We start from the raw sequence: 108,484 nt of genomic DNA, 5'->3' as shown, positions 1-108,484 counted from the left end.
GCCGTGGAGTTTGAGCGATGAAACAGGATCTTCCCGTTTTTCCGGCCCTTCACGGCTCGACCAGCAGCGGCAAACAGTGGTGCGTTTTGGCTACATAGTCGAAACCGCTCGGCATCTTAAACCCGAATGCAGGAGGATTGATCATGCCCAACGAAAAGCCGGAAGGCGGCTGCGATTGCGGTGAGGTTCGGTATCGGCTTTTGGCTTCACCCTTGATCGTGCATGGGTGCCATTGCCGAAGGTGCCAGCGGCAAACGGGCAGCACGCATGCGGTCAACGCATTGATCGAAGGCAGCAATGTCCTGCTGCTGTCTGGCAATATCATCGAGGATATGGCTGAAACACCGTCCGGTAGCGGACAGAAGATAACCCGCTGTACAAACTGCCATGTCGCGGTCTGGAGCGAGTACCTGCGGTTCGCCAAACGCGTGCCGTCCCTCATCCTGTTCATCCGCGCAGGGACTTTGGACCAACCACACCACCTTCCGCCCGATGTCTATATTCATACCGACAGCAAACAGCCCCATGCGATCCTTAATAACGGAGTGCCGTCTTTCGGAGCTTTCTACGATCTCAGACAGGTCTGGTCAGAAGAGAGTATGAAACGCTTGGCGCAGGCTCGTCACACTCTAGAACCGGCACGGCGCGTGTCCTGAGTGATCTCACAAAACTCACGCAACGGCACAGGACTTATCCCCGAGTGAAGCCATGGCATCTCGGCCTGCGGCCGGGCTGAGATCAAAACCTGTATGTTGCTCCGAAGACAGGTCCTGACTGGTCGAACTCAAAGTCGTTCCCGTTGATCTCGTGCTCGAATGCGATATAGCGATAACCGCCGCGCAGCACCCATTTTTCATTGATGGCATAGTCGGCCGTTGCCAATATCTGCCATGTTTCGCTTCCGCTTCTGAACCCGCCGTAATCCACAAATCCTGTCGCGGCCCATTTGTCCGACAGCGTGTAGCGCAGGCGCGCAGCGATGAGGGGATCAATCCAGTTGTCATCGGCGCTGAAAGAGACACTGGGCGCGGTCCCTGCGGTCAGTGTCAGGTCCGTCTCTGTCCGGAACCATCGGAAGCCCCCGGCTGCGTCAATTTTGACCTTGTCGCTCTCATATACCTGATATGCGAGATAGCCGCTGAAGAACTGTGTTCTGTCTGAAGTCTCAAGACCCGAAAAAGCGGGCCCCGGTGTGCTGTTGCTGAAAGACAGATCCGTAAAGTTATAGTCTCCGAGAATGCTCCACTGGCCATTGGATACCGAAAACGCGCCAAAAAAAGCGACATCCAGATTGCTCAGGGCGTCTGAGAAGCTCAGACTCCCTTCCAGAGTTCCCTGAGGTGTTTGCAGAGAGATGTCGGTTTCCGGCGTGAACAGATAGATTGTAGCCTCAGCGGTCCAATCGTTCGCTTGTGCAACAGCGGATGTTGCTAAAAATGCGGTGGAACTCAGGCAAAGTGTTTTGATTGCCGATTTGATAGCCATGATGTCCCTCTTATAGTTTTATTTGGCCAAAGTCGCGGATAAGTCACGTGCGGCCAGTGCGTCTTTCGGATCGCGTTTCTGCCATGCTGCGGAGAAACCGGGTGGATGTAAAATCATTTTTTCGCATGAGGTCTGCATATGGCGCGAAATGACAAATGTGGCGGAATATCATAAAGCATCGCCACCTGCATGAGCGTTGTAATCTATTCAGGGACGGTTGCACAGACCGTGACGAATTCCCCCGGAATGGCGTAGCCACCTGTTTGGTCTCGGAAGCAAGCGACCGAGTTCAGGAATTCGCGCCTGACATCGGCCATCGTCACGTCGTCAAAGCGTTTGACGGCCATCGCGACAGGTCCACCCAACATCATCGCACGGCTGAGGTTCACAGCATTGACGAAGTCCAAAGTTTCCGTTTGGCGAATTTCGTGGATATCCGTCAGGCCAGCGGCTTTGAAATCCATCTGCAGTGCCCCAGGAGCCCCCGAAGCGAAAAACATGGGACACACTTCCGATGCAACCCGCGCGTCTACAATCGGGAAAATCTCGGCCCAGCGACAATTCTTGCGTTCTCCCCAGATCGTCGCAGCCACTTTCCCGCCGGGGCGAACAGCGCGTGCCATTTCGGTCAGGGCTTTTCGGGGGTCAGGCATATACATCAGCCCCAATGCGCAGATGGCCGTATCAAAGCTGTTATCCTCGACAGGCAGATCTTCTGCTCCCATTCTGGCAACCGACACGTTCGGGATATTCTCTGCCTCGCAGTGCTGTGTGACCTGACGCGTCATCTCTTCAGAAAGGTCCGTCGCAAAAACACGACCGGTCCGGCCCACCGCACGGGCAGCGCGGAGTGTGACCATTCCGGTCCCGCACGCGGTTTCCAGAACGGTCTGACCGGGTTGCAGATCGGCCATCCGAAGCAGCGTATCTTGCGCCGGTCGCAATTGATCCGACCAGTCATGGTGATAATATGCGGCTGCCGCGTCCCAGCCATAGCGCTGAATTCGAAGTTGTAGTTTGGCGTCCATCCCTTAACCCTCCTGCGCGATCTGCACATCAACCTGAACGGAATGCGGATCCTGCAATGCGATCAGCCACGGGTCATTTCCAAGCCCTTCAGCGACAATTTCGCCAAGTTCCGCTTTGGTCGCGGTGCTGGTCAGCATGATCCTGAGTTGTATGTTTTCCGGGCCAGCCGAAACGCCGTCCATTCCGAACATACCTCGATTGTCCCAATCCATAGTCAGGTCCACAGCTATGTCGGATACCGGGACGCCGTTCCGCTCTGCCGCGATGCGCAGGCCCATGACGATGCATGCGCTTAGACAGGCGCGGCCAAATACACCGGGTGTGGGCGCTTGACCCGTTCCACCCATAATGGCCGGCATGTCACATGCCAGCACTGAATCGCCTTCACAACAGGTTGTCAGAAAGCCGGTTTCCGAGGTCGCGCGTGTTTGTGTGCTTTGCCGCGCAGCTTTTGGCCTTTGGACAAAGGCACGCCGGTTGCGCTCAAGCGCGGTTGTGATGACGGATGAAGCTGCCATGTCAGGTTCCCCTATGGATGCAGTTCATCTTCCGGCGTCCTTGAATTTCCGGCCAGAGTACAAAATGGAGTGAACCCGGTACAGAAAATGGACTGGATCGGTGGAGTGCGCCTGAATAAACTGAGCGCTCGGGAGGCGCGCTATGCCAAAGCAAAACAACATGCTTTTCTGTCCGATCAACATGGCCTGCGAGGTTCTGCAGCCGCGATGGACCATCCACATCCTGACAGAACTGCGCTGGGGCTCGACGCGGTTCAATGATATCCGGCGGGGTATCCCCGGGATTTCTCCCACGCTGCTGGCCAAAAGGTTGAAAACCCTTCAATCGCAGGGTCTGGTTCGACGGGTGGAAAATCCTGCCAATGGGGCCATCGACTATATCCGTACAAATGCGGCGGTTGAGCTTGACCCCATCATTACAGAGTTGGGCAAATGGGCCTATCGCAATACCTCGGTTCAGGATCTCAGCTGCAAGACGCAGCCGTCAGCTTTCGTGTGGAACCTGCGATTGAGCATTGACAGCGGGGCAATGCCGAACCGGCGGGTGGTGATGAAACTGACATTCCCGGAACAGGCGGCTGATCAGCGCAACTTCTGGATCATGTGCCGCCCCGGCTTTGACGTTGATGTGTGTTTCCTTGATCCGGGCTTCGATGTGGACTTGTTCATCACAGCAGAGTTCGACGCGCTGGTTTCGGCGTATTTTGGGTATTCCAAGCTGATGCACCAAATCTCGGCAGAGCGCATAACCCTGCTTGGGGACGCGGCGCTGGCCAACACGATCAACCAGTGGCTCATCCTCAGCTCCTATGCGAGTGATCAGGAAGCCGGTCGTCTTGTTGGTGCATCCTGATGCATCATATCCCGGGCTATCGCGTCCCCAACCGTCTTCACAATTTCAGAAGATGCGGCAAAGCTGGCAATTGTGATTTGCTTTGAAACCCTTCCAAAATAATTCTGGGCAAGAGGCGCGCACAAGAATGCCCGCTTTCAAAACAATCACCAAGGGAGTTAAGAGTTTGCAACTTCGCAAAATGTTACGACTTAAGGCCGTGGCGGTTACAGCGCTTCTTGCGCTTTCCGCTGCTGCAACGGCCCAGGACGCTAAGCCCAATTTTCTGATTATCTGGGGCGATGATGTTGGATGGAACAACACGTCGGCCTACAACCGCGGCATGATGGGCTTTAGAACGCCCAATATCGACCGGATTGCCAACGAGGGCGCGATGTTCACGGATTGGTATGGTCAGCAAAGCTGTACCGCCGGGCGCGCCGCCTTCATTACAGGTCAAAGCCCGTTTCGCACTGGTCTGTTGAAAGTTGGTTTGCCTGGGGCACCAGAAGGGTTGTCCGAACTGGATCCGACGATTGCAGGCCTGTTGAAAGAGCAGGGGTACATGACGGCGCAGTACGGCAAGAACCATCTGGGTGATCTGGACCACCATCTTCCGACCAATCACGGATTCGATGAGTTCTTTGGCAATCTCTATCATCTGAACGCCGAGGAAGAACCCGAACATCCCGACTATCCCAAGGATGCTGCGTTCCGCGAACAGTTCGGTCCCCGTGGTGTTCTGCGCACGTCATCCGATGGTCAAATCGAAGATACAGGACCTTTGACGCGCAAGCGTATGGAAACGGTCGACGAAGAGTTTCTTGTTGGTGCGATCGATTTCATGGAGCGCGCAGTCGCGGCGGACAAGCCGTTCTTCCTGTGGTTCGCCGCGACCCGTATGCATGTGAACACGCATCTGAAACCTGAATCCCAGGGGGTAACAGGCCTTGGCGTCTACGCTGACGGCATGGTCGAACATGACGGCCACGTCGGTCAGTTGCTGGATAAAGTCGATGAGCTGGGTATCGCGGACAATACCGTTATCATGTACTCGTCCGATAACGGAGCTGAGGTCTTCAGTTGGCCGGATGGCGGAACAACTCCATTCCGTAACGAGAAGAACTCGAACTGGGAGGGTGGTTACCGTGTGCCGACGATGATCAAGTGGCCCGGCGTCATTGAACCCGGGACTGTCTTCAACGATGTCATGTCGCACGAGGATATGCTGCCAACCATTCTTGCCGGTGCAGGCGAGCCGCAGATCAAAGAGAAGCTGACCGAGGGCTATTCGGCTATTGGCCGCGACTACAAAGTCCATTTGGATGGCTACAACATGTTGCCCTACTTCTCGGGTGAAGTCGACGAAGGCCCCCGCAAAGAGTTCTTTTATTGGACCGATGACGGTGATCTGGCAAACCTGCGTTATGGTCGCTGGAAGATGGTCTTCCTCGAGCAGCGCGGCGAAGGCTTTGATGTCTGGCAGGAGCCGTTCTTTGAACTGCGTCTTCCCAAACTGTTCGACTTGCTTGGTGACCCGTTCGAACGTGCAGATCACGAATCCGCAAACTACGACATGTGGCGCTTTGACAGAGCGTTCCTGATCCTGCCTGCGGTTGCTTATGTCTCGCGCCATCTTGAGACGTATACCGAATTCCCGCCACGGCAGGAGCCAGGTAGCTTCAATCTGGGTGACGTGTTGCAGAAGCTGCGCGAAAACACGAGCTCGAATTGACGCGGTCCTGTTATCGTATCTAAGCTAAAAGAAAAATTCACCGGCATCTTCGGATGTCGGTGAAGAATGTAACAGCTTGATTTGGAAGAATACGGTGACGGATGCACGAACGGCGGTAGAAGACCTGATGTCCCTTATGGGTGAATCGATTATCGGGCAAAGGGATGTGATCGAAAGACTGGTGATTGGTCTGCTGGCGAACGGCAATCTGTTGATCGAAGGGATGCCGGGCCTGGCAAAGACGCGGGCCGTCAAGTCACTGGCCAAGAATCTGGAAAGTGATTTCAGCCGTATTCAGTTTACCCCTGACCTGCTGCCATCCGACGTCACCGGCACCGAGGTTTACTATCAGACCAGCGAAGGATCTGAATTCAGGTTTGAGCCCGGGCCGATTTTTGCCAATATTGTTTTGGCTGATGAAATAAACCGTGCACCGGCCAAGGTGCAGGCCGCGTTGCTGGAAGCAATGGAAGAACGGCAGGTTACCGTTGCTGGTACAACCCACAAGATGCCCCCGTTATTTATGGTGATGGCAACCCAGAACCCGGTCGAGCAAGAAGGAACATACCCTCTGCCCGAGGCGCAGATGGACCGATTTCTGATGCATGTTCTCGTGGACTATCCGCCGCCGGAAGACGAAGTTCAGGTGATCCGCCTTGTGCGCAACGAAGAGGCCGGGGTGACGCAGTCCAAGCCCGCGGCAAAGGCTGCCAAACAAACGATGACGCAGGACATGGTCTTTGCAGCGCGCAGCGAGATTTCCGATATCCACGTTTCAGACGCGATGGAACGCTACATGGTCGATCTGGTTGCCGCGACCCGCACACCGACTGACTATGGTGACAGTCTGTCGCGCTGGATCGAACTGGGGGCAAGCCCGCGCGCCTCTCTGGCGCTTGACAAATGTGGACGTACCCATGCCTGGCTGAAAGGCCGCGATTACGTGGACCCTCAGGATATCCGCGCCGTGGCGGCCAATGTATTTCGCCACCGATTGGGTCTGAGCTATGAAGCTCAGGGCGAGGGGGTAACGCCAGATCAGGTTATTGAGGAACTGCTGGCGCAGGTAGCCCTGACATGATGGCGCGTGATGATTGACCGGGCCGCACGCATCAGAGCTGGACTCGCTCCCAAACAGGTGACGCCCTCGGAAAAGGACACGCGGGTGTCGGTCGATCTGGCGCATCTGCGCGGGCTTCAGGGGCAGGCACGGTCCCTCAACTTCTTGCCGCGCCAGCCATCGAACAGTGTGCTGAATGGTCGCCATGCCTCTCTCATGCGGGGCCGCGGGCTCGCGTTTGAAGAGCTGCGTGGATACTTGCCGGCGGATGACGTTCGCTCGATCGACTGGAAGGTGACGGCGCGCATGGGGAAACCTTATGTGCGTGTGTTTACCGAAGAAAGGGATCGCCCGGCCTTGATCGTGGTTGATCAGCGGATGTCGATGTTCTTCGGCTCCTCCCTGAACATGAAATCCGTCACGGCCGCCGAATGTGCGGCATTGGCGGCCTTTCGCATACTCGACCAAGGGGATCGGGTCGGCGGGATCGTATTCGGAGACGAGATCATTGCGGAAATCCGGCCTCAGCGCAGCCAGTCTGCCCTGAACCGGTTCCTGCAGGCCATAGCATCGGCAAACGCCTTGCTGCGCGCGGATGCCCCGGATGTTACGCCTGTTGGCTTGAATCGCGTACTCGCTTCGGTCAATCGGATCGCCCCGCGTGACCACCTGATCATCGTTTTGTCGGACTTCGATATTGTCGATGACACGACCCGTAAACTGGTCCGGGGGCTGGCACGCCACAATGATCTTGTTCTGGGATTGGTAACGGATCCGATTGCCGACGAACTTCCCCGGGGCTTGAAGTTGACCATTTCAAACGGAGAGTTGCAGGCCGAAATCGATACGGGTGAAAAGACTGTGCATCGCAATCTTGCCGAGATGGCGCGCGGTAGAATTGCCCGTGTTCTGGATTCGAGCCGCACCTTGGGCGTGCCTGTTCTACCGTTGTCGTCCGCGCAAGACAGCCTACAACAAATGCGCCGATTGATGGGCATTTCAGTCAGATGAACGAAACTGCCGATATCGCACCTGTAACGCTGCTCGATTTGATCGAGCAACTCGTCCCGCCTCAAGAACCGCCTGCTGTGTCGATGGTGCCCCAGACATGGGGTTGGGGTGTTTTGACGGTCGTGGTTTTGGGGTTGGCGATCTATTTTTTCCTGCGGTGGCGCGCGCACTATCGGGCCAACGCCTACCGTCGCGACGCCCTGGCCGCGCTTGATGCTGCGCAATCCGACCCGGCGACCGTCGCCGAAATTCTCAGGCGGTGTGCGTTGGCGGCATTCCCGCGTAAAGACGTCGCCGGCCTCAGCGGGCAGGAATGGCTTGGGTTTCTCGACCATACCGGGGGAAACACCGCTTTCACCGAAGGGCGTGGAAAGGCTTTGTCATACGCGCCTTATACAAATGTGCCGCCCAGAGATGCCGATTTGCTGGAAGCCGCAAGAAACTGGGTTCGAAACCACAAGCGGGAGGGCTGAGGTGATCGGGTTGGGTTTCCCCTATGCATTGCTTATGTTGCCCCTACCGTGGTTCATTTGGCGGTACCTTCCAGCGCATAAGGAAAAAGTGTCGGCGCTTCGGTTTCCATTCTTTCGAATGATCGTCGCCGCAGCAGAAACCACACCTGCGGTCGGAGCCGTGGTTTTGCGCAGAACCCGGTTACAGATGACCTCGGCCATCGCCATCTGGATCCTGCTTGTGCTGGCATTGGCGCGGCCCGAACATCTGGACGCGCCGATCGAAATCACCCGGTCTGCCAGGGATGTTGTCCTGGCTCTGGATATCTCGGGCTCTATGGACACTGTGGATTTCGAAATGCCGGATGGAACCCGCGCGCAAAGACTGGCTGCCGTGAAACAGGTTGTTCAGGATTTCGTTGTCCAACGCGACGGCGACAGGATTGCGCTGATCGTTTTTGGAACCCGCGCATTTCTTCAGGCCCCTTTGACCGAAGACCTGGAAACGATCAGCGAGTTGGTCGGCCAGACCGAAGTTGGCATGGCCGGGCCGAACACCGTCATTGGTGATGCAATCGGGCTGGGGATCAGAACCTTCGAGATCAGCGAGGTGGAACAGCGCCTCATGATCCTGCTGTCTGACGGCGGTGACACAGGCAGTCGTATGAGCCCGCTCAACGCATCCGAAATTGCTCGCGAGCGAGGCGTTGAGATCCATACCATCGCCGTGGGGGACCCCAACGCGTCAGGCGAAAACCGCGTTGATGCGCAGGCTTTGTCGGATATCGCTGCACGAACGGGGGGCAGCGCGTTTTTTGCATCGGATACCGAAGCGCTGACGGCTGTTTACGACCGTATCGACGAATTGGCCCCCCGACTGGTCGATCAGATTTCCTACCGGCCCCGAACACAACTTGCGTCCTACCTGTTGGGATTGGCGTCCGTGCTGGGTGTGCTGACCCTGACGTGGCTGACAGTCCGACACGGCAAGCGGAGCATGGCGTGATGGGGCAGGTCGCGACAGAACTCGCCCTCTTTGTCGAAGCTTTTCACTTTATTCGACCGCTGTTGTTGATATTGCTCTTGCCGTTGGTCGTCCTTTGGTGGCTGAACCGTCGCGCTTTTACGCGAACGGACCCGGTTTCGGACGAAATAGCACCCCACCTTCGGCAGGCGTTGACGGTGGGGGCGACGGCGCGCAGAAAACACTTGCCGATCGATCACACCGCGCTGCTTTTGATGCTGATGATCACGGGCGCGGCAGGCCCGACCTGGACGCGACAGGTGGATCCGTTTCTGGCGCAAACGGGGCCGCTTGTCATTGCGCTGGAAGTCACGCCATCGATGACCACAACAGACCTGTCACCCGACCGCCTGGAGCGTGCGAAGTTCAAAATCCGGGACTTGTTGGACCTCCGGGCCGGTGGTCGGACGGCGCTGGTCGCGTATTCGGGCACGGCGCACCGCGTCTTGCCGTTCACCGAGGATCCGCAAGTCATGCTACCCTATCTCGAGGGGTTGGCACCGGAAGTCATGCCGAAAGATGGCACCGATACCAAAGCGGCATTGGAGTTGTCGCTTGATCTGCTGGCCTCGGAACAATCGGGGGGCGTCTTGTTTGTTACCGACGGCGTAAGTCCGGCAGAGGCAGATCAGCTCAATACCACCGAGCGCGCTGCGGTTGCCGTACTGGCAATGTTGCCCGCAGCGATCGGTGACCGAGGTCTGGATGCACTCAGCCTACCCGTCATTCGGACAACACCGGATGCATCGGATATCACCCGTTTGGACCGAATTTTGAATACGGATTACCGCAGGGCCACATTGCAAAATAGTGAGCAGCCTTGGGAAGATCGCGGTTGGTGGCTGGCTTTTCCTGCCGTTTTTCTGGCGCTCATCTGGTTCCGAAAGGGTTGGACGATGCGGTGGTCTGCGCGGGCACTGGTTTTTCTGGTCACCGTACATCTGCCCGCGCAGGTGCGCGCAGATGGTGTGGTGGACTGGTTTCTGACGCCCGATCAACAAGGGTACCGTGCCTTTCAGAACAACGCATTTCCAAAGGCGGCGGATGCGTTTTCTGACCCGCTTTGGAAAGGACATGCACAGTATCGTGCGGGCCGGTATGAAGATGCCGTCAATACTTTGCAGCAGCTCGACACGCCCGAGGCCTCTTTCACGCAAGGGTTGGCCCATATCAAGAACCGCCAATACCGGGACGGCGTGCGCGCATTTGAGACGACGCTTGAGCGGGATCCGAACTTTCCCGGTGCTGCGCAGAACCTGCAAACCGCGAAAGAGATCGTGGCCTATGTCGAAGACGCAAGAGAAGCCTCAGACACGGGTGAAGACACCGGAATCGGGGCGGATGATGTTGTCTTCGACAACGAGGAGGGGCGCGGGACAGACACGCAAACCGACCAGCAACCAAAAGGAGAAGCTGCAATCCTGAGCACCGAGCAATGGATGAATACCGTCGACACAAGCACTGGTGATTTCCTTCGCCTGCGGTTCCAGTTCGAGGTGAACACCAATTGATACGTGAACTGATCATATGCGTCTTTGTTCTGACAATTGGCCAGCAAGCTGCGGCGCAGACCACCATTGAACCTCAGGTGACTGTTGCGCTGGACTCTGAACAGGTCATACCGGGACAGGCCACCGACCTTCGGATCACGGTTCTGGTGCCGACATGGATGACCAAGCCGGTGCTGTTTCCCAGTTTCGAGGCCCCGAACCTAAGCGTTCGGCTTCCCGAGAGAGCCACCAACCCCATTAGTGCGTCAGTGGAGGGAGAAACATGGTCCGGCGTCAGCCGCCGATATCGGATCATTCCCATGGTGCCCGGTCGATTTGAGATACCCGCGCAGGATTTGATCGTAACTTGGGCCGATCCCGAAACAAACACCCCTCGTGAAGACCGTATTGGCATCGACCCGGTCGTGATATCGGGCGTGCTGCCGGAAGGTGCCGAAGGGCTGGACCCTTTTATCGGTGCCACCAGTTTGACGCTGACCCAAGACGTTTCGAGGGAACAAGAGCCGCTTGAGCCGGGCGACAGTGTTACGCGGACGGTTACAGTCACGGTCGAAGGGACGTCGCCTATGTTCTTGCCGTCACTGATTCCCACGCCGCCGATCGAAGGAATCGCCACCTATCCCTCCGAGCCCGTTCTGACGGAAACCGCAACGCGAGGATCTTTGAGCGGAACGCGCGTTGAACAGGTCACGTATCTCGCCCAGACCGGAGGGAACGGCCAAGCGGACCCCATCACCGTGGAATGGTTCAATCTGGACTCTGGAAAAGTAGAAACCGCGTCGGTGGACGCTATTCCGCTGGTCGTGGATGCGCCCGTCAAACGCGAGATCTCTGAGACGACAGCGCGGCTGTTCATTTTGACCGCTGCGGTGGTTTTGGCGTTTCTTTCCGCCCTCTTGATTTTCCGAAAACGGCTTTTGTCATTCTGGGCAAACAGCAGGGCCGAACGCCATGACCGTATACTGGCCTCTGAAGCTTATGCAAGAACGGCCGTGTCCAAAGCAATAAGCGTCAGGGATTATGATGCCGTTATCAAAGCCATGGATGCTTGGCGTGAACGGTTGCAGGGTGACGATCCGCTGCAAGATACCGCAATCCGCACCGCTTTGGACCGCATTGGGGCCGAGCTGTTCGGCCCGTCGAAAATTGACACCAACGCCGTGTCCTGGCCCCAGTTGGAGGCCGCGCTTCGACACTATCGTCGCAAGGCACCTCGTGCAGGTACTGTGCGCGCACTTCCACCCCTCAATCCCGCAAGCTATTCCGGCAGGAGAATTTGATGATCCGTTTCCCTTGGCTTCCAACATTTGTCGGGCTTTGTCTTGCGACATCCGGTATGGCCCAACAGCAGCCCGAACAGGAAGCTGAGCCATACTATGTCGGCTCGCAGCAATGCACGGAGTGCCATCAGGACGTTTCAGACGCCTGGAGCGGGTCGCATCACGCGTTGGCCTGGACTGAACCCTCGCCCGAAACGGTTCTTGCAGATTTCAACGGGACAGAGTTCGAACATGACGGTGTCCGATACTCCTTTTCCTATGATGGCGAATTTTATCGTGTTCGTCTGCTTGAGGCAGATGGAACGACGAAAGACTACACCGTTCATTCTGTTGCGGGGGTCGCACCCTTGCAGCAATACCTGATCGAAACCGAACCCGGACGCCTGCAAAGCTTTGATGTGGTCTGGGATGTATCCCGAGAGCAATGGTATCATCTTTATCCCGATCAGGTCTTGCCCCCGGATGACGGGCTGCATTGGACTGGGCCCTACAAGAACTGGAACGGTCGGTGCGCCGAATGCCACGCGACAGGGTTCGAAAAGCAGTTTGATGAACGCCTTCAACTCTACCAATCCACTCAGATCGAAATCGGGGTGGGATGCGAAGCGTGCCATGGGCCGGCGTCGCGCCACTTGGAATGGGCAGAAAGTTCTGCACGTTCTTTGACAACGCCCCCGGCAGGGTATGGCTTTGCGCTCGATTTTGCCGCGGCGGGCACCGAAGCAACAATCCAGCAATGCGCAACATGTCACGCGCGCCGGGAACCCTTGGGTGACGGGAACCCGGTTCCCGGAACAAATTTCCACGACGCCTACACGCTATCTCTCTTGCGACCGGGTCTTTACCATGCGGACGGTCAGATACTTGACGAGGTCTACGTCTACGGCTCGTTCCTGCAATCCAAGATGTACAGCAAAGGTGTGGGTTGCCTTGATTGCCACGATGCCCATAGCGCCGGTTTGAAAGGCGAGGGAAACACGGTTTGTACGCAGTGCCATTCGCCCGCGGGAAATCCGGATTTTCCAAGCTTACCGCTGAAAGTGTACGATGATCCGTCTCATCACTTTCATAGCGAAGGGTCTGAAGGTGCCCAATGCAAAAGCTGTCATATGATCGAGCGCAACTTCATGGTCATAGACGGGCGTCGGGATCACAGTTTCCGTATCCCCAGACCCGATCTGGCAGCAGAGACCGGTGCCCCCAACGCCTGCACCGATTGTCACGCTGACCAATCAGCGGAGTGGGCGGCAGCGGAAATCGCGAAACACCATCCAGACGCTGCATCGAGACCTCACTTCGGAGAGGTTCTTGCTGCAGGGCGTATCAACCCGTCGATTGCACTGGACGATTTGCAATCGCTGGCGATAGACGAAGACCAACCTGATCTTATCCGCGCAACGGCTTTATGGTTGTTGTCCCAGGGTGCCGATGAACAGGCGGCAGAAACCCTGGCCCCGCTATTGGAAGACGACAGCCCATTGGTGCGCTCTGCCGCGATAACGGTTCAAAGGGCCGCGCCGCCGCAAACGCAGGTACAGCGCCTGATTGGCCTGCTGGATGACCCGAGAAAGATGGTCCGGATCGAGGCCGCAAAGTCCATGTTAACAGCCCCGATCGCACGGCTTCCTCAGCAGATCGAGGCTCAGATGCAGCTTGCGATGTCTGAATGGCGGCAATCATTGCAGTCCAGGATTGATTTCCCTGAAACCCACATGGTTTTGGGTGGCATGGCCCTGAGCTTGCGAAACTTCCCAGCCGCCCAGAGCGCATTTAGCGAGGTTGTCCGCATGGACCCACAGCGAGAGGAAGCCTGGGTTATGTTGGCCCGCATCACCGCGGCGAGTGAGGGTCGCGACGCCACCTTGCAGGTGCTTGATGACGCACTTGAGAAGCTGCCAGAAAGCCCGGCATTGAACGAATTACGCGATGCCGTCCGGTCACAATGAGAAAACGCAGAAGGAAGACCATGAAACAAAATGTCCTATCCACCGTTTTGGCCTGCGCAACACTCGCCGTCTCGGCACTCGCGGTCGGGGCAGAAGAAAGGCCCAGGCTCATCCTTCAGATAACCGTGGACCAGTTGCGCGGAGATCTGATCCTGCGCCATCAGGATCAGTTCGGCGAAGGTGGCTTCCGCTATCTGATGGAACAAGGCACATTCTATAGAAACGCACATCATACCCATGCGAATACGGAAACCATTGTCGGCCACACAACGCTGGCAACGGGTGCAAACCCGGCCGCGCATGGCATGGTTGGCAACCTTTGGTACGACCGTGCCGCTGGACGCACGGTCTATAACATCGAGGACCCCGATTATTCCATTTTGACCAGCGGTGCGGATGTTGATGACGCGACCGAAATCGACCCCACACAACGCGCCGCAAACAGCGACGGCCGCTCACCGCGCGCGATCCTGACCTCGACCTTTGGTGATGAATTGATCATCAGCACGGCCGGGCAGAGCAAGGTGTTCGGCGTCTCGATCAAAGACCGGGCTGCTGTTGCCATGGCAGGGCACGGGGGCAAAGCCTTTTGGTTTTCCAAGGCCGTCGGCCAGTTTGTAACCAGCAGCTACTATTACGACGCCTATCCGAATTGGGTCGAGGATTGGAACGCAAAGCAATTGCCGCAGAGTTTTAGCGGTGACACTTGGCAATTGCTGCAGCCCGCCGAAACCTATTTATTTGGCGCGAAGGATGATCAGGAATGGGAACCTGATTTTGCAGGTTTTGGACGTATATTTCCGCATCCGCTGGGAACCGTGGACGACAAGTTCTTTACAACACTTCTGACGCTCAGCCCGTTCGGAGATCACATCACGGCCGACTTCGCCAAAACGGTTATTGACGCTGAAAATCTGGGGGATGACGCGGTTACCGACTATCTCAGCGTCAGCTTTTCCGTGGCCGACTATGTCGGGCATTTCTTCGGGCCGTCCAGTTTGGAATACGAGGACAACCTGCTGCATCTGGATCGCACTCTGGCCGACCTTTTTGCCTATGTCGCCGAAGAGGTAGGGCTTGAAAACACACTGATCGTGCTGTCATCCGATCACGGTGCACCCGAGGCCCCCGGTTATCTAGCATCGCTTGGAATACCCGGGGGGAACGTGTCGCCTGACGAATGGGACACCGCACCAGTCCTGGCGCGTATACGGGATCGCTTTGGAATAACGGGCGATTTGTTCGAAGGATACGACCATCCCTATCTGACCCTTTCAGAGGCAGTCCGTAACAACCCGGATATCGACCAGTCCGAGTTGGAAACCGCCATTTCGCGTGAACTGGTGGCATTTGAAGGGGTCGCCTACGCCGTGCCGACATCCCGCTTGCGTGACGCATCCCTGCCGCAGAATGCGCTGACACAAGCCATCCTCAATAACTACAACCCGGATCGTTCTGGCGATATCCACGTCGTTTTCCAACCCGAGTGGTTCATAAACGATATGGATGGGCTCTCTGTAACTGTGACCCATGGATCGCCATGGCGATATGACACTTATGTTCCCATAATATTTGCCGGGTTGAACATCGGGGCCAAGACCGTAACTCGACCTGTGCAGACAATAGATGTTGCGCTTACCCTGTCACAAATTGCCGAAACCCGCCCCCCTTCGGGTGCGACGGGGGACGTGTTGCATGAGGTCATTGACCATTAAGCCCTTAGCCAGACGGGGCAAACGGGCCATGTCCAGTGGCGTCTTTGCTGAGGCATGACCGGGTTTGGCCCGGCTCTGTTTCAATTGGCAGTCCGGGCCTCAAATCCGAGGTGTTTTTCCCTTAACTTGGCCAATTCAAACAAACTTTTGGCAGAGACTCAAAAGGGTGCAGTCCTTTCCACTCCAATATTGAGTAGCGGTACCAGTTGCCGGCGCAAGAGTGGAGGAGCAATCATGAGAACCGAAGCAGTCAGTGCAGTCGAAATCATCAGTATGCATTTGAACAGACACTACGAAGCCGATCAGCGCGCGGATGCGATGGTCGAGATGCTTTTGGACAACGCGATATCCAGTTCTGATTTCTGGCCGTTGTTGCATGGGTTATGGGGCGGGTTCCAAAAGATAGACCACACGATGTTTGTTCATGCCATGGATGTTAAAAACCGGATATCTTGCTGGACGCCCACAACTGAATGGCAACTTCTGCCCAGGGAAATTTCGGTGTATCGCGGACAAAGCCTCGGGAAAGAAGTCGGATTGTCGTGGACAACCAGTTTTCAAGCAGCCTGGGACTATGCATTGGGAAACAGCAGGCAGGCGATCAAAACACCGATCATCCTTGCCACCAAAGTCGACAAGAAAGCTGTCGCAATGGTTATCGAGGACGGCGAGCCTAGTGATTTGGTATTGTGGAAGGCCCCGAGGATTTCTGATTGCGTGATAAGGCAGATTTCACCCTTAGCACACTGATAACGACGCAGCCTGCGCGGCCCAGATTTTCGGGCCCCGCAGACATGCCAGTGCTTTTTTCAATCGAACCAAAGGGTCTTGGTCAAGGCGTGATCACAACGCAAAGGAACTTGAAACAGGTCATCCTGATACACGTCTCATGAAAGGCCTCGAGCTGCTTTCGGCATGTAGATCTACAAGTTCCTTTAGATGCGCGACTTCCGGCGCTCACCGGAGGGGCGCAGCGTAACCGCGCCAGTGGCCCTGTCGGATGTCTTCCCGACCCTTCTGGACCTCGCCGGGGTTGACCGGCCTGCCGCGCAAGACCGGTTCCCGTCCCTGCTGAGCGACCTTGACCCGAACGGCGGATTTTCGGCCTCAGCCCCCGCGGTGCGATGCTGGTGGGGCCAGGGTTCAAATTCTGCCGCCGGGTCAGCGGTGAGGCAGAGGCCTATGACCTGGCATCCGACCCCGGCGAACAGCATGATCTTTTGTCGGCGCCGCATTCCGATCCCCGAGTGGCGGAGTATGACGTGGAATTAACGCGGTTCATGACAGAGGCTCTGTCGCAGGGACACAACGACAAATCCGTGGTTGAGGCCATCTCCGCGGACGAGCACAGCTATGGTCAGCGGAACTGGACAAGGCCCTATCCGGCACGTGTTTCCCGAGAGGGAATCCGAAACGTCTGATGACCGTGCCTGACGGGCTGACCCCGTGTTCCTAGCGCTGAGATCCGGACAAACCGGATGCCGTTCCGGAAAAGGTCGCTATAGTGCCGGCACCTCAGGCAGACCACAGGCCCATCGTGCGCGATTCAGATATCCATCCGGCCCCGATTGACCCAGAGCTTCTGGCGCAACAGTTCATCCTGCCGGTCGAGGGCCCGCTGACCCGGTCGGACGTGCGGCAATTCGAATTGCTGTTCGACCTGATCCCCGACATCTATTTCTACATCAAAGGCACGACCGGCCGGTGGGTCACCTGCAACATTGCCAGTCTGCGCCTGTTGTCTCTGACCAAACGGCATGAAATCTTCGGCGCGCGGGAGGAAAGCTTTTTTCCGCCTTTGATCGCAGAGGCCATCAAACAGGATGATTTGAATGTCATTCGGAATAAGGTCCGGATCATCAACAAGTTCGAACTGATCGCCGATGAGCGTGGGCAACTCATCTGGGTGGTGACGAACAAGCTGCCCATTCTGAACATGTCCGGTGCGGCGCTGGGTCTGGCTGGCGTGACGCGTATCTTGCCGGAAAGCGGTGCGCTGCCCGGTCCGCTGGAGCGGTTTCGCGAGGTCGTCGCCCATATCGAGAACAATATCGCCCAACCCGTCCGGGTCCCGGATCTGGCCGCGATGGCGAGGATGTCGGAAAGCCACTTTCGTCGCCGGTTCAAATCGGCCTTTGGTATCTCGGCGCAAGAGTTCATATTGCGCACCCGCCTGCTGGCTGCGTCGCGCATGATTGCCAACAGCGCCGAACCGTTCTCGGTCATTTCGCTGCGGTGCGGGTTCTCGGATCAAAGCTATTTCACCCGCCAGTTTGCCCGGTTCTTTGGGCAATCCCCCAAGAAATACCGGCTGAGATGGCGCAGTACCTAAGTCAAAATGATCGAATAGTTCAAAAATACGACGAAGTTCGTGCAAGATATCGAGCGCTGAACGTGAAAGACTTTTCCCAGTTGATGGTCTGAACGGCCACAAAACATGGGAGGAGGCATTCAGGTTGTTGGCCTGAATGAATAAGAATATTGTCTTTAATCAACAAGATAGAATTCGAGTCCTATGGCTCGGATAGATCTCGGGTGACTGTGGTTCTGGTGCATGGGCTTGGGGCCTCGGCACAGCAGTTTGACGGGTTTGTTGATCTCGCCTCTTCAGGGGTAAGGCTGATTTGTGTTAACTTGCCGGGGCACGACGGCAATTTCTGCGATCCGCAATCCGACGACATTGGGTTTTCCGCGTTCCGCGATCTTCTGATCGGGTTCTGCGACGAACTTGGTATCCGGAATGCAGTGTTCTGCGGGATTTCCATGGGGTCTGCCCTTTCCTTGATGGTCGCCGCGCAGCGCCCAGACCTATGCCGCTATGTGATGGCTGTTCGGCCCGCATGGCTGACCGAGAGCTGCCCCGAGAATCTGGGACTGATCGGACAGATCGGCGAGCTGTTCCGCGATTTCGACAGTGCAGCGGTGCAGGCAAAGATCGAGGCCGACACCAATTATTGCGACATGATGCAGGATGTGCCGCAAGCCGCGCAGTCGGTGTTGTCGGCCATCACGCGCCCAAATGCGAAACGGCACGCGCCGGTTCTGGCTGCGATGGTTGCAGACGCCCCATTCCGCCGTCTGGCAGAGCTGCGCGAGATCCGCTGCCCGGTCTGTGTTGTCGGTACGAACGCCGATGCGCTGCACCCGGTTGAGCTAGCGCATCAGACGGCCAATGCGCTGCCGAATGCGCGCCTTGAAATTCTGCCCCCCCGGTATCTGGAGCCAGAGGCACATGCGCGTGCCCTGAAGCAACTGATCGCGGATGTGGTGACCCTGTCTGACGGAGAACAAGATGATTACAAAGCGAGTTGATCCCCAGGATTTTCTGACCCGGATGCGTCAGAAGGTGCAAAACCGCGATCCGATCATGATCGCCAGTGCCGGTAGCGGGCTGGTCGCCAAGCTGCTGGAAGAGCAGGGGGTCGATATCATCAACACCTTCTCGGGCGCGCGGCTGCGGGCCAACGGGATGGGTACGATGTCGATGATGTGGCCCATTCTGGACAGCAACGCGCAGACGTTGAACTACACCCGCGAAGACATCATGCCTGCGCTATCCGGCAAGGCGATGATCTGCGCCTGCCTCAACGCCAACGACCCCCTGCGCGACATGCGCATGGTACTTGAGGATTGCCAGCGCATGGGTGCCAACGCGGTTTCGAATATCGGGCCGTCGGTGTCGTATGTGGATGAAGGCAGCGAGATCAAGAAGGTCCTGACCAGTGCGGGTGTCACTCTGGACAATGAGATCGAGATGCTGCGGCTGGCCAAAGAGATGGGCATGGTCGCGGTCGGTCTGGCCTTCACGCCCGAAGACTCCGAGCGGATCGTGGCCGAGGCGCAGCCGCATATCTTTTGCTATCACGCGGGTACAACCAAGGGCGGGCGCACCGGGTATGACAATGGCTCGACCATCGCCGACACCGCGCGCGATACCGAGGCCGTGTACCAGCGTGCGCTTGAGATCGCACCCGACACCATTCTGGTCGGCCACGGGGCCGCGATGGAAACCCCCGAAGACGCACAGTTCATGCTGAACAACACGTCCGGCCACGGCTTCTGGACCGGGTCCTCGACCGAGCGGTTGCCGATTGAGCGTGCGGTGACGCAGGCGGCCTCGGATTTTCGCAAGCTTTCATTTCAGTAATCGACAGGTGTGACATGACCCCCAGCGTTGCCATTCTGGCCACAGCCGACACCAAAGGACACGAGATTGCCTTTCTGCGCGACCAGATCACCGCACAGGGCGTCACGGCCCTTGTGTTCGATTTCGGCGTGATGGGTGACCCGCAGATCGCGGTCGATATCAGCGCCAATCAGATCGCGCAGGCTGGTGGCTCGGATCTGGCCACCCTGCGGCAGGATGGCAAACGCGAAGAGGCCAGCGCCACCATGTCCGCAGGCATGACCAAGCTGTTGCTGGACCGTCTGGCACAGGGTCAGTTGCAGGGTGTGATCGGGCTGGGCGGCACGCAGGGGACCGCTGCCATTGCAACCGTGATGCAGTCGCTGCCCTATGGGGTGCCCAAGGTGATGTTCTCGACCATGGCGTCGGGCGATACGTCCGGTTACGTGGGCATTCGCGACGTGACCATGATGTTCTCGGTCAGCGATATTCTGGGGCTCAACCCGTTTTCCCGCGCCATGCTGACCAATGCCGCGGGCGCCATCGCCGGGATGGCCAAGGCGGGGGCCGATCTGAATTTTCAATCCGACCGTACGGTGATCGGCATGACCAATCTGGGTGTGCTGACGCAAGGCACCATGCGCGCCATCGAGCTGCTGAACGATCGGGGGTATGAGGTGATCGTGTTCCACGCGGTCGGCTCGGGCGGGGCGGCGATGGAAGCCATGATGCGCGAGGGCGTAATCTCGGCCGTATTCGACTATGGGCTGGGTGAGCTGGCAGATCAGATGTTCGGTGGCATCCGCGCCTGTGATGACACGCGCCTGACTGTTGCGGCGGAACTGGGCCTGCCGCAGGTGATCGTGCCGGGCGGGATCGACCATCTGGGTATCCTGCTGGATGAACCCAACACCGTGCCGGATCAATATGCCGACCGGCCCTATGCCTTCCACAACCCGGTGATCTTCGTGCCCCGCACCACCGCTGAGGAAGGCCAGCAAATGATGACCGAGCTTGGCCGCCGGGCAGCAAATGCAAAGCACACCAGCTTTCTGCTGCCGATGAAGGGGGGCAGTGCCTATTCGGTCGAGGGCGGGCCGCTGTGCGACAAAGAGGCCGACAAGGCCCTGTTTGCGGCGGCCCATGACGCCCTGTCCGGCATTGGACCGGTGATCGAGGTCGATGCCGCCGCCGAAGACGCCGTCTTTATCGAACGGGCTGTCGACACGCTGATCGCCAATATCGAGGCGGCGGGCAAATGACTCTGTCGCTGAGCAATATCCACAAACGCTATGGCGGGCTGCATGCGCTGAAAGGCGTGCATCTGAATGTGCCCGAGGGCGCATTCTATGCACTGCTGGGGCCGTCCTCGGCCGGCAAAACCACGGCGTTGCGGGTGATTTGCGGGTTGGAAACCCCCGATGAGGGGACCGTGACCCTGTTTGGCCAGCGCGCCAATGATGCGCCCATTCAGGGCCGCGGGCTGGCGATGATCTTTCAAAGCTTTGCGCTCTATCCGCATCTGAATGTGCGCGAGAATCTGGCCTATCCCCTGCGTCGCAGCGGGCTGCCATCACAAGAGATCGACAAAAAGATTGGGCGCGTGGCCGAGACGCTGAACATCCAGCACCGGCTGGGCAACCGCACCGATCAGCTTTCGGGCGGAGAACAACAGCGCGTCGCCATTGGTCGCGCCCTGATCCGCGAGCCGCAGGTTCTGCTGCTGGATGAACCGCTTACCAATCTGGATGCCAAGCTGCGCGACGCCATGCGGGTCGAATTCAAGCGCCTGCATCGCGAGTTGGGGATCACGATGCTGTATGCCACTCCCGATCAGCTAGAGGCCACGACGATGGCCGATCAGATCGCGGTGATCGACGAAGGGCGGATCATCGCAACCGGCACGCCGCAGGACCTGTATCACGCGCCGCCGGATGCGCGGGTGGCGCAGCTGGTCGGCTCACCGCCGGTCAATATTGTGCCCATCCGTGCACGCTCGAACGCGGGCACGTGGCTGGGCTTTGCGCAGCTTTCGATCGCGGCGCCTGACGGCACGGTCTGCGCCATTCGCCCGCATGATCTGACCGTTGCCCCGGACGAGGCCGATTTCCAAGGCGCGGTCGTGCTGACCGAAGCCCTGGGCGATGTCAGCGTCGTCACGGTTCAGGCCGGTGACGCGCAACTGCGCACTGTTCTTTACGGGGCAGACGCGGCGCGGGTTCGGATCGGCGATCAACTACCGCTCAAGATCAATCACGCCATGTACCTGCCCGCAGCGGAGGGCGTGCAGGTCTGACGACAAGAACGGAACAACCAACGGAGGAGAGAATGACCAGATTCAGCAAAACGGGGGCGCTTCTATCGGCGACGATACTGGCCGGATCGGCCGTCGCCGCAGAAGACATCACCATCCGCATGGCGGCACCCGATTGGGGGCCCACGCGCTTCATGCAGGATTATGCCAATGAAACCTACACCGCCCCGTCGGGCAACAACGTCAAGCTTGAGATCGACTTTATCCCGTGGCCGAATTTCTTTGACCGGGTGAATGCCTCGCTGAACTCGGGTGAGCAGAAATATCAGATGCTGGTGTCCGACAGCCAATGGCTGGGCACCTTTATCGAGGCCGGTCATTTCATGAAGCTGAATGACTATATCGCCGAAGACCCGGAACTTCAGGCCATCATCAAGGACCTGCATCCGGCGCTGGTCTCGGGCTATTCGACCTATCCCAACGTGCCCGCAGACAAGATCGCCGAGATGGGTAACTACTCGCCGGACGTCAACTATTACGGCTTTCCACAATTCCCCGACAACTACTTCACCTATTATCGCAACGACCTGTTCTGCGACGAGGGCGAGAACGCGGCGTTTCAGGAGAAATACGGATCAGAACTGCCTTGCGCCCCCGAAGCCTGGGACAGCGTGACCTGGGATGACTGGGGCAACTATGGTGCGTTCTTCACCCGCAAGGCCGGGGAAACGCTGGCAGGTAAAACGCTTGACAGCGATTTCTATGGCATCGCCTATCAGGCGGGCAAACCGCTTGATTTCTCGACCATGCAGATCAACGCGTTTTTCTGGCAGTGGGGCGGCGGAATCTGGGATGAGGCCAATGAGCCCAACGCGCCGGTTCTGGGCGTGGTGAATTCCGACGAAAACGTCGCCGGGTTCGAACGCTATCTGGAACTGCTGAACTATGCGCCGCCGATCGCCAAGACCGGTCAGATGGGCATTTTCGAGATCCAGGACCTGTATATGCAGGGCAAGATTGCCGCCATCATCGACTGGGCCGCACTGGCAGCACCAGTGGTTGATCCGGCCACCAGTCAGGTCGCCGATGTCACCAGCTTTGGCATGATGCCCGGAAACATGCTGAATGGCGCGCTGGACCGCAGCGCCAATCTGGGCGGCCAGCCTTTTGTTCTGACCACATGGAACGATGATCTGGTCGTCGCCGAGGCGCTGGATCTGGTCAAATGGTGGCTCTCTGAGGACACGCAGGTCGCCGCTGTCAAAGCGGGTGGGCAATCGGGCCTGACCTCGGTTCTGGAAAACCCCGATTATGACAGCTGGGCGCCTTGGAATGCGACCTATCGCAAGTCTCTGCCCTGGCAGAAGGACCTGTGGCACGTGCCCGAGATGTTCGAGATGCTGACCCAGCAGCAGGAGGAATTCGACCGTGCGATCACCGGTCAGGTCTCGGCCCGCGAGGCGCTGGATGCTGTGGCCGAATTCCAGGACGAGCTGCTGCGCGACGCGGATCGCCTGCAGTAAACCGATGGAGAAAGCTGTGAATCAGGCTGTACGACCTCCCAAACTGCCGCCCGCTTTTGATCAAAAGGCGGAAACGCGCGGCTTTCTCCAATGGATCAACGCGCCAGAGCGGCGCGGGGCACTACTGGTGACGCCCGCTCTGGCCACCCTGTTTCTGATCAACATCCTGCCGCTGTTGTGGTCCTTCGGGTTGAGCTTTTTCAACTACCGTGCCAACCGGCAAAAACCGCCCAAGTTTCAGGGGCTTGAGAATTACACCGACCTGCTGGGCGATGATCGTGTGTGGGAGAGATTCGTGACTACCGGTCTGATTGTCAGTTCTTCGGTCGCGCTGCAATTGCTGGTCGGGTTCGGGCTGGCGTTGCTGTTTGCCAAGAAGTTCCCGATGCGACGGCTGGCGCTGATGTTCGTGCTGACGCCGATGATGCTGTCGTTCGTGTCGGTCGCGATTTTCTTCAAACTGTTCTACGACCCTACACTGGGCATGTTGTCGTGGTTCATCAGCCTGTTTACGGGCGAAAGCTTTGCGCTGCTGGCCACCCCGGCCGGGGCCATTGCGGGTATCGTTATCGCCGATGCCTGGATGTGGTCGCCCTTTGTGATGCTGCTGGTGCTGGCCGGACTGGTCTCGGTTCCGGGATACCTGTACGAGGCCGCCGAGATTGACCGTGCCTCAAGCTGGAAACGGTTCCGCACGATCACCTTTCCCTATGTGAAAAGCCTGCTGCTGCTGGCGCTGCTGTTCCGCACGATCGAGACATTCAAGACCTTCGATCTGGTCTTCCTGATCACCGAAGGCGGGCCGGGGTCAACCACGGAAACCATCGCCATCTATGCCTATCGGCTGGGCTTCCAGTTCTTCCGAACCAGCGAGGCTTCGGCGCTGGCCTATATGATCCTGTTCGTCGTGATCGTGCTGACCTCGATCTATCTCTACGTGGTGAAACAACGCAACGAAACGGAGGGCGCGTGATATGGCATCGTCGTTTCGCACCCATGATCAGGCAGGCCCGGTCCGCACCGCATGCGCTTGGCTGGTGGGCATCGTCTACTTTGCCCCGGTCTTCTGGATCATCCTGACAGCTTTCAAAACCCGCGCTGACGCATTGGCGATCCCGCCCAAGCTGTTTTTTTCCCCGACGCTGGAAAATTTCCGCGCCGTCTTTTTCCAGACGTCAGCTACCGGAGAGGTGACGGGGTCGGGCGTCTGGCTCTATTTCGCGAACTCGGCCTTTATCGCGGGCTCATCGGTGCTGCTGGCGCTGATCATTGGGACGCTCGCCGCTTACGCCTTCTCGCGCTATCCGCTCAAGGGTAATGACACCTATCTGTTCGTGATCCTGTCGACCCGGATGTTGCCGCCGATTGTGGTAATCATCCCGATCTTTCTGGTGTTCCGTCTGACCGGGCTGTCGGGGTCCTATATCGGGATTATCCTGCTTTATACCGGGTTCAACCTGCCGTTTTCGATCTGGATGATGAAAAGTTTCTTTGATGATCTCAACTCTGAGGTCGAGGATAGCGCCCGCATGGATGGCTCGGGCGACTGGTCCGTCTTTGGTCGTATCGCGCTGCCGCAGGTCAAGGCGGGGCTGGCGGCGACGGCGGTGTTTGCGCTGATCCTGACATGGAATGAATTTATCTTTGCCCTGCTGCTGACCGGCCCTGAAACCCGCACCGTGCCGGTCGCCATTGCCAGCACTATCGGCGGCGAGATCGGTGTGGATTGGGGCAAGCTGTCGGCCATGGTGTCGCTGTTCCTGATCCCCGTCTTCATCGTGACCTTTGCGCTGCAAAACCAACTGCTGCGCGGTGTCACCTTTGGCACTGTCCGCAAGTAAAGGAGGCCGCAATGAACGTGTTGAAACTCACTGGCCTGACCAAATATTTCGGCGATTTCGCCGCCGTTCAGGATGTGGACCTGACCGTCCAACCGGACGAGGTTCTGTGCCTGCTGGGCCCGTCCGGCTGTGGCAAGACCACCACCTTGCGGATGATTGCGGGGTTAGAATCCGCGACCCAGGGCACAGTGCAGTTTGGTGCGCGGGACGTGACCCATTTGCCCGCGCGGGATCGGGATGTGGCGATGGCGTTCCAGTTCTATGCGCTCTATCCCGACCTGACCGTTGGCCAGAACCTTGTCTATCCGCTGCAGGCCGAGGGCGCGAGCGCTGCGGAAACCGACGACCGACTGGCCCGCATTGCCGATATCCTGCAATTAGCCGAGGTGCTGGATCGCTATCCGCATCAGCTGTCCGAGGGGGAAAAGCAGCGCGTCGCCGTAGGCCGCTGCGTGATCCGCGCGCCCAATGCGTTTTTGTTCGACGAACCGCTCAGCCGTCTGGACGCCAAGCTGCGCGATGAGATGCGCGGATCAATCCGCAAGGTTCTGGCGACGCTGGACCGCCCCACCGTGATCGTGACCCATGACCAGCTTGAGGCGATGACCATGGGCGACCGGATTGCAGTCATGCGCGATGGCAAGGTCGAACAGGTGGGCCGCCCGCTGGATGTGTTTGAGCGGCCCGCAAACACCTTTGTTGCGGGCTTCATCGGCACGCCACAGATGAACCTGCTCAAGGGGCGCTGCGTTGCAGCCAATGACACCGCGCTGGAGCTTGATCTGTCGGGTCATACGATCCGGCTGGCCTCGGACCCGTTCAGGACGCTGCCATCCGAGGGGTCGGACGTGACGCTGGGCTTTCGCCCCCGCGCTGCGGCCCGCGCCGGGGCAAATGGAATGTCCCTGCGGGCCGCGCGGGTGTTCCTGTCGGAAAACATGGGGGCCGAAACATTGGTCCATTCCGATTGGAACGGTCAGAACCTGCGGGTGTTGGCGCACGGACCGGGGCGCCCCGAGGGGCAGGAGCATGACGTGCAAATTGACCCTGCCGATCTGACCCTGTTCGGGGCCGACGGCATCCGCATCACCCGCAAATCGGACAAGGAGGCCGCGTGATGGCAACGCTTAGCAGAACCGGCGCGACGCGGGCCAGGGGCCTTATTCTTGCGCTGTCCATCGGATCGTTGATCGCGGTGTTTCAGCCTGTGTCGCACATCCTGTTCCAGATCGGATGTGTCACCGCCTTTCTGTCGGCGATCCTGTTCAACATGATGCCGTTTCTCAACGCGGGTCAGCCCGTGAAATCTCTTCGCTCGCCTGCACTGACGATCCTGATCGTGTTCTTGTGTCTGGTCGGTTTCGCAATCCTGTCTGCCTGGGGGTACGTCCTTTATCTGCAGGCGCAATAAGCTCGGAAAATCAGATGGAAAATCGTTGGAACGACACGGAGGCCGCAGCGCTGACCTCGGACCTTGAACTGCGCGCCTATAGCTCGCGCCTGATTGGGGTTGACCCAGAACTGGTGCTTCACGGGGGCGGCAATACCTCGGTCAAAACCACGCAGACGGATATTTTCGGACACAGCATTGAAGCGATCTACGTGAAAGCCTCGGGGTTCGATCTGGCGCAGATGTGGACCGAAGGCTTTACCGGGCTAGAGCGGAACAAGCTTCTGGCCCTGTCCGAACTGCCCGCCCTGTCCGACCCGGATATGGTGCGCGAGGTCAAGCGCGCTCAGTTTGATCCGCAAGCGGCGAACGCGTCGATCGAAGCGATTGTTCATGCGGTGATCCCGCATAAATTTGTCGATCATTCCCATGCGGATGCGATCCTGACGATCTCAAATTCAATGCTGCCGCCCGAGACCTGGCACAAGATTTTCGGCGACAGCGTGGCGGTGCTGCCCTATGTCAAACCCGGTTTCGATCTGGCCAAGCAGATCGCGGCTTTTGCGCGCGAGGGCGGGTTCGACCGCTGTGATGGGCTGGTGCTGGAAAACCACGGGCTGTTTACCTTCGATGACAACGCCAAGGCCAGCTATGGCCGCCATATCGAACTGATCGCCATCGCGCAGGAGTTTCTTGAGGAAAACTACGGCGCGTTGACGCCTACGCCCGCACTGACGGAAGATCCGCTGGCTTTGGCAGGGTTGCGTCGGGCGGTGGGCGATCTGGCGGGGTTCCCCGTTCTGTCGCGTCCCTCGTGCAGTGTACCGGAGGGCTTTGCCGGGCGGCTGGCCGAACTGACCAAGACCGGAACCGTCACGCCCGAGCATGTTATTCACAACAAACCGTTTCCCGCACTGATCGGGCCGGATGCCACCGCCGATCTGGCGCGGTTTGCCGCCGACTATCAGGCCTATTTCAACCGCGCTGGCGATCAAAATTTGCAGCGACTGCCCCTGAACCCACATTGGGCGGTGTCGCGCACGGGCAGTATCCGCAGCTTTGGCCCCAACCTGAAACGCGCCGATATCTCGGCCGATGTGGCGCGCACGACGGCGAAGGCGCTGCTTTATGCGCAGGAAACCGGCGGCTGGCAGGGGTTGAGCGAGGACGATCTGCGCGGGCTGGAATATTGGGAATTGGAACAGGCCAAGCTGAAGAAACAGCCCAAAGGCCCCGAATTGACCGGCAAGATCGCGGTGGTGACCGGGGCGGCCACCGGCATCGGACGGGCGATTGCGCAAAAGCTGCACGCGCAGGGGGCCGTGGTGGTCGGGTTCGATATCAACCCTGCGGTCGTCGAAAACTTGTCCGGTTTCGGGCTTTCGGGAGCGGTGGTTGACGCCACTGACCGAGCTGCGGTCGAGGCTGAATTGGACGCTGTCGTGCAAGCCTATGGTGGGCTGGATATTCTGGTGTCGAACGCGGGTATTTTCACCGCGGGTGCGCAGGTCGAGGATATGGACGACGAAAGCTGGGCCAAATCCATGCGCGTCAATCTGGACGCCCACATGATCCTGTCGCGCGCCGCCGTGCCCTATCTGCGGCAGGGCTTTGACCCGTCGATCCTGTTTATGGCGTCGCGCAATGTGCCGGCTCCGGGGGCGGGGGCCTCGGCTTATTCGGTGGCCAAGGCCGGGTTGACCCAACTGATGCGCGTTCTGGCACTGGAGTTGGCCGAAGCCGGGGTGACTGTCAACGCCCTGCATCCTGATGCTGCTTTCGACACAGACCTTTGGACAGACGAGGCGCTGGAGCGATCCGCTAGGCGCTACGGCCTGACAGTTGAAGAATACAAAACACGCAACTTGATGAAATCCGAGATCACGTCAGAGCATGTCGCCAAAGCAGCGCTCGCACTTGTCGGCGAGAACTTTCGTCGTACAACCGGCGCGCAAATCCCGCTGGATGGTGGAAACGATCGTGTAATTTGAGCAAGTGTTAGGACGTCCAGGCAGTTAAGCTGAATGACTTCAAGTGCTGGGTTTTTGTCGGGTCGAACTGGCAAATAGTCGTCTATATCCGTCGGGCCCACCTCAGGGCCTGCATTCACGAAGGAGGTTGATATGCCGGGTGCGATCAAGGGGCCGGGGCTGTTTTTGGCGCAGTTTGCGGATGATGCGGCTCCGTTCAATTCGCTGGGCTCGATTGCGGAATGGGCCGCGGGTCTGGGGTATAAGGCGGTGCAGATCCCCACGTTTGACGCGCGGCTGTTCGATCTGGACAAAGCCGCAGACAGCCAGACCTATTGCGACGAGATCACCGGCATCTGCCGCGAGGCGGGCGTTGAAGTCAGCGAGCTGTCGACCCATTTGCAGGGCCAGCTGGTTGCTGTTCATCCCGCTTACGATCTGGCTTTTGATGCCTTCGCGCCCGAGAAAGTGCACGGCAACCCGCAGGCGCGGCAGGACTGGGCCGTGGATCAGGTCAAGAAAGCCGCCATCGCCGCGCGGCGCATGGGGCTGGATACCACGATCAGCTTTACCGGCTCGCTGGCTTTTCCCTATCTCTACCCGTGGCCGCAGCGCCCGCAGGGCCTGATCGAGGAGGCTTTCGCCGAACTCGCCCGCCGCTGGCGTCCGATCTTTGATGCCTATGCCGACCAAGGCGTAGCGATCGGGTTCGAAATCCACCCCGGAGAGGATGTGTTCGACGGCGCGACCTTCGAAATGTTCCTTGATGCCGTGGACGGGCATGAGGCCTGCCGGATCAACTACGACCCCTCACATTTCCTGCTCCAACAGATGGATTATCTGGAATTCATCGACCTCTACCACGAGCGTATCTGCGCCTTCCACGTCAAGGATGCCGAGTTCAACCCGACCGGGCGGCAGGGGGTCTATTCCGGTTATCAGGGCTGGACCAACCGGGCCGGGCGCTTCCGCAGCCTCGGCGACGGTCAGGTGGATTTCGGCGCGATCTTCTCGAAGCTGACGCAGTATGGCTATGACAGCTGGGCGGTGCTGGAATGGGAATGTTGCCTGAAATCGCCGGAACAGGGGGCGGCTGAAGGTGCGCCCTTCATCGCGCGCCATATCATTGAAACGACGGACAAGGCCTTTGACGATTTCGCAGGCGGCGAGGTTGATCAGGCCATGATCCGATCCATGCTGGGGCTGGGCCGATGACACCTTTGAAACTGGGCATGGTCGGCGGCGGGCAGGGCGCGTTCATCGGGGCGGTGCATCGCATCGCCGCCCGGCTGGATGGTCAATGGCAACTGGTGGCCGGGGCGCTGTCATCTGACCCGCAGCGGGCCGAAGCCTCGGCGCAGGAACTGGGGATCGAACGGTCTTATTCCGATTTCCGTCAGATGGCGCAGGCCGAGGCCGCCCGTGACGACGGGATCGACGCCGTGGCCATCGTGACGCCGAACCACATGCATGCCGACCCGGCCATCGCGTTTCTTGAGGCGGGGATTCACGTCATTTGCGACAAACCGCTGGCCGCCACACCCGAGGATGCCGCGCGGATCAGGGCCGCGGCCGAGGCCTCATCGGCGCATTTCATCCTGACGCATAACTACACCGGCTATCCGATGATCCGGCAGGCACGTGAGATGGTGCAGGCGGGCGAGTTGGGCAAGCTGCGGCTGGTGCAGGTGGAATACGCGCAGGACTGGCTGGCCGAGCCCGCCGCGCCCGACAACAAACAGGCCGACTGGCGCACCGATCCGGCCCGGTCGGGGGCGGGCGCCATCGGCGATATCGGGACCCATGCCTTCAATCTGGCGCATTTTGTGACGGGTCAGGTCCCCTCGCATCTGGCTGCGGACCTGTCCAGTATGGTGCCGGGCCGTTTGGTCGACGACAATGCCCATATCCTGCTGCGCTATGCCAGTGGTGCGCGTGGGATGCTGTGGGCCAGTCAGGTTGCCGTGGGCAACGAAAACGGCCTGCGATTGCGGGTCTATGGAGAAACCGGCGGGCTGGAATGGGCGCAGGAACACCCAAACCACATGCAGTTCACCCGGTTGGGGCAGCCCACGCAGACCCTGACACGTGGCGGGGCCGGTGCAAATGATGCAGCCAACGCGGTGACCCGCGTGCCGGGCGGTCATCCCGAAGGCTATTTGGAAGGCTTCGCAACGCTTTACACCGAGGCCGCCGACCTGATCCGAAACGGCGCAGACGAAGGCAGCCTTCTACCCGGCATCGCGGATGGACTTCTAGGCATGCACTTTATCGCCGCTACACTGGCGTCATCACAACAGGGCGGCCGTTGGCACGGGATTTTGGTTTAAGACAAACTTATGCTGCAAAGAGGTTAACCTGCTGGTTTCCCCATAATTTAGGCCAAGTAGGCCGTGTTGACAAAGAGGGTTCACATCGGCTTCGACTTGGTCATGTTCGATAACCTGCCAGCATGGCCTGAGAAAATATCATAGCTCAATTAGATGGTTTGCCTTCATCAGTCGACCGGAGCAGTGCCTGGAATCATCGAACGCTGCTCCGGTCATTTTGTTAGGATGCCGCTTTGATCTGTTCGACGGCTTCCTGCGTTGTCCAAACCGCATTTGCCATGTATCGGAAGTTGGTCAATGCTGCGAGATACCCATCCCCTTCGGGCAGCATCGCTGCGGCGGTCGCGTCTTTGACAACGGCGACTTCAAACCCGTCCTCCAGCAACTCGCGCAGGTGGCTTTCGGTACACAGATTGGCCGACATTCCGGCAAGAATAACCTGATCAACACCTGCCTTGCGCAGTTGCAATGACAGGTCATTGGTGTCGTTGCCATAGACTTTGTGCGGAGAGGTCACGATGGTTTTGCCATCCTCGATATACTGCTTGTATTGCGGCATCCAATCCGCGCCCGAGTTCTCAAACCCGTCGATGATCAGCGGGCCTTTGCGGTCAAACATGCCGATCTTGTGCATCAGCTTTTCCAGCGCGCCTTCGAATTTCCAGCCGTGGTCCGTCGGGTAGTAGTAATGCGGAGAGACCGCGACCGTGATCTCGGCATCCTTGGCGTTCTTGAACAGGGTTTCAATGTTCTCGACAGTGTTGTGTTCCTCGACGCTGGCACCGATGACGCCCCAGGTTACGCCTTCGGGGTGCAGAAAGTCGATCTGCGGATCGGTCACGACCAGCGCAGCACGGCTGAGGTCCAGCTTCATGTCCGAAGGGGGCAGAGCGGGTTCGGCTGGATCAGCATAGGGGTTGGCGTTTTGCGCCTGAGCAGATCCGGCAGTCACAGCCGCCGCAGCGGTGGCGGCAGTTGCGGCCAGACCACCCCTTAACGCCGCGCGGCGCGAGATGTGGTTTTTCTTGGGATCATGATCGTGACAATCACACATTGTCTGTCTCCTTCATCGGGTTGCGATGACATCAACATAAGATACGGGATGTATCATTTCGTCCGATTTTCGGGCGTTCTGACCAATGGACGTATCATTACGTCCATAATCCGGGTAGATAGAGCCCATGAAGTACGAATATGTTTTCGATCAGCTCGATATTTCGACTGACCCTTTTGCCGTTTGTGAAATCAAGGGCAATTGCGAGGTGTCGATGGCGCAGGATGTCAGCGCGACACTGCACTATATTCTCAGCGGTCAAGGGGCCGTGTCGTTTCGGTCGGGGCCACAGATTCCCATTTCTCCGGGGACTCTCGTGCTGGTACCCGCATTGGAAAGTCACACTTTGCGCAGCTCCGGGATGCCCGACAGCCTGCAACCGCACTGCAATCCGGCCGAGTTGAAATTGCGGCATATTCTGGCGGTCTCGGACAGCGCTATCGAGGGCGGCCAAATGACCGCCATCTGCGCCCGGGTCAAAGTCGGGTTGCGCGGGGCGATCGATGTGATCGATCTGATCCGGTCTCCGATTGTTGAAAAGATTGGCCCAGATAGCGCGCTGCGTTCGGCCATTGATGTTCTTCTGGGTGAGCTCAGCCATCCGGGAACGGGCAGCAGGGCCATGATCCGCGCGGTTCTGATCCAGTGCATGATCGAAATGTTGCGCAAGCGGCTGAACTCGGAAGAGGGCGATCTGCGCTGGATGGCAGCCTTGCGCGACCCGATGGTGTGGGAGGCGCTGCGGGTCATGCTCGATTCACCCGGTGATCCACACACCGTCGAATCTCTGGCCGAGCGTGTGGGCATGAGCCGATCCGCGTTCGCCCAGCGGTTTACGGCTGCTTATGGAAGCGGCCCGATCGAGTTGCTGCGCGATCTCAGGTTGCGGCATGCGGCGAATTTGCTGACATCGACCGACATGCCCGTCAAACGCATCGCGCATCAGGTGGGGTTCAACAGCCGGACGGCTTTCAGTCGGGTATTTGAACAACGCACCGGCGAAAGCCCTAACCAGTTTCGAAAGTCACACCGGGCGGGATGAAGGCTCAGGATGCTGACGTGACATGCATCATTGATGCTTCAAGATCGTCAATCAGGTCATCAATATGTTCCAGCCCGCAATGCAGGCGTATTTGCGGGTAGGTGTCGGGCGAAAATCCTTCCTTGGGATTCAGCGCCAGCGCCAGACTTTCAAAACCGCCCCAGGATGCGCCAACCGAAAACAACGCCAGACGGTCCACAAAGGCGTCGGGATCCAGCCCGTCTTTCAGGCTGAAACTGATCATCCCGTTGACGCCACTGGCATCCCGCGCCCAGTGCTCGTGCCCCGGATGGCCCGTCAGACCGGGATGCCAGACGCGCAGTACCTCGGGGCGTTTGAGCAGCCATTGCGCGGCCAGAGTGCTGTTTTCAGCATGCCGGTCCAACCTGATTGCCAGAGTACGGAGCCCCCGGAGGCACGCATAAGCATCATCCGGGCCAACAATCTGACCCGTGCGCAGCGTATGCGCGCGCAAATTGGTAACGGCCCCTCTCTGTGCGACGGCTGCTCCGATCATGGTATCTGCGTGGCCGCTCAGGTATTTGGTTCCCGAAATTACCGAAACGTCACACCCCAGCAACAAGGGCTGGTACAACCAGCCAGAACCATAGGTGTTATCGGCCACAACAACCAGATCTGCAGCATGGGCGCTTTGGCATACAGCGGGCAAGTCCATCACTTTGAAGGTCTGGGATGTGGGGGATTCCACGACAACCAATTTCGTATTGTCCCGAATAAAAGGGGACAGGTCGGTCGTATCCCAAGGGAAGTAGCTGACATCGATCCGCATCTGAGTCAGATAATCACGGCAATATGACTGTGTGGCGTGAAACGCCTCATCCACCATGAGGACGTGATCGCCCGTTCTTACAAAGGCCGATAGCGCAGTCGCCATTGCAGCAACACCTGACGGGTAAAGAAAACAGGCCTCGCCCTGTTCCAGATCACATAGCGCGGCGGACAAAGCATGTGAGGTCGATGTGCCCCGCCGTCCATAGGAGACCACTCGGTCATCGGTTTCACGTCTGAGTTTTGCGTCGCGAAAGGTTGACATCGTGTCATGCAGAACGGTCGACGCCCGTTCGATTGGCGGGTTGGCCGGGCCGGGCAGAGGGCCCCGACCGTAATGTAGCAATTTGGTTTCGCGCCGCATTATTCCCGAATATCTCCGTTAAAAAAAGTGTGCGTTCAGCTTAAGCGGGCGGCCAGGCCAAGCCCCATCAGCAAAGCCAGGCCCGAACTGTGCCCGATCCCGCGTAGTCTGCTGGCGGCTCGTTTAAATTTGACCTGTATTTCAGACGAACGATCCGGGCAGGGCTCCAAAGCCAGTCTCATTCCTGCGTGGACAAGGTCATGTATGGGTTGAATGCTCTGGCCCTCTGCCGCCCATTTCAGGAAAGCACGGCTCAGATCGTTCGTCCGAGCCTTCATTGCAATGGTTCGAAGCGTCTCAGGTGTCGTACCGGCCCATGCGTGATACAACAAGACCCCGGCCAGCACGTCATCGCCGGTTGGCGTCAGCCCGCCCCCTCGACCCTGAAGCAGAGATCGCGCGCTGTCCAGTTCACCTGCCTCAAGGATCGTGGTCAGTGAGGGCAGGATGGGCTCCATGTCATCAAGAACATCGTCAAGACGGTAAAGCTTTGCCAACTGAGGGGTAATGCGTATCAGATCGGTGTTCGTCGGACGATAGGGGCAGTACCGGGTCGCGGACCTGAGCGAGATGGCAATGGGCCCGATGTCCAGGAGGTGCGAACAAATCCCTGCACGGGTTCCAACCGAAGGCCGCGGCGGCTGGTGCTTCAGGACCAGATGAATGGGTCCGGCCGGAATCTGAGGGCCGCCCACTGCAAAAATCCGCCTTTGTTCATCCCTCAGGTAGAACCCGCTTGAGAATTCCGAGATGACTTCAGCTTCAATCCGTGCACCGGTTTGGGCGACAGGTATCCCGTCACCCAATTTATCGGCCAGATAGATCGACGCTATCTCAGGGTATCCGGCGGTCAAGGTCAATCAGGGCGTCCACGAAACACTTGAGAGGGGCCCAGGCCACCCCGGCCCCGACCTGCCCGCTGCCGTCCGAGACATGGATGATCCCGGTATTCACTGCAGGCGTGATCGACAATTCGGCCACCTTGCGCACATCGACGCCAACCGGGGTGCCAACATTGTCCAGAATGGGCAGGCGGAAGCGCGTGCTTTCGCCGGCGCAAATGCGCTGCATGCTTTGGGTTGCGGCAATGGCATCCGACATGCGTCCGCCCAGAAAGCCTGCCACAGCCGGAGAGTTCGCAGCCGCCGGACCACCCAGCCCGATCAGTTCCAGAACCGCGCTGTCGCCGATATCCGGCGCGCTGGTCTCGGGTCCCTGACCGGGATAGTACAGCGCATCCTGAATAGGCGGAGAGTCGGTGATGAACCAGTTTCCCGTCTTGCCGGGCAGGCGGACGCCATAGGTGGCGCCGTTGCGGCTCATGGTGGTGACGATGCTGGCGTTTTCCACATCCGCTGCTGAATCTACCAGCGATTTTGCCGCCGCCATCGCCACGTTCAGGAACATCAGGTGATTGGCGCTGAGGAAGGTGGCCACTTCGCCCGCGCGGTCATGATCGCTGGCGACCAGATGGGGCAGAAGATCGCGCAGGAACAGGTTGGTGGTGGCCTGAACGCGCATATGCACATCGTCCCCCATCGGAACGCCTTGTGCGGCCAGTGACAGAATGTCGATTTCGCCCTTGGCCTTCAATGCCCCGGCCAGAACCGGCCCGACCGCGTCGCGCAGGAATCGCAACCGTTCGATGGCCTCGTCATTGTCGACGCCAAACCACGCAACTTTGCCCGAGCCCTGATTGACGCTGGAAAAGGTGGTGGTGCCTCCGAATTCATTCTCGACCACATAAACCGGGGCCGACGGGCCAATGGATGTAGCCATGGGCACAACTGTTGAGCTTTCGTTGGCGGGCTTCAGTTCAACCTCGCCTGCGGTGACAAGCTGTTCTGCCGCTGCGACATCCACTGCCCAACCCTCGGCCACAATGGTGGCCTTGATCGAGCGTTGCAGCGGGTTGGGCATGTCGGCCCAGGCAATCGCCGGGCCGCAATGCAAGACCGACCGCTCGCCCATGTCGGGGATGACGGCCCCGGCGCGGTCGATGCCTTTCAGCATCGGTACGCCTTCGTTGATGCGGTGGATCACTTCGGCATTGGCCTTGTCCACAATGGCGGCCTTGGGACCCAGCAAACGGCTCAGCGCGCCAACGACCTCGGGGTCGCCGCCTCCGGGAATGCGCCAGTCCACCCCAACCACGGATGCACCCTGATCCCGGGCCGAGGTTTCGAACATCGGCAGGCCGATATTCACGATGCTAACACTTTCCGGCAGTTTTACGACGGGCGAAGCGGTCATGAAGTCATCCCTTCCAGCGAGCAATGTAACATATAGGAAATGATTAATTACCTATAATGAACATGTCAAACTCTATTGCGTGTTTTCGGACCGCGGGGTCCGGAAAGCCCCGGGTCCGGGCGGGTGGACGCCCCGGACCCGGGACTGACGCTTCAATCGAACCCGAATGCAAAGAGGTTCGAAAAGGCGTCATTCCCATTTGCGGCTTTGCGCAGACCGCCAGCGTTCATCCGGCGTCAGGCGCGATTACAGATGACTTGATCAGTATGTCAGGCGCGGACTTGAGCGTGTTGGTGACGTAGCACACCCGTTCCGCCGCCTTGATGATCGCGTCCACCTCACCAGCATCACACCCCAACTGACTGGAGATGGTGATCGCCGAGTATTTGGGTCCGTCATAGGTCCCGGTGACCGAAACCCTCAGATCGCTCAGTTCGATCTGGCGTTTGCGCGCGCAATAGGCCACAGCAACCGTGAAACATGAGGCCACCGAGGCCAGCAGAACAGATGTGGGTTCAGGGCCAAGATCCGTTCCGCCGACCGAGGGGGGTTCGTCAACCGTGACCGAGAACCCACCGCCCATATCGACGTCGCAGCACAGGTCTCCGCGCCAGACGCTTTCAACTGTCTTCTGCCCGCTCAATGCGTGTGCCCGTGATCATGATCGTGGTCGTGGCGATGATCGTGACCATGGGGGCGTTTGCAGAAATCCTGGGTCAGCGCATCGATGTCCTGCTTGCTCAGCAAGCCATTATCGACCACCAGCGCCTCAAGCGTTGCGAACCACCGCTCGTAATAGCGGTAAGGCGTTTTCAGACTGTCATAATCCTGTTCGTATTCCGCGATTGCGGCGATCAGACCGTGCTGAAAATCAGTCCAGTTGAACACGCCCTGATCCGCCAGCGCGGCAGCGATGCCAAAAGCACGGCTTTCCCAGGGTTCCTGAAACACCAGTTCACCGTTCGAACGGGGCAGAGGTGTCTGGGACTCGGGTCCCATATTGTCCATCATGCTCATGGGTCAGCCCGCCGCAACCTGCGCCACACCAACCATCGCATCGCGCGTCACCAGCTTGGCCAGATCGTCCTCGGACATCCCGTCAGTGCCTTCGGGGCGCATCGGCAACACGAAATAGCGGTTCTCGGCGCTGGAATCCCAGACCGTGATCTCCACACCTTCGGGCAGGTCCAACCCCATCTCTTTCAGCAGCGTGCGCGGTTCGCGGACCGAGCGGGACCGATAAGCTGGATCCTTGTACCAATCCGGCGGCAGCCCCAACAGCGGCCACGGATAGCATGAGCACAGGGTGCAGACGACCATGTTGTGCATCTCGGGCGTGTTCTCGACCACCACGATATGCTCACCCTGAGGTCCGCCAAAACCCATTTCCTTGCAGGCTTCGGTTCCATCGGCCAGCAGGCGCTGGCGGAAATCGTCGTCTACCCAGGCCTTGGCCACAACCTTGGCCCCGTTCATGGGCCCCACGTCGTTGACGTAACGATTGATGAACCCGTCCAGTACATTGGGATCGACCAGTCCACGCTCGACCAGCAACGCTTCCAGCGCTTCGACGCGCAGCTGCGGCGAGGGGTAATCTTTGGGATGAGGAAGTTCGGTCATGCGGCCTCCATATAGCTTTCGAACAGGTCGATGCGGACCTTGGATTTCTCGGCGTTTTCGCCCCACAGCTCGGTCGAGTCGAATTCGACCGTGTACACATGCTGCGGGTCTTCGCCGACGAAATGTGCGGTGCTGTCAGGCAGAACGGCGGCAGGACGCCGTGCGATGACGGTTCCGACATGGCCGCGGATATAGGCGGGCAACCGGGTATGGCCCGATTTCCGAACGGACGATGCGCGGACAGTCTGACCCGCCTGAAACTTGGGCTCGTCGTCGATCTGGCGCAGGGACCCGGCACCGCCGCGTTCATATTGCGGTTTGTTGGTTTCGACATCCGCCGGTTCCTGGACGTCCTCGCCCTGCATCACGCGGGCGCGGGCGGCCACGGCGCCGGGGGCCAGAACGCCACTGTCAACGCACAAAAGCTCGGCCGTGCTGATCCAGCGCCCATAATAGCCCTCGGACAGGTAATCGACCGGGTGCAGCCTTTCCAACGCGTGGCGGAACGCGTCCAGATTGGTGCCCGAAACCCCCATCGAGGCCAAGCTCAGGGCAAAGGCGCGCGCTTCCCAATCTTCCTTGAAAACCGGCTCGTCCGGGTCGATCTCAACACGCCCCCAGCCTTCGGTCCCGCCCATGTCATGTATTCCATCCATGAATCGCCTCCCTTTCGTTTGTCTGGAACCGTATGGGAAGTTCCGTGAATGTGTCAACTATAAGAAATGTTCGTTACATTCGCGAAACGGTGTGCGTTGCTCCGGATTACGACAAGGGGATTGACCGAATTAATTATAAGAAATAATATAAGTCGTATCAGTAATGCCCTGTCGCAGGGTGTACGTCAGCCCGTTTCAAGAGGATTTCAAGACATGCTTGCCGATCCCCGCCCGCGCTTTCTTGACCTTGCGCCCCGCAGGCCCAAACCCAGAGCCGCGGGGCTGACGCATGTATTGGACAAGGGATGCACGGTATCCCATACGCGCGACGTCATTCAGCAGGCTGCGGGCCTGATCGACATCTGGAAATTCGGCTGGGGCATCTCGTATATTGATCCCAATGTCCGCACCAAGGTCGCTGAATTGAGGGACGCGGGAATCAAGACCTGCACCGGCGGCACGCTGATGGAGATTTCGCGCCTGCAGGATCAGGTGGGTCCCATGCTGAACTTCGCATCCGAGGTGGGTTTTGACTGTGTCGAGATATCGGACGGCGCGTCAGAAATTCCTGTCGCGGAAAAACAGGAGCTGATTGCCCGGGCCCGTGATGCCGGGTTTGAGGTTCTGGCCGAAGTCGGCAGCAAGGACCCGAACCAGACAGCAGAGCCCGAGGACTGGATCGCCGAGATCGAAGGCGATCTGGCGGCCGGGGCAAGCTGGATCGTGGCCGAGGGGCGCGAAAGCGGCACGGTCGGCCTGTACCAGTCCGATGGCAGCGTTCGCTGTACTCTTATCGAGGCGCTGATGAACAGTGACTACGCCAGCAAATTGATCTTTGAGGCCCCGCGCCGTGATCAGCAAGTTTTGCTGATCAAGCATTTCGGATCCGAAGTGAATCTGGGGAATATTCAACTGGACGAGGTGCTGGGGCTTGAGACTCTGCGGCTTGGTCTTCGCGCGGACACCATGAAGACGGAACACGTGCAAAAGGCCCGCTCGGATGTTCGACTTTGATGCCGCGACCCGCAATGTTGTGCCCAACCGATACCGAACAGTTGCTCTGGCCACCGATCTGCCCAGCCTTGATCCCGACGGGCTGATCGCCCATTTCACCGGGCGCGAAGCCTATATGCGCACGCGGTTCATCGTGGCCCGGCATGGGTCCGAAACCTGTTTGCTGGAAGTCGCGCGGGACAACGATACCGACCTGTTTTCACCAATCACCTCGGTTCGGATGCTGGCCGGTCCGGCGGATTGTGTCTATGTCCATGCGGACTGGGCCGATGCCGGTGTCCCCTCGCATCTGGCCGCCGTGGCAGAAGATCATCCGCAGAAAACATGCGTCGTGATCGAAGGGCGGTATTCCCATGTCAGTTTCATCCTGAACCCCGATCCGATCCGCCTGCAGGTTCTGGATATCGTGCCGCCGTTCCCGTCAAAGCTGGTCGATCAGGTCACGCGAGTCCTGGACGGGGCAGAAACCCTGCCGCCGATTGTTGTGGTTCCAGTGCTGACCGACAGCCGCGATGTGCTTGCAGCCGAGCGCACACCGGTGCCCGAACGGCTCTTGGTGCCGTGCCGGGGCTCGGGCATCGACATCGAAGAGACCTCAGTGTCTTATCTGGATGAGCGTCCTGCCCAGCAGGATTGGGTGCTGCTGGGGTGCGAACGCTCGGACCAGATCCACAACTGGTTCTACAAGAAACCGCCTGATCTTGTGGATACCTGCCCGCGAAAGTTTCTGCCTCAGCTTGCCCAATCCGACGGGCCGATCCTTACGCGGTGCTGCCTGTTGCAGGAAGGAATCGAAGACCGCGGCGATGCGGTCTTTGTGCCTTGGGGGGCGTCACTGGACGAGGTCCGCGCGGCCATCGAAATGGTTATCGAAAAGACGGGGGTCGCATGGTCGCACATATGATAGATTCTCAGGTCTTCGGCCATCAGTGGACGACTGCCGAGGGCCGCGCGATCTTTGACGAAACCGCCCGTGTCGGCAGATGGCTGGAGGTGATCCTCGCTCTGGCCCGTGCGCAGGCGGCGTGTGACATCATCCCCGGCTCGGTGCTGCCGGCAATCGAAGGGCTGGCGCAGACCGATTTGCCGATTGACGCCATCGCGCAGCAGACCCGTGCGACCTCACATTCGACGCTGGGCATGATCCATGTTCTGCGCGACCTGCTGCCGGACGCGGCGCAGGAATACGTCTATTACGGCACCACGGTGCAGGATATCACCGATACGTCGCAAGTGCTGGAAATGCAGGCGGTGGCCCGCCTGATCTGGCGCGACCTGTGGCAGACCGAAGGTCTGCTGCTGGCGCTGGCGGAGCAGCACCGCGAAACGCCGATGGTTGGGCGTACCCACGGCCAGCCGGGATCGCCCATCACCTTCGGGTTGAAGGCCGCCGTCTGGGCCGATGAACTGGGGCGCCACCTGCAGCGGTTGCAACAGGCGCAAGACCGTCTGTTTGTGGGCCAGCTTGGGGGCGCAGTGGGCTCGCTTGGGTTTTTTCGCGACAAGGCGTTGCCGCTGCGGGCGACATTCTGCGCCGAGTTGGACTTGAAAGAGCCTGATATCAGCTGGATCAATGCGCGCGACCGGTATTGTGAGTTTGCCCAACTGCTGGCGATGATCACCGCCACGCTGGCCAAAATCGCCAACGAGACCTTTACTCTGCAGCGCAAGGAAATCAGTGAACTGGCCGAACGCACCAACCCCAATACGGTCGGCAGCATCACCATGCCGCACAAGCGCAATCCTGAATCCAGCGAGCAGATCGTGGCGCTGTCAAAGCTGGTGCGCGCCAATGCTGGTGTGATGACCGAGACCATGCTGCAGGAAAACGAACGCGATGCCCGCGCGTGGAAGGTCGAATGGGCCGTATTCCCGGAATTGTGCCAATACAGCCTTGCCGCAGCGGCGATGACGCGAGATCTGGTTGACGGGCTTGAGGTGAACGCCGATGCCATGCGCCGCAACCTGCTGCAGGAATCCGCCTCGGAAGGCGTGCTGTCGGCGCTGTCGGAAAAGCTGGGCAAGCACAAGGCGCAAGCCGCCTTGCAGGAGGCCTACCGGAAGGTGCGTGAACAGGGTGTCACCATTCCCGAGGCGCTGTCGGAGCTGATCGAAGGGTTCGAAATGGTCACGGACCCCGACATCGATACCGGTGCGTCGGCCCAGATGGTCAATCGGGTTCTGGCCCGTGCCAATGCGCGTCGCAGCAGCGAAAGCGCGACCGCTTATTGATCCGCCACGCCCAATCATGCCTACAGGAGATCGCCCATGTCCGTCGATGAATCAACACCGGTATCGCAGCGTCTGGCGGGGCCATCCTCGTCCGGGCCCGCGCAAGAGCTGATTGACGCGGGTTTTGCCTGGGAAATCGCCGATGCGCCGGTTCTGCACCACGGGCTGAACATCGCGGATTTGGGGCATGTGCTGGACCTGATGCACCGTCGCATCATCCCTGATGACGCCGCCAAACAGCTGTTGCGGGTGCTGCTTGAGGCGCATGAAACCCCTGTCGAGGACTTTCCCTACAACGCAGCCTATGGCGAGCCCTATAATTCGCGCGAACGCCATTTCGTGTCGCTGATCGGGGACGCTGCGGGCTGGCTACATGCCGGGCGACCGCGGCGCGAGGCTGCTCGGGTCGCGTTTCGGGTCGAGGTCCGGCGTCTGACGGCGGAACTGATCCGCTCGGTCAGTACCTTTGCGGAAACCACGGCCACATTTGCCCGCGATCACCGCGACGTTCTGATGGCCGATCAGACCTATCTGCAACAGGCCCAACCCTCGACCTTCGGGCATTATCTGCTGGCCTTTGCGCCTCCGGCCTTGCGCGATGCCGAACGGATGCTGACCTGCCTCTCGCAGATCAACCAGAGCCCGGGTGGGGCCGGGTGCGTGAACGGAACGCAATTGCTGGATGACCGGACGTATATCGCCGAGTTGATGGGGTTTGACGGCGTCATCGATCATACGCGCGATGCGATGTGGCAGACCGATACCTTTATCGATGTGCTCTCGTCGGCCGTCAGCGCACTGTCGAACCAGTCGAAACTGGCCGAAGACCTTGAGATCTGGTCCAGTCAGGAATTCGACTATGTCGATCTGGCGGGGCCTTACACGCGATCCTCGGTCCTGATGCCGCAAAAGCGCAACCCGTATTCGCTGTCCATCGTACGCGGCGGGGGCGGGGTTCTGATCGGGCGGCTCAGCGGGTTTTTGGCCGTTGTCAAAAGCCCCTCGGCCCGCAGTGACAACCTGATCTTCGCCTATGGTGAAGTGCCCCGCGCGCTGGATTTCTCGGCCAAGATCAGCGATCTGATGACCGGTGTTGTCGGCACCCTGACCGTCAATCGCGAGCGCATGTGGACGCTGTTGGAAAACAGCTTTTGTCAGGCGACCGATCTGGCCGAACATATCATGCTGACGCATCAACTGGATTATCGCATGGCCTATCGGATCGTGGGCGAAGCCGTGAAGGTGGCCAGCCGCGCGGGTTTGCGCGGGGTTGATATCACGCCCGAAATCATTGCGGATGCGGCGCAAACCATTGCCGGAATTCCGTTGAAGCCCGATGCAGAGACACTCAAAAAGGCGCTGGACCCACGTAACATCGTGGCGACCAGAACCGCTCCGGGTGGGGCCGCGCCGGACGTCGTGCTTGGCATGGCCGAACGCAACATCGACGCTGCCATGACGTTGAAGCAGCAGGCCGAAGCCGCGCTCGGGCGATTCTCGGAGGCCGAAGCAGCATTGCTGGATCGCGCGGCGCGTGTCATTAACGATGGTTAATATAAATCTGACCACGTTTTCGTGAGCGCCCTGCGGCTTTGGCCTAAAATTTAGACGTTCGAGCGTCCCTCTTGGGGCTGGTCGGCCGTTTCCGGACGACTCTGATGCGCGCCACTGGATCAGAAGTGGTGCTGTTGTTGTTAATAAAATAAGGACCAAACGCTCTGTCTGCCAGAGAATGGCACCGAGTCCCGCGCGGGTGACGCGTTCGGGGCAAGGCGGCAAGTGGCGATCCTCTGCCTTCCGACCCCGGGCGGGGCAGGCGAAACGGAAAGGAAACAGAAAGCTTGACGGATAGTTTATGGCTTTCTACGATACGACACACAACGTTCTGATGGTTAACCGTTCGGCAAGGGAGATGTCCGTGAAAATTGTGATGATCGGGGGCGGGCCGGGTGGGCTCGGTGCGGCCGGAGCGGCCAAGGGAACGGACCCCAAGGCAGAGACCATCGTCTACACTCAGTTCGAAGATGTTGCCTATAGCCCCTGCGGCATTCCATTTGTTCACGGCAAAGAGATCGACTCGTTTGACCGCCTGTTCCTTGCAACCAAGGAACAGTACATGGAGCAGGGGATCGACGTTCACTATGAAACCACGGTGAACGCGATCGATCGGGCCAACAAAAAGATCAATGTCGCCGGTGAGGGCGATATTTCATACGATAAACTGATCCTGTGTTCGGGCTGGCGCTACAAGGAGCTGGACATTCCGGGGCAGGACCTTGGCGGCATCTACCGGGTCAAGAACATCCGCAGCGCGATGGATTGGGACAAGTTTCTGGACAATGTCAAAACCGCCGTGGTGGTCGAGGCAGGCCCCATCGCCGTTGAAATGGTCTCGGCCATGGTGCATCGCGGCATCAAGACCACGCTGGTCGATCCGAACCCGTGGCCGATGGCCGATGTGGTGGACCCCGACATCATCGAACCGGTCCGCAAGGATTGGGAGGACGCTGGCGTCGATATGCGCTGGGGCGAGCGCGTGACCGCCTTCCGTGGCGACAAGAACGTGACCCATGTAGAGACCACCTTTGGCGACGTTCAGGCCGACATCGTCATACTGGGGACACCGAAGGTTCCCAACAACGATCTTGCCACTGCCGCAGGTCTGAACATCGGCAGTACCGGCGGGATCGTGATCGACAGCAAGGGCCAGACCTCGGACCCGAATATCTATGCTGCGGGCGACTGCGCTGAGATTGTGCACGGTGTCACTAACCTGCCGCTGCAAGGGCTGACCGGCAGCCATGCCTATGCGCAGGGCAAGGTCGCGGGGGTGAACGCCGCCGGAGGTGAGCGGATTTACCAGCCGGTCCATGTGCCCTGGGGCATGCTGGCGGGCGAATGGATGATCGGCGGTTTTTCCTTCGGGGAAACCTCGGCCACGGCGGTGGGGATGGACTATGTCTGCGGGAAGACTACCGGTATCACCCGCGCGCGTTATTATCCCGGCGTGCGTCCGATCACCGTGAAACTGCTGGTCGATCCCAAGACACGCGGCCTTTTGGGGGCGCAGATGGTGGGTGGCGAAGGCGTCAAGGAACGCGCGGATTTTCTGGGTGTGGCCTCACGCGCGGGGCTGACCATTGATGCGCTGGCCACGATGGAGAACGTGTATTCCCCCGCGATCGGGGCGCTGAACGAACCCATCCAGATTGCCGCTGCCGATGCGGTGATGAAACTGGACGGAAAGGTCTGAGGCGATGACGTTCTCCCAATGGCTGCGAGAAAACGCTGAACATTATCTGCTGTGCGAAGCGCAGGACAAGATGGCCCGCCGCACGGGCCTGAACCCGCCCAACAAACCGCGTGGGCTGAAAGACAGGTTCTGGCGCCAGCTGATCATCCCGATCTACCATATGATGCCCTGGGGCATGAAGAAATGGTTCATGGATGCTATCCCCGGCAGCCACAAAAAACACTGGCCCCGCAAGAACTTCCGTTTCAGGCAGTAGGGTCGATCAGGTTCCACGAGAGGCGCTCTTTCTCGGGACATTCAAACTAAACACAACTGCAACAAGGGAGTTGAAATGCCTCAAACTGTTAAAATCGACGCGCCGAAGGAAGGTGATATTCTCTTTGACGTTGAAGAGAAGATCTTTCCCGATCACAAGGCAAATGAAGGCGACAAGGCTTATGTCTTCATGCACACAGTTCCGTTTGAAGGCTCGGTCGGTCTGGTGAACATGCTGACGGCCACGCGGCTGCAGCGTAAGGGCTTTGAACTGACGTTCATCCTGTACGGCCCCGGCGTTCTGATGGCGTCCGCTGCGCGCGGCTATCCGGCTGTTGGCAATGACGCGTTCCCGGGCAATCTGGGATATAACCGCCAGCTCAAGACCCTGATCGACGAAGGCGCTACCGTCTATGCCTGCCGCTTTGCGATGGGTGCTCTGTATGGCATGCGCGAGGATGACCTGATCCCCGGCGTCAAGGCGTTTAACCCGCTGGACGTTCTGGATGCCAACATTCAGGCCTATCGTGAGCGTGCGCTGGTCTTCTCGACCTGGACATTGTGATCCCGGTCATCTGAATCTGTCAGACGGGGCGGCGGGCATGACCATCCGCCCCGCCCTGGCCGAGGGACAGCACGGCTGTCCTGGCGGCCCATCAACCAACATCGGAGGACTGAACATGCACATCGAACCCGGAGTCGTCGTTGGTGCGAAACTGGCGCTGTCTTATGCGACCGCCGCCGGCGCGGCTGCCTATTCACTGAAACTCTGCGCAGATACAATGCGCGACAACGGAGCTGTCAGTTTTGTGGTCCGATCGGTGCTGGCGGTTGCTGCGGTCTTTGTTTTCTTCGAGGTCTTTCCGAAATACCCGGTTGGCGTGTCCGAGGTTCACTTTATACTTGGATCGACCTTGTTTCTGATACTGGGTGCAGGCCCCGCCGCAGTTGGGCTGGCATTGGGTTTGTTGGCGCAAAGCGCGCTGTTCGCCCCGGCCGACCTGCCGCAGTATTTCATGAACACGACCACGTTGCTCGTGCCGCTCTTTGCGGTGTCGGCGATGGCAAAACGGATCATAGCGCCCGAGACGGCCTATGTTGATCTGACCTATAAACAGACACTGGCGCTGTCGACGGCTTATCAGGGTGGCGTTGTCGCCTGGGTCGCTTTCTGGGCGTTCTTTGGTCAGGGTTTTGCTGCACCCAACATTGCTGCTGTCACTGCCTTTGGTGCAAGCTACATGCTGGTCCTTCTGATCGAGCCGCTGATTGATCTTGCGGTTCTGGCGACGGCCAAGGCAATGCGCGGACTGGACGGATCGGGCCTGGTAGCGCAACGGCTGTATCACAGAGCGGTTTGACGTTCTTTTCTTCAACCAAATTAGAATGTCACATGGCCTGCCGCATAAATCGACAGGCCATTTTCTGTTGTAGCATCCGGCAAATGTGAAATTGTTATTAGCCGCTATACACCGAAATATGTTGCTGCGCCGTATTCGCCCAGCTATAGCGCGCGGCCAATTCAGGGCCGTTGGTGGCCAGCCGTTCGGCGGTGTGCGGTTCATCCAGCAGGCGGGCCATGCCGGATGCCAGCGAGTCCACATCCGCTGTTCTGGTCAGAATGGCATCCTGATCATGCCTCAGAAATTCGTGGAACACATCGATATCTGACGCCACGACCGGCAAGGAGGCACTGGCCGCCTCCAGAATGACCAGCCCCCAGCCTTCGTTGACCGACGGGAACACAAAGCCATCGGCGGCTGCGAACCACTGCGGAAACTCATCGTCATCGATGGTGCCCAGCAGGACCACATCCTTGTCCAGTTCCAACCCCAGATCGGGCAGTGAGCCCAGCACATCCTCGCGGTAGGCGCGGTAATCCTGGAAAGAATGCCCGCCGATCACCGCCAGAACCGGTGCGTCGTCGCGCTCGGCCTTCAGTTTGGCCAGCGCGTCGATCAGATGGCGGCTGCCTTTGCGCGGCTCGATCCCGCCGACGGTCAGATACATGAACCGGTCTGCTGACCCGTTCGCCAGACCGGCACGCGATCGCAGGTCCAAGCGTTTCTGCGCGCTGATTTCTTGCGCGAACCGGTCCGCACGGACGCCATTGGTGACAATTTTGGCCTCGACACCATAGTCTTTGCGCAAAATGTCCTGCCACAGCTTGCTAACCACCAGAACTTCGTCCGGTTCAAGGATCGCCTGTATTTGACAATTGATCAGCGCCTCTGTCGTGAAGTCATCGACATGATGCACCGTCCGGATCAGCTTGAACCCGCCCCCCGCATCGCGCACCCGCGCGGCCGCCCGGGCCGAGATGCAATCCTGACTGTGGACAATGTCGAACCGGTCGCCCATGGCGGCCAGCCCGGCCTCCATCGCGTCGATCCAGCTGAAGACGCGATCTTCCAGTGCATCACGCCACTCGGGCGTCGGGACAATCTCGTAGGGGACGGACAGGTCGCGAAAGAAGCCTGCGTCAGGCTCGCCCATCGCTATGACCGTTACATCCACCCCGGCCTGCTGCAGGGCTTCTGCCAGTTCCAGTGTATGGACAACCCCGCCACGAGGTTTGATCGAATAGGTCGTCAGAGCGACCCGAGGAAACGACCGTTTCATATCACACCGTTTTTCAACATGATTTAGTGCGATGCCCCAAGATTGGCAAAGGCGGCATGATCGGTTGCTGTGGTCTGCAATGGCGTCGAGAGATCTTCAGCCACAATCGATGCATCCCGCTTGACCAACGCACAGGCGGCCAAGGCCGCGCGTGCGGCGGTTTCGGTCACGATACAACCGACATCCTCAAAGGCTTTGCGTTGTTTTTCAAATCCTTGCGGATCGCTTTCAGTACCCAAAACATACGTAATGACCGGCACACCAGAGGCGACGATTTCGCCTGCGACGGGGGCAAGCACACTGGCCGGATCCTCATGTGCGCCGTCTCCGATCACCACATCCAGCAGAACGGCAGCAAGCGAGGGATCACCGATTTGTTGCCGCATGAACTCGATTCGGGCTTCGGTATCGATCATCGGATGCGGGCGGCCATCGGTGTATTCTTCTTCGCCAAGATCCAGGAAGATATGAGCATCCGGTGGTGCCGCTTCCAAGGTCCAGCTTTTGTCCAGCGGGATGTTCGAATGAATTGGCCCGATCCGTCGGGTCGCGATGGTCATGGCTTCGTAACACAGGGTGCCGCCGCTATAGAGGCCAGACAGGCGGGCACGCGTTGGTTCCAGCCCATCAATGATCTTCTCCAAACGGTCAGGCAAGTCGCCAACAATCTCAGGCACTTTGACGCCGTGGAAAGGCAGGGTATCGCGTACCCCCTGTTCAAGCGTGTTACACACCTTGATGTGTAAGGCTGCCGGAATCTTGTCCTGCAGGCCGATATACGCCGCGACCATTGCTTTCTTGGGCAGGTTGACCAGCATTTCCGCCACATCTTTCGATGGCGGCTTGGATACCAGCAGAATGGTTTTGGTCTCGGGGTCTGCATCCAAGGCTTTGATCGCCGATTGCGCCATCAGCCCGCCGACTTCTGGTGACAGATCGCGGCCACCTAGGCCGATCACATGCGAGACGCCAACGCCCCAGCGGTCCAGCAGGCTCATGACCTCTTGCGCGCCGGTGCCTGCCGCCGACAACACCCCAACTGACCCTTTGTTGACACGGTTTGCAAAGGCCAGACCGGTTCCGCCCAGCATAGCTGTACCCGCGCCAGGGCCCATCACCAGCAGACCCAACTCTTGCGCGCGTTTCTTCAGCGCGACTTCGTCTTCGAGTGGCACGTTATCGCTGAACAGAAGAACGTTCAGGCCTGCCGTCAGGGCCTTGTGAGCTTCGAGCGCAGCATAGGCTCCGGGAACAGAAACGATTGCCAAGTTGGATTCGGGCTGCTCTTTCACGGCAGAGGCAAGATCCGGGGCGATCTTTTCTTCTTCGCCATCCGCAGAGCTCGCTGCATCAAAGAGGATGCCCGACGCGGTTTCAAGCGCCGCTTTTGCCGCGCTCTCATCATCTGCCCGCACGGCCAGAACTAGATCGTTGGCACCTGCGCTCTCCAACCCTTCTGATGCTCCGGCCTGAGCCGCAATCTTGATGTTTGCGGGGGTGGCCATGAACGCCCAGCCCCACTGGGACCCTTCGGCACTCAGCAGAGCACGAGTTGCCTCCAGAAGCTTGACGCTGTCTTTATACGCGTTTTGGTGAACGGAAATAAGGCTGGTGGTCATTAGGCGACTTCCTTGTTCGAGCGATCGGTCGATACGGCATCTGCGGTGATGCAGGTCCCGGTTCCGCCATCGACCACACCGCCGGAAGTTTCCGAAAGTGTGCCATAGACAAGCTCAGGCGTGGTGATCGCGGCCAGACGGTCAGGGTTTGATCCGCCGTTTACGAATTTCATTGCGGCCTCCATCTTGGGGCCCATGCTGCCGGGCGGGAATTGCCCGTCTTCAAGGTGTTGTTTGGCCTCGGACACCGACAGATGTTCCACCGCGCGCTGCGTCGGTTTGCCAAAATCCAGCATCACCGTGGGCACCCCGGTTACCATCACCAGAGCGTCGGCATTGGCCGCATCGGCAATGCGTTCGGCGGCAAAATCCTTGTCAACGACCGCGTCCACGCCTTTGTACACGCCGTTCTCCTGCATGACGGGAATACCGCCGCCGCCCGCAGCGACAACAAGATTGCCCGCCTCTGTCAGTTGGGCGATGGCGGCGGCCTCTAGCGTGGCCCGGGGCTCGGGCGAGGGGACCACACGGCGGTAACCGCGTCCGGAATCCTGAACCATCGTCCATCCGCGACTTTCCGCGAAGGTCTTGGAGTCGGCTTCGGAAAAGAAAGGTCCGATGGGCTTGGTCGGGTTTTCGAACGCCGGATCATCGGGATCGACAACCACATGTGTAATGACCGAAACGATGCCCGAGCATTCGTCGCCGCAGATCTCATGCAGAGCCAGTGAAATCAGACTGCCCAATGCGCCTTGAGTCATGGCCCCCAGTGCAAAAAGCGGCTGGGCCGGGACCAGCTTGGCCCCTTCCTCATGCTGGATGGCCAGATTCCCGACCTGCGGCCCGTTGCCATGCACGATGATAATCTTCCAGCCCTGCCGCAACAGTGAGCGCACGGATTTGGCCATGGCGATTGCGTTGGTATACTGTTCCTCCTGGGTGCCATCCTGACCTTCCTGAGTCAGGGCATTGCCCCCCAGCGCGACGACTGCTGTTTTGTGCACGACGTTCCTCCCATCGTTTATTCACCTTTTCCGGGCCGAAACTGCACTGACAACTGGCGTCGGTTTTCGGAGTGTAGTAAAGTGAATTAGCCTTTCGGATAATTAACATCGTATCCTATCCGACACAAGACAAATGTGATGCCGCCCGGGTCCTGTTCTCGGGTGGCGGATCAAGAACAGGAGGTTCAACCGTATGAACGTTTCCGCAACCGGACACCCAAGGCAATTCTGGGTCGAATGCGAACAGCAACTGTTTTCCATGTCGGCCATGGACCCCGAGCAGTACAAACAAATCGTGACTGCGATCCGGGCCGTGTCGGATGTTCTGGTTGAATTCGAAACGCCCGAGGCATTGCATGCGGCCTGGCCCGAGGCCAAGACGCTTTATGTCAGGGCGGCGCACGCGGCTGGTTTTGATCCGAATTCACTGCCCCATGGCAAAATATCGGGTGCGGCCTTTGCAATGCGGGAAAGAAAAATTACCGAAGAAAAACAAGTTACTAAATTTGCAACCGCGATAACTGAGGCGCGCAAGGCCGGTCAGGGCTGGGCCACCCTCAGCGAGACCGGCGATCTGACGCACGGGTTGCTGGACCCGTATAGCTGCACCGAGATGGACCTTGCCTCGGGCCTGGCCATCGTGACAATCACCCAGCCCGAACCATCCGGCGCGGGCATCTTGTATGCGCTGTCCGTTGTTCGACTGGATCGCAACACCGGCCAGTTGGAGGATGCCGAACCCGGGTTCGCGGACTGGACGGATTACTCCACTGTCGAAGACCTGATTGCAGCGCGGGATGCCTTGCGGACACAAATACGCGAGCACGGGGAATGACGCCGCGATTGTTTACTATTGTAGACGGAACAGCCGCGCTGTGATATGGTCGCCACACGGGTCAGGGCGGATCTGTCCGTCGTGACCCCGGCAGCCACGTTTGTATGGGGTGATCCCGCGTGTCTGTGGGATGTCAAACGAAAGGTGGCCAGCATGCAAGAGGAACAGATCCCGGTATGGGCCGCCCAACGGGGCGACGATCTGGCTGCCCATTATGCGATCCGTCATCGTGTTTTTGTGGTTGAACAGGGGGTTCTGACCCTGACCGATGTCGATGAAAACGACGACAATCCCCAAGTGGTCCATGCCCTGGCCGCGCGCCATGGCGAATGCGCGGGGGCGGTGCGGCTGTATCCGCTGGATGACGCGGGCCGTTGGAAAGGCGATCGTCTGGCGGTGCGCAAACGCCACCGCATGCGGGTCGGCGGTCATCTCGTCCGCTTTGCAACCGCCACCGCCGCCGCGCGCGGCGGGTTGGTGATGGAGGCAAGCGTTCAGGTGCCCAACGTCAATTTCTTTCTGCGGCTGGGCTGGACCTGCGACGGGCCCGAGACGCTGTCATACGGAATCCCGCATCAGCCCATGCTGTTCGACCTGACGACTGCCCCACCGCTGGAGTGGCCGGGGCGGCCGGGGGATCTGGCAATGGAATGGGTGGCACAGCAACAGCAGACCCCGCTGTGCCCTGCGGTCTAGGGGTTAATCCCACAAGCCGGTGATGCTTTCACGGCTCAGATCGAACAGGGTCAGGCTTTTGTCGGGCGTGTTCAGAGTGATCTGCGGGCTGGCTGTGGTGTCACCCACATGGGCGCAGGCCAGGTCATGGGCTTCGAACAGATCGACGCATTCCGCGATCCGGTCATGCTCGACCGCCAGCCAGAACGCATAGGTCGGAAAAGAAATCAGCCACCGCGCCGGGTCGACCCCGTCGGGCATCGGATGTTTTGTCATATCCAGCTCTGCGCCGCAGCGCGAATATTCCAGCAGCATCGCCAGCGATCCCAGCGACCCGGCCATCGACACATCCTTGGCCGCCAGCGCCGCACCCGATGCTGCAACCTGCGCCAGCAGGCGCACATCCCGCGCCAACGTCGGGCCCTGCGTGTCCAGCGACGTGAAGAACGGAAAATCCTCGCGCATATGCCCGTTCAGGCAACCCACAAACAACAGCGCCATCCCCGGCTGCACATGCGCCATGGACAGGACCTTTTCAGCATGGCCCATGGCAAAGGCCGACAGCGCATAGGTGTCGGCATTCTGCGTCAGGTGCCCGCCAATGATGGGCACATCATACATGTCCGCCGCATCCTGAAGGCCCTGCATGGCGATATCCGTAGTCTCTTTCGGGCCAACGACGGTATTGACGATGCCTTTGGGTATCCCGCCCATGGCCGCAACATCGTTCACATTGGCCAGAACGGCCGCCACGCCCGCGCCATAGGGGTCCATCTGGTAAAAGGCGGGCAGGATGGCCTCGCCGCAGCCAATGACGTGCTTACCGTCGATATCGACCACGGCCCCGTCATCGCCGGGGCCATGAATCGGATCATCCGACCGGACAAAGCGACTGGCCCCGTTGATCGCCTTTTTTCCCGTGACCCCCGCATAGGCCCGAACGGTCTCGGCAATGGCGTCCAGTTGGTCGATTGGGCTTTTGGTTTCATGTGTCATGCTGTATCTCGGAAACTGAGGGTTATGTTACGTATAGTGATCGGTGCGGCGATCAGGGCTGGAACACGGGAATTGCGTGCGGTCCGCGGTCCGGACCGGCTGAAAAGAACGGTTGACCGAATTCGGAGATTTGGGTGCAGAAAAACAAAAAGAACGGGGCGAGCGACAAGGCGCGCCCAGCCACGAATACAAACGATGTAGAAAAGATCGTAAGCCGCGTGGGTCAGAAACTGCTGGCCCTGCGCAGTGAGCAGGGCATGTCGCTGCAACAGCTTTCGGCCAAAAGCGATGTGTCCGGCCCCGCCATCCACAAGATCGAGCGCAGCGACATGGTTCCGACCATCACCACGTTGCTCAAGCTCAGCAATGCGTTGGGCGTTTCGGTGAATTACTTTATCGAAGACAGCGACGATCTGCCGGAACCGGTTCTGTGCACCAAGGGCGATGACCGCAGCATCGTATTCACCCCGCACAAAGGGCTTCATCTTGAGGGGATTACCGGCCCCTATCAGCAGTTTCGCGCGGCTGCAGCGGTTGCGGTGATGAAACCCGAGGCCAACAGCGGCCGCAAGCTTCTGCGCCACTCGGGCGAAGAGCTTGTGCATGTGCTGTCGGGCGAGGTCGAGTTTCAGGTGGGCAAAACCGAATACCGTCTGTCCGCAGGGGATTCCCTGCATTTTAGCGGTGAGCTTCCTCACAAGTGGAAGAACATCAGCGACACCGATGCCGAACTGGTGTGGGTGGCGTTGCGCGGCGAATAGGGTCTGGGCCGGGTCGGGTTTCATAGAAAGGCCGAGGTCAAAGCCGGAGATTCCGTCAGCGCATGGGCGGCAAAGCCCAGTGCGGCCTCTATCTGTCCGCGCGTTGCGGGGCCTCCCAGACACATTCTGACAGCTTCGGGCGCGGCGCGATCCACCACAAACGCATCACTGGCCACGACCCCGATATTCTTTGACCGCATATGTTCGACAAAGGCGGTCCGCGTCCAGGGCTGCGGCAGTTCAAGCCAAATGCTGAAACACAGCGGGTCGCTGCGGAACGTGCCCTCGGGCAGGATCGCTTTGGCCAGCTTGTTGCGTTCGATGGTCTCGTTCCGGATGGCGCGCAGCATACTGGTGGCGGTTCCGTCCTCGATCCATCTGGTTGCCATGGCGACGGTCAGCGGCGATGCCATGACGGTCGAGGCGCGGATGGCTGACAGGAACGGCCAGGCTTTGCGCACGTCGGGGGCCAGGACATAAGCTGCCCGCAACCCGGCACCAATGCACTTTGACAGGCCGGCGATATGCCAGGTCATCTCCGGCGCGATCGAGGCAATCGGGGCGGGCTGCTGGCCCCGTGCCGGAATGAATCCATAGGCGTCATCCTCAAGAATCGGCACGTTATAGTGCCGCGCTATGGCGGCCAGCTCGCGGCGTCGTTCAAGTGGGATGGTCAGTGTGGTGGGGTTCTGCAGCGTCGGGTTCAGATACAAGGCTTTTGGCGCAAGGGTTTCGCAGGCATCCTGAAACGCCTGCGGATCGATCCCGTCCCGATCCATCTTCAACCCGGTCAGGTTCAGGCGATGCTGCGCCGCCAGCGACCGGATGCCGGGATAGGTGATCTCTTCGCACAAAATAGTCTCGCCGGGTTTGGTCAGCACCCGCAGGATACCGTCCAGAGCGGCCTGCGCGCCGGGCACGATCAAAAGACGATCCTGCTTGGGCGACATCGACCTGCGGCTGAGCCATGTCAGAGCGGCCTGTTTGTCGGCCTCGCCCCCGCCGACGCCCTGATATCGCAGCAAAGATACAACATCGGCCACCACATGTTCCGCGCCCAGACGCATCTTGCGCGACAGATCCTGATCCAGCGGCTCAGGCGGCAGGTTCATCGACAGATCGGCGGGCCGGTCGGGAAAAATGTGATCCTCGCCCCGGGTTTGCTTGCTGACGAAAGTCCCCCGTCCGACCTTCGATTCGATCAGACCTCTGGCGTTGGCCTCGACATAGCCGCGCGCCACGGTCGTAAAGTGCAATGACAGCCGCTCGGCAAGTTCGCGCTGCGGCGGAAGCCGCTCGCCGATCGAAAGACGCCCGGTACGCACATCCTCGGCGATGGCATCCGCCAGAGCCATATAGCGCGGAATTCCATTGTCGCTCAGCGTCGGGACCCAGTTTTCCATATATGCGTCATTCCATCAGTTGTTTGCAAATTGACTGTAGATTGTATCGCGCTTTGACGTCAATGCACTGTGGTCAAGTTTTTTAGTTTTCGGCTACAATTTCACACTATCGCTCAATTATTTAGCAAATAAACTGATATCTATCCGAAATATATTTAACGATGATAGTCAATTGACAGGTCTAATTGATTGGTCTAGCGTCCGTGCAAGCAGCGGCCAATGGCCGCAATCAATGTGGCGGCGGGGCGAAGAACCCCGCGAGCTGCCAAGGGTGGATACAGTTGATCTTAGTAGGTGTTTTGAGCGCCTGTGACGGATTGACGACGTGCTCGGTCTGCCCTGTGTCGAAGCGGGAGGAACCAAGAATGAGCGTCGCACCAAGCTATGATCAATCACAGGTGGCAGCGCCAGCAAGGCCATTGTCCGGCGAAGAGCTGATCAATGAGCTGCAGTCAAACGGCGTGCGCCTTGTCGATCCCCAAAACAGCGGTGAAAGCCGCCGGGGCGGGGCAGGGCCCTCGGATCACACGGCGCTGACGATCAACAACAAGACGGTCATGATCCCCGTTCACACCGCTCCGGCCTTCAGCAGCCCCTATGTGATCGATGCGCCGGATGCACAAGGCAACAGCCGGGTGCGCCGCGACGGGATCGATGTGGGCCGGGTCCAGTTCCCGTTCCGCCCGAAATTCTATGACCTCAGCACGGAAGACGGCATTCCCTATTCCCACATTGCCGCTCTGCACAGCAGGGACGTTCTGGCCACCACTGTTCTGCAAACCTGCATCCGCTACCAAAGCCGCACCAAGACCTGCAAATTCTGCTCGATCGGTCAGTCGCTTGCCGCAGGCCGGACCATCGAACGCAAGACCCCGGAACAGCTGGGTGAGGTGGCAAAAGCCGCTGTTGAACTGGATGGCGTGACCCAGATGATCCTGACCACAGGCACCCCGCCGACAAAGGACCGGGGCGCCAGCATTCTGTGCGAAAGCGCCGAAGGGATCAAAGCCCGCGTCGACTTGCCGATTCAAGGCCAGTGCGAACCACCGGACACGGACGCCTGGTTCCAGCGCATGAAAGACGCGGGCATCGACTCGTTGGGGATGCATCTGGAAGCCGTCAGCGAAGAGGTGCGCGCCGAGGTTATGCCGGGCAAGGCGCAAGTGTCGCTGGAACGCTATTTTGATGCCTTTGAAGCGGCAGTCGAGGTCTTTGGAAGGGGCGAAGTCTCAACCTATATTCTGGCCGGTCTGGGGGACACTCAGGACCAGATCATCGACATGAGCGAACGCCTGATCAAGATCGGCGTGTATCCCTTTGTGGTGCCTTTTATTCCGATCTCGGGCACACCGATGGAAAGTCATCCATCCCCGTCCGCCGGATTCATGCACGAGATTCTGATGCCCATCGGTCGCATGCTGCGCGAAAGCGGCATTCGGTCCGAAGATATGGCCGCAGGCTGCGCCAAATGCGGCGCCTGTTCCGCCCTGTCTCTGTATGAAAAGCTCAAGGTCCCGAAGGCGGGATAACACAAGACGGGGATGTGTCAGGATGCTTGCAAGTCACGACAGTTTCGCCGCCGGGATGCCGCATCTTGACATGTTTGGCCTGTCCGAGCATTTCTGCCTGACCCATGCGGGAAATCTGCACTGGAACTGGATTGCGACACTGACGGCCAAGCGCCCCTCGGAATGGGTTTCGGCCCAGGGGCATCGCATCTACGCCAGTTTCATTTATACAGCCCTGACCTATAACAGGGAAATTTCTGTTTCCGAGGATGACGAGATTTCCGTTGTCTGTCATCCATGCGCATTAAAGCCGCCCTTTTTCATTACCGAAACCACCTATTCCAAAGCCGGCTCCGGGCTGGTTGCCACTGCCCGGATGATGTCGACCCTCTCCACGGTTCTGGGGCGCAGCAACGCACGGTTCGGAAAGACGTCGATGACGTTCCAATCCAAACCTTTTGGCGAGGCACAGCTTGAAGATACGCGGTCGCGGTTTCGCCAGTTGCGCGCCCATGATGACCGTGATCTGATCAGCACTCACCGGCATCTGGTGAATCCGGCGGTCGACTTCAATGCGGCCAGATTTTTGTATTTCGCCAATTTCTCGCAGTTGTTCAGGCGGTACGAATATCCCGAAGTCACGGCAAATATCCCACTCGCCAGCCGCGAGATCGCTTATTTCGGGAATGTCGATCCTTTCGAGTGGACCTGTATCGCATCCGGTCGGAACGCAGGAACGTTGACCTCGGCAATGACGCGGTCAAGCGACCAAAAGTGCATTGCCCGCAGTCTCAGCACCATGTCAAACCAGCACAAGGTCGCGCCAGTGCAGCGCGCCCTTGCTCAAGCGGATACCCCGGGCGTGATTTGACGTTTCCGATTGTCTATCGGAAACCGCGCTAGGCCGATGCCAGTGCGTCGGCTTTGGCCGCGGCACGGTCAGCCCCGCTGGCATCGCCCAGACCTTTCAAGGCCCGTGCCACCGCGCGCCAATTCTGGACCGAAGTGGGTTTCAATCCGGTACGCTCGTTGGCCAGACCCAACGCCAGATCATAGCGTTTTGAGCGTAACGCGGCCTCAAGCAGAGTCCAGCCGATGATGTCCCGCTGGGCGAAGCTTCCACCCAGACGATGGGTCATGTAACGCACCGGCAGCAGACGCTCGACGCATGTGTCATAGTCTTCGCGCTTGAAATCCTGGATCGCCATGCAGAACGGCATCCCGATCTCGCGGCTCATCGCGGCGTTCGCGTCGGATGCACTTTCCAGATACCGCTTGTTCGCGTTGATCAGCAGTTTTTGCGCGTCCACCCGATCATCCGACGCAAAGGTCATCATTGCATGCACATCGTTGAACGCGTACAGAGTATCCTGCGCTGCCGGTTCCCATTTGTTTGCCAGATGCACCCAGCGGTCGCCGGATTCCTGACCTGCAAGATTCATCCTCCACAGCAGAGCCGCTGCGTCGAGTTCTTCGTATTTGTTGCCATCCTTGCGTCGCGAATCCAGATGGTTGTCGAAGATGTCATAAACCGCGTCATATTGCTCAAGATCGAGGTGGTAGAGCGAGGTGTGCCACCAAAGATGGTTGGCGAAGTTTGACGTACCCCACACTCCTGCGCGGTCTTTCATAAAGCGGATGCCCGCGTCTTGCTGCCCACGCATTTCCATCACGTGACTGACTGCATGAACCGCGTAAGGGTTGTCAGGGCGTATTTCCAATGCCTGCCGTGCCATATCTTCGGCCCGGGAAAAATCCCGGTTTTCTTCCAGGCCAAAAGAGTAGAACCCTAAAACAAACTCGTACCCGGGAATGTCGTCGGTCCACAGATTAAAGACCCGCGCAACCACATCACGCTGTCCGGGGACGTCGCCCAGCAAAACCATGGTGTAGTGAATCAGGCCAAGGGCAAACAGATCTTTGGGATACTGGGTCAGAACGTCCTCCCAAATCTGAACTGCACCAAAGAAATCGCCGGCGGCCCAGGCTTTGACAGCTGACAAATGACCCTTTTCGCGGGAATTGGCCTTGCCAGACAAACGCTCGGCCCGGGTGATGGCTTCGATGAATTGAGGGTAGATGCGGGTTTCCATCGATTGGGTAAGCCAGCCTGCCTTAAACAGCCAGCCCATTATGAAATTAGGGTGTTCGGCAAGCACATCATCAATGGTTTTGATCGGATCGCCGCGAAAGGACAAAGATAACTCGATTGCCTTTTCCAGACCCTCTGCAGCCGCAGCATCCGGGTATGAAACCGGGACACCACGGATGTCTTTCATGAAAAACGATGCGCCTTTCGAGTGATCTAGAGCCATGACTTATCCTTGTCTGCTAGCTTTGCCGTTCATTTTCAATTCGACCGACGATGGGTGATGCAGTATTCACTGGCATGACAACCGGTCACATCCAGTGCACCCACACCCCGCGTTATGAGTGCCCGTACGCTCGATTTAGGTCTGTATGCCATAGGCTGAACGTCGCTGAGTACAGTCTTTTCCAAAACGTGAACGAACGTGTTAGATGACTGCTCATTTTCTGTATTTTGCACGGCAAATATTACAAGTTTCGGGCGAAAACCCCATTCGCCTGTGCGTATCAAACATGTATATTTGAATCTGAAATATTGCTGTAAAAGTACGGGCTTGAAGATCACTGTAGTAAATCGGGTCTTGTGCTGAGTACGCGTCTCCGTTCAGATTCGTATAATTAACTCAGCCAATATTGAGCCGGGTTAACACTAGCGCAGGAAGATGAATGGTAGATCACCCCGAGTTGTTCGTATTGCGCCACGGCGAAACTGTGTGGAATCGCGAAGGCCGCTTGCAAGGCCGCAAGGATTCCCCGCTAACCGAAAAGGGGAAGCATCAGGCCAGGAACCAGAGAAAACTCCTGACCGGGTTCAGTCACCTGCCGGAAGACGTTTTCGTCAGCCCACTTGGGCGTGCATTACAAACTGCTGGGCTGGTCGTTGAATTTGAGGACAGGCTCATCGTGGATGACCGGTTACAAGAAACTAGTTTCGGATCCTGGGAAGGATGCACCAAAGAAGAAATACGCGAGCAATTATGTGGCCAATCTGATGAAGACACGCTTAGCTTTGGAAGCCCAGATGGCGAGACATTTGATATGATCCGACAGAGAGTATCAAGCTTTTTGAATGACCTTGATCGCCCTGCGATAGTGATCACGCATGGCGCAACTTCAAGTGTTATGCGTGGTCTTTGCCTGGGTCTGGACCGCAAAGAGATAGTGAACCTGTCGCGAGAACAAGGGTGTGTTTTTCATCTGCTCCGCGGAAGAGAAAAAATAATTCGACCTTCGGGATAGAATGTGACCTGCGCACCTCTGCGGCAGGGACTTTCGCATGCCAACAGTCTTCAATCACGTGGCGTTTTTCACGTTCTGTTGCGAAGTTTCAATTTGAAAAGAGAACGCGCTGTAGCAGCAGATTCGAGAGGCAAGTTTCGCGAACTGGCGAAACGGACAGAGTCCGAGCGTGAATTGGCATTTGGGGATCATGTGCGCGACCGGACAGATAGGGGCGAAGTTCGCGACTGAACCGTTCACCTGTCTGCCGACTTGCAGGCCCGCCGTTCTGACGCCTATGATCCGGCTGAAATAACTCCAAACCTTTGCCGCGATGCCTTTGTTGGGCAGAGCAATTCGTTTCGACAGAACATCAGAAAAAGGCGGATTATGACTGACATTACATCTGACATGATTGCGGCAGCCGAGGCGCTGCTGGGGGTCGAATACACCTCGGACGAGCGGGCGCAGATGCTCGACAATTTCGAAGGCCAGATCCTTTCGGCGCTGGAGCGGCGCAAGACGCCTTTGCCCAACAGCCTGCCGACGGCCAGCCGGTTCGACCCGCGCCTGCCCGGGTTTGTCCCGCCACGTCAACCGGTCAGCGGGCCTTGGGCGCTGCCCGATGCGGGGCCATTGCCGGACAGCGACGAGGATATCGCCTTTGCCCCGGTCACCCAACAGGCCGAGTGGATCAGGCAGGGTCATCTGACTAGCCGCAGGCTGACCGACATCTATCTTGACCGGATCGAACGGCTGGGCCCGAAACTGGAATGTTTCGTCACCGTCACGCCCGAGCTTGCGCGGGCCGAGGCAGACGCGGCGGACGCGCAGCTTGGAGCAGGTGTCTGGCTCGGGCCGTTGCACGGTATTCCCTATGGTTTGAAGGACCTCTTCGATACCAAAGACATCCGCACAAGCTGGGGGGCCACGCCTTATAAGGATCAGGTGCCGGACAGGGATGCCCGGATCGTGCAAATGTTGCATGCCGCGGGCGCGGTGCTGTTGGGCAAGACAACGCTGGGGGCGCTGGCCTATGGCGACATCTGGTTTAACGGCAAAACCCGCAACCCTTTCAACACCGAAGAGGGCTCCAGCGGATCAAGCGCCGGGTCGGCCTCGGCAACGGCAGCGGGGCTGTGCGGCTTTTCCATCGGGACCGAGACGCTGGGGTCGATCACATCCCCCTCGCAACGCTGCGGCACCACCGGCCTGCGCCCCACCTTCGGGCGGGTCAGCCGCGCAGGCGGCATGGCTTTGTGCTGGTCGCTGGACAAGATCGGGCCGATTTGCCGGTCGGTCGAGGATTGCGCGCTGGTGCTGGCCGCACTCAACGGTGGCGACCCGGCGGACCGCAGCAGCATCGACATGCCGTTCGGTTTTGATCCCACCGCCTCGATCGACGGCATGCGTGTCGGCTATTTACCCGCCGCGTTCGAAGATGAAGGCGCGACCGAGGTGGATCATTCCGCCCTTGAGGCGATGCGCAGTCTGGGTATTGAAGTGGTCCCTCTGACCCTGCCGGATCTGCCTTACGGATCGCTGATGTCCGTCCTCTTCGCCGAAGCCGCCGCTGCGTTTGAGGAACTGACCCTGACCGACCGTGATGATGAGCTTGTTTGGCAGGACGCGGGCGCATGGCCGAACACCTTCCGCAAGGCGCGGTTTCTGTCTGCCGTAGACCATGTGCAACTGGACCGGCTGCGGTTTAAGGTGATGCAGGTGTTTGACGATGTCTTCGGGCAGGTCGATGCGATGATCGGGCCGTTCATGACCGGGCCAATGCTGGTGGCGACCAATTTCACCGGTCATCCCTGCCTGCACCTGCGCGCGGGCTTCCTGCAGACCGAGACCAGATCGGACCCCTCGCTGGCCCATGGCAAGCTTGTCGTCGAAGAGAAAGGCGCCGCGCCGCAAACCTATCACGTGCCGCAGGGCATTTCGCTGTGGGGTGGGCTGTTTGATGAGGCGCGGCTGATCACCCTCGGCCGCGCGCTTGAGGCAAAGCTAGGCGTCGCCGCCGAACGTCCAACCCTCTAGCCGGGTGCGCGCACGTGGCAGGCGACGCTGTGGCTGTCGTCTGTCCTCACCAGCGCCGGAGGCGTTTGCGCGCAGATGGGCTGGGCCAGTGGGCAGCGGGAGTGAAAGGCGCATCCGGCGGGTGGGTTCACAGGGCTGGGCACATCGCCGCTCAGGATCTGGCGCTTGCCTTTCGCGCTCGGGCGCGGAACCGGCACGGCGGCCAACAGCGCCTCGGTATAGGGGTGCTGCGGGGCCGAGAACAGCTTGCGCTTGTCCGCGATCTCGACGATCCGGCCCAGATACATGACCGCGACGTGATGCGCGATATGTTCGACCACGGCCAGATCGTGCGAGATGAACAGATAGGCTAGCCCCATATCGCGCTGTAAATCCATCATCAGGTTCAAAACCTGCGCCTGAACCGAGACATCCAGCGCCGAGACCGGCTCATCCGCGACGATCACCGACGGTTCCAGCACGAGGGCCCGCGCCAGCCCTAGGCGCTGACGTTGTCCACCGGACAGTTGGTGCGGGTAACGGTCGGCCTGCTCGGCCCGCAGGCCGACTTTCGCGAAGGCGTCGAGGACCATCGCTTTGCGGTTGGATGCGGTGCCGATCCCGTGAATCTCAAGCGGCTCCCGCACGATGCGGCCATTCCTAAGACGCGGGTTCAGCGAGGAAAACGGATCCTGAAACACCATCTGAATGTTGCGGCGCTGAGGGCGCAAACCGGCCTCATCCAGATGGGTGATGTCGTTGCCCTGCAAGGTGATCCGCCCCGCATCCGGCCGCAACAGCCGCATGATCGTCTTGCCAAGCGTGGTCTTTCCGCAGCCGCTTTCGCCAACAATGCCAAGGGTTTCGCCCGCCCGGACCGACAGGCTGACACCAGCAACGGCGCGCACAACGCCGCCACCGCCGCCGAGCAAGCCCTGATTGACCGGGAAGGTTTTGACCAGCCCGTCGACCTCCAGCACAGGTTCGGATGTGCGTCCAGTATCAAGCATGGGCCACCTCGGGGGCGATAGCGTTCCAGCAGGCGACCTCATGCCCGGTTCCGGCCGCTTGCAGAGCGGGAGCGTCGCGCAGGCAGATATCGGTGGCCTGACTGCAGCGCGGGGCAAATGGGCATCCGGTAAGCTCTTCGCGCATGGAGGGAACGGTGCCGCTGATTTCCTGCAGACGCGGCGCGGTTTCGAGTTCAAGCGAAGAATAGAGTCGGGGGACCGATCCTAGCAGACCCTGCGTGTAGGGATGCAGCGGCCGATCAAAAAGCACCCCCACAGGCGCACGTTCGACAACCGATCCGGCATACATCACCGCCACACGGTCGGCCATGTCGGCGACCACACCAAGATCATGCGTGATCAGGATGATCGCCGCGCCAATACGATCCTGCAATTCCTCCATGAGGTTCAGTATCTGCGCCTGAATCGTCACGTCCAGCGCCGTGGTGGGTTCATCTGCGATCAGGATTTTCGGATGGCACGACATGGCCATCGCGATCATCACGCGTTGACGCAAACCGCCTGAGAGCTGAAATGGATACTGCCGTGCGCGTTTGGCAGGTTCGGGAACACGCACCAGATCGAGCGCCTCAATCGCGGCGGCCATCGCGCCTTTGCGGTTCAACCCCTGATGCACCCTGATCGCCTCGGCGATCTGACGGCCCACGGTCATCACCGGATCAAGCGAGGTCATCGGCTCCTGAAATATCATCGCGATGTCATCGCCGCGAATGTCGCGCATCTGCGCTTCGGGTAGCTGTAACAGGTCACGGTTGCCAAACATTGCCGAGCCGGACTCAATCTCGGCAATGCGCTGGGGCAACAGCCGCATCAGCGCCAGAGAGGTCACGGATTTGCCGCTGCCGGATTCCCCCACGATGGCCAGCGTCTCGCCCGGCAGAACGTCGAAGGACACCCCGTTGACCGCCCGCACGATCCCGGCATTCGTGCGAAAGCGCACCCGCAGGTCGCGCACGCTGAGCAAGGGGTCCAACGTCTTCTCTTTGCGTATTTTCTCCGCCAAATGCACAGTTCCTTCCCGGGCACAGCTCCGCAGGTTCCTAGGGTGGGGAAATCACTTTGACATATCTTATCGGCTCTTTACGCTGGGGCAAGTTCATTCAAATGCGAAGTTCCACGCACACGCGGCCGCTGGTTTTGGGGAGGGTCGCTTTGACAGGAGGTCGACCATGAAACGCAGGGATTTTCTAAGAACAACAAGTGTTTTGGCCGGTGCATCGGCGTTCGGAGCAGGTATTTCTGTCTTTCCGGGCACCGCCCGGGCCGAGCCCAAATCGGGTGGTACGCTGATCTGGGGCCACTCGGAAACGACTCAGAATCTGGACATGCACCAGACCGGCACGGCGTCAACCGGACGGCTGATGCAAAACGTGCATGACGCCATCGTCACGATAGATGAAAACTTTCAGGTTATCCCCAGTCTGGCCGAACGGTTCGAGCAATCGGATGACGGGCTGATCTACACCTTCCATCTGCGGCAAGGCGTGAAATTCCACGACGGGTCCGACATGACATCTGCAGATGTGAAGTATTCCTTCGATCGCTGCCGCAATCCGGACACCGGTGCGGTGAATTTCGAGGTCTTCAATGATGTTGAAAGCATCGAGACGCCCGACGACTACACCGTTGTTGTGACCATGAAACAGGTGAACGCGCCCTTCCTGTCACGGCTGGCTGAAAACGGCGCAGGCGTGGTGATGCCCGAAGGATCGGGCGAGGTGCAGGGCACGCAACCCGTCGGATGCGGCCCGTTCAAGTTTGTCCGTCGCGAGTTCGGCAATGAGGTCGAACTGGTGCGTTTTGACGACTATTGGGACGGTGCCCCTTATCTGGACGGGGTCCTGTCTCGGGAAGTGACCGAACCTACCGTGCGCCTGACCGGCCTGGAAACAGGCGAATTCCATCTGATCAACGACATCCCGCTGGATCGTGTTGAGGTGTTGAAAGGCAACTCTGACCTGCAGATTCTGACGTGGTTCCCGCTCAGCTGGGCGTTCCTGAACATGAACCATGACAAACCGCCTTTCGACAATCCGAAGGTGCGGCAGGCACTGGACTACATGATCGACAAGGAAACGCTGGTCGAGGGCGCGCTGTGGGGGCAGGGGGTTGTGACCGGCTCGCCCAGTTTCCCGTCATCGCCCACCCATAACGCTGACCTCAAGGCGCGCCCGCAGGACTTTGAGAAAGCCAAGGCGCTTTTGGCCGAGGCCGGGTTTGCGCCGGGCGAGCTGGAATTCGTCTTCAAGGTCACCACGAACTATCCGTGGCACGTTGAGGCCACGCAGATCCTTGTGGAATGGTTCCGCATGGGTGGCGCGAATGCGACGATTGAACAGCTCAGCTGGTCCGACTGGCTCAGCCAGTGCTGGGTGGATCGGGATTACGAGGTGACGATGATGAACTTCTTCACCCTGTGGGAGCCTGATTTCCTTTATTACTCGCTGTGGAATTCCGAAGGCGCGTTCAACTATCGCCAGATCAGCGACCCCAAACTGGATGAGATGACAGCCGCCGCGCGCCGCGTCGTCGATCCGAATGAGCGGGCGCAGATTTACAAGGACATCCAGCAACGCGTGCAGGACGAAACCCATGACGTTGTACTGTGGTTCCGCAACGGCACGGTTGGTGCGCGTCAGGGTGTCGGTGGGCTGGACAAGTTGGTGCACCCCAACGGATCGAACCTGCAGTTCAAGAATATCTGGCTGGAAGGGTGATCCGGCCAGACCCAAACCAGTGACGGCAATCCGTAGATGAACTATCTCGTCCGACGCGTGGCGCTTTTGATCCTGACGCTGTTCCTGATCTCGATCGCCACGTTTGTCATCACCAACATCCTTCCCGGGGATGTTGCCACCATGATTATGGGCACCCAGTCCAACCCCGAAGCCCTTGCCGGGCTTCGGGAGTCGCTGGGGCTGAATGATCCCTTGATCGTGCAATATGGGCGCTGGATCGGGGGCATCTTGCAGGGGGATTGGGGCGTATCGTTGCGCTATAAAGAGCCAATAGGCCCCCTGATCGGACAAAAGATCGTCGCCAGTTCGCTGATCGTTGTGATGTCTTTGTCTATCGCCATCATCTGCGCGATCCCTCTGGGCGTCTGGAGCGCTATCAACCGCGACCGCTGGCAGGACGCGACCGGGTCCGGCCTTGCGCTGGCGGGCATATCGCTGCCCGATTTCTTCTGGGGCATCGTGCTGATCCTTGTTTTCGCCAAGTGGCTGGGCTGGTTGCCATCCTCGGGTTATGCGTCCCCGGCCGAGGATTTCTGGCTGGCCGTTCAACACGCGCTTTTGCCGTCCATCGCGCTCGGCCTGTCGCTTATGGCGCAACTGACCCGCATGACACGCTCGACGATGCTTGAGGTGCTTAGTCAGGATTTCATCCGTGTCTGCCGCGCCAAGGGTCTGGCCGAGGGCGCAGTGATCTTTCGCCATGCCTTGCGCAATTCAATTGCACCGGTGCTGACGGTCGCGGGCCTGCAATTGGGTTATCTGTTCGGGTCCATCATCGTGATCGAGACACTGTTCAATTTCACCGGCATGGGGTGGCTGACCTATCAGGCGCTGGTCAATCGGGACATCCCGCTGATCCAGTCCAGCGTGTTTGTCATCGCTGCCGTTGTGATGCTGACCAATCTTGTGGTCGATATCCTGTACAAGGTCCTCGATCCAAGGGTGGAGCTCAGCTGAATGCGCGCGTTTCTGACCCTCAAAGGCATGATCGGGCTGACCCTTGTCGGGATTTTCGTGCTGATGGCGATCCTGTCGCCGATCTTTATCCCCGAGGAACTGACCACCGGCATCAACGTGCGCGCACGATTGAAGCCACCGTCACCCGAGCACCTGCTGGGCACTGATCAGTTGGGGCGCGAGCTGTTGTGGCGCGTGCTTCTCGGGGCTTCTACCTCGCTGCTGATCGCCGTGACGTCGGTCGGGTTGTCGATTCTGGTCGGTCTGCCTTTGGGCATCATCTCGGGCTATTATGGTGGCTGGACCGACAATATCCTGATGCGGATTGTCGATACGTTCCTGAGTTTTCCTGCCCTTCTGCTGGCCCTGACCATCGCCGCTGTTCTGGGCCCGAACCTGCAGAACACCATTCTGGCCATCGGGATCGCATTTACCCCCTATCTGGCGCGGATCGTGCGCGGAGAGGTTCTGCGCGTCTCGGGCCTGCCCTTCATTGAGGCGGCGCGCAGTCAGGGGGCGACCAACTGGCGGATCATCCGCTTGCATGTCCTGCCCAACATCCTGCCGCCGGTGATCGTGCAGGCCACGATCTCGATCGCGTTTGCGATCCTGGCCGAGGCCGGTCTGTCTTTTCTGGGTCTTGGCACCCAACCGCCAACGCCGTCCTGGGGGCTGATGATCCAGGCCTCGCGCGATTATCTGGATCTGGCCCCCTGGACCGCTTTGGTGCCCGGGTTGGCCATCGCATTGACCGTTCTGGGGTTGAACATGCTGGGGGACGTGCTGCGCGACGTTCTGGATCCTACGACGGTTTCCGAGACATAGGAGAATGGGAAGTCAATCATCGACGTTTAACAGCTGGATATTGTGACTTAGGTCTGCCCATGATCGATAATGCTCCGTGCTTTTTTATTTTACGATAGTTGCTCAAACGATTTCTCGGTTTCCGCTGCACAAGATTTGACGCGTGTCCGGTACACAAACCTGATCTGGTAAACTTACCTTTCGTCCCAATGACGGCAAATGATTCTGGGAAGTGATAAAAGACAAAGGGATATGCGCCTGCAAACCCTGCTATAAGCAACGCAATACGCCGGTCAAATTCAACAAGCGCACATATAAACGCGAAAGCCGGATCGAGATTGTTTTAGGCAGTCTCAAGGACTGAAGGCCCGTCGCCGAGTTTCCTATATGTTTGGAGATTGTGATTTTGAGCAGGAGAAAAACATGTCGGAACAGCTAACGGTCGTCGCGCATATCCGGGCCATTGACGGTCAGATTGAAGAAACCAGATCCATCCTGATGGGTCTGTTAGAACCGACCCGTCAGGAACCGGGGTGCATTGAATATTGGCTGCATCAGGACAACGAGGATCCGGCCGAGTTTATGTATTATGAAAACTGGGCAAACCGCGCGGAGTGGGAAAAGCACAACGCTTCGCCGCATCTTGAGGCGCTGTCCGATGCCAGAGACACCGTATTCGAGCTTCGCAAACTGCACCTCATGTCGATGATCTCAACCGCCGACTCCGCCAGATGATCTGCTAATCCGGCGCTTTGATTGTGTCTGGAAGGATCGCAGAAACTCGTATTGAAACCTTTCAATTAATATTGAAACGTTTTAAAATGCGATTCTCTTAGGGAAGGGACTGATGAAGAATCCGACGATTGTCGATATTGCGCGCCATGCCTCTGTTTCGGTTGGCACAGCCTCGAACGTGTTGAACCGGCGCCCGGTGGTTTCACAGACGCTTGTTGAACGGGTCGAAGCCGCTGCAGCCGAACTTGGCTATAACCGCAATACGCTGGCCGCCAGCCTGCGCAGCAGCCGAACCGGCGTTATTGCCTTTGTGGTGCCCAACATCGAAAACGCGTTCTTTTCCGAAGTGCTGCAGGAAATCGAAAACCTTGCATTGGACAGCGAGAAAAGCGTCATGTTCATGACCACCGGCGAAGACGAAGCGCGCGCACGGCGGCATCTGCAGGCGATCATTTCGCGGCGTGTGGACGGGTTGATTATCGTACCGGCCTTCGACTATCAGCCTGCCCTGACCGAGCTTGAGCGTTATGGCATTCCCATCGTCGTTGCCGACCGGATTTCGCAGAAAAACCCGTTCCCGTCCGTTTCGGTTGACCACTATGGCGCCGGTTATCTTGCCGGTCGGCATCTCTTGGATATCGGCGCGCAGGATATTGTCTATTTCGGACATGCGCGTCCTGATTTCTGGATCCTGAACCAGCGCGAGGAAGGATTCCATGCTGCTCTAGCCGATCAGTCCGCGACTGTGACGGTCAGAACGTTCAATCTGTCGCTGGATGTGTCCGAAGGAAAAGAGCAGGCGCTGGCCGCGTTGAACACGCTGGCGCAACCGCCGCAAGCGATTTTTGCGGCCTCGAACCTTGCTTCGAAAAGTGTGCTGCCAACGCTGCAAACAAAGAGTTGGACAATACCGGATGATCTTCGCTTTTTGGCGATGGATGATTTTGAGGCTCTGACGATGATGCAGCCCGGTATTTCGGTCGTCAGTCAGCCTGCGGCACAGATTGCAGGTCAGGCCTGGCAAAAGCTCATGTCAATGATCGACGGAGAGGATGCAGGCGAAAACACGCTCTTGCCACCGAAACTGATTGTACGAGGATCTACGCCTGCCATCGAGGCGGACGCACAGAAATGACCGCTCTGACACAACACCTGCCCGAGAGCCTACGCCCCAGCACGCGGCAACTGATTGTTGCCGGGCTAGTTCTGGCCGTTTTTGTCGCGTTGACGTTTCTGTCTCCGAACTTCTTGTCCAAAAACAACCTTCTGAACATCCTGAGCCAAACTGCTATCCTGTCTTGCCTTGCGGCAGGTATGGCCGTGGTACTGATCGGCGGCGGGATTGACCTGTCCCTGCCTTTCAACGCGGCGCTCAGCGCGGTGCTTGGGGCGATGTATATGCGCGCGACCGGTGATCCGATCGGTGGCATGGCGATCATGATTCTCAGCGGTATAGGAATTGGTGCCTTCAACGGTCTGGCTGTCGGCGTGCTGGGTATGATCCCGTTCGTGGTCACTTTGGCGATGATGACCATCACAAACGGGGTCGCGGTCTGGCTGACCAATTCGCTGAGCATCTCACAAATTCCGGATGCATTCGTTGACCCGTTCTTTACCCGGTATGCGGGGCTGCCGCTGAATGTGCATATCGCAATTGTCGTATCGCTGGTCGCCGCCTTTGTGATCGGGCGCACGATCTTTGGCAGTCGTCTTTATGCGGTTGGCATCAATACCGATGCGGCGCGGGTGGCGGGGATCAATGTAGGCGGTGTCCTGATGCTCAGCTACGTGATGGCGGGTGTCTTGGCGGGGATCGCGGCGATCATGATGACGGGGCGGCTGGCCTCGGCTTCGGCAAATCTGGCCAGCCCGATCTTGGTGCTGGATGTCATCAGCGCCTGTATCGTCGGCGGCATCAGTATCTATGGCGGGCAGGGCCGTGTCCTGGGGGCCGTCTTCGGCGCGTTTTTCATGACGCTTCTGAACAATGTTCTGAACGCCTTGGAGGTGTCGCTGTTTGTCAACCAGATCGCGCGCGGGGGCATCATCGTAGCCTTCATCGCATTCGATCAGATGGCGGCGAGGGCCAGGGCATGACCGGGACAACACCCACACTTGCAGTGCACGGCATCGGCAAGCGTTTTCCCGGCGTCATCGCGCTGGATCATGTGGATTTTCACGTCAATCAGGGGGAATGCGTCGCCTTGATGGGGGCAAACGGCGCGGGAAAATCAACGCTGATGAACATCCTTGGTGGGGTATTCGCACCCACAGATGGGCAAATCCTGCTGGACGGCCGGCAGGTTCAATTCGCGTCGCCTGCGGCCTCAATCCAGCACGGCATTGCCTTTGTCTCGCAAGAGTTGAACTCGCTGCCCACGATGAGCGTGGCCGAGAACATCTTTGCCGACGGGATGCCTTTGAAAACATTCGGTCTGGTGGATTTCGCGGCGGCCGAGGCGCAAGCGGCAAAACTGCTGGCACCTCTGGGTTTCGCCGGTGATCCGCGCACGCCGATGTCCCAGCTCAGCACCGGCGATCGGCAATTGGTCGAGATCGCCCGCGCCCTGCATCGAAACCCCCGTGTGTTGATCTTTGATGAACCCACGTCCTCGCTGTCGCGCAGCGAGCGGGAACGGCTGTTCGATGTGGTTCAGACGATCCGCAAAGACGGGGTCGCCGTGATCTACATCACGCATTTCATGGAAGAGATTTTCCGCGTCTGCGACCGGGTCTGCGTGCTGCGAAACGGGCGTACCGTGTACGAATCCGCCATCGCTGACACCAATCAGGCCGAAATCGTCCTGCAGATGATGGGCGAGGTGGGCAACGAGGATCGCATCACCCCGTTTGACCGGGCGTTTTCCGCCCCTCGGCTGACCGTTCGGGCGCTCGGACGGGGTCATGTCCTGAATGACATCCGCTTTGAGTTGAAAGCCGGTGAGATTCTGGGGCTTTGGGGCCTGCTCGGGTCGGGCCGGACCGAGATGCTGCGCGGCATGACCGGGCTGGACAGTTGCGACACGGCAGACATGCGGTGGCATAATGAGGATGGAAGCGCCGATGACATAACGCCCGTCGGCCTGCGCCGCCGCGTCGGCTTTGTGACCGAAGACCGCCGGGGCGAAGGCCTGTTGCTGCCCCGCGACGTGGCGGACAACGTGGCTTTGCCGAACCTTCCTTCCATCAGCACGTCAACGGGCATCGTCAGCCGGGCCCGCCGCAATGCGCTGGCCCGTATGATGGTGGACCGGCTGAGCATTGTGGTGAACGGCATTTCACAACGCGTCGGGACGCTGAGCGGGGGCAATCAGCAAAAGGTGGTCTTTGCCCGCTGGCTGGCGCAAAACCCTGCGGTCTTTCTGCTGGATGAGCCGACGCGCGGGCTGGACGTCAACGCGAAGACCGAAATCCTGCATCTGATCCACGAACTGTCCGAGAAGGGCACGTCGGTTCTGATCGTCAGCTCGGAACTGGAAGAGCTGATGCGCGTCTGTGACCGGTACCTTGTGATATCACAGGGCCGTATTACCCATGAATTGCCGGGAACAACGGATCGGGCAACCTTGCTTGAAGCCGTGTCCGACACCCACGAGCCAGCGGAGGCGCGTCATGTCGTCAATGGCTGATCCCGTATCGCAGTCTTCGCTGAACCGGGTCGTCCGCAATCAGGGCTTCGTGCTGGTTCTGATCGCAATCTATTGTGGCTTTTCGATCATGGCCCCCAGCTTTTTCGGGTTGTCGAATTTCGCCGGGATCCTGAACGCCATCGCGCCCAACCTGATTATTGCCGCTGGCATGGCTTTTGTCGTGATCGGCGGACAGCTGGATATCTCGGTCGGGTCCACCGCTTATGTCGCGTCCGCCATCGTTGCGATCACCACCAGCCAGTACGGGCTGTCTCTGACCGCCGGAGTGCTGCTGGCGCTTGGGGCAGGTGTGTGTCTTGGCATCGTGAATGCGCTGATCGTCGTAGGGCTGAGGGTCAATGCGCTAGTGGCCACTCTGGGCACCATGATTTCATTCCGCGGCATTGGCCTGCTGATGACGGATGGCGGACTGGTCAACCTGACGGCCCAGACGCGCGAGGTCGGTCAGGCCAGCATCTCGCTGCCGGTGCCCGGCGCGCCGGATGGGGTTCTGATTTACCTCACGACGCTGCTGGCCATCGTCGTTCTGGTTCTGGTGCACCTGCTGCATCAGCGAACAAATTTCGGGCGGCAGATCACCGCAATCGGCAACAGCGATGAAACCGCGCGCCGTTTGGGTATTCCGGTTGCAAAACGCCTGTTCGCCGCGTTTGTCCTGTCCGGCTTTCTCGGTGCGCTTGGGGGCGTCGTGTTTACGATGAAGGTCGGCGTCAATACCGCAAAGATCGGTGAAGGGATGGAGTTCATTGCCATCGCCATCATCGTCATCGGCGGCGTCAGCCTGTTTGGCGGGCGCGGCCATATCCTGCGCGCCGTGTTTCTTGGGGCCCTTGCGTTTCAGATGATCCGCAGCGGGCTGCAACATTCCGATGCCTCACCTTATTCGTTCCGCCTGGTCGAAGGGGTCATCATCTTTTTGGCCATGTATGTGGACGCTTTGAAGCGAAACGACTGATCTGCAGGAATTAAACAGCAACTGTAAACTAAAGTGGAGGAAAAAATGAAACGTTTCAAACTAGCATCACTGGTTGGGGTTCTGGCCGCTGTTGGTCTGGCTGCGCCGCTGGCGGCCGAGTCCTACACCATCGGTTTGTCCTGGGATGCCCGCGAAAGCGCGCTGAACCAGGCGTGGGAGGACTATATGAAGGCCGAAACGGCCCGTATCAGCGAAACCGAAGGTGTCGAGTTCGAGTGGGTGGTCAACATGGCCAACAATGACAGCTCGCGTCAGGCCGCCAACATCGAGGACCTCATCAACCGCGATGTCGACATCATCATCTCGCGCGCCTTGGATGCCGCTGCCATCGGCAGTTCAATCCGTCGGGCCGAGGCGGCCGGAACGCCCTTTGTCACCTTTGACCGCGCATCCTCGGGCCGTCAACCGACAGCCCATGCGGGCGGCGACAGCGGGTATCAGGCGCGCGTTGCGGCAGCCGAGCTGATTAGAATATTCGAAGAAAAAGACGTGCATGGCAAATGCATCGAAGTTCTGGGCTCGCTTGCCGATATCAACGCCATCAACCGCAGAGACGAATTCGCAGCCGCAGCGGCTGGCAGCGACCGGCTGGAAATCGTGGCGCAAATCCCGTCGGAATGGGACCCGAACAAGGTACTTGCGGGTTTGAATGACGCTCTGCCCGCACATCCCGAAGCGAACTGTCTGCTGCTGGCAAGTGACTGGGCGATCACCTCGGTTCAGGCCGCTTTGGAAGCCGTGGACAAATGGTACCCGACCGGCCACGAGAAACACATGTGGATCGCGTCGAATGACCTGCTGACGGCTGCGGTTGGTGCCATGGAAGAAGGCTATATCGACGCTGCTGTCACCTGGGATGCCGAAGCCCATGCCAAAGAGGCTGTGCGCGTGATGATGGCTATTCTGCGCGATCAGGATCCCGGTTGTAGTGAATCCGGCTGCCTTGCCAAGGGCACGCTGGCGACACCTGAAAATGTGGCTGACATGCAGGACTACTGGGCCAGGAACTACTAAATTAAGACCTTTCCGGGCGGTCATAAGTCCGCCCGGTTCGCAATTTTATCGGAGAGTTCAATGCAGGATTTGGCAGGAAAAGTTGCCCTTATCACCGGGGCAAGCTCGGGGATCGGTCGCGAAATCGCACGCCACCTGGCCAGTTTGGGATGCCGGCTGGTTTTGTCCGGCAGGGACCTGACCCGGCTCGAGGCGATCAGGGACGAGGTTCAGACCGATGCCGTGATCGCCACTGCTGATCTGCAGGATTCGAAGGATGTACAGACCCTTGGCACCCGGGCTACCGAAGCCTTTGGCCAGCTGGACATCCTGATCGCCAATGCCGGGATATTCGACAACCGGCCCTTCGTCGAGATGTCGGCAGAAGAAATCACACGGATGGTGACGGTCAACCTGAGTTCGATCATGGTACTGACCGGTTCGGTTCTGCCGCATATGCAGGCGCGCAAAACCGGCGAAATTCTGATGATCGGCTCGATCGCAGGGTCGGCCGACATGCGGGATGAGGCGGTCTATTCAGCAACAAAGCATGGGCTGCGCGCATTTACGGGCTCGCTCCGGCGGCAAGTGGCCGGGGACGGTATTCGCGTCCAATCCGTATCTCCCGGAACGGTTGCGACCGAGTTGTGGGGAACACCTGACCCGGACCGCATCGCCCAACAGGTGGCCCAAGGCGAAACGCTGACACCGCAGGACATCGCCAATCTGGTCGGATTTTCGTTGCGGCAACCTGCGAATGTCTCGGTGCGCGAGATGATCGTACTGCCGCATGCGCAGGATATCTGAGCATCCGGGCGGACCATCAAGCCGCCCCGAAACAGCGCTTTGAAGGAGAATTTGGCCATGGCCAGCCCCCAAAATCCGAATTTTGCAACTTATCCCAGCCTTGCCGGCAAAACCGTCTTTGTAACCGGCGGCGCCTCGGGCATCGGCGCCGAGATCGTCGCCGGGTTCGCGGCACAAGACTGCCGGGTCGGCTTTGTCGATATGGACGAACAGGCCAGCGTCGATGTGGTCAGGACCATTGGCGGCGAGGTCCAGTATGAAACCTGCGATCTGCGCGACATTGACGCCCTGCGTGACCGTTTTGTCAAGCTGGCCGGCAAGATCGGCCCCGCGCAGGTTCTGGTGAACAACGCTGCCCGCGACGACCGGCACGACTGGACCGATGTTACCCCCGACTATTGGGATGACCGCACGAACACCAACCTGCGCCATATGTTTTTCGCCATTCAGGCGGTCGCCCCTGGCATGATCGAGGCAGGCGGTGGCGCGATTATCAATATGGGGTCAAATTCCTGGTGGGAAGCTGGCGGAGGTTTTCCGGCCTACGCAACTGCCAAAGCCGCCGTACACGGTCTGACCCGAACAATGGCTCGCGATCTGGGTCAGCACCGCATTCGCGTCAACACAGTGGTTCCGGGCTGGATCATGACCGAACGGCAAAAGACGCTATGGGCAACGCCGGATGCGCTGGAAAGCCACCGGACGCGCCAGTGCCTGCCCGATCTGATCGATCCGGTCTATGTGGCGCGCATGGTGGTGTTTCTTGCGTCCGATGATGCAGCAATGTGCTCAGCCAACAATTACATGGTCGAGGCCGGGTCTATCTGAACAATATGGGATGAAAATCATGTCACTTTCCAAGATATCACTCCCCGAATTTACGGGCGCGGGGATTCTGATTACGGGCGCGTCCACCGGCATCGGTGCCCAGCTGGCGCGAGCATTCGCGCAGCAAGGTGCAAAGGTCGGGCTGCACTACAATTCTTCGAAAGACGCCGCCGAAGCTCTGGCCGCCGAAATCCGCGCGGCGGGCGGCACGGTGGAGCTGGTGCGGGCCGATGCCAGCGACCCGCAAGCGCTGGGTGCCGCAGTCACGGATGTGGCCGAGCGGTTGGGCGGGCTGCGCGGTCTTATCAACAACGCAGGCGGAATGGTGCGCCGTATCCCCTACGAAGAGGTCACGGACAAGGACTATGACGAGATTATGGATCTGAATGCCCGCTCGATCCTTATTGCGTCCAAAGCCGCGCTGCCGTTTCTCAGGAAAAGTGGTGGTTTCGTCATCAACACCACATCCATCGCCGCGCGAAACGGGGCGAGCGGCGGCGCAGGTCTGTATGGCTCGTCCAAATCCTTTGTGTCGAACGTGACGCGCGGAATGGCGAAGGAATGGATCGGTTACGGAATCCGCGTGAACGCGGTTGCACCCGGCGTGATCACGACCCCTTTCCACGAGCGATATTCAACACAGGCGCAATTGGATGCCATGCTGGCGACAATCCCCCAAGGTCGGCTTGGCGTAGCCTCGGATTGCGTCGGGGCCTATCTGTTTCTCGCCTCGGATGTGCTTGCCGGATACGTCATCGGGCAAACGATCGAAGTGAATGGCGGCCAGCTTATGCCGTAAGGGTGTGCTTCGATGTGACAGGCTCGGCCGCTATATGACCGCACCGGCTGGCTCGGGGACGAATTCAAAATCGCCAACCCCAGCTCTTCGGATTTGCTGGGGCGACCCGAGGCAATATCGATGACATGGCGAAAATCTCCTGGCCTTGGGCCTCATAAAGGGTGTTGGAGGCCTAAATCGCTGAGAACAAACGCCGGAATCGGCAGGATCGCCGAGCCAGACCTAAAAGTTTGCGACATGTGTAGACGCCCAAACGCAAGAGGTAATCTTGACCGTATCTGCATCGGTTCGGGTGATGACATGTGTTTGGCCTGTTGTGCGGCCTTTGTACAAGCCGCGGGCCCGTATGGTTTTAGCCGATCCGGTCCAATTCAAAACCACGTGCTCGCAGCAATGTTTCGCAAGCTGGTTTTCCCGATCCGGTCTTACAATCCTGATGCCATACCGTCCATTGTCCTCTTCCGTTTCCTCTGTCTCGCGGCAGCAGACGTATTACGCGTTGCGGACCGGCACCTGCCGTTACCGCCAATCTCACCCGTGCCATCCGGCCTGCCTCGCTTGCGCTACGCAGAGGCGCCGCTCAGCAGGCCCAAAACGCAACCTGATTACGATAAAGAAACAGGAGCGCATTGCACATCCAAACGGTCCAGATAAAGGAACCGGGCCGATCTTAATCACTACGTAGGTGGATCAATAGAACCCTCGCAAATACGCTTTTTAACTATCTTGGAAATAAAAGCGTCAAGACGATCCGTGCTGCCCAGCCTTCGGGACCAGCTTCAGGCCCGTCTGCCCAATAGCGGACACCACCCCCCACGCTGACAAGCTGGTCGCCAAAATTTGTAACTTTCGTCGCAACGGCGTTGAAAGGAACCGACCATTGCTCTGCCTCCCAGTCGTAGGTTGATTCACTGTTCAGTGTGAAGGTCCATGCATTCGAAGTCGTGTAGGACAGGAATGGCTGCAGAAAAGTCTGGTTGATATCGGTATCGCCACCTATGTCCCAGATGTGGTTGGTCAATCCGCCATATGTCCACGGGCCGTTCTGAGTGAGGGCCACCGCTGTCAGACCCGTGCCCCATTCCCCTGCGCGCAGCCGATCATCTGTCGATGTCGGCAGCAGGAATACAGGGCCTGCCCCCCAGATCCATCCCCCTGCGGTCGGCTGCTTTGGCGAGATAAAGAAGCTCTGGACGGTATCGCCCAAACCAGTTTCACGGCTTGCACCAGAGGGAATGCCATCGGAGGACACAACGGGCAGAATTGTGCGAGAGATCAGATTCAGATCATCGGTCAGGTCAAACGGGATCACGGGCTGAATGTTCAATATCCAGCGGGACCCGTTGTCGTCCGATCCGAGATTCTCATCGTAATTCAATTGAAACGGGACACTTATCAAGGCTGCTACCGGATTCGCCAATTGCTTTGCAAGGTCTTCGTCAGACTGTGCCAGCGCTGCACGCACCCCGAAGATGAGCAGACAAACCGAAAATCCCAGTGTTAGTTTGCGAAACAAATCTGGTCCTCCTACAGGGGAACTTGATTGAAAGGGTCAATCGGTTGACCGCGGTTCTTACGGTCTTGAAAACCGGTCACTGATATCGCCCCGCCTTCGGGGTTGGTATGCTTGATTTAGCGTTTATGCCGCGACGCGTTGACGCCTGAGACTTCGCCAGTACGGGTTTGAGTGTTCGGGAAAAGGCGGCCTCAAAACCCGCATCGCGTTGTATCAGGTCCCTTGCATATCTGGCTGTTATCCTTCGTGTCTCGGAGGGGCCGTGCAAGCGCTGCATAACCAGGGCAAGAGCAATTGCGTCGCGCGACTTTTCACTCAAACGGGCGTCGGTTGAAATCGCCCTGTCCAGCGCCGCCAATCCGCGCACGCCGTCCCATTCAAGGATCGCAGTCACGTAGGCACCGATTATCTTGTCCTGAGGTCGGGCGAGCGCGCGTTTCAGGTTCTGATAAAGATACCGGCGCGCCTCTTCGTCCCCGCTCAGCCCGAGGAGCAGGACGCTGATGGCCTCAAGCCCATAGGCGTTGGGATGGGCGATATCCGCGATCAATTTCGCGGTATCAGGTTGAACATCAAGGGATTGCAGAACGGCATAGGGGGCCTGGTCAAGTTCGCTCAGGGCAAGGGTTCGGACCCACATGTCATCATGGACAAGCAGCGAGGCGAAGTACCCGAACCGATCTGCGTTGTAGTTTTCCCAATGGTTCAGATTCTTGAAGATTTCATCAAAAACCTCGGCTCTTGCGTCGTCGATATAAGAGAGTTTGGACCACTGGCCCGTCGTTTCCTCCAGTGCGAACAAAACTCTGTCGCTGGTGTTAAGCGCAAGTTTCCGGCGCGTCGAACTATCGATCAAAAAGGGAATGGCCACGCCACCATCATCCCCTCGAATTGTATCAATCGGGCGATACCGGAATGGGTCGTCGGGATCGGCAATGGCCAGTACGACGGCTTTGCTTTCTACAAGCGCTGATACCACACTGCTGCGAGGCTCGACCCTGTGAAAACCGCAAGCATTCGCAAGAACGGGGCAAAAGGCGATGGCTGCGGAGACCAATATGCAGATTTTTCGAGCGCGTATCATTTCATCCCTCCTTTTATCTCTTTCGCAAAGACTCCACGCGTATTTTCCCGCCGTCGGAACAGCCGAAAATACCGGCTGGGTTGAGCTGCGAATGCCGGGCTTGTTGGCTATGATAACACGGCCTGAACGCAGTTTGGTGAGACGGAAACCCGTTCGGTTTCTGCGTCATGTGTATCAGAAAGACATGATCCTTTCGACAAACCAGAAGGTTGCAACTGAACCGATACCGTAACTGATGCCGGTGGCGGTAATATTTCGGGGTGTGCGCCATTGCGCAGCCCAACGTGGCAGAGCAAATCGCAGGCAGAGCGCAATCAGCAGAACCACGCCGACAAAGGCAAGCTGCCCGGCTTCGACACCCAGATTGAAGGCCAGCAGCGCGGTGATCAGGTCCTGTTCCGGCAACCCGATCTCGCGCAGGGCACCGGCAAAGCCCAACCCGTGCAGCAGGCCAAAGGCAAAGGCAATCAGCCAGGGAAAGCGTTCAGACAGGCGTTCGGTGCCTTCATGCGTTTTCAGCGCTTCGACAGCCAGGAACACGATGGACAGAGCGATGATTGCCTCAACCGGCGGGCCGGGGACCGAGATATGCCCCAGAGCCGCAAGCGCCAACGTGATGGAATGCGCCACCGTAAACGCCGTGATCGCGCCGACCAGACGCCAGACATCCCGGATCAGTACCAGCAGCGCGAACACAAAAAGCAGGTGATCCCAGCCTTCGAGGATATGTTCGAAACCCAAGCCCAGATAGCCGCTGAAGATGCCCAAAGTGCTGGCTTGCGCAGGCACCAGGTGCCCGGGTTGATCGGGCGTCAGCCGGGTCGTTTCGGTCTGCCCCGACAATCTCTGGATGCGCAACAGGACATCCGTGCGCTGTGCAGACAGGCCATCCGCGACCACCCGCCCACCCGCCAGACCTTCGGGACAGTTCGAGACCCAGGCGGATATCCAGGCGGACCCGTCAAAGGCGGGCTCTGGCCCGGTCATGGGCGTGCAGTTTGACTTGAGTTGCAACTCGATTGCCATCGGACGGCCCACGACATCGGGCTTGCGCCAGAACACCTGCCATGTGTCCGGCGACAACTGGCGGATATCGGCGAAACCGGGCTCTAGCGCGTGTGTCAGGGCGGGGCTGCCTGGTAGGATCAGCAAGAGGACCAGCAGGAGGCGCTTCATTGTTGCTCCAGCCTTTGGGCAATTTCTTCGGCTGAGGGTGTGATGATGTCGTATTCGGCCTTCAGCGCGTCAAACTGTGCCTCGGACAGGTCGGATGTCAGGCTGCGCCGCCAGTCGAACAGAACCTCTTCGCGGATATCCTCATACGCGGGCAGCAATGCGGGTTCGCGCGCCTCGATCCGGACAAGGTGAAAGCCGAAACCCGAAGGGATGGGGCCAAGCCACTCGCCCATGGGCAAATCATCTAACCGGGCATAAAACCCACGTCCCAACTGCGCGTCGACCTGTTGTTCCGTGCTGAGCGGCAGGGCCGTCGGCAACAAGCGGGCGGCGGCGAATTGTGCCGGGTCTGCGCCGCCTTTTACAGCCGCAAGTATATCGGCGGTTTTTGCGGGTTCCTGTTCGGGGCCCAGTCCGATCTGCTGAAAAGCAACGCGCCCGGGTTGCATGAACCGGTCGCTGTGTTCATTCAGATATCCTCGCAGGATGGCGTCATCCGGCTCTGCCGCCTGCGCCAGAGACAGGGTCAGGAACTCCATTTTCTGGGCCAGCCGGTTGCGCACGATGCTGTCGCCGCGATCCAGCCCGAGGGCGCGAGCCTCACGAACCAGAACCTCTTGCCGCAGGAGCGCGTCTTGCAGGGCGGTCAGTTCTTCCTGCGAAGGCGGGCGCTGCCATGTCGAGCGGAACTGGCCGATTAGCCGGTCGATATCCTGCGCGTCGATAATGATCTGGTCGTCGCGTTCCGGCGCAATTGACGACGGGTTCAGGTAGCTGAACCAGCCAAATATCGCGAGACCCAGAAGGAAGAAGTGAAACAGAGGTTCTTTGAAAAGGGACATGCCAGACCACGCTATAAGTGAAATCGCGGGCGGATATGCAGGTATCCGCCCGGTGACGGGTTAACCCGGTGTGTACCAGATCGGCGAGGTATAGGCGCGATCCTGTACAGAAACCGGAATGTCGGGCGGCACCTCGACGCCAAACACCTTTGCGTCAATTGTGGTCCAGCGCGGTGTCGGGATTTCGATCACCCGCACATAGTAGAACGCGCTTTGGTCCGGGTCGAAATCCGGGTTTGTCCAATGCGCCTCCAGAACCGGTGCGCCGATTGAGTTGGCATAAGTGGCGGTGTCCGGATCGACCGTATTTCCTATCTCGGCATCGCAGCGATGGACGGTTGTTACGCCGCGATCACCGGCGCAGGCTAAGTCAAAGATCGCCTCGCGCGCCCCGGTTATCGCCTTTTCCATGCGCAGCGGGTCGTTGGTGGGCTCCAGCGCCGAGACCTTGCCGAAGAAGTTGTCTTCGGACGCTGTAGACAGGCCGGTGTGACTGTCGGTCGACCCCAGCATGCCGAATTTGAACGGGTTTTCTCCCAGTTCGCGCTCATATCCCAAACCGCGTTTCAGGGCCTCGCGCGCATATTCGCGGGGCAGCATCTCTGGCGTCTTGAGCTGGGTGCCGAAACTGCCTTTATCCCAGGTTTCGAAATCGGCAATTTCATCGTCGGGCGACAACAGCGGATGTGCTTCGCCATCGCCTTTGATCTGGGTGACTTCGTAGATCGGCTCCCACCTTTGGCGGCGTAGGGCATAGTCAACGCTGAGAGGTTTGCCTGATGAGGTGACATCGTCGAACATCAGGCCGTTGGACAGGTTGCCGTTATGCGCCAGCGCCAGAACCTGCCCGCCGGTCATATCCTCATAGGCCTGCAGCCAATCCCACAACTTTTCAGGGTCTTCGGTGTCATAGGTGGACAGCGGCACCACCTGATCGGCCTTGTCCTTGCCGTCTCGGAAAATGGCGTTGCGGTGCAGGTTGTTGCCGGTGGGGGAACTGGTCCATTCAAAACCGATGAAAGAGGTGAACGCGCCGGGCTCGTTCACTTGGTTGAACCAGATGCCATAGGCTTCGCGCAGCGCATCGATTGTACCGGGCGCGAAGGCTTCGGCGATGGAGCGACTCCATTCGTTGGCTTGCATCACCGGATTGCCCGAGGTCAGCGCCACCGGCAGGCCCAGATTCTCGGCATGATCGGTGACCACCAACCAATCCAGCGGCCTTTGCAGGCGCGCGGGTATCCCCAGCGACGATATCCCGGCCTGTCCCTCGGCAAATCGATAGGCGTCATCGGGTGGCAGGGTGGCAAGAACAGGCCCGGCATCCACCGAATAGGCGGTGTGCAGGTGGGTGTCGCCGAACAGAACCTGGTTGGGAAAGTCCTGTTCCAGATAGGACGAGTACCTGGCGCTTTCGGGCGGAACCTGCACGGCATATTGCACTGCGGGGGATGACGCCGCGAGGACAAGCAGGGCGGTATTCAGGGCATACAGGGGACGCATGACAATCTCCGCAATTGACGGTTGGCTTACGTAAGAGGATGGCAGTTTTTCAGATGCATTAACATATTATAATCCACTAAGGTTTAAGCAAACCACACCTGGCGGTAACAATATGTCTGATTAGAGAAGGCCCCCGAAATAAGGTGGGTCTGGAATTTTGAAACGGTATGTCCTGCGCCAGTTGCTAGGTCTTTCTGAAGCAGCATTGAAACAGGTATTCGGACGCGGTGTCTCATTGCTCCATACGAAGCTCGCTTGATAACATATCATGATATTTGAATCATCGACTTTTCTTTGAACAAAACTGAGAGGGCAGATCATTGCGTATCCTGACCGCACTCCGCGTCACAGCATCGGTTTTTGCCGTAGCGTCTTCCGTTCAGGCCCAGATACTTGACATCAACCCGTCCTCTGACGATCTGACCGCGCTGGCTCCTGACTATTCGCCCTATGTGGAGCGAAACGCGCGCGGCGGCGGGTTTGCGGAAAACCTGCTGTGGGGCGATACGCACCTGCACACCAGCCTGTCTGCCGATGCAGGATTGTTTGGCACAACGATTGGCCCGGATGACGCTTATCGCTTTGCGCGCGGCGAGGTCGTGACCACGTCAACCGGCCAACAGGTCCGGGCGATCCGGCCGCTGGATTTTCTTGTGGTGGCCGATCATGCCGAAAACCTTGGCATTGCCCCCATGCTGGCCGAGGGGAACCGGGCCTTGCTGGAAACCGAATACGGACGGCGGCTGTATGATCTGCTGCAAGACGGCCGCACCCTGGACGCCTATGCGCTGTGGGGTGAGGATGGGGTGGCCGAAGGCGTCGATATCATCGGCGACCCCACTATCGACCGCACCGCATGGGACCGGCAGATCGCCTATGCCGAGCAGTATAACGATCCGGGCACCTTCACCGCCCTGATCGGGTTTGAATGGACCCAAAGCGGCACGTTTGATGATCCCGGCAACATCCACCGGGTGGTTATTTTCCGCGATGGCGCGGGATGACAACTATTTTGGTAAAACCGCTGCGGGTGAACCCGGCCTCGACCGATGGATGCACTATGCCGTTCGGGTCTTTGGCGAGGATGACTCTCTGTCGACATTTGAATATGAAACCCTCGCCTCGGGCCTTGCTGGTGTGTGGGCGCGGGAAAACACGCGGGATGCAATCTTTGACGCGATGGAGGCCAAAGAGGTCTACGCCACCACCGGCACCCGCATCACCGTGCGTTTCTTTGGCGGCTGGGACTATGCTTCCGATGACGTGTTCCGCCCTGAAGTGGTCGAGATCGGATACAGGAAAGGCGTGCCGATGGGCAGTGATCTGCCTGCAACCCCCGATGGCGCGCAGGCCCGGGTCTTTATGGTAGGTGCCTTGAAAGACGCGTGGTCGGGCAATCTGGACCGTATTCAGATCATCAAGGGCTGGGTCGATGCCAATGGTGAGCGGCAGGAAAGGATATATGTCGTTGCAGTCTCGGATGATCGCGAGATCGGCGCGGATGGTCGCGCCCGCGAACCGGTGGGAAATACGGTGGATGAGGACAGAGCCACCTGGACCAACACAATCGGCGCGCCGGAACTGCCGGCCGTGTGGATTGATCCCGATTTCGACCCCGCTTTGCCCGCGGTTTATTACGCCCGCGTTCTTGAAATCCCGACCCCGACCTGGCAAGCCTATGACGAGGCGCGGTTCGGCTTTGAGATGACAGCGCCGGGTATTCCGCGCAGCCATCAGGAACGGGCCTATACCTCACCCATCTGGTACACACCCGAATAGCAGGCAGAACGCGGCCCCGGCCCCCGGGCTGTATCCCGGACGACCAGCCAAAAGCTGACGCGGCATAACTCTGCCTCAGTTGTCGGAAACGCCACGGACCCGTTAAAAGGCAAGTGTCGGTCGGATAAATGCGCCGGTTCAGGCAAGGAGGCGTTGTCGCCAAGGGTATCATTGTCGTCGACGTCATCACGCCAGTCATCCACTTTATCACCATGGCTTTCGGGTTGCACGCTGAAACCAGGCGTCTTGAGCACCAGCCAATACGCAACGCTGGCCGCAATGACGAGCGCAGCCAGTCCGAACAAATCCAGTGAATTGATCTGTTCCAGTATCAGGATGATGACTTTGCGCGCCACAGCCATAAGTGCCGTTGCAACCACGATCTCCACATCGATAACGTCTTCCTGCACATAGATCGTGACATTTCTAAAAATCTCGATGGCGATCAGAACTGCCATGAAAGCCCCTAAGGTAGCTAGAATGTCGGAGATGGACATTACGACCTTGGCTCATCAATCATGCGCCGATAAAGCGTCCAGGCGGCATCGACGACGCTCATGAGGATCACAAAAACCATCATTATCGCCAACAACCGAACAGCCCAGTATATAATCTGCTGTAGGACTATGATTAAACGTTCTTTATCCGGTCCATGGTCGTGCCGGATTGCTTCGCTTTTTCATTGATCCGGCAGCAGTCAGGGATGAGCCGGTATTGCTTCGCCATTTTTGGAGGTGGATCCTGAGTAAATCACTGTCGCTGGACATTGACGAGCGAGTTGTGGCGCTGGTCGAAGAAAGGTTGTCATGCCATCAAGCCGCGCGGCGCTTGCGGATATCGGTTTCGAACGCGGCGCGGATCGTACACGGTACGAAACGAACTGGCGGGGTGATGGCGGCCCCGCATGGGCGCCTTCGACGCAACAAGCTCGACAGGGTTCAGGTTGGCTCAGGTCCCGCATCCAGGCGGAACCGGACATCACGATGCCGGAGTTGGCAGAGGCGCTGAAGGCGGAACACGGTCTTGCCGCGCGCGCCGACATGTTTTCAGCGGCCTTACGAGATAGATTGTCATCGACAAAAGCGGAGCTAACGCGTCTGGTATCAAGGCATAATCAAGATGTTGAAAGGCTTTGGTTGCCCGGTTCCAATTGAATTGGGCAGGCGGAAATACTTGAACAACATTGTGGTACAAGACCACCGTTTCATCAAAAGACGGTCCCGCCCGATTCTGGAGTTCAAAGCCTTCGCATCAGCAGCGGCAACGTTGGACGGAATTGAAGTGGCGCGCACGATCCGCAAAGGTCAATTCGCGCCCGGACTCTGTCCGTTTCGCCAGTTCGCGGAACTTGCCTCTTAAATCTGCTGCTACAGCGCTTTCTCTTCTTCAAACTGAAACTTCGCAACAGAACCCCATCCACGCAGCCTTCGAAGAAATTCGCGACACAGCCCTTTGACGGCGCCATATTCCAGTGATTGCGCAAACCTTGCGAATCGTAATGCGTGAATTCCGCAGCGCTCAGCAATCGCGTTCACCGAATGCGCTGCGATTTCATTGGGGTTCCGGGTAAGTTAGATTTGCCGATGCGACTTGCTCATGCGGTCAAAACGTGCGTGGATCAATCGGACAAGCGTCTCGAAATCCGTGGGCGCGGAGTGCGTAGAAGACTGCGAAGTTTCGGCTTTTCGGGACATCGATTGCTCTTAAAGCATAAGGCGTCTTGCTGCTGGGTTGTACGTTCGGGCCATGTCGGGCGTGGGATGACGGGGCCTGGGTTTCAAGTCGATGGGTTGCGGAGCGCCGGATTGGGCGGACGCCTCGATCGCCCGCAATATGGCAACGTCAGCCAAACCTTCTTCTCCGTCTGACTCCGGCGCCATGTTTTCGAGAATACAGTCCGAGAAATATGCGGTTTGACCTGCGAACTGATCCGTCTGAGGAAACCGGTGTTCGATCACTTCACCCGCGCGTGCAAGGCGTACAGTGGTTGGCGTTTGGAAATCGAATGCGTTTTCCACAGCGATCTCACCTTCAGTGCCCGCGACCCGGAACATATCGAGTGGTTCAGAGGCGAAGTTGGCAATGAACTGTCCCATGCGACCCTTTGGAAACATGAGCGTGACGCCAGTGCTTTCTTCGACCTGGCTAAACCGGGGATCGTCCACGGCATTTCTGATCGCCGAAACCTGCGTCGGTTCACATTCGAAGACATGGCGCACGGCGTTCAAGCAGTAAACTCCTATGTCTTGAAGAGGGCCGCCCCAATGCGACGCCAGAAGTCGATGATTGTCTGGGCCGACCATGATCGAAAACAGCGAACTGAACGCGCGCGGGTCACCAATGGCACCGTCCTTAATCAGCTTGAGAGCGTGCAGGTTCCCGGGTTCATTGTGCAGCCGGTACGCTGTCATGAGGAAGACACCGGCATCCTGCGCGGCTGAAACCATGGCTTCACATTCTGCGACGCTTACTGCCAACGGTTTCTCGACCAGAATGTGTTTTCCTGCCCGGGCGGCTCGGATGGTATAGTGGGCATGCATCGAATTTGGCAGCGCAATGTAAACGGCGTCGGCAACATTATCCGAAAGCATTTGGTCGTATTGCTCATAGCTGTAGATGTGTTTTATTCCATAGAAGTCAGCCAGCCTTCTGGCGCCTTCCGGGTTTCCTGTAACCAGGGCCGTCACCTCGGAGTTCTCGGCCTGAGCGGTGCCAGGCAGAAAGGCGATTTGCGATATCCAGCCGGCCCCTACAACCGCGTACCGAACAGTCATACCAGGTCTCCTTCCGCTTTCCGTGTTCCGCCGTGCAGCGGCAGGTGAATATCTTTGATCTGTAATTCCCAAAACCTGCGCCCCTCAGGTAGATTTCCGGCGATCATGGCTCGGACCGAGGCGATTGGTCTAATTCACTTGTTTTGATCGTTCGGCCTTCTGCGATCGACATCAGGCACGCGTCCGCCAACAAAAGCGCCAGGCGTCCGTCTTCGAAGCCGACAGGAACAGGGGTTCCGTTTTCAATCGCATCGACAAAGAAGCCAATCTCGGCGTTAAACGCTTCGCCATACCGTTCGATGAAGAAGTGCTGAAGGGGTGCGGATATTCCAGTTGCGTCCGCCACATGCTTTGTCATCAGGTTTTCTCGGCGATTTTCCGAGATGACCATCCCCTTCGAGCCGAATAGCTCGACCCGCTGGTCGTAGCCGTAAACAGCTTCACGAGAATTGGTTATGATGGCTTGCTTGCCCGAGGCCGTTTTCAACGTGACGACAACCGTGTCGTAGTCATCGCATTTCTGCATGAGCGCCGGGTTTACCAGTCGAGAACCTGTCGCCTGCACTTCGGTCACGTCCTCGCCCAGCATAAACCTGGCCAGATCAAGGTCATGAATCGTCATATCGCGGAAGATGCCACCGGAGGTTTCGATGTATCCATCCGGTGCCATGCCCGGATCGCGCGAGGTGATGATGACTTGATGAAGCTCTCCGATTTCGCCGTTCACTGCTGCCATTTGGGCTGCCGCGTGGCCGGGATCAAAGCGGCGAACAAAGCCCAACATGATCGGAATATCTGTGCCAGCGATTCGGGTTTTCAACGCGTCGACTCTGGCCAAAGACAAGTCGATTGGCTTCTCGCAAAGGACGGGCTTCCCGGCCTTCACGCAAGCTTCCAGCAGATCGACATGTGTCGCTGTCGGTGTCGCAATCAAGACCGCGTCAACCCCGTCAGAGACGATGGATTCTTCGGCGGACCCAAAGTTCTGGACACCGTGTTTTTGAGCGACCTCTTCCGCAGACGGTCCATGAACATCGAACACGCCCGCCAAATCGGCACGGGTATGAGCAGCGATATTGTCGGCATGCATACGTCCAATTCGACCGCAGCCAAGGACGGATATTTTCGGCAATTTGTCCTCCCAGAATTCTCTTGCAATGATCGTTGCATGACTGTTTCACTGTCAACAATCGCTTCAAAGTGCCGCGACTAGTACTTGGGAGGACAACATGGCAGTCAAAACGTGCGCCTCTTGGAGACGCGGCCGATGGAGCGATGCCTTTATGCGCAGTTCGGCGAAAACACCGAAGGATTTCGCGCACGTGGCCAGGATTGCAACGGTTCCAGCAAACAAACAATGGCAATGGCTTGGGTGTGAACGCCTGATACGAAAAATGTTATTGGCATCGCCGCTGACATCTGCATTTGGAGCCCGATTAGGGTGGACACTTTTCCCACTATGCACGCGGCTGGGAATGAAGTGATGGCAGCATGAACCGGATCGACGGGAAAATCGCGGTTGTCACAGGCGGCACGCAGGGCTTGGGGGCTGCCATTGCCCGTCTTTTTGCCGAAGCAGGCGCTGAAGGGATCGGAATTGTCGGACGTGACGTAGAAAAAGGTGGTGCCAAAGCTGCCGAAATCGCAAACGCTACCGGTGTGCCGGTCAAAATGATTGCGGCGGACCTTGGCAGAATTGAAGATGTCCTCAGGATCATCCCAGCGGCAGTAGCCAGGTTCGGTACGCTCGACATTTTGGTGAACGCTGCGGGCCTGACAGACCGGGGCAATCTTTTGAACACCTCTCCCGAACTCTTCGATCAGATGTTCGCGGTGAATACGCGCGCCCCGTTCTTCCTGATGCAGGAGACGGTCAAACAGCTTGAAAAGGACGGAAAAGGCGGGCGGATCGTCAACATTGGCTCGACGTCGTCACGGGCCGGGCAGCCGTTCATCGCGCCGTATTGCGCGTCGAAGGCCGCTTTGTCGACCTTGACCAGAAATGCGGGTTACGCGTTGATGCGCAACCGTATTCACGTCAATCAACTCGACATTGGCTGGATGGCTTCCGATCACGAAAGACAGTTGCAGCTTGCGGAATCCGGCGACCCGGATTGGGAAGCTAAAGCGAATGCCGGTCTTCCCTTTGGCCGCCTTCTTGACCCGGCAGAGGTCGCGCGCGCAGTGCTGTTCCTTGCGTCAGATGATGCAGGAATGATGACCGGCTCGGTCGTTCACTACGATCAATCAGTCTGGGGTGGTTACGACGGTCAAGCGCCGGGACCGGCAGAGAAGTTGTCGCCGTAATGGGCGTTCGGGTGGGCATTATTGGCGCCGGTGTCATGGGGGCAGATCACGCCCGGATCATAGCTGAGGATGTGCCAGGCGCAGAACTGCGCGTGATCTGTGATGTCAGCAAAGACCGTGCCCGCGCGATTGGTGAAGCTTGCGGAGCAGGTGACATCATGACCGACCCGATGGCGACAATCGTCCGGTCGGATGTGGATGCCGTGCTGATCGCCAGCCCTGACGAGACGCATTGCGACCTGACACTCGCGGCGATTGAGGCGGGCAAGCCTGTGCTATGCGAGAAACCGTTGGCACCATCGTCCAAGGACTGTCTGCGGATCATCGAGGCCGAGACCAGGCTTGGAAAACAGCTCACCCAGACCGGTTTCATGCGCCGTTTCGATTCGGCATACCGAGAGATGAAGGTGGCATATGATAGCGGGACGCTCGGGCGCGCAGTGATTATGCATAATTTTCATCGCAACGTTGAAGCGCCCGAGTGGTTTACCGGTCAGATGGCCATTTCCAATTCTGCCCCGCATGAGTTCGATATCGCCCGGTTCGTCCTTGGGGCCGAATACGCCGTCATCTCGGCTTTTCAGGGGGCAAGTGACGATTCAATTGCACCGGTTTTCATGGTGCTTGAGACAACGACCGGGCAGCTTGTGAATATCGAGGTCAACAACAATGCGGCCTATGGCTATGACGTTCGGGGCGAACTGGTCGGGGAAAAAGGCTCGGTAGACCTCGGCACGCCTGTTTACGCAAAATACAATCTTGGCCTTCAATCCGCTGAGCGCTTTGCAGAAGACTGGCGCCCGCGCTTTGCAGACGCGTATCGGCGTCAGAACAAGGCCTGGATACAAAGCATCAAAGCCGAAGAACCGGACCCCAATGCGGCAAACGCATGGGATGGCTACTGTGCAGCGATTGCAGCCGAAGCAGGCGTACTTGCGTTAACTTCAGGGGTGCGTGCTAAGGTCGACACAGCCGAGAGGCCGGCGCTCTATGCTTGCCAGGGTGCCGAAACGACGTGGGAGGGGGCAGCGAAATGAGCCTTTTGGAGCTCAAAAACATCACCAAAAGCTTTGGTGCGATCCATGCATTGCAAGGCGTGGATCTTGCAATCTCGCCCGGTGAAGCCGTCGGTTTGATGGGGGACAATGGGGCTGGAAAATCAACGTTGATGAAGATCATCGCAGGGAACTTCCCACCGACATCCGGAACCATCAATATCGAAGGCCGGGGTGTTGAATTCACAAAGCCCATCGACGCGCGGGAAGCGGGTATTGAAATCGTCTATCAGGATCTGGCGCTATGCGACAATCTCACGGCTGCCGCGAATGTGTTTCTGGGTCGCGAATTGAGGAAGAAGGTCGGCCCTTTTTCCATGCTCGACTATGCGTCGATGTACCGAAAGGCAGGCGAATTGTTCGGCGAATTGAAGTCCGAAACGCGGCCACGCGATCTGGTACGGCAGATGTCCGGGGGGCAAAGGCAGGCCGTTGCCATTGCGCGGACGCGGTTGAGCGACCCGAAGCTTGTTCTGATGGATGAACCGACAGCGGCGATCTCGGTTCGTCAGGTGAAAGAAGTGCTGGCCCTTATTCATCGGCTCAAAGAGACGGGGCACGCCGTGATCCTCGTCTCGCATCGCATGCCGGATGTGTTCGAGGTTTGCGACCGCGTCGCGGTTTTGCGCCGTGGGTCGAAGGTTGCGGACAAATCCATCAGCGAAACCACTCCGGAAGAAGTCACCGGGCTTATCATCGGGGCGATTGAAGCAGCATGACCGACACAACAGAAAAGCAGACAGATCACGCCGCCATTGATGAAAGCATCACGCTGCGCCAGGAGGTTTCGGGTTTTGGTGCCATCATTCGGACCCAGCCGTTCTGGGTATTGCTCGCCCTGATCGCATTGGCCGGTGTCATGACATTTGTCTCGGACGCCTTCATGACCGAGCGGAATATCTTCAACATTACCAGAAACATGGCCTTTTTTGGCATCATGGCACTGGGGATGTCGGCGGTGATCTGTACCGCCGGGATCGACCTTAGCGTTGGCTCGCTTGTGGGCCTGTCTGGAATTGTGACCGGGCTGATCATGCAGGCCGGGTATGGGATCGGGCTTGGGTTTCTGGGCTGTATGGCAGTTGCCGCGCTCGTTGGCCTGGTGAACGGTATCTTGGTGGCTTACCTGCGCATGCCGCCCTTCGTCGTCACTTTGGGTATGTTGTCGATTGTCGTCTCGCTGGCGCGTGTTGTCTCAAACAACCAGATGATCTGGGACTTCGGACCAGACCAGGATCTGTTCGAATGGATCGGTGGCGGAAGTATCCTTGGCATCCCAAATGTCGTCTGGGTTCTTGTTGTTCTGACGGCTGTGTTCTGGTGGGTCTGGCGTTATTCGACGTGGGGCCGCTGGGTTATAGCCATTGGCGGCAACGCCCATGCGGCAAAGCTTGCCGGTATTCCGGTCGAGCGGATGCTGGTTTCGGTCTATGTCGTGTGTTCTCTGACGGCGGGCCTCTCGGCGTTCCTGTTTGTCGGCTACACGGGTTCTGTGACCAATGCCATGGGCTTTACCTGGGAACTGACGGTGATCGCAGCGACGGTGATTGGCGGTGCCAATCTGATGGGCGGCGTCGTATTCGCACTTGGCGCACCCATCGGCGCGGCCTTGATTGAGCTGATCCGCAACTCGCTGATCCTCGCGGGTATCCCCGCGCTCTGGCAGCAGTTTTTCGTGGGCCTGTTCCTTATACTCGCAGTGCTTCTTGAGCAGATACGAAATCGAGGAGGCAAATAAGAACCTTCAACTTTTACTCTTCACAAACCATTGGGAGGAAAACCATGAAGAGAATTCTGATCGCAACGGCTGTGACAGCTATCCTGGCCCCGTTTGCCGCGATGGCGGACGGCCATGCCAAAACCTTCGCGTTGGTCCCGAAGGCGATGAACAACCCGTTCTTTGACCTGGCCCGTGACGGATGCTTCAAGGCGCAGGAAGAGTTGGACGGCGTGACCTGCGAATATATCGGACCGGGTGAGCACACTGAGCTTGAGCAAATTCAGATCGTTCAGGACTTGATCACCAAAGGTGTGGACGGGATCGCCGTGGCGCCGTCGAACGCACCGGCAATGGGCAAGGTTCTGAAAGACGCGGAAGCTGCGGGTATTCCGGTTATCACCTGGGACTCGGACCTGCTGCCTGAAGACGCTGGCCTTCGAACAACCTATGTCGGAACCAATAACTACGACATCGGCGTCAACCTTGCGAAACTGGTGCAGGCCCGTCACCCCGATGGCGGCACAATCTGCCTGCAGACGGGTGGTGCGGCTGCGGCTAACCATAACGAGCGCCTGAAAGGGGCACGCGACACGCTGGCCGGTGCAGATACCGGGACACCTCCGGGCACCGCGCTGTCGGGTGAGGGCGGCTGGACAGAGGTTTCCGGATGCCCGCTTATCACCAACGACGATGGCAATGTTGCCGTACAGGGTATGTCGGACGTTCTGGCCGCCAACAGTGACCTGACCGCCTTCCTGTCGACGGGTGCCTTCACCCAGTGGTTCGATAACGCCTATCGTTCAGCGACTGAGCCTTACAAGGCAAAAATGGATGCCGGTGAACTGACAATCGTCGTCGCCGACACTCTGCCGATGCAGCTTGAGCAAACCAAAGACGGTCTGGGCAATGGTCTTGTCGGCCAGCGTCCCTTCGAGATGGGCTATAAGTCTATGTTCATCCTGAAGGATATTGTGGAGGGCAAGTCGGTCGAAGACCCGATCTACACGGGTCTGGACGTTTGCGACAACACCAACGTGGACACCTGCGTAAACTAAGTAAACGCATCCATAACAACCAGCGGCGCGAGGTCCCTTGCGCCGCTCATTCTTTTCTGGGGTATTGAAATGCAGCATGAAGCATTGGGTGACGGCGCGGTCGCAGTGATTACCGGCGCAGCATCGGGAATTGGGTTGGCGACCGCCCAAGCCTTGTCAAAACGTGGGATGCGAATTGCTCTGGTCGACCTTGATGACCAACGTCTTGAGGCAGCGGCGGCGACGCTCGTAGGCCCGTCGCTATGTCAGGCTATGGATGTCTCGGATGCGGACGCCATGAGGGCGCTTGCCGATCGCTGCTTTGATGAACTTGGCCGGGTCGATCTGCTGATGAACAACGCGGCAGATCGGGTGGCAGGGGGTGGCGAGGACACTCTGGAGGCCTGGCATCGCACGATGGAGATCAACTTTTGGGCGTCCGTTTATGCCGAACGCGCGTTTTTGCCCCGAATGTTGGAACAGGGACGTCCCGGCATCATCCTGAATACCGGTTCAAAGCAGGGCATCACCAACCCACCGGGCAACGTCATCTACAACGTGACAAAGTCCGCTCTGAAAACATACACCGAACAGCTTGAGCACAAGTTGCGCAACACAGAAGGCTGTCAGATTTCAGCCCATCTGCTCGTACCGGGTTTCACTATCACCGGACCTCACAAGCCAAACCCGGGCGGGTGGAGCCCCGAGCAGCTAGTCGACTACATGTTACCCCGCCTGGACAAAGGCGATTTCTATATCGTTTGCCCGGACAATGAAGTCACCGAGGAGATGGACGCCATGCGTATGGCCTGGGCCGCTGGCGACATTATCGAAAACCGGCCCCCACTTTCGCGTTGGCATCCCGAGTGGTCAGAGAAATTCAAGACACAGTAGAAATTGGACTCACATCCGGAATCTATCCCTTTCGTCAATTTACAAAACTGATGGCATAAGCTGCGGGGTCGGTAACAATTCTTCGTTCAGTAAGAAACTGCGCAACAGATCCCCGTAAAAAACACGACGGTAAACTCAAAAGAAGGTCTCGAGCAGAGTAACGCTGCTTGGATACCATGCGCCCCTGAACAAAATCCCGACCAGGTTTTCGACCGCGAAATACGGAGAGAGTCGTCGACTCTCTCCATCCATATACGACAATGATGGAAACGCGGCGAAAGCGCCGCTCGCTACCGGCCCATCGCAATTCCGTCCCGGCGCGGGTCGGCTCCGCCGAAGAGTTTCTGATCCCGGATCGAAATCGCGGCGAGCCCGCTCCGCAGCGCTCTGGCGCGCGCACAATTGTGGTTCAGGTCGCGTTCCAGCCCAGCCAGCAGGTCGGCCAGGGCTGTGTCGTCCTCGACTTCGGCGCGGGGTTGGGCGATGCCTTCGTCATTGCACTGGCTGGTAATCCCCTGACCCGAGATATTGGGGCGGTTGATTGCCTCCTGTGCGTTCAGATCATCCAGAACAACGCCCAGAATCACCTTCAGAGTGTAATCCGGGATCGGGCCGCCCCCCGCCGCTCCAACGACAAGTTTCAACGCACCATTCTCATCCAGCACAATTGTGGGCGTGATCGAGGTGCGTGGCTTTTTCCCCGGCTCCATCTGGTTCACAAGCTGACCCGCCGAGATCGACTTTGGTCGGCTGAAATTTGACACCACGTTGTTCAGGCTGATCCCACGGGCCACCATCTGCGACCCGAACGTTGTGTTGTTCGTTGTCGTCATGGACACGGCATTGCCGTACTGATCGACAATTGCGACGTGACTGGTGAAATCCTCGGCCGGGGTGGCCTCGAACCCGGGCACAACCGTCGTGTTGGCCTCGGTCGGGGAATAGTCCTTGAAGCGGGCGTCAAGATACTCATCCGTCAACAACCTGGCCGCCGCCTGTTCGACACCGGGATTGAAATCCGGATCACCAATGTTTTCGCGCCGGTCGAATTGCGTCAGGCGGCTGGCCTCGAGCATCAGGTGCGTGTAGTCGAGATCGCCAAAGGTCATCTCTTCGATGCCGCCGCGCGAAATCAAGCCGATCATTTCGTGCAAGGCAACACCGCCGAAAGAGGGCGGTGCAGCGGAACAGATCGTGTGTCCGAACGCCTCCTTGCAGATCGGTGTGCGCTCTACCGACTGGTAGTTGGCAAAATCAGCGCCGGTCAGACGGCTGGAGATAATCGCCGACCCTTCGTCCGTGTGCTCGGGGCGGCAGATATCCGAGGTCACGCGGTCCAGAATGGCCGGGGCGATGGTTCCGTCGGGATCGTAGAACGCATCGACACCTCCGGCTGCGACTTCTCGCATGACCTCGGCGATTTCGGGGTTCGTGATGGTGGTGCCTGCGGGGACCGGCGCCCCGTCAACGCAATACCGGGCAGCCAGATCGGGATAGTCACACCGGGACAGGCCCCGCGTTGTCTCACCCATTGTCGTATTCATGTAGGCGGGCATGGCAAAGCCGTTTTCGGCCAGTTTGATACCACCCTCAAACAGGTCGGCCCAAGGGGTCTGGCCATAGATCTGATGCACCTGATCCAGCACCTTCAGCGCCCCGGGCACTCCAAAGGCCCGCCCGGTCACTTCAACGTGCGAGTTGAATTCATCCGTGCCGCACTGTTCGATCTCATCGTCAAAGGGTGTGCGCAGCCCTGCGGTCGCGGCTTCGGCACCTTTTGAAAGACCCTCGAAATATCGCACCGTCCCGGAGCTTTTGTCGAAATACATCACAATGGCCCCGCCCGCGATGCCAGAACCCTGGGGCTCGACCACCGACAAGGCCGCCTGCACCGCCACGGCGGCATCAATCGCCGTGCCGCCGTTTTTCAATACATCGCACCCGGCCTGCACCGCCGCCGGGTTGGCAGCGGCGACCATAAAGTCCTGCCCTTCGACTGACGCAGCGCGGGTCGGGTCAGAGTTGTTCACACAGGCGCTGGCACTGGCAGCGCTCGCACCGATCACGGCGCAGAAGGCACCTGTGGCAAAAGTTGTTTTACAGGATGGCATTACTCTGTTCCTTCCTTTTGGTACAATGAAATTAGTCGACGGCTCGTTCCCAGCACGACAGCGGACACAGAGCTGTTTCTTTCGGTCACGGTGATGTCGGGAGTGGTGGTCCATTCATTAGAAATTTGAGTTCAGACGCACGGACCGAATAAGCCTCCTTTGCGAATCTGATACCCATAGAACTAGATATCCTTCGGTGGGTTCGAAATCTTATTTTGATACCAGAGACCGCTATAAGTTCGCCTTATGATCCATGCCTTGCGCTGTCGCAGTGTCAGGCGACAGGACCCGCAAGAGATCGGCTCGGCGACCTACAGAGGAGATGATTGCATTGACCAGCAGCGCCCGGAAACACGACTGTCCGGCCTGGTTCTCGCGACAAGTCCTTACCGAGGTGGTTCGGCAACGCTGCTTCGTGTCACGATCCTATGATCCAGAAACACCGGGCCAGCGGGCGGGGGGCTTTTGTCCAAAAGCTCCAACAGTATACCCATCGCGCGTTGGCCTATCAGGTTTCGCGCCTGATGCACCGTTGTTAACTCGGGCTGGAAAATGCGAGAAAACGGTACGTCGTCAAAACCCATGACGGATATCTGTTCAGGGACTGAGTATCCCTGTTTTTGAAGGCCCCGGATGACGCCCATGGCGGATTCATCGTTTGCGCAGAACGCAGCGGTGGTATCCGGATACTGTGCGACCAGGTGATCCGCTGCTCGCTCTCCATCGCCGTAGGTAAAGCCGCCGGGACTGAAGCGGATGTGATCCGTCAGTCCGGCTTCTGTCATCGCCTGAACATACCCGGCGCGCCGGTCATTGGTCAGCGCGTTGCCTTCGGGTCCGGTGACATGCGCGATCCTACGATGCCCTTGCGCAAGTAGATATTGCGTTGCATCGAACGCCGCTTTCCGGTTGTCGGTCCCGACATGCGCGTAACCTGCGTCCTCCAGACGTTCCGAGATTGAGACGACCGGAGTATCCTCTGGCAGCATCCCTTCCGGGGGGGCGGTTCCGTTCAGGATCAAGGCCCCGTCCGCGCGCCCGTTGCGCAGGTTTTCCAAGATCTTCGCATAGCGTGCGTCGTTCCCGTTGGTGTTGCCGATCAGGATCGTCAGATTGGCGCGGGTTGCAACTTCTTCGATGCCCGACAGGATTTTGGAAAAGAAAGGGTTGGAAATATCCGGCAGGATGACCAGCACCGTACCCGACCGGTTGCGCCGCAGCATCTGCGCGGCGGTATTGACGCTGTAACCAGTTTCCGAGACCGCCGTGAACACCGCGTCGCGCGTCTTTTTGGAAACGATATCAGGCGATTGCAGCGCCCGGCTTACTGTGGCGGTTGAGACTCCGGCCACTCTTGCAACGTCCCGAACCGTGGGCCTCTTGTTCGAATTTCTTGTCATGACGACGACCTATAGCAGCAAAAAGCGGAAAATGTAATGGTTTACATGAACAATGAAATCGATTACATAGATTCGTATCTGCAATACTTCAGAACTTCCTGGGAGGGGACATGAAGCTGGGTGTGAACTTGCTCTGCGTCGGTGGGTTGATCGACAAGGCGCAGTTGGAGTTTTGCCAGCTCGCTGTCGAGGCAGGGTATGACGGAGTTGAGATTCCAGTCCTTGAGGGGTCCGCTGATCACTATGCCTGGCTGGGGGCCGAACTGGATAAGCTGGGGCTGGAACGGACCTGCACGGCGATTATCCCCGATCCTGGCGCGGACCCCACCAGCGCCGACCCGGATATCCGGGCGAGTGGTGTTGCCCATCTGGGCTGGATACTGGACTGCGCGACAGCGCTGGGGGCCCAAACCATTGGCGGGCCTTTTCACGCGCCAATCGGGCATTTCACTGGCAGCGGGCCAACCGCTGATGAATGGCGGCGCGGGGCAGAGGCGCATCACCGGATGGCTGAAAATGCGGCGGAGCGGGGAATGCGTCTGGCGCTGGAACCTTTAAACCGGTTTGAAACTCATTTCCTGAATACCGCCCAGCAGGCAGCGCAATATTGCGAACTGGTTGATCATCCCGCGTTCGGGATCATGTACGACACATTTCACGCGCATATCGAAGAAAAGGACCAGGCGCATGCGATTGCTGCGCTCTCAGGCCGGATCAATGTGCTGCACATCTCGGAAAATGACCGTGGAACGCCCGGGACGGGGCAGATCGACTTTGGCACGATCTTTTCCGCCGTGAAGAAAACAGGGTTTGACGGCTGGGTCGTGATGGAGGCCTTTGGCTCAGGCGTACCCGAACTCGCCGCCGCGACCCGCATCTGGCGGCCGATGTTCGAAGATCACCCGCAACTGTTCCGCGACAGCGCCGATTTCATTCGCAGGGGCTGGGCGCAGGCATGAGCGGTGAAGTCATCTTTGAGATGAAAGGGATCACCAAGGTCTTTCCGGGGATCAAGGCGCTGGACGCGGTCAGTTTCTCGGCGCGTTCGGGCGAGGTTCATGCGCTGGTCGGGGAAAACGGCGCGGGCAAGTCCACGCTGATGAAAGTACTGTCCGGCGTCTATCAGGCGGAAGAGGGCGACATCTTTCTGCGTGGTCAGAAGGTGCGGTTTCAGCACCCGCTGGAGTCGCTCGCCCAAGGGGTAAGCGTGATCTATCAGGAGTTTTCGCTGCTGCCCGATCGCTCGGTTGCCGAGAATATCTTTCTGGGTCGCGAGCCCACGCGCAGTTGGGGTCTGTTGGATACCGAAAGGATGCGGCGCGAAACGCAGGACGTGCTGGCGCTGTTCGGGGATCGTCATCGGTTCGGCCCGGACACACAGGTCAGCGATCTGGACGTCGCACAACAGCAGATGGTCGAGATCGCCAAGGCGCTGTCACTGAACGCGCAGGTCATCGTCATGGATGAACCGACAGCTGCTCTGAACGACACGGAATGTGACCTGCTGTTCCAACTGGTCGATGATCTGCGTGGGCAGGGGCGCTCGATTGTTTATATCACCCACCGCATGCGCGAAATCCGGCGGCTGGCTGACCGTGTAACCGTGATCAAGGATGGCAAGGTCGCAGCGGCGTTCGACCACGTCCCCGAAACCGGCCAGATCGTCGAGGCGATGGTCGGGCGTGACATCGGCCATTTCTACCCCGAGCCCGCCACAAAGGATGAGGTGGGCGAGGCCGTTCTGGCCGTGCGCGGTGGAGGCAATGACCGCCTGTTCGACATTGACCTGGACCTGCGCGCCGGTCAGATCACCGGGTTCGCCGGAGTACAGGGTGCGGGCCGCACGGCGCTGGCGCTGGCCCTGTTCGGCGCGGAACCGTTTGAAACGGGCGCAGTCACCGTCGAGGGTAAACCGGTCACCCTGACCAACCCACGCAGCGCCGCCAAGGCCGGGATCGCAATGCTGCCCGGTGACCGCAAGGCCGAGGGGCTGATGCTGATGCAATCGGTCCGTGACAACGGCATGATCTCGGCCCGGGCGTTCTCCGGTGCGTTGGGTGCGCCGAACAAAACGCCGATTGCGTCGCTGGAACAGATGGATGAGTTGTTCGATGCCTTCGATCTGCGCGCTGCCAATTATGAGGTCGAGATTCAGTCTCTGTCTGGGGGGAACCAGCAAAAGGCCATCGTTGCGCGCTGGCTGTCGCTGGCCCCGAAGGTTCTGATCTTTGTCGAACCCACTCGTGGTATCGACGTCAACACCAAGGCTGGGATCTACGCTCAGATGCGCAAACTGGCGCAGGAGGGGGCGGCGGTGATGGCGATCTCGTCCGATCTGCCCGAGGTGCTGGGAATCTCGGACCGGGTGCTGGTGATGAGCGATGGCAAGATCGTTGCTGAATTCGGCCATGGTGCCAGCGAGGCCGAGGTGATGCACGCCGCCACCGAAGCTCACCTTGAGTTGGAGGGCGCATGAGACGGCCCCGTAACTTTGCTGCGCTGGCCCCGTTCCTGCTGCTGCTTGCGGCACTGGCGGTATATGTGGGTATCGCTGTTACAACCGGACAGACTCAGTATTTGACCGCAGAAAACCTGCTCAGCCTGTTGGGGCGGTCCATCGCGTTGGGGATCACGGCGATCGGGCAGACCTTCGCCATTCTCATCGCCTCGATTGACCTGAGCGTGGCCAACCTGATTTCGGTCTCGGCGGTGCTGGCTTCGTCGATCATGTCGGGCGATCCAGCGATGATGCTGCCTGCGGTTGCCGCCGTTCTGGCGGTGGGTGTTGTGGTTGGCCTGATCAACGGGCTGGTGATCACCCAGTTCGAGGTCAACCCGCTGATCGCGACCCTTGGTATGGCGCTGATCCTGCAAGGGCTGCTGAGCGCCACGTTCAACAATTTCGCCGGAGAGGTGCCCGAGGAGTTTCAGGTCTTTGCCTATGGGCAGGTCGGCGGTGTCTCGATAAGTCTGATTTTCCTAATCGCATTGACCGTGGCTGCTTGGGTGTTCCTGCGGTTCACCCGCGAGGGGTCGAATATTTATTCGGTCGGTGGCAACCCAGATGCGGCCAAGCTGGCCGGAATGCGCACCACTCGCGTGGTCATCATGGCGCATGTGATCTGTTCGGTCTGCGCCACCATTGCGGGTCTGTATCTGGCCAGCCGCTTGCGCTCGGGCGCGCCGTGGATCGGGCGGGACGGGGTTTATGATCTGGAGTCCATCGCTGTGGTGGTCATCGGTGGCACCGCCCTGTCCGGCGGACGCGGAGGGGTCTGGGGCACGCTGATGGGGGTCATGATCTTTTCGCTGATCGACTCGATCTTCAACATCGCGGGCGTCGATGCCTTTGCCAAACAAATCCTGCGCGGGGTCATCATCGTGGCCGCAGTCGCCGTCTACGCCGCCCGCAGCCGGAGGATCGAGGCATGATGGCACGGCTGAAGCAGATCAACCCGGTCTTTCTGGTGCTGGCGCTGCTGTTTGTGGCAATCGCGATCCTGTCTCCCTATTTCCTGCAACCGACCGGGTACATGAACTTTCTCAAGCGCGCCGCGCCGATTGCGATTCTGGCGGTGGGGCAACTTTACGTCATCAACTCGGGCGGGTTCGACCTGTCGGCGGGGGCTTTGGTGACGTTGACGGTGATCGGCAGTTCGATCCTGCTGGATGGCGAAGCCAGCGCGACGTGGTGGGTGATCCTCGTTATGCTTGGCGCTGGCGTGATCGTGGGGACGGTGAACGCGTTGGTGGTGTCGTGGCTCAAGGTGCCGTCGATCATTGCCACGCTGGGGATGATGATCACGCTCAGCGGGATTGCCCTGGCATGGTCGGGCGGAGCGCCGCGTGGATATCTGCCCGAGAACTTCCGGTTCTTCGGACGCTATCTGATCAAGGACCTGCCGCTGATCAAAATCCTGCCCGTTGCGGTGATCGTGATGGTCGTGGTCTGTGCCGCGATGTGGTGGCTGATGCACCGCACCAATTACGGCAAGCGCCTGATCGCCATGGGCGACAATCCCAAAGCCGCATTGCTGGCCGGAGTCCCACTCACGGAAACGCGGATTGTCGCCTTTGTCATGTCGTCGGTCTCGGCCGTCATCGCCGGGATCTTGCTGGGCGGTTTTGCGGGCGTCTCTACCGATGTGGGCGTAGGGCTTGAGCTTCAGGCCATCACAGCCGCCGTCATCGGCGGGGCGCAATTGCTGGGCGGGCGCGGCACCGTGGGGGCCACCATTGCGGGCGCACTGGTGCTTCAGGCGATGTTCACGCTGCTCAACATTCTGGGCTTTCCCAAACCCATCCGCGACGTGGTGCAGGGACTGATTTTGATCTCGGCGGTGGTGATCGCCGGATACCGACGACGCCGATCCGGGGGATAGGCGCCCATTAACTATACAGAGGAGGAAACAAGAATGATGAAGATAATGACAGCAACCGCGCTGACTGCGCTTATGGTCGCTCTGCCCGCACAGGCGCAGAATTTCGATGACCCGGTCGAGTTTGCCAAGCAAAAGGACATGCTGGGCGGAGCCGCCAATGGTGATGCGGCGACCCCGTGGCTGCAGCACTATGGCGACGTGATGGCCGATACCTCGGGCTTCAAGAAAGACGGTCCCCATACGATCTGCTTCTCGAACGCAGGCGTGAATAACCCGTGGCGCGTGGTCGGCTGGAACACCATGCAGGCCGAGGTCGAACAACATGACAGCATCGCCGAGTTCGTGGTGACCGATGCCGAAGGCTCGGACGACAAGCAGATCGCCGATATCGAAGACCTTCTGGCCGGTGGCACCTGTGACGCCCTGATCGTGTCTCCCAACACGACCGCAGCCCTGACCCCCGCTGTGGAAAAGGCCTGTGAGCAACTGCCCGTGATCGTGTTTGACCGGGGCGTGAACACCGATTGCCCGGTTACGTTCATCAAGCCGGTCGGTGGCTATGGCTTTGGCATCCAGTCCGGTGAGTTCATCGCCGCCAATGCGCCCGAAGGCTCGGACGTGCTGATGCTGCGCATCCTGCCCGGCGTGGACGTTCTGGAAACCCGCTACTCGGCCGCCAAGCGTATTCTGGAAGAGGCCGGTCTGAACATCGTCGGTGCTGAATTCACCGATGGCGACCGCGCCAAGACCAAAGCGATTGTCGAGGATTACATTCAGCGCGGCAACCAGCTGGGCGCGGTCTGGATGGACGCAGGCGCAACCTCGGTCGCGGCGATTGAGGCGTTCGAGGATATGGGGCTGGACGTGCCGATTGTCACCGGCGAAGACCAGCAGGATTTTCTGCAGAAATGGCAGGAGATCGGCATGAACACCATCGCGCCGACCTACCCGACCTATCAGTGGCGCACGCCGATTCTGGCGGCTCTGAAAATTCTGGATGGTGAGGCGATCCCCGGACCGGAATGGAACCTGCCGCAGCCGGCGATCACCAACGACAATCTGGCCGATTTCGTGAACCCCTCGATGCCGCCGCTGCACTATGCGGGTTGCGGCTGCGAAGATATGCCGGGTTACCCCGAGCGCTGGGGCGGCAAGTAATCGCCGGAACCCGTCAGGCCCCGGTCGGGGCCTGACAAACTGGATTTTCAAGGGAGGCTGATATGCCGGGTGCGATCAAGGGGCCGGGGCTGTTTTTGGCGCAGTTTGCGGATGATGCGGCTCCGTTCAATTCGCTGGGCTCGATTGCGGAATGGGCCGCGGGTCTGGGGTATAAGGCGGTGCAGATCCCCACGTTTGACGCGCGGCTGTTCGATCTGGACAAAGCCGCAGACAGCCAGACCTATTGCGACGAGATCACCGGCATCTGCCGCGAGGCGGGCGTTGAAGTCAGCGAGCTGTCGACCCATTTGCAGGGCCAGCTGGTTGCTGTTCATCCCGCTTACGATCTGGCTTTTGATGCCTTCGCGCCCGAGAAAGTGCACGGCAACCCGCAGGCGCGGCAGGACTGGGCCGTGGATCAGGTCAAGAAAGCCGCCATCGCCGCGCGGCGCATGGGGCTGGATACCACGATCAGCTTTACCGGCTCGCTGGCTTTTCCCTATCTCTACCCGTGGCCGCAGCGCCCGCAGGGCCTGATCGAGGAGGCTTTCGCCGAACTCGCCCGCCGCTGGCGTCCGATCTTTGATGCCTATGCCGACCAAGGCGTAGCGATCGGGTTCGAAATCCACCCCGGAGAGGATGTGTTCGACGGCGCGACCTTCGAAATGTTCCTTGATGCCGTGGACGGGCATGAGGCCTGCCGGATCAACTACGACCCCTCACATTTCCTGCTCCAACAGATGGATTATCTGGAATTCATCGACCTCTACCACGAGCGTATCTGCGCCTTCCACGTCAAGGATGCCGAGTTCAACCCGACCGGGCGGCAGGGGGTCTATTCCGGTTATCAGGGCTGGACCAACCGGGCCGGGCGCTTCCGCAGCCTCGGCGACGGTCAGGTGGATTTCGGCGCGATCTTCTCGAAGCTGACGCAGTATGGCTATGACAGCTGGGCGGTGCTGGAATGGGAATGTTGCCTGAAATCGCCGGAACAGGGGGCGGCTGAAGGTGCGCCCTTCATCGCGCGCCATATCATTGAAACGACGGACAAGGCCTTTGACGATTTCGCAGGCGGCGAGGTTGATCAGGCCATGATCCGATCCATGCTGGGGCTGGGCCGATGACACCTTTGAAACTGGGCATGGTCGGCGGCGGGCAGGGCGCGTTCATCGGGGCGGTGCATCGCATCGCCGCCCGGCTGGATGGTCAATGGCAACTGGTGGCCGGGGCGCTGTCATCTGACCCGCAGCGGGCCGAAGCCTCGGCGCAGGAACTGGGGATCGAACGGTCTTATTCCGATTTCCGTCAGATGGCGCAGGCCGAGGCCGCCCGTGACGACGGGATCGACGCCGTGGCCATCGTGACGCCGAACCACATGCATGCCGACCCGGCCATCGCGTTTCTTGAGGCGGGGATTCACGTCATTTGCGACAAACCGCTGGCCGCCACACCCGAGGATGCCGCGCGGATCAGGGCCGCGGCCGAGGCCTCATCGGCGCATTTCATCCTGACGCATAACTACACCGGCTATCCGATGATCCGGCAGGCACGTGAGATGGTGCAGGCGGGCGAGTTGGGCAAGCTGCGGCTGGTGCAGGTGGAATACGCGCAGGACTGGCTGGCCGAGCCCGCCGCGCCCGACAACAAACAGGCCGACTGGCGCACCGATCCGGCCCGGTCGGGGGCGGGCGCCATCGGCGATATCGGGACCCATGCCTTCAATCTGGCGCATTTTGTGACGGGTCAGGTCCCCTCGCATCTGGCTGCGGACCTGTCCAGTATGGTGCCGGGCCGTTTGGTCGACGACAATGCCCATATCCTGCTGCGCTATGCCAGTGGTGCGCGTGGGATGCTGTGGGCCAGTCAGGTTGCCGTGGGCAACGAAAACGGCCTGCGATTGCGGGTCTATGGAGAAACCGGCGGGCTGGAATGGGCGCAGGAACACCCAAACCACATGCAGTTCACCCGGTTGGGGCAGCCCACGCAGACCCTGACACGTGGCGGGGCCGGTGCAAATGATGCAGCCAACGCGGTGACCCGCGTGCCGGGCGGTCATCCCGAAGGCTATTTGGAAGGCTTCGCAACGCTTTACACCGAGGCCGCCGACCTGATCCGAAACGGCGCAGACGAAGGCAGCCTTCTACCCGGCATCGCGGATGGACTTCTAGGCATGCACTTTATCGCCGCTACACTGGCGTCATCTGAGGCAGATTGTAGTTGGCAGAAATTGCCTGGGAATATTGGCGATTCCTGAACTGTCACGCCATTGGCGTTCAGGAAAGAAGTGCCCGGCAGAAATCCATTCGTAGGGCAATTCCGCGTAACGGGCTTAGGGGGCGTATTCAATTGGCGGATTTCCATTGAGGTCTTGATTGGCTTCCCTTCTGTCATCGGCAGGCGGGAGGCAATCATGACAAGGCACCTCTGTCTGACGTCAGCGCCACTGGGGCTGTTTAAGTCGATGTGATAAGTCAAAGCGTTAAGCGTTTGATCCAGTGGATCAAACGTCGCGCATGACCGCTGGCAGCGTACGGGGCCAACATAAACTTCTCTATTCTTATAAAGATTTAATCGTCAAACAACGGTTTCAAAATCATCGTTGTATAAGGTCTTGCATGCTGTGCCGGCACAAAGGTGGGCAAACGCGTGCGCACGACATCTATTGTAATAACAACAAACGAAAAGTTTGGATGCCCTCAAGCGCTTGCAGTTGCCAGTCGTACCTTCCCGCAGCAGATACGGAAGAGGCCATGCGTTTGCCAAACCGTAATCTCACAGCGTTACCTTGGGCACCAAGCAAATTTCTGAGTCGCCGATTTAGAGAACGCTGCATTGCCGTGTGAAATCTGGCTTACAATGACCCTTGAGGGCCGTTCGTTCAAATTTAAGAGTTGAACTAGCAACACTCCAGGCAACCGGAGGTAACTTTAGTTGGCGAAAAGGTAAATCATTTGGTCAAAAGGCAAAATATCTCTGCATTTGACATTTAGAAATTTGGTCGGAGTGAGAGGATTCGAACCTCCGACCCCTGCCTCCCGAAGGAACGGGCCTGACTTTAAGCCATTGTAATTATTGTAATGTACCATCATTTCACTGCTCCTTTGTTCACGTTTGTACCAATCTATATCCGGAAATGATCTGGATATCAGATTGCATCCGCCGCTCCTCTCTGGTGATCCGGGTGATGATGCCCATAGTTCTTCTCAAGCGTTTCGTGGGTCATACCCAAGAAACCGCAAGCGTCCCACTTGGGTGCGCCCTTTTGCATTAGCCAGGTCGCACAAGTGTGTCGCAGAGTGTGTGGAACGACTTTTCGGTCCCCGTCGGTCTCTAGGCCTGCCGCCACAACAGCAGTCCTATATGCGCGTTTGACATTCTGCAGTGGCTTGCCACGATGGGTGACTACGAATTCGTCTACCGGAAACCGCCTTCGTCGGCATAGCAGGTGCTTCTTCAGACGCGCAGGCAGCCTAGAACTCGGGCGTTCCTTTTTGGTGCGTCGCCGTCCAACGGGGTTCCAGTAGATGATGTTGCTATGAAAATCGATATCAGACCAGCGCAAGGACAAGATCGCCTCCTTTCGCTGGCCGGTCAGCAATCCGATCCTAAGAAACAGAGTCAGGTGTTCAGTCTTTGACTCGGTTGGCACGCCATCCTCCACAGGCGTATCGAAGCTCCGCGATACTCGGACTAGCCTTAGCGCTTCATCACATGTCAGGAACCGGATACGACCCTCTGGTTTCGGAGGAAGTCGGACCGTTATTTTGCGCGTAATTAGCTGATCTTCTTCGGCACGCCGGATAGCAGTGGAGAGCAAACTGAGCTCCCTTCGCAAGGTGCCGTCCTTCAGCCCCTTGTCTCCACGGCTCTTCCGACGTTTCTGGCAGTATTCTTTGATGAGCACATCGTTGATATCGCCCACGGCATAGCCATCAAAAAACCTGATGATTGGCTTTGCCGCGTTGGCCAAACGCTCCGGGTCAGCAACATCGTCAAGTCGCTTAGCCAGATAGTGCGAAACTGCGTCAGCCACATAGAATTCGTGTGGCTCGACCGCGCGATCCGGCCTGAAGCGCCTTAGCTTCCATTCTGCGAAGTAGAGTTCAGCCTGGTCGCGATCCCCAGTGCCAGTCGAGTGCTCGCGGCTGCGTCCCCCTTCGGTCCAGTAGATGTACCAATTGCCATCGGCGAGGCGTTTTCGGTCGCGTGCAAGGCGGGGCGGGGTCGGTTTGCGGGGCATGCTTTCACCGTAAATTGATCTAGGTATCGTTCCCACGCACCGTTGGGAATCTTGGGGTTTCGTCGGCCTGGGGCTGTGTAAATGTGATCCAGCATGTCTTCGCGGATAAGATAGCGAACGTTTGAAACGGGGATGCCCACTCGTTCAGCTAATTCTTTTGGTGTCTCGAGAATTTTTGGCAATTTCAACTCCTCAATGACTGCACACATATCGAGGCAAAATTTTCGTTTTGCGTTCAGATCGAAACAAAACTACGATAATTCTACCAATAACTAGCAAAATGCCTCTGTGGGAGGTGACTTTGAATAGAAATAACCATAACTGTGGTCAATGCAACCACAAAAAGGGCCATCATGACTGTTCCTGACCTAGGGATGCGCCTTGCGGCTGTCCGAACTGAGGCGAGTCTTTCACAAGAAGAAATGGCACAACGACTAAGCATCAGTCGAAGTGCGTATCAGTACTATGAACGTGGCCAACGCGACCTAACCGCCACCCTACTTCTGAAGGTTTATGAAGAATTCGATGTCGATCCGCTCTGGATGCTCGAAGGGGACACCGCAGAAGGCAAAAGCCGCCGACATTCAGAAATGGCACTGGCCTACCGTAAACTTGGAATCGCAGTTGAGCACAGAATAATCAATCGCGGCCTTGTTGTAGCACCCGAAAAGAAGTGGGATGCTATAGATTTTCTTTTTGAAGAAGCTTTGAACCCCGAAACGATGGAGGGCCTTAACCAAGTGCCCGATATAGCCAGAATTGACACCATCTTAAGGTTAGTCGCTTGATGTTGGAGAACGAAGTCTTGCGAAAAGCCGAGCAATTGAGGCCGCGCAAAGTAGGCGTGTTGGGCAAAGTAGATAGCATCTTAGAAGAGAC

Annotated in this window: 100 protein-coding genes and 1 pseudogene (1 of these 101 cut by a window edge); 71 read left to right on the top strand and 30 right to left on the bottom strand. The window is 58.6% G+C overall.

The window, feature by feature from the left end; translation table 11 throughout:
• Positions 1–143 precede the first annotated feature (143 nt).
• A complete protein-coding gene (locus ACRZ9X_RS16980; RefSeq protein WP_480520988.1) occupies positions 144–656 on the top strand; it encodes a GFA family protein in 513 nt (170 codons plus the stop codon).
• 82 nt (positions 657–738) lie between these two features.
• Here the strand turns inward: ACRZ9X_RS16980 and ACRZ9X_RS16975 are convergent, their stop codons facing one another.
• From ACRZ9X_RS16975 to ACRZ9X_RS16965, 3 genes are all read right to left on the bottom strand, one after another.
• The gene (locus tag ACRZ9X_RS16975; protein ID WP_480520986.1) at positions 739–1,485 is read right to left on the bottom strand and encodes an outer membrane protein; all 747 of its coding nucleotides are present in this window, start codon (positions 1,483–1,485) and stop codon (positions 739–741) included.
• A gap of 203 nt (positions 1,486–1,688) precedes the next feature.
• Positions 1,689–2,513, bottom strand: a complete 825-nt coding sequence (locus ACRZ9X_RS16970; protein ID WP_480520984.1) for a class I SAM-dependent methyltransferase — start codon at positions 2,511–2,513, stop codon at positions 1,689–1,691.
• Between the two features lie 3 nt (positions 2,514–2,516).
• Positions 2,517–3,032 (bottom strand): OsmC family protein, encoded by a 516-nt coding sequence (locus ACRZ9X_RS16965; protein WP_480520982.1) that lies wholly within the window; start codon positions 3,030–3,032, stop codon positions 2,517–2,519.
• Positions 3,033–3,174: 142 nt separating this feature from the next.
• Between ACRZ9X_RS16965 and ACRZ9X_RS16960 the strand changes: the two genes are divergently transcribed.
• The 24 genes from ACRZ9X_RS16960 to ACRZ9X_RS16845 all read left to right on the top strand — a co-directional run bounded on the left by ACRZ9X_RS16960 (position 3,175) and on the right by ACRZ9X_RS16845 (position 31,032).
• Positions 3,175–3,885, top strand: a complete 711-nt coding sequence (locus tag ACRZ9X_RS16960) for a winged helix-turn-helix transcriptional regulator (RefSeq protein WP_480520980.1) — start codon at positions 3,175–3,177, stop codon at positions 3,883–3,885.
• Positions 3,886–4,066: 181 nt separating this feature from the next.
• On the top strand, positions 4,067–5,599 hold the full coding sequence (locus ACRZ9X_RS16955) for an arylsulfatase (RefSeq protein WP_480520979.1): 1,533 nt from the start codon (positions 4,067–4,069) through the stop codon (positions 5,597–5,599).
• Positions 5,600–5,726: 127 nt separating this feature from the next.
• A complete protein-coding gene (locus ACRZ9X_RS16950) occupies positions 5,727–6,680 on the top strand; it encodes an AAA family ATPase (RefSeq protein ID WP_480520994.1) in 954 nt (317 codons plus the stop codon).
• A 9-nt stretch (positions 6,681–6,689) separates the two neighbouring features.
• On the top strand, positions 6,690–7,670 hold the full coding sequence (locus tag ACRZ9X_RS16945; protein WP_480520977.1) for a DUF58 domain-containing protein: 981 nt from the start codon (positions 6,690–6,692) through the stop codon (positions 7,668–7,670).
• The gene (locus ACRZ9X_RS16940) at positions 7,667–8,143 is read left to right on the top strand and encodes a DUF4381 domain-containing protein (protein ID WP_480520975.1); all 477 of its coding nucleotides are present in this window, start codon (positions 7,667–7,669) and stop codon (positions 8,141–8,143) included. Before ACRZ9X_RS16945 ends, ACRZ9X_RS16940 begins: the two co-directional genes overlap by 4 nt.
• A 1-nt stretch (position 8,144) precedes the next feature.
• Complete coding sequence (locus ACRZ9X_RS16935) at positions 8,145–9,128, top strand: vWA domain-containing protein (protein ID WP_480520973.1); 984 nt, start codon at positions 8,145–8,147, stop codon at positions 9,126–9,128.
• Positions 9,089–10,657 carry a VWA domain-containing protein gene (locus ACRZ9X_RS16930; RefSeq protein ID WP_480520971.1) on the top strand — a complete coding sequence of 523 codons (1,569 nt, stop codon included), beginning with the start codon at positions 9,089–9,091 and terminating at the stop codon, positions 10,655–10,657. The genes ACRZ9X_RS16935 and ACRZ9X_RS16930 overlap by 40 nt, the downstream gene beginning before the upstream one ends.
• Positions 10,654–11,937: a hypothetical protein gene (locus ACRZ9X_RS16925; protein WP_480520969.1), complete on the top strand. Its 1,284-nt coding sequence runs from the start codon at positions 10,654–10,656 to the stop codon at positions 11,935–11,937. Before ACRZ9X_RS16930 ends, ACRZ9X_RS16925 begins: the two co-directional genes overlap by 4 nt.
• Complete coding sequence (locus ACRZ9X_RS16920) at positions 11,937–13,883, top strand: multiheme c-type cytochrome (protein WP_480520967.1); 1,947 nt, start codon at positions 11,937–11,939, stop codon at positions 13,881–13,883. The genes ACRZ9X_RS16925 and ACRZ9X_RS16920 overlap by 1 nt, the downstream gene beginning before the upstream one ends.
• Positions 13,884–13,903: 20 nt before the next feature.
• Complete coding sequence (locus tag ACRZ9X_RS16915) at positions 13,904–15,598, top strand: alkaline phosphatase family protein (protein WP_480520965.1); 1,695 nt, start codon at positions 13,904–13,906, stop codon at positions 15,596–15,598.
• 234 nt (positions 15,599–15,832) lie between these two features.
• Positions 15,833–16,348 carry a hypothetical protein gene (locus tag ACRZ9X_RS16910; protein ID WP_480520964.1) on the top strand — a complete coding sequence of 172 codons (516 nt, stop codon included), beginning with the start codon at positions 15,833–15,835 and terminating at the stop codon, positions 16,346–16,348.
• A 787-nt stretch (positions 16,349–17,135) separates the two neighbouring features.
• Positions 17,136–17,930 carry a helix-turn-helix domain-containing protein gene (locus tag ACRZ9X_RS16905; protein ID WP_480520962.1) on the top strand — a complete coding sequence of 265 codons (795 nt, stop codon included), beginning with the start codon at positions 17,136–17,138 and terminating at the stop codon, positions 17,928–17,930.
• Positions 17,931–18,133: 203 nt separating this feature from the next.
• On the top strand, positions 18,134–18,910 hold the full coding sequence (locus tag ACRZ9X_RS16900) for an alpha/beta fold hydrolase (protein WP_480520960.1): 777 nt from the start codon (positions 18,134–18,136) through the stop codon (positions 18,908–18,910).
• Positions 18,891–19,745, top strand: a complete 855-nt coding sequence (locus tag ACRZ9X_RS16895) for a phosphoenolpyruvate hydrolase family protein (protein WP_480520958.1) — start codon at positions 18,891–18,893, stop codon at positions 19,743–19,745. Before ACRZ9X_RS16900 ends, ACRZ9X_RS16895 begins: the two co-directional genes overlap by 20 nt.
• Before the next feature lie 14 nt (positions 19,746–19,759).
• Positions 19,760–20,986, top strand: coding sequence for a Tm-1-like ATP-binding domain-containing protein (locus ACRZ9X_RS16890; RefSeq protein ID WP_480520956.1), 1,227 nt, complete (start codon positions 19,760–19,762; stop codon positions 20,984–20,986).
• A complete protein-coding gene (locus tag ACRZ9X_RS16885; RefSeq protein WP_480520954.1) occupies positions 20,983–22,020 on the top strand; it encodes an ABC transporter ATP-binding protein in 1,038 nt (345 codons plus the stop codon). Before ACRZ9X_RS16890 ends, ACRZ9X_RS16885 begins: the two co-directional genes overlap by 4 nt.
• Before the next feature lie 32 nt (positions 22,021–22,052).
• Complete coding sequence (locus ACRZ9X_RS16880; protein WP_480520952.1) at positions 22,053–23,501, top strand: ABC transporter substrate-binding protein; 1,449 nt, start codon at positions 22,053–22,055, stop codon at positions 23,499–23,501.
• 16 nt (positions 23,502–23,517) lie between these two features.
• Entirely contained in the window at positions 23,518–24,474 is a 957-nt protein-coding gene (locus ACRZ9X_RS16875; RefSeq protein ID WP_480520950.1) for a carbohydrate ABC transporter permease, read from the top strand.
• Between the two features lies 1 nt (position 24,475).
• Positions 24,476–25,342, top strand: a complete 867-nt coding sequence (locus ACRZ9X_RS16870) for a carbohydrate ABC transporter permease (RefSeq protein WP_480520949.1) — start codon at positions 24,476–24,478, stop codon at positions 25,340–25,342.
• A gap of 11 nt (positions 25,343–25,353) precedes the next feature.
• Positions 25,354–26,460: an ABC transporter ATP-binding protein gene (locus ACRZ9X_RS16865; protein WP_480520947.1), complete on the top strand. Its 1,107-nt coding sequence runs from the start codon at positions 25,354–25,356 to the stop codon at positions 26,458–26,460.
• Entirely contained in the window at positions 26,460–26,753 is a 294-nt protein-coding gene (locus ACRZ9X_RS16860) for a hypothetical protein (protein WP_480520945.1), read from the top strand. Before ACRZ9X_RS16865 ends, ACRZ9X_RS16860 begins: the two co-directional genes overlap by 1 nt.
• Positions 26,754–26,767: 14 nt before the next feature.
• Positions 26,768–28,723: an SDR family oxidoreductase gene (locus tag ACRZ9X_RS16855; RefSeq protein ID WP_480520943.1), complete on the top strand. Its 1,956-nt coding sequence runs from the start codon at positions 26,768–26,770 to the stop codon at positions 28,721–28,723.
• A 132-nt stretch (positions 28,724–28,855) separates the two neighbouring features.
• Positions 28,856–29,917 carry a sugar phosphate isomerase/epimerase family protein gene (locus ACRZ9X_RS16850; protein ID WP_480520810.1) on the top strand — a complete coding sequence of 354 codons (1,062 nt, stop codon included), beginning with the start codon at positions 28,856–28,858 and terminating at the stop codon, positions 29,915–29,917.
• On the top strand, positions 29,914–31,032 hold the full coding sequence (locus ACRZ9X_RS16845; protein ID WP_480520941.1) for a Gfo/Idh/MocA family protein: 1,119 nt from the start codon (positions 29,914–29,916) through the stop codon (positions 31,030–31,032). The genes ACRZ9X_RS16850 and ACRZ9X_RS16845 overlap by 4 nt, the downstream gene beginning before the upstream one ends.
• Positions 31,033–31,252: 220 nt before the next feature.
• Here ACRZ9X_RS16845 and ACRZ9X_RS16840 read toward each other — a convergent pair whose 3' ends face one another.
• Positions 31,253–32,086, bottom strand: coding sequence for a cysteine hydrolase family protein (locus tag ACRZ9X_RS16840; RefSeq protein ID WP_480520939.1), 834 nt, complete (start codon positions 32,084–32,086; stop codon positions 31,253–31,255).
• A gap of 127 nt (positions 32,087–32,213) precedes the next feature.
• Here ACRZ9X_RS16840 and ACRZ9X_RS16835 point away from each other — a divergent pair, with 127 nt between their 5' ends.
• Positions 32,214–33,128, top strand: a complete 915-nt coding sequence (locus tag ACRZ9X_RS16835; RefSeq protein WP_480520937.1) for a helix-turn-helix domain-containing protein — start codon at positions 32,214–32,216, stop codon at positions 33,126–33,128.
• A 4-nt stretch (positions 33,129–33,132) separates the two neighbouring features.
• On the opposite strand, the gene metC is transcribed toward ACRZ9X_RS16835, so the two are convergent.
• From metC to nthB, 7 genes are all read right to left on the bottom strand, one after another.
• The gene (gene metC / locus ACRZ9X_RS16830) at positions 33,133–34,281 is read right to left on the bottom strand and encodes a cystathionine beta-lyase (protein ID WP_480520935.1); all 1,149 of its coding nucleotides are present in this window, start codon (positions 34,279–34,281) and stop codon (positions 33,133–33,135) included.
• 35 nt (positions 34,282–34,316) lie between these two features.
• Positions 34,317–35,141 (bottom strand): oxamate carbamoyltransferase subunit AllH family protein, encoded by an 825-nt coding sequence (locus ACRZ9X_RS16825; protein WP_480520933.1) that lies wholly within the window; start codon positions 35,139–35,141, stop codon positions 34,317–34,319.
• Entirely contained in the window at positions 35,116–36,534 is a 1,419-nt protein-coding gene (locus ACRZ9X_RS16820) for a YlbE family protein (RefSeq protein WP_480520931.1), read from the bottom strand. Before ACRZ9X_RS16820 ends, ACRZ9X_RS16825 begins: the two co-directional genes overlap by 26 nt.
• A 226-nt stretch (positions 36,535–36,760) precedes the next feature.
• Entirely contained in the window at positions 36,761–37,177 is a 417-nt protein-coding gene (locus ACRZ9X_RS16815; RefSeq protein ID WP_480520929.1) for an OsmC family protein, read from the bottom strand.
• Positions 37,174–37,551: a nitrile hydratase accessory protein gene (locus ACRZ9X_RS16810; RefSeq protein WP_480520927.1), complete on the bottom strand. Its 378-nt coding sequence runs from the start codon at positions 37,549–37,551 to the stop codon at positions 37,174–37,176. The genes ACRZ9X_RS16815 and ACRZ9X_RS16810 overlap by 4 nt, the downstream gene beginning before the upstream one ends.
• Before the next feature lie 3 nt (positions 37,552–37,554).
• Positions 37,555–38,154 carry a nitrile hydratase subunit alpha gene (gene nthA / locus ACRZ9X_RS16805; RefSeq protein ID WP_480520925.1) on the bottom strand — a complete coding sequence of 200 codons (600 nt, stop codon included), beginning with the start codon at positions 38,152–38,154 and terminating at the stop codon, positions 37,555–37,557.
• Positions 38,151–38,810 (bottom strand): nitrile hydratase subunit beta, encoded by a 660-nt coding sequence (gene nthB / locus ACRZ9X_RS16800; protein ID WP_480520923.1) that lies wholly within the window; start codon positions 38,808–38,810, stop codon positions 38,151–38,153. The genes nthA and nthB overlap by 4 nt, the downstream gene beginning before the upstream one ends.
• Before the next feature lie 213 nt (positions 38,811–39,023).
• On the opposite strand from nthB, the gene ACRZ9X_RS16795 reads away from it, so the two are divergent.
• The 8 genes from ACRZ9X_RS16795 (at position 39,024) to ACRZ9X_RS16760 (ending at position 46,925) form a co-directional block, all read left to right on the top strand.
• Complete coding sequence (locus tag ACRZ9X_RS16795; protein WP_480520921.1) at positions 39,024–39,824, top strand: phosphosulfolactate synthase; 801 nt, start codon at positions 39,024–39,026, stop codon at positions 39,822–39,824.
• Positions 39,811–40,728 (top strand): XcbA family protein, encoded by a 918-nt coding sequence (locus ACRZ9X_RS16790; RefSeq protein WP_480520919.1) that lies wholly within the window; start codon positions 39,811–39,813, stop codon positions 40,726–40,728. Before ACRZ9X_RS16795 ends, ACRZ9X_RS16790 begins: the two co-directional genes overlap by 14 nt.
• On the top strand, positions 40,713–42,056 hold the full coding sequence (locus tag ACRZ9X_RS16785) for a class-II fumarase/aspartase family protein (protein ID WP_480520917.1): 1,344 nt from the start codon (positions 40,713–40,715) through the stop codon (positions 42,054–42,056). Before ACRZ9X_RS16790 ends, ACRZ9X_RS16785 begins: the two co-directional genes overlap by 16 nt.
• 36 nt (positions 42,057–42,092) lie before the next feature.
• On the top strand, positions 42,093–43,610 hold the full coding sequence (locus tag ACRZ9X_RS16780; RefSeq protein ID WP_480520915.1) for a lyase family protein: 1,518 nt from the start codon (positions 42,093–42,095) through the stop codon (positions 43,608–43,610).
• 364 nt (positions 43,611–43,974) lie between these two features.
• Positions 43,975–45,309 (top strand): FAD-dependent oxidoreductase, encoded by a 1,335-nt coding sequence (locus ACRZ9X_RS16775; protein ID WP_480520913.1) that lies wholly within the window; start codon positions 43,975–43,977, stop codon positions 45,307–45,309.
• Positions 45,310–45,313: 4 nt separating this feature from the next.
• Entirely contained in the window at positions 45,314–45,565 is a 252-nt protein-coding gene (locus ACRZ9X_RS16770) for a hypothetical protein (RefSeq protein WP_480520911.1), read from the top strand.
• A gap of 75 nt (positions 45,566–45,640) precedes the next feature.
• Positions 45,641–46,129: an MSMEG_0572/Sll0783 family nitrogen starvation response protein gene (locus ACRZ9X_RS16765; protein ID WP_480520909.1), complete on the top strand. Its 489-nt coding sequence runs from the start codon at positions 45,641–45,643 to the stop codon at positions 46,127–46,129.
• 115 nt (positions 46,130–46,244) lie between these two features.
• Positions 46,245–46,925 (top strand): energy-coupling factor ABC transporter permease, encoded by a 681-nt coding sequence (locus tag ACRZ9X_RS16760; protein ID WP_480520992.1) that lies wholly within the window; start codon positions 46,245–46,247, stop codon positions 46,923–46,925.
• A gap of 97 nt (positions 46,926–47,022) precedes the next feature.
• On the opposite strand, the gene ACRZ9X_RS16755 is transcribed toward ACRZ9X_RS16760, so the two are convergent.
• The 3 genes from ACRZ9X_RS16755 to ACRZ9X_RS16745 are packed head-to-tail and all read right to left on the bottom strand — an operon-like array spanning position 47,023 to position 50,809.
• Positions 47,023–48,186, bottom strand: a complete 1,164-nt coding sequence (locus ACRZ9X_RS16755) for an MSMEG_0565 family glycosyltransferase (protein WP_480520908.1) — start codon at positions 48,184–48,186, stop codon at positions 47,023–47,025.
• Between the two features lie 23 nt (positions 48,187–48,209).
• Positions 48,210–49,805: an acyl-CoA synthetase FdrA gene (locus ACRZ9X_RS16750; RefSeq protein ID WP_480520906.1), complete on the bottom strand. Its 1,596-nt coding sequence runs from the start codon at positions 49,803–49,805 to the stop codon at positions 48,210–48,212.
• Positions 49,805–50,809 carry a carbamate kinase gene (locus tag ACRZ9X_RS16745; protein WP_480520904.1) on the bottom strand — a complete coding sequence of 335 codons (1,005 nt, stop codon included), beginning with the start codon at positions 50,807–50,809 and terminating at the stop codon, positions 49,805–49,807. The genes ACRZ9X_RS16750 and ACRZ9X_RS16745 overlap by 1 nt, the downstream gene beginning before the upstream one ends.
• Positions 50,810–51,002: 193 nt before the next feature.
• On the opposite strand from ACRZ9X_RS16745, the gene ACRZ9X_RS16740 reads away from it, so the two are divergent.
• Both ACRZ9X_RS16740 and ACRZ9X_RS16735 read left to right on the top strand, forming a co-directional pair.
• Complete coding sequence (locus ACRZ9X_RS16740) at positions 51,003–51,644, top strand: hypothetical protein (protein WP_480520902.1); 642 nt, start codon at positions 51,003–51,005, stop codon at positions 51,642–51,644.
• 153 nt (positions 51,645–51,797) lie between these two features.
• Complete coding sequence (locus tag ACRZ9X_RS16735; protein WP_480520900.1) at positions 51,798–52,340, top strand: MSMEG_0567/Sll0786 family nitrogen starvation N-acetyltransferase; 543 nt, start codon at positions 51,798–51,800, stop codon at positions 52,338–52,340.
• 3 nt (positions 52,341–52,343) lie between these two features.
• On the opposite strand, the gene ACRZ9X_RS16730 is transcribed toward ACRZ9X_RS16735, so the two are convergent.
• The gene (locus tag ACRZ9X_RS16730; RefSeq protein WP_480520898.1) at positions 52,344–53,315 is read right to left on the bottom strand and encodes an AIR synthase related protein; all 972 of its coding nucleotides are present in this window, start codon (positions 53,313–53,315) and stop codon (positions 52,344–52,346) included.
• Between the two features lie 134 nt (positions 53,316–53,449).
• On the opposite strand from ACRZ9X_RS16730, the gene ACRZ9X_RS16725 reads away from it, so the two are divergent.
• Positions 53,450–54,076: a helix-turn-helix domain-containing protein gene (locus tag ACRZ9X_RS16725; RefSeq protein ID WP_480520896.1), complete on the top strand. Its 627-nt coding sequence runs from the start codon at positions 53,450–53,452 to the stop codon at positions 54,074–54,076.
• Between the two features lie 20 nt (positions 54,077–54,096).
• On the opposite strand, the gene ACRZ9X_RS16720 is transcribed toward ACRZ9X_RS16725, so the two are convergent.
• Positions 54,097–55,479, bottom strand: coding sequence for an aminotransferase-like domain-containing protein (locus tag ACRZ9X_RS16720; protein ID WP_480520894.1), 1,383 nt, complete (start codon positions 55,477–55,479; stop codon positions 54,097–54,099).
• A gap of 365 nt (positions 55,480–55,844) precedes the next feature.
• Between ACRZ9X_RS16720 and ACRZ9X_RS16715 the strand changes: the two genes are divergently transcribed.
• Positions 55,845–57,008 (top strand): MSMEG_0568 family radical SAM protein, encoded by a 1,164-nt coding sequence (locus ACRZ9X_RS16715; RefSeq protein WP_480520892.1) that lies wholly within the window; start codon positions 55,845–55,847, stop codon positions 57,006–57,008.
• Positions 57,009–57,030: 22 nt separating this feature from the next.
• Positions 57,031–57,858 carry an LnmK family bifunctional acyltransferase/decarboxylase gene (locus ACRZ9X_RS16710; RefSeq protein ID WP_480520890.1) on the top strand — a complete coding sequence of 276 codons (828 nt, stop codon included), beginning with the start codon at positions 57,031–57,033 and terminating at the stop codon, positions 57,856–57,858.
• A gap of 28 nt (positions 57,859–57,886) precedes the next feature.
• Here the strand turns inward: ACRZ9X_RS16710 and ACRZ9X_RS16705 are convergent, their stop codons facing one another.
• Entirely contained in the window at positions 57,887–59,302 is a 1,416-nt protein-coding gene (locus ACRZ9X_RS16705; protein WP_480520888.1) for a tetratricopeptide repeat protein, read from the bottom strand.
• Positions 59,303–59,741: 439 nt separating this feature from the next.
• On the opposite strand from ACRZ9X_RS16705, the gene ACRZ9X_RS16700 reads away from it, so the two are divergent.
• Both ACRZ9X_RS16700 and ACRZ9X_RS16695 read left to right on the top strand, forming a co-directional pair.
• On the top strand, positions 59,742–60,314 hold the full coding sequence (locus tag ACRZ9X_RS16700; protein WP_480520886.1) for a histidine phosphatase family protein: 573 nt from the start codon (positions 59,742–59,744) through the stop codon (positions 60,312–60,314).
• Positions 60,315–60,683: 369 nt separating this feature from the next.
• Positions 60,684–62,333, top strand: coding sequence for an amidase (locus ACRZ9X_RS16695; RefSeq protein ID WP_480520884.1), 1,650 nt, complete (start codon positions 60,684–60,686; stop codon positions 62,331–62,333).
• On the opposite strand, the gene ACRZ9X_RS16690 is transcribed toward ACRZ9X_RS16695, so the two are convergent.
• Both ACRZ9X_RS16690 and ACRZ9X_RS16685 read right to left on the bottom strand, forming a co-directional pair.
• Positions 62,330–63,322 (bottom strand): ABC transporter ATP-binding protein, encoded by a 993-nt coding sequence (locus ACRZ9X_RS16690; RefSeq protein WP_480520882.1) that lies wholly within the window; start codon positions 63,320–63,322, stop codon positions 62,330–62,332. The two genes, ACRZ9X_RS16695 and ACRZ9X_RS16690, sit on opposite strands and share 4 nt — an antisense overlap.
• On the bottom strand, positions 63,315–64,346 hold the full coding sequence (locus tag ACRZ9X_RS16685) for an ABC transporter ATP-binding protein (RefSeq protein ID WP_480520880.1): 1,032 nt from the start codon (positions 64,344–64,346) through the stop codon (positions 63,315–63,317). The genes ACRZ9X_RS16690 and ACRZ9X_RS16685 overlap by 8 nt, the downstream gene beginning before the upstream one ends.
• Before the next feature lie 166 nt (positions 64,347–64,512).
• Here ACRZ9X_RS16685 and ACRZ9X_RS16680 point away from each other — a divergent pair, with 166 nt between their 5' ends.
• The 12 genes from ACRZ9X_RS16680 (at position 64,513) to ACRZ9X_RS16625 (ending at position 76,630) form a co-directional block, all read left to right on the top strand.
• On the top strand, positions 64,513–66,060 hold the full coding sequence (locus tag ACRZ9X_RS16680; RefSeq protein WP_480520878.1) for an ABC transporter substrate-binding protein: 1,548 nt from the start codon (positions 64,513–64,515) through the stop codon (positions 66,058–66,060).
• 36 nt (positions 66,061–66,096) lie between these two features.
• Positions 66,097–67,038, top strand: coding sequence for an ABC transporter permease (locus ACRZ9X_RS16675; RefSeq protein ID WP_480520876.1), 942 nt, complete (start codon positions 66,097–66,099; stop codon positions 67,036–67,038).
• Positions 67,039–67,863: an ABC transporter permease gene (locus ACRZ9X_RS16670; RefSeq protein ID WP_480520874.1), complete on the top strand. Its 825-nt coding sequence runs from the start codon at positions 67,039–67,041 to the stop codon at positions 67,861–67,863. It begins immediately after the preceding gene.
• Positions 67,864–68,265: 402 nt separating this feature from the next.
• Positions 68,266–68,577, top strand: coding sequence for a putative quinol monooxygenase (locus ACRZ9X_RS16665; protein ID WP_480520873.1), 312 nt, complete (start codon positions 68,266–68,268; stop codon positions 68,575–68,577).
• 112 nt (positions 68,578–68,689) lie between these two features.
• Positions 68,690–69,712 carry a LacI family DNA-binding transcriptional regulator gene (locus ACRZ9X_RS16660; RefSeq protein WP_480520871.1) on the top strand — a complete coding sequence of 341 codons (1,023 nt, stop codon included), beginning with the start codon at positions 68,690–68,692 and terminating at the stop codon, positions 69,710–69,712.
• Entirely contained in the window at positions 69,709–70,674 is a 966-nt protein-coding gene (locus ACRZ9X_RS16655) for an ABC transporter permease (RefSeq protein ID WP_480520869.1), read from the top strand. Before ACRZ9X_RS16660 ends, ACRZ9X_RS16655 begins: the two co-directional genes overlap by 4 nt.
• Positions 70,671–72,206 carry a sugar ABC transporter ATP-binding protein gene (locus ACRZ9X_RS16650; protein ID WP_480520867.1) on the top strand — a complete coding sequence of 512 codons (1,536 nt, stop codon included), beginning with the start codon at positions 70,671–70,673 and terminating at the stop codon, positions 72,204–72,206. Before ACRZ9X_RS16655 ends, ACRZ9X_RS16650 begins: the two co-directional genes overlap by 4 nt.
• Positions 72,190–73,182: an ABC transporter permease gene (locus ACRZ9X_RS16645; protein ID WP_480520865.1), complete on the top strand. Its 993-nt coding sequence runs from the start codon at positions 72,190–72,192 to the stop codon at positions 73,180–73,182. Before ACRZ9X_RS16650 ends, ACRZ9X_RS16645 begins: the two co-directional genes overlap by 17 nt.
• 45 nt (positions 73,183–73,227) lie before the next feature.
• Positions 73,228–74,217: a sugar ABC transporter substrate-binding protein gene (locus tag ACRZ9X_RS16640; protein ID WP_480520863.1), complete on the top strand. Its 990-nt coding sequence runs from the start codon at positions 73,228–73,230 to the stop codon at positions 74,215–74,217.
• A gap of 60 nt (positions 74,218–74,277) precedes the next feature.
• On the top strand, positions 74,278–75,003 hold the full coding sequence (locus tag ACRZ9X_RS16635; protein WP_480520861.1) for an SDR family oxidoreductase: 726 nt from the start codon (positions 74,278–74,280) through the stop codon (positions 75,001–75,003).
• Between the two features lie 57 nt (positions 75,004–75,060).
• Positions 75,061–75,831 carry an SDR family NAD(P)-dependent oxidoreductase gene (locus ACRZ9X_RS16630; protein ID WP_480520859.1) on the top strand — a complete coding sequence of 257 codons (771 nt, stop codon included), beginning with the start codon at positions 75,061–75,063 and terminating at the stop codon, positions 75,829–75,831.
• 19 nt (positions 75,832–75,850) lie between these two features.
• Entirely contained in the window at positions 75,851–76,630 is a 780-nt protein-coding gene (locus tag ACRZ9X_RS16625) for an SDR family NAD(P)-dependent oxidoreductase (protein ID WP_480520857.1), read from the top strand.
• Between the two features lie 721 nt (positions 76,631–77,351).
• Here the strand turns inward: ACRZ9X_RS16625 and ACRZ9X_RS16620 are convergent.
• From ACRZ9X_RS16620 to ACRZ9X_RS16600, 5 genes are all read right to left on the bottom strand, one after another.
• Positions 77,352–78,146 carry a transporter gene (locus tag ACRZ9X_RS16620; RefSeq protein ID WP_480520855.1) on the bottom strand — a complete coding sequence of 265 codons (795 nt, stop codon included), beginning with the start codon at positions 78,144–78,146 and terminating at the stop codon, positions 77,352–77,354.
• A 76-nt stretch (positions 78,147–78,222) separates the two neighbouring features.
• Positions 78,223–79,230 carry a hypothetical protein gene (locus tag ACRZ9X_RS16615; RefSeq protein WP_480520853.1) on the bottom strand — a complete coding sequence of 336 codons (1,008 nt, stop codon included), beginning with the start codon at positions 79,228–79,230 and terminating at the stop codon, positions 78,223–78,225.
• 174 nt (positions 79,231–79,404) lie between these two features.
• The gene (locus ACRZ9X_RS16610) at positions 79,405–80,406 is read right to left on the bottom strand and encodes a HupE/UreJ family protein (protein ID WP_480520851.1); all 1,002 of its coding nucleotides are present in this window, start codon (positions 80,404–80,406) and stop codon (positions 79,405–79,407) included.
• Positions 80,403–81,248 (bottom strand): peptidyl-prolyl cis-trans isomerase, encoded by an 846-nt coding sequence (locus ACRZ9X_RS16605; protein WP_480520849.1) that lies wholly within the window; start codon positions 81,246–81,248, stop codon positions 80,403–80,405. Before ACRZ9X_RS16605 ends, ACRZ9X_RS16610 begins: the two co-directional genes overlap by 4 nt.
• 60 nt (positions 81,249–81,308) lie before the next feature.
• Positions 81,309–82,751 carry a DUF3604 domain-containing protein gene (locus tag ACRZ9X_RS16600; protein WP_480520847.1) on the bottom strand — a complete coding sequence of 481 codons (1,443 nt, stop codon included), beginning with the start codon at positions 82,749–82,751 and terminating at the stop codon, positions 81,309–81,311.
• A gap of 320 nt (positions 82,752–83,071) precedes the next feature.
• On the opposite strand from ACRZ9X_RS16600, the gene ACRZ9X_RS16595 reads away from it, so the two are divergent.
• Positions 83,072–83,755, top strand: coding sequence for a DUF3604 domain-containing protein (locus ACRZ9X_RS16595; protein WP_480520845.1), 684 nt, complete (start codon positions 83,072–83,074; stop codon positions 83,753–83,755).
• Positions 83,703–84,530, top strand: a complete 828-nt coding sequence (locus ACRZ9X_RS16590; RefSeq protein WP_480520843.1) for a DUF3604 domain-containing protein — start codon at positions 83,703–83,705, stop codon at positions 84,528–84,530. The genes ACRZ9X_RS16595 and ACRZ9X_RS16590 overlap by 53 nt, the downstream gene beginning before the upstream one ends.
• Here ACRZ9X_RS16590 and ACRZ9X_RS16585 read toward each other — a convergent pair.
• Complete coding sequence (locus ACRZ9X_RS16585) at positions 84,497–85,027, bottom strand: phosphate-starvation-inducible PsiE family protein (protein ID WP_480520841.1); 531 nt, start codon at positions 85,025–85,027, stop codon at positions 84,497–84,499. The two genes, ACRZ9X_RS16590 and ACRZ9X_RS16585, sit on opposite strands and share 34 nt — an antisense overlap.
• A 569-nt stretch (positions 85,028–85,596) precedes the next feature.
• Here ACRZ9X_RS16585 and ACRZ9X_RS16580 point away from each other — a divergent pair.
• Positions 85,597–85,889, top strand: a pseudogene (locus tag ACRZ9X_RS16580) (DDE-type integrase/transposase/recombinase); the annotation flags it as partial.
• Between the two features lie 344 nt (positions 85,890–86,233).
• On the opposite strand, the gene ACRZ9X_RS16575 reads toward ACRZ9X_RS16580, so the two are convergent.
• Positions 86,234–87,304, bottom strand: a complete 1,071-nt coding sequence (locus ACRZ9X_RS16575) for a Gfo/Idh/MocA family protein (protein WP_480520839.1) — start codon at positions 87,302–87,304, stop codon at positions 86,234–86,236.
• Between the two features lie 103 nt (positions 87,305–87,407).
• Positions 87,408–88,436 (bottom strand): inositol 2-dehydrogenase, encoded by a 1,029-nt coding sequence (gene iolG / locus ACRZ9X_RS16570; RefSeq protein WP_480520837.1) that lies wholly within the window; start codon positions 88,434–88,436, stop codon positions 87,408–87,410.
• A gap of 359 nt (positions 88,437–88,795) precedes the next feature.
• Here iolG and ACRZ9X_RS16565 point away from each other — a divergent pair, with 359 nt between their 5' ends.
• The 6 genes from ACRZ9X_RS16565 to ACRZ9X_RS16540 all read left to right on the top strand — a co-directional run bounded on the left by ACRZ9X_RS16565 (position 88,796) and on the right by ACRZ9X_RS16540 (position 94,314).
• Entirely contained in the window at positions 88,796–89,611 is an 816-nt protein-coding gene (locus tag ACRZ9X_RS16565) for an SDR family oxidoreductase (protein WP_480520835.1), read from the top strand.
• Positions 89,612–89,622: 11 nt separating this feature from the next.
• Entirely contained in the window at positions 89,623–90,648 is a 1,026-nt protein-coding gene (locus tag ACRZ9X_RS16560) for a Gfo/Idh/MocA family protein (RefSeq protein ID WP_480520833.1), read from the top strand.
• Positions 90,645–91,385 carry an ATP-binding cassette domain-containing protein gene (locus ACRZ9X_RS16555; RefSeq protein ID WP_480520831.1) on the top strand — a complete coding sequence of 247 codons (741 nt, stop codon included), beginning with the start codon at positions 90,645–90,647 and terminating at the stop codon, positions 91,383–91,385. The genes ACRZ9X_RS16560 and ACRZ9X_RS16555 overlap by 4 nt, the downstream gene beginning before the upstream one ends.
• Entirely contained in the window at positions 91,382–92,404 is a 1,023-nt protein-coding gene (locus tag ACRZ9X_RS16550) for an ABC transporter permease (protein ID WP_480520829.1), read from the top strand. The genes ACRZ9X_RS16555 and ACRZ9X_RS16550 overlap by 4 nt, the downstream gene beginning before the upstream one ends.
• 44 nt (positions 92,405–92,448) lie before the next feature.
• Complete coding sequence (locus tag ACRZ9X_RS16545; RefSeq protein WP_480520827.1) at positions 92,449–93,441, top strand: sugar-binding protein; 993 nt, start codon at positions 92,449–92,451, stop codon at positions 93,439–93,441.
• Positions 93,442–93,510: 69 nt separating this feature from the next.
• Entirely contained in the window at positions 93,511–94,314 is an 804-nt protein-coding gene (locus tag ACRZ9X_RS16540; protein ID WP_480520826.1) for an SDR family NAD(P)-dependent oxidoreductase, read from the top strand.
• 290 nt (positions 94,315–94,604) lie between these two features.
• On the opposite strand, the gene ACRZ9X_RS16535 is transcribed toward ACRZ9X_RS16540, so the two are convergent.
• Positions 94,605–96,425, bottom strand: a complete 1,821-nt coding sequence (locus ACRZ9X_RS16535; RefSeq protein ID WP_480520824.1) for a gamma-glutamyltransferase family protein — start codon at positions 96,423–96,425, stop codon at positions 94,605–94,607.
• Positions 96,426–96,811: 386 nt separating this feature from the next.
• A complete protein-coding gene (locus ACRZ9X_RS16530) occupies positions 96,812–97,825 on the bottom strand; it encodes a LacI family DNA-binding transcriptional regulator (protein WP_480520822.1) in 1,014 nt (337 codons plus the stop codon).
• Between the two features lie 110 nt (positions 97,826–97,935).
• On the opposite strand from ACRZ9X_RS16530, the gene ACRZ9X_RS16525 reads away from it, so the two are divergent.
• From ACRZ9X_RS16525 to ACRZ9X_RS16495, 7 genes are all read left to right on the top strand, one after another.
• Complete coding sequence (locus tag ACRZ9X_RS16525) at positions 97,936–98,784, top strand: sugar phosphate isomerase/epimerase family protein (RefSeq protein WP_480520820.1); 849 nt, start codon at positions 97,936–97,938, stop codon at positions 98,782–98,784.
• A complete protein-coding gene (locus ACRZ9X_RS16520; protein ID WP_480520818.1) occupies positions 98,781–100,301 on the top strand; it encodes a sugar ABC transporter ATP-binding protein in 1,521 nt (506 codons plus the stop codon). Before ACRZ9X_RS16525 ends, ACRZ9X_RS16520 begins: the two co-directional genes overlap by 4 nt.
• Positions 100,298–101,257 carry an ABC transporter permease gene (locus ACRZ9X_RS16515; RefSeq protein WP_480520816.1) on the top strand — a complete coding sequence of 320 codons (960 nt, stop codon included), beginning with the start codon at positions 100,298–100,300 and terminating at the stop codon, positions 101,255–101,257. The genes ACRZ9X_RS16520 and ACRZ9X_RS16515 overlap by 4 nt, the downstream gene beginning before the upstream one ends.
• A complete protein-coding gene (locus ACRZ9X_RS16510) occupies positions 101,254–102,207 on the top strand; it encodes an ABC transporter permease (protein ID WP_480520814.1) in 954 nt (317 codons plus the stop codon). The genes ACRZ9X_RS16515 and ACRZ9X_RS16510 overlap by 4 nt, the downstream gene beginning before the upstream one ends.
• A 33-nt stretch (positions 102,208–102,240) precedes the next feature.
• Positions 102,241–103,365, top strand: coding sequence for a substrate-binding domain-containing protein (locus ACRZ9X_RS16505; protein WP_480520812.1), 1,125 nt, complete (start codon positions 102,241–102,243; stop codon positions 103,363–103,365).
• Between the two features lie 62 nt (positions 103,366–103,427).
• The gene (locus ACRZ9X_RS16500; protein WP_480520810.1) at positions 103,428–104,489 is read left to right on the top strand and encodes a sugar phosphate isomerase/epimerase family protein; all 1,062 of its coding nucleotides are present in this window, start codon (positions 103,428–103,430) and stop codon (positions 104,487–104,489) included.
• Entirely contained in the window at positions 104,486–105,619 is a 1,134-nt protein-coding gene (locus tag ACRZ9X_RS16495; RefSeq protein ID WP_480520808.1) for a Gfo/Idh/MocA family protein, read from the top strand. Before ACRZ9X_RS16500 ends, ACRZ9X_RS16495 begins: the two co-directional genes overlap by 4 nt.
• Positions 105,620–106,510: 891 nt before the next feature.
• Here ACRZ9X_RS16495 and ACRZ9X_RS16490 read toward each other — a convergent pair.
• Entirely contained in the window at positions 106,511–107,605 is a 1,095-nt protein-coding gene (locus ACRZ9X_RS16490) for a tyrosine-type recombinase/integrase (protein ID WP_480520807.1), read from the bottom strand.
• A gap of 353 nt (positions 107,606–107,958) precedes the next feature.
• On the opposite strand from ACRZ9X_RS16490, the gene ACRZ9X_RS16485 reads away from it, so the two are divergent.
• Complete coding sequence (locus ACRZ9X_RS16485) at positions 107,959–108,393, top strand: helix-turn-helix domain-containing protein (protein ID WP_480520805.1); 435 nt, start codon at positions 107,959–107,961, stop codon at positions 108,391–108,393.
• Positions 108,393–108,484, top strand: partial view of a hypothetical protein gene (locus ACRZ9X_RS16480; protein WP_480520803.1) — the beginning only. Its footprint extends 529 nt past the window's final position; 92 of the gene's 621 nt are visible here — the first part of the coding sequence; its start codon is at positions 108,393–108,395; the stop codon falls past the right edge of the window. Before ACRZ9X_RS16485 ends, ACRZ9X_RS16480 begins: the two co-directional genes overlap by 1 nt.

This window comes from Ruegeria sp. AL1 (assembly GCF_056540905.1).
Note: the sequence above shows the minus strand (reverse complement) of the source record. Positions and strands in the feature narration are given on the sequence as shown.

What these genes read in the sequence shown, in the direction of transcription:
- ACRZ9X_RS16980 (WP_480520988.1), top strand. Translation starts at nt 144, where the DNA reads ATGCCCAACGAAAAGCCGGAAGGCGGCTGCGATTGCGGTGAGGTTCGG.
- ACRZ9X_RS16975 (WP_480520986.1), bottom strand. Translation starts at nt 1,485, where the DNA reads ATGGCTATCAAATCGGCAATCAAAACACTTTGCCTGAGTTCCACCGCA.
- ACRZ9X_RS16970 (WP_480520984.1), bottom strand. Translation starts at nt 2,513, where the DNA reads ATGGACGCCAAACTACAACTTCGAATTCAGCGCTATGGCTGGGACGCG.
- ACRZ9X_RS16965 (WP_480520982.1), bottom strand. Translation starts at nt 3,032, where the DNA reads ATGGCAGCTTCATCCGTCATCACAACCGCGCTTGAGCGCAACCGGCGT.
- ACRZ9X_RS16960 (WP_480520980.1), top strand. Translation starts at nt 3,175, where the DNA reads ATGCCAAAGCAAAACAACATGCTTTTCTGTCCGATCAACATGGCCTGC.
- ACRZ9X_RS16955 (WP_480520979.1), top strand. Translation starts at nt 4,067, where the DNA reads ATGTTACGACTTAAGGCCGTGGCGGTTACAGCGCTTCTTGCGCTTTCC.
- ACRZ9X_RS16950 (WP_480520994.1), top strand. Translation starts at nt 5,727, where the DNA reads ATGTCCCTTATGGGTGAATCGATTATCGGGCAAAGGGATGTGATCGAA.
- ACRZ9X_RS16945 (WP_480520977.1), top strand. Translation starts at nt 6,690, where the DNA reads ATGATTGACCGGGCCGCACGCATCAGAGCTGGACTCGCTCCCAAACAG.
- ACRZ9X_RS16940 (WP_480520975.1), top strand. Translation starts at nt 7,667, where the DNA reads ATGAACGAAACTGCCGATATCGCACCTGTAACGCTGCTCGATTTGATC.
- ACRZ9X_RS16920 (WP_480520967.1), top strand. Translation starts at nt 11,937, where the DNA reads ATGATCCGTTTCCCTTGGCTTCCAACATTTGTCGGGCTTTGTCTTGCG.
- ACRZ9X_RS16915 (WP_480520965.1), top strand. Translation starts at nt 13,904, where the DNA reads ATGAAACAAAATGTCCTATCCACCGTTTTGGCCTGCGCAACACTCGCC.
- ACRZ9X_RS16910 (WP_480520964.1), top strand. Translation starts at nt 15,833, where the DNA reads ATGAGAACCGAAGCAGTCAGTGCAGTCGAAATCATCAGTATGCATTTG.
- ACRZ9X_RS16895 (WP_480520958.1), top strand. Translation starts at nt 18,891, where the DNA reads ATGATTACAAAGCGAGTTGATCCCCAGGATTTTCTGACCCGGATGCGT.
- ACRZ9X_RS16890 (WP_480520956.1), top strand. Translation starts at nt 19,760, where the DNA reads ATGACCCCCAGCGTTGCCATTCTGGCCACAGCCGACACCAAAGGACAC.
- ACRZ9X_RS16885 (WP_480520954.1), top strand. Translation starts at nt 20,983, where the DNA reads ATGACTCTGTCGCTGAGCAATATCCACAAACGCTATGGCGGGCTGCAT.
- ACRZ9X_RS16880 (WP_480520952.1), top strand. Translation starts at nt 22,053, where the DNA reads ATGACCAGATTCAGCAAAACGGGGGCGCTTCTATCGGCGACGATACTG.
- ACRZ9X_RS16870 (WP_480520949.1), top strand. Translation starts at nt 24,476, where the DNA reads ATGGCATCGTCGTTTCGCACCCATGATCAGGCAGGCCCGGTCCGCACC.
- ACRZ9X_RS16865 (WP_480520947.1), top strand. Translation starts at nt 25,354, where the DNA reads ATGAACGTGTTGAAACTCACTGGCCTGACCAAATATTTCGGCGATTTC.
- ACRZ9X_RS16860 (WP_480520945.1), top strand. Translation starts at nt 26,460, where the DNA reads ATGGCAACGCTTAGCAGAACCGGCGCGACGCGGGCCAGGGGCCTTATT.
- ACRZ9X_RS16855 (WP_480520943.1), top strand. Translation starts at nt 26,768, where the DNA reads ATGGAAAATCGTTGGAACGACACGGAGGCCGCAGCGCTGACCTCGGAC.
- ACRZ9X_RS16850 (WP_480520810.1), top strand. Translation starts at nt 28,856, where the DNA reads ATGCCGGGTGCGATCAAGGGGCCGGGGCTGTTTTTGGCGCAGTTTGCG.
- ACRZ9X_RS16845 (WP_480520941.1), top strand. Translation starts at nt 29,914, where the DNA reads ATGACACCTTTGAAACTGGGCATGGTCGGCGGCGGGCAGGGCGCGTTC.
- ACRZ9X_RS16840 (WP_480520939.1), bottom strand. Translation starts at nt 32,086, where the DNA reads ATGTGTGATTGTCACGATCATGATCCCAAGAAAAACCACATCTCGCGC.
- ACRZ9X_RS16835 (WP_480520937.1), top strand. Translation starts at nt 32,214, where the DNA reads ATGAAGTACGAATATGTTTTCGATCAGCTCGATATTTCGACTGACCCT.
- metC (WP_480520935.1), bottom strand. Translation starts at nt 34,281, where the DNA reads ATGCGGCGCGAAACCAAATTGCTACATTACGGTCGGGGCCCTCTGCCC.
- ACRZ9X_RS16820 (WP_480520931.1), bottom strand. Translation starts at nt 36,534, where the DNA reads ATGACCGCTTCGCCCGTCGTAAAACTGCCGGAAAGTGTTAGCATCGTG.
- ACRZ9X_RS16810 (WP_480520927.1), bottom strand. Translation starts at nt 37,551, where the DNA reads ATGAGCATGATGGACAATATGGGACCCGAGTCCCAGACACCTCTGCCC.
- nthA (WP_480520925.1), bottom strand. Translation starts at nt 38,154, where the DNA reads ATGACCGAACTTCCTCATCCCAAAGATTACCCCTCGCCGCAGCTGCGC.
- nthB (WP_480520923.1), bottom strand. Translation starts at nt 38,810, where the DNA reads ATGGATGGAATACATGACATGGGCGGGACCGAAGGCTGGGGGCGTGTT.
- ACRZ9X_RS16795 (WP_480520921.1), top strand. Translation starts at nt 39,024, where the DNA reads ATGCTTGCCGATCCCCGCCCGCGCTTTCTTGACCTTGCGCCCCGCAGG.
- ACRZ9X_RS16790 (WP_480520919.1), top strand. Translation starts at nt 39,811, where the DNA reads ATGTTCGACTTTGATGCCGCGACCCGCAATGTTGTGCCCAACCGATAC.
- ACRZ9X_RS16785 (WP_480520917.1), top strand. Translation starts at nt 40,713, where the DNA reads ATGGTCGCACATATGATAGATTCTCAGGTCTTCGGCCATCAGTGGACG.
- ACRZ9X_RS16780 (WP_480520915.1), top strand. Translation starts at nt 42,093, where the DNA reads ATGTCCGTCGATGAATCAACACCGGTATCGCAGCGTCTGGCGGGGCCA.
- ACRZ9X_RS16770 (WP_480520911.1), top strand. Translation starts at nt 45,314, where the DNA reads ATGACGTTCTCCCAATGGCTGCGAGAAAACGCTGAACATTATCTGCTG.
- ACRZ9X_RS16765 (WP_480520909.1), top strand. Translation starts at nt 45,641, where the DNA reads ATGCCTCAAACTGTTAAAATCGACGCGCCGAAGGAAGGTGATATTCTC.
- ACRZ9X_RS16760 (WP_480520992.1), top strand. Translation starts at nt 46,245, where the DNA reads ATGCACATCGAACCCGGAGTCGTCGTTGGTGCGAAACTGGCGCTGTCT.
- ACRZ9X_RS16755 (WP_480520908.1), bottom strand. Translation starts at nt 48,186, where the DNA reads ATGAAACGGTCGTTTCCTCGGGTCGCTCTGACGACCTATTCGATCAAA.
- ACRZ9X_RS16750 (WP_480520906.1), bottom strand. Translation starts at nt 49,805, where the DNA reads ATGACCACCAGCCTTATTTCCGTTCACCAAAACGCGTATAAAGACAGC.
- ACRZ9X_RS16740 (WP_480520902.1), top strand. Translation starts at nt 51,003, where the DNA reads ATGAACGTTTCCGCAACCGGACACCCAAGGCAATTCTGGGTCGAATGC.
- ACRZ9X_RS16735 (WP_480520900.1), top strand. Translation starts at nt 51,798, where the DNA reads ATGCAAGAGGAACAGATCCCGGTATGGGCCGCCCAACGGGGCGACGAT.
- ACRZ9X_RS16730 (WP_480520898.1), bottom strand. Translation starts at nt 53,315, where the DNA reads ATGACACATGAAACCAAAAGCCCAATCGACCAACTGGACGCCATTGCC.
- ACRZ9X_RS16720 (WP_480520894.1), bottom strand. Translation starts at nt 55,479, where the DNA reads ATGGAAAACTGGGTCCCGACGCTGAGCGACAATGGAATTCCGCGCTAT.
- ACRZ9X_RS16715 (WP_480520892.1), top strand. Translation starts at nt 55,845, where the DNA reads ATGAGCGTCGCACCAAGCTATGATCAATCACAGGTGGCAGCGCCAGCA.
- ACRZ9X_RS16710 (WP_480520890.1), top strand. Translation starts at nt 57,031, where the DNA reads ATGCTTGCAAGTCACGACAGTTTCGCCGCCGGGATGCCGCATCTTGAC.
- ACRZ9X_RS16705 (WP_480520888.1), bottom strand. Translation starts at nt 59,302, where the DNA reads ATGGCTCTAGATCACTCGAAAGGCGCATCGTTTTTCATGAAAGACATC.
- ACRZ9X_RS16700 (WP_480520886.1), top strand. Translation starts at nt 59,742, where the DNA reads ATGGTAGATCACCCCGAGTTGTTCGTATTGCGCCACGGCGAAACTGTG.
- ACRZ9X_RS16695 (WP_480520884.1), top strand. Translation starts at nt 60,684, where the DNA reads ATGACTGACATTACATCTGACATGATTGCGGCAGCCGAGGCGCTGCTG.
- ACRZ9X_RS16690 (WP_480520882.1), bottom strand. Translation starts at nt 63,322, where the DNA reads ATGCTTGATACTGGACGCACATCCGAACCTGTGCTGGAGGTCGACGGG.
- ACRZ9X_RS16680 (WP_480520878.1), top strand. Translation starts at nt 64,513, where the DNA reads ATGAAACGCAGGGATTTTCTAAGAACAACAAGTGTTTTGGCCGGTGCA.
- ACRZ9X_RS16675 (WP_480520876.1), top strand. Translation starts at nt 66,097, where the DNA reads ATGAACTATCTCGTCCGACGCGTGGCGCTTTTGATCCTGACGCTGTTC.
- ACRZ9X_RS16670 (WP_480520874.1), top strand. Translation starts at nt 67,039, where the DNA reads ATGCGCGCGTTTCTGACCCTCAAAGGCATGATCGGGCTGACCCTTGTC.
- ACRZ9X_RS16665 (WP_480520873.1), top strand. Translation starts at nt 68,266, where the DNA reads ATGTCGGAACAGCTAACGGTCGTCGCGCATATCCGGGCCATTGACGGT.
- ACRZ9X_RS16660 (WP_480520871.1), top strand. Translation starts at nt 68,690, where the DNA reads ATGAAGAATCCGACGATTGTCGATATTGCGCGCCATGCCTCTGTTTCG.
- ACRZ9X_RS16655 (WP_480520869.1), top strand. Translation starts at nt 69,709, where the DNA reads ATGACCGCTCTGACACAACACCTGCCCGAGAGCCTACGCCCCAGCACG.
- ACRZ9X_RS16650 (WP_480520867.1), top strand. Translation starts at nt 70,671, where the DNA reads ATGACCGGGACAACACCCACACTTGCAGTGCACGGCATCGGCAAGCGT.
- ACRZ9X_RS16645 (WP_480520865.1), top strand. Translation starts at nt 72,190, where the DNA reads ATGTCGTCAATGGCTGATCCCGTATCGCAGTCTTCGCTGAACCGGGTC.
- ACRZ9X_RS16640 (WP_480520863.1), top strand. Translation starts at nt 73,228, where the DNA reads ATGAAACGTTTCAAACTAGCATCACTGGTTGGGGTTCTGGCCGCTGTT.
- ACRZ9X_RS16635 (WP_480520861.1), top strand. Translation starts at nt 74,278, where the DNA reads ATGCAGGATTTGGCAGGAAAAGTTGCCCTTATCACCGGGGCAAGCTCG.
- ACRZ9X_RS16630 (WP_480520859.1), top strand. Translation starts at nt 75,061, where the DNA reads ATGGCCAGCCCCCAAAATCCGAATTTTGCAACTTATCCCAGCCTTGCC.
- ACRZ9X_RS16625 (WP_480520857.1), top strand. Translation starts at nt 75,851, where the DNA reads ATGTCACTTTCCAAGATATCACTCCCCGAATTTACGGGCGCGGGGATT.
- ACRZ9X_RS16615 (WP_480520853.1), bottom strand. Translation starts at nt 79,230, where the DNA reads ATGATACGCGCTCGAAAAATCTGCATATTGGTCTCCGCAGCCATCGCC.
- ACRZ9X_RS16610 (WP_480520851.1), bottom strand. Translation starts at nt 80,406, where the DNA reads ATGAAGCGCCTCCTGCTGGTCCTCTTGCTGATCCTACCAGGCAGCCCC.
- ACRZ9X_RS16605 (WP_480520849.1), bottom strand. Translation starts at nt 81,248, where the DNA reads ATGTCCCTTTTCAAAGAACCTCTGTTTCACTTCTTCCTTCTGGGTCTC.
- ACRZ9X_RS16600 (WP_480520847.1), bottom strand. Translation starts at nt 82,751, where the DNA reads ATGCGTCCCCTGTATGCCCTGAATACCGCCCTGCTTGTCCTCGCGGCG.
- ACRZ9X_RS16590 (WP_480520843.1), top strand. Translation starts at nt 83,703, where the DNA reads ATGATCCCGGCAACATCCACCGGGTGGTTATTTTCCGCGATGGCGCGG.
- ACRZ9X_RS16585 (WP_480520841.1), bottom strand. Translation starts at nt 85,027, where the DNA reads ATGTCCATCTCCGACATTCTAGCTACCTTAGGGGCTTTCATGGCAGTT.
- ACRZ9X_RS16575 (WP_480520839.1), bottom strand. Translation starts at nt 87,304, where the DNA reads ATGACTGTTCGGTACGCGGTTGTAGGGGCCGGCTGGATATCGCAAATC.
- ACRZ9X_RS16565 (WP_480520835.1), top strand. Translation starts at nt 88,796, where the DNA reads ATGAACCGGATCGACGGGAAAATCGCGGTTGTCACAGGCGGCACGCAG.
- ACRZ9X_RS16555 (WP_480520831.1), top strand. Translation starts at nt 90,645, where the DNA reads ATGAGCCTTTTGGAGCTCAAAAACATCACCAAAAGCTTTGGTGCGATC.
- ACRZ9X_RS16550 (WP_480520829.1), top strand. Translation starts at nt 91,382, where the DNA reads ATGACCGACACAACAGAAAAGCAGACAGATCACGCCGCCATTGATGAA.
- ACRZ9X_RS16545 (WP_480520827.1), top strand. Translation starts at nt 92,449, where the DNA reads ATGAAGAGAATTCTGATCGCAACGGCTGTGACAGCTATCCTGGCCCCG.
- ACRZ9X_RS16540 (WP_480520826.1), top strand. Translation starts at nt 93,511, where the DNA reads ATGCAGCATGAAGCATTGGGTGACGGCGCGGTCGCAGTGATTACCGGC.
- ACRZ9X_RS16535 (WP_480520824.1), bottom strand. Translation starts at nt 96,425, where the DNA reads ATGCCATCCTGTAAAACAACTTTTGCCACAGGTGCCTTCTGCGCCGTG.
- ACRZ9X_RS16530 (WP_480520822.1), bottom strand. Translation starts at nt 97,825, where the DNA reads ATGACAAGAAATTCGAACAAGAGGCCCACGGTTCGGGACGTTGCAAGA.
- ACRZ9X_RS16525 (WP_480520820.1), top strand. Translation starts at nt 97,936, where the DNA reads ATGAAGCTGGGTGTGAACTTGCTCTGCGTCGGTGGGTTGATCGACAAG.
- ACRZ9X_RS16520 (WP_480520818.1), top strand. Translation starts at nt 98,781, where the DNA reads ATGAGCGGTGAAGTCATCTTTGAGATGAAAGGGATCACCAAGGTCTTT.
- ACRZ9X_RS16515 (WP_480520816.1), top strand. Translation starts at nt 100,298, where the DNA reads ATGAGACGGCCCCGTAACTTTGCTGCGCTGGCCCCGTTCCTGCTGCTG.
- ACRZ9X_RS16510 (WP_480520814.1), top strand. Translation starts at nt 101,254, where the DNA reads ATGATGGCACGGCTGAAGCAGATCAACCCGGTCTTTCTGGTGCTGGCG.
- ACRZ9X_RS16505 (WP_480520812.1), top strand. Translation starts at nt 102,241, where the DNA reads ATGATGAAGATAATGACAGCAACCGCGCTGACTGCGCTTATGGTCGCT.
- ACRZ9X_RS16500 (WP_480520810.1), top strand. Translation starts at nt 103,428, where the DNA reads ATGCCGGGTGCGATCAAGGGGCCGGGGCTGTTTTTGGCGCAGTTTGCG.
- ACRZ9X_RS16495 (WP_480520808.1), top strand. Translation starts at nt 104,486, where the DNA reads ATGACACCTTTGAAACTGGGCATGGTCGGCGGCGGGCAGGGCGCGTTC.
- ACRZ9X_RS16490 (WP_480520807.1), bottom strand. Translation starts at nt 107,605, where the DNA reads ATGCCCCGCAAACCGACCCCGCCCCGCCTTGCACGCGACCGAAAACGC.
- ACRZ9X_RS16485 (WP_480520805.1), top strand. Translation starts at nt 107,959, where the DNA reads ATGACTGTTCCTGACCTAGGGATGCGCCTTGCGGCTGTCCGAACTGAG.